Annotated in this window: 108 protein-coding genes and 1 tRNA gene (1 of these 109 cut by a window edge); 58 read left to right on the top strand and 51 right to left on the bottom strand. The window is 57.6% G+C overall.

Annotated elements, in window-relative coordinates:
- Positions 1 to 299: the 3' portion of an Hpt domain-containing protein gene (locus GOW16_RS04440; RefSeq protein ID WP_170410892.1), read on the top strand. The gene continues 25 nt to the left of window position 1, outside the view; the window shows 299 of its 324 coding nt (coding positions 26-324); its start codon lies off the left edge, out of view; it ends in the stop codon at positions 297 to 299.
- Positions 300 to 575: 276 nt separating this feature from the next.
- Here the strand turns inward: GOW16_RS04440 and ilvA are convergent, their stop codons facing one another.
- Together ilvA and GOW16_RS04430 are read right to left on the bottom strand one after the other, a co-directional pair.
- Positions 576 to 1,802 (bottom strand): threonine ammonia-lyase IlvA, encoded by a 1,227-nt coding sequence (gene ilvA / locus GOW16_RS04435; RefSeq protein ID WP_170410888.1) that lies wholly within the window; start codon positions 1,800 to 1,802, stop codon positions 576 to 578.
- Positions 1,803 to 1,861: 59 nt separating this feature from the next.
- A complete protein-coding gene (locus GOW16_RS04430) occupies positions 1,862 to 2,629 on the bottom strand; it encodes a hypothetical protein (protein WP_170410885.1) in 768 nt (255 codons plus the stop codon).
- Between the two features lie 141 nt (positions 2,630 to 2,770).
- On the opposite strand from GOW16_RS04430, the gene GOW16_RS04425 reads away from it, so the two are divergent.
- The 3 genes from GOW16_RS04425 to msrA (GOW16_RS04415) all read left to right on the top strand — a co-directional run bounded on the left by GOW16_RS04425 (position 2,771) and on the right by msrA (GOW16_RS04415) (position 5,200).
- Positions 2,771 to 3,997 carry an argininosuccinate synthase gene (locus GOW16_RS04425; protein WP_170410881.1) on the top strand — a complete coding sequence of 409 codons (1,227 nt, stop codon included), beginning with the start codon at positions 2,771 to 2,773 and terminating at the stop codon, positions 3,995 to 3,997.
- A 151-nt stretch (positions 3,998 to 4,148) separates the two neighbouring features.
- Complete coding sequence (locus GOW16_RS04420) at positions 4,149 to 4,430, top strand: SCP2 sterol-binding domain-containing protein (protein ID WP_170410878.1); 282 nt, start codon at positions 4,149 to 4,151, stop codon at positions 4,428 to 4,430.
- 98 nt (positions 4,431 to 4,528) lie between these two features.
- A complete protein-coding gene (gene msrA, locus GOW16_RS04415) occupies positions 4,529 to 5,200 on the top strand; it encodes a peptide-methionine (S)-S-oxide reductase MsrA (RefSeq protein ID WP_170410876.1) in 672 nt (223 codons plus the stop codon).
- Here the strand turns inward: msrA (GOW16_RS04415) and GOW16_RS04410 are convergent.
- Entirely contained in the window at positions 5,197 to 6,069 is an 873-nt protein-coding gene (locus GOW16_RS04410; protein WP_170410873.1) for a ribokinase, read from the bottom strand. The two genes, msrA (GOW16_RS04415) and GOW16_RS04410, sit on opposite strands and share 4 nt — an antisense overlap.
- Positions 6,070 to 6,072: 3 nt before the next feature.
- Positions 6,073 to 8,328, bottom strand: coding sequence for an NADP-dependent malic enzyme (locus GOW16_RS04405; protein WP_170410871.1), 2,256 nt, complete (start codon positions 8,326 to 8,328; stop codon positions 6,073 to 6,075).
- A gap of 161 nt (positions 8,329 to 8,489) precedes the next feature.
- Here GOW16_RS04405 and mutS point away from each other — a divergent pair, with 161 nt between their 5' ends.
- Entirely contained in the window at positions 8,490 to 11,105 is a 2,616-nt protein-coding gene (mutS, locus tag GOW16_RS04400; RefSeq protein WP_170411956.1) for a DNA mismatch repair protein MutS, read from the top strand.
- Between the two features lie 31 nt (positions 11,106 to 11,136).
- On the opposite strand, the gene GOW16_RS04395 is transcribed toward mutS, so the two are convergent.
- Both GOW16_RS04395 and hrcA read right to left on the bottom strand, forming a co-directional pair.
- Positions 11,137 to 11,700 carry a nucleotide exchange factor GrpE gene (locus GOW16_RS04395; protein ID WP_170410868.1) on the bottom strand — a complete coding sequence of 188 codons (564 nt, stop codon included), beginning with the start codon at positions 11,698 to 11,700 and terminating at the stop codon, positions 11,137 to 11,139.
- A 10-nt stretch (positions 11,701 to 11,710) separates the two neighbouring features.
- Positions 11,711 to 12,775 (bottom strand): heat-inducible transcriptional repressor HrcA, encoded by a 1,065-nt coding sequence (gene hrcA, locus GOW16_RS04390; RefSeq protein WP_170410865.1) that lies wholly within the window; start codon positions 12,773 to 12,775, stop codon positions 11,711 to 11,713.
- A gap of 112 nt (positions 12,776 to 12,887) precedes the next feature.
- Between hrcA and rph the strand changes: the two genes are divergently transcribed.
- Genes rph through GOW16_RS04370 form a run of 4 tightly spaced genes read left to right on the top strand, consistent with a single transcriptional unit; the run spans position 12,888 to position 15,713 of the window.
- Positions 12,888 to 13,601 carry a ribonuclease PH gene (rph, locus tag GOW16_RS04385; RefSeq protein WP_170410861.1) on the top strand — a complete coding sequence of 238 codons (714 nt, stop codon included), beginning with the start codon at positions 12,888 to 12,890 and terminating at the stop codon, positions 13,599 to 13,601.
- Positions 13,598 to 14,212: an RdgB/HAM1 family non-canonical purine NTP pyrophosphatase gene (gene rdgB / locus GOW16_RS04380; RefSeq protein ID WP_170410857.1), complete on the top strand. Its 615-nt coding sequence runs from the start codon at positions 13,598 to 13,600 to the stop codon at positions 14,210 to 14,212. Before rph ends, rdgB begins: the two co-directional genes overlap by 4 nt.
- Positions 14,202 to 15,356: a radical SAM family heme chaperone HemW gene (gene hemW / locus GOW16_RS04375; protein WP_170410854.1), complete on the top strand. Its 1,155-nt coding sequence runs from the start codon at positions 14,202 to 14,204 to the stop codon at positions 15,354 to 15,356. The genes rdgB and hemW overlap by 11 nt, the downstream gene beginning before the upstream one ends.
- Before the next feature lie 3 nt (positions 15,357 to 15,359).
- Positions 15,360 to 15,713 carry a YbaN family protein gene (locus GOW16_RS04370; protein WP_170410852.1) on the top strand — a complete coding sequence of 118 codons (354 nt, stop codon included), beginning with the start codon at positions 15,360 to 15,362 and terminating at the stop codon, positions 15,711 to 15,713.
- On the opposite strand, the gene GOW16_RS04365 is transcribed toward GOW16_RS04370, so the two are convergent.
- The 7 genes from GOW16_RS04365 to GOW16_RS04335 all read right to left on the bottom strand — a co-directional run bounded on the left by GOW16_RS04365 (position 15,703) and on the right by GOW16_RS04335 (position 23,068).
- Positions 15,703 to 16,599: a ParB/RepB/Spo0J family partition protein gene (locus tag GOW16_RS04365; protein WP_170410849.1), complete on the bottom strand. Its 897-nt coding sequence runs from the start codon at positions 16,597 to 16,599 to the stop codon at positions 15,703 to 15,705. The genes GOW16_RS04370 and GOW16_RS04365 overlap by 11 nt on opposite strands.
- Positions 16,600 to 16,619: 20 nt before the next feature.
- Positions 16,620 to 17,423, bottom strand: coding sequence for a ParA family protein (locus GOW16_RS04360; RefSeq protein WP_170410846.1), 804 nt, complete (start codon positions 17,421 to 17,423; stop codon positions 16,620 to 16,622).
- Entirely contained in the window at positions 17,416 to 18,030 is a 615-nt protein-coding gene (rsmG, locus tag GOW16_RS04355; RefSeq protein WP_170410842.1) for a 16S rRNA (guanine(527)-N(7))-methyltransferase RsmG, read from the bottom strand. Before rsmG ends, GOW16_RS04360 begins: the two co-directional genes overlap by 8 nt.
- On the bottom strand, positions 18,027 to 19,895 hold the full coding sequence (gene mnmG / locus GOW16_RS04350; RefSeq protein WP_170410837.1) for a tRNA uridine-5-carboxymethylaminomethyl(34) synthesis enzyme MnmG: 1,869 nt from the start codon (positions 19,893 to 19,895) through the stop codon (positions 18,027 to 18,029). The genes rsmG and mnmG overlap by 4 nt, the downstream gene beginning before the upstream one ends.
- Positions 19,896 to 19,907: 12 nt before the next feature.
- Entirely contained in the window at positions 19,908 to 21,194 is a 1,287-nt protein-coding gene (gene mnmE / locus GOW16_RS04345) for a tRNA uridine-5-carboxymethylaminomethyl(34) synthesis GTPase MnmE (protein WP_170410834.1), read from the bottom strand.
- Positions 21,195 to 21,224: 30 nt separating this feature from the next.
- Positions 21,225 to 22,496, bottom strand: coding sequence for a transcription termination factor Rho (gene rho, locus GOW16_RS04340; protein ID WP_170410831.1), 1,272 nt, complete (start codon positions 22,494 to 22,496; stop codon positions 21,225 to 21,227).
- Between the two features lie 122 nt (positions 22,497 to 22,618).
- Positions 22,619 to 23,068: a CopD family protein gene (locus GOW16_RS04335; RefSeq protein ID WP_170410828.1), complete on the bottom strand. Its 450-nt coding sequence runs from the start codon at positions 23,066 to 23,068 to the stop codon at positions 22,619 to 22,621.
- A gap of 404 nt (positions 23,069 to 23,472) precedes the next feature.
- Here GOW16_RS04335 and GOW16_RS04330 point away from each other — a divergent pair, with 404 nt between their 5' ends.
- Genes GOW16_RS04330 through dnaQ form a run of 4 tightly spaced genes read left to right on the top strand, consistent with a single transcriptional unit; the run spans position 23,473 to position 26,207 of the window.
- The gene (locus tag GOW16_RS04330) at positions 23,473 to 24,072 is read left to right on the top strand and encodes a Maf family protein (protein WP_170410825.1); all 600 of its coding nucleotides are present in this window, start codon (positions 23,473 to 23,475) and stop codon (positions 24,070 to 24,072) included.
- On the top strand, positions 24,069 to 24,902 hold the full coding sequence (locus tag GOW16_RS04325) for a shikimate dehydrogenase (RefSeq protein ID WP_170410822.1): 834 nt from the start codon (positions 24,069 to 24,071) through the stop codon (positions 24,900 to 24,902). Before GOW16_RS04330 ends, GOW16_RS04325 begins: the two co-directional genes overlap by 4 nt.
- Positions 24,899 to 25,492 (top strand): dephospho-CoA kinase, encoded by a 594-nt coding sequence (gene coaE / locus GOW16_RS04320; protein WP_170410820.1) that lies wholly within the window; start codon positions 24,899 to 24,901, stop codon positions 25,490 to 25,492. Before GOW16_RS04325 ends, coaE begins: the two co-directional genes overlap by 4 nt.
- Positions 25,485 to 26,207: a DNA polymerase III subunit epsilon gene (gene dnaQ, locus GOW16_RS04315; RefSeq protein WP_170410817.1), complete on the top strand. Its 723-nt coding sequence runs from the start codon at positions 25,485 to 25,487 to the stop codon at positions 26,205 to 26,207. Before coaE ends, dnaQ begins: the two co-directional genes overlap by 8 nt.
- Before the next feature lie 27 nt (positions 26,208 to 26,234).
- On the opposite strand, the gene secB is transcribed toward dnaQ, so the two are convergent.
- Together secB and GOW16_RS04305 are read right to left on the bottom strand one after the other, a co-directional pair.
- Positions 26,235 to 26,732: a protein-export chaperone SecB gene (gene secB, locus GOW16_RS04310; protein WP_170410814.1), complete on the bottom strand. Its 498-nt coding sequence runs from the start codon at positions 26,730 to 26,732 to the stop codon at positions 26,235 to 26,237.
- Between the two features lie 54 nt (positions 26,733 to 26,786).
- Positions 26,787 to 27,287, bottom strand: coding sequence for an FxsA family protein (locus tag GOW16_RS04305; protein ID WP_170410811.1), 501 nt, complete (start codon positions 27,285 to 27,287; stop codon positions 26,787 to 26,789).
- Between the two features lie 107 nt (positions 27,288 to 27,394).
- Between GOW16_RS04305 and GOW16_RS04300 the strand changes: the two genes are divergently transcribed.
- The 3 genes from GOW16_RS04300 to GOW16_RS04290 are packed head-to-tail and all read left to right on the top strand — an operon-like array spanning position 27,395 to position 29,672.
- Complete coding sequence (locus GOW16_RS04300; RefSeq protein ID WP_170410807.1) at positions 27,395 to 28,054, top strand: Tim44/TimA family putative adaptor protein; 660 nt, start codon at positions 27,395 to 27,397, stop codon at positions 28,052 to 28,054.
- A complete protein-coding gene (gene mltA, locus GOW16_RS04295; RefSeq protein WP_170410804.1) occupies positions 28,051 to 29,085 on the top strand; it encodes a murein transglycosylase A in 1,035 nt (344 codons plus the stop codon). Before GOW16_RS04300 ends, mltA begins: the two co-directional genes overlap by 4 nt.
- On the top strand, positions 29,085 to 29,672 hold the full coding sequence (locus GOW16_RS04290) for a Smr/MutS family protein (protein ID WP_170410801.1): 588 nt from the start codon (positions 29,085 to 29,087) through the stop codon (positions 29,670 to 29,672). Before mltA ends, GOW16_RS04290 begins: the two co-directional genes overlap by 1 nt.
- Here the strand turns inward: GOW16_RS04290 and GOW16_RS04285 are convergent.
- The 3 genes from GOW16_RS04285 to hslU all read right to left on the bottom strand — a co-directional run bounded on the left by GOW16_RS04285 (position 29,669) and on the right by hslU (position 33,390).
- Positions 29,669 to 30,889 (bottom strand): MFS transporter, encoded by a 1,221-nt coding sequence (locus GOW16_RS04285; protein WP_170410798.1) that lies wholly within the window; start codon positions 30,887 to 30,889, stop codon positions 29,669 to 29,671. The two genes, GOW16_RS04290 and GOW16_RS04285, sit on opposite strands and share 4 nt — an antisense overlap.
- Positions 30,886 to 31,983: an alpha/beta hydrolase gene (locus GOW16_RS04280; RefSeq protein ID WP_170410796.1), complete on the bottom strand. Its 1,098-nt coding sequence runs from the start codon at positions 31,981 to 31,983 to the stop codon at positions 30,886 to 30,888. The genes GOW16_RS04285 and GOW16_RS04280 overlap by 4 nt, the downstream gene beginning before the upstream one ends.
- Positions 31,984 to 32,082: 99 nt before the next feature.
- Positions 32,083 to 33,390 carry an ATP-dependent protease ATPase subunit HslU gene (gene hslU / locus GOW16_RS04275; protein ID WP_170410793.1) on the bottom strand — a complete coding sequence of 436 codons (1,308 nt, stop codon included), beginning with the start codon at positions 33,388 to 33,390 and terminating at the stop codon, positions 32,083 to 32,085.
- Between the two features lie 197 nt (positions 33,391 to 33,587).
- Between hslU and GOW16_RS04270 the strand changes: the two genes are divergently transcribed.
- Together GOW16_RS04270 and GOW16_RS04265 are read left to right on the top strand one after the other, a co-directional pair.
- On the top strand, positions 33,588 to 33,989 hold the full coding sequence (locus tag GOW16_RS04270) for a DM13 domain-containing protein (RefSeq protein WP_170410791.1): 402 nt from the start codon (positions 33,588 to 33,590) through the stop codon (positions 33,987 to 33,989).
- A gap of 119 nt (positions 33,990 to 34,108) precedes the next feature.
- Positions 34,109 to 35,350 carry an MFS transporter gene (locus tag GOW16_RS04265; protein ID WP_170410788.1) on the top strand — a complete coding sequence of 414 codons (1,242 nt, stop codon included), beginning with the start codon at positions 34,109 to 34,111 and terminating at the stop codon, positions 35,348 to 35,350.
- Here the strand turns inward: GOW16_RS04265 and hslV are convergent.
- Entirely contained in the window at positions 35,347 to 35,898 is a 552-nt protein-coding gene (gene hslV, locus GOW16_RS04260) for an ATP-dependent protease subunit HslV (protein ID WP_170410785.1), read from the bottom strand. The genes GOW16_RS04265 and hslV overlap by 4 nt on opposite strands.
- Before the next feature lie 197 nt (positions 35,899 to 36,095).
- On the opposite strand from hslV, the gene GOW16_RS04255 reads away from it, so the two are divergent.
- On the top strand, positions 36,096 to 36,290 hold the full coding sequence (locus GOW16_RS04255) for a DUF1127 domain-containing protein (RefSeq protein WP_170410782.1): 195 nt from the start codon (positions 36,096 to 36,098) through the stop codon (positions 36,288 to 36,290).
- 61 nt (positions 36,291 to 36,351) lie between these two features.
- Here GOW16_RS04255 and GOW16_RS04250 read toward each other — a convergent pair whose 3' ends face one another.
- The 10 genes from GOW16_RS04250 to regB all read right to left on the bottom strand — a co-directional run bounded on the left by GOW16_RS04250 (position 36,352) and on the right by regB (position 49,013).
- Entirely contained in the window at positions 36,352 to 36,714 is a 363-nt protein-coding gene (locus GOW16_RS04250) for a Lin0512 family protein (RefSeq protein ID WP_170410778.1), read from the bottom strand.
- Positions 36,711 to 37,061 carry a Lin0512 family protein gene (locus GOW16_RS04245; protein ID WP_170410776.1) on the bottom strand — a complete coding sequence of 117 codons (351 nt, stop codon included), beginning with the start codon at positions 37,059 to 37,061 and terminating at the stop codon, positions 36,711 to 36,713. The genes GOW16_RS04250 and GOW16_RS04245 overlap by 4 nt, the downstream gene beginning before the upstream one ends.
- Before the next feature lie 91 nt (positions 37,062 to 37,152).
- Entirely contained in the window at positions 37,153 to 37,473 is a 321-nt protein-coding gene (gene trxA, locus GOW16_RS04240; protein WP_170410773.1) for a thioredoxin, read from the bottom strand.
- 60 nt (positions 37,474 to 37,533) lie between these two features.
- Complete coding sequence (addA, locus tag GOW16_RS04235; RefSeq protein WP_170410770.1) at positions 37,534 to 40,893, bottom strand: double-strand break repair helicase AddA; 3,360 nt, start codon at positions 40,891 to 40,893, stop codon at positions 37,534 to 37,536.
- Positions 40,890 to 43,817 carry a double-strand break repair protein AddB gene (gene addB / locus GOW16_RS04230; RefSeq protein WP_170410768.1) on the bottom strand — a complete coding sequence of 976 codons (2,928 nt, stop codon included), beginning with the start codon at positions 43,815 to 43,817 and terminating at the stop codon, positions 40,890 to 40,892. Before addB ends, addA begins: the two co-directional genes overlap by 4 nt.
- Positions 43,810 to 44,496: a nucleotidyltransferase family protein gene (locus GOW16_RS04225; protein ID WP_170410765.1), complete on the bottom strand. Its 687-nt coding sequence runs from the start codon at positions 44,494 to 44,496 to the stop codon at positions 43,810 to 43,812. The genes addB and GOW16_RS04225 overlap by 8 nt, the downstream gene beginning before the upstream one ends.
- Positions 44,493 to 45,497 carry an aminoglycoside phosphotransferase family protein gene (locus GOW16_RS04220; protein WP_170410762.1) on the bottom strand — a complete coding sequence of 335 codons (1,005 nt, stop codon included), beginning with the start codon at positions 45,495 to 45,497 and terminating at the stop codon, positions 44,493 to 44,495. Before GOW16_RS04220 ends, GOW16_RS04225 begins: the two co-directional genes overlap by 4 nt.
- Complete coding sequence (gene tsaE / locus GOW16_RS04215) at positions 45,494 to 45,967, bottom strand: tRNA (adenosine(37)-N6)-threonylcarbamoyltransferase complex ATPase subunit type 1 TsaE (RefSeq protein WP_170410759.1); 474 nt, start codon at positions 45,965 to 45,967, stop codon at positions 45,494 to 45,496. The genes GOW16_RS04220 and tsaE overlap by 4 nt, the downstream gene beginning before the upstream one ends.
- A gap of 41 nt (positions 45,968 to 46,008) precedes the next feature.
- Positions 46,009 to 47,517 carry a PAS-domain containing protein gene (locus GOW16_RS04210; protein WP_170410756.1) on the bottom strand — a complete coding sequence of 503 codons (1,509 nt, stop codon included), beginning with the start codon at positions 47,515 to 47,517 and terminating at the stop codon, positions 46,009 to 46,011.
- Between the two features lie 98 nt (positions 47,518 to 47,615).
- Complete coding sequence (gene regB / locus GOW16_RS04205) at positions 47,616 to 49,013, bottom strand: sensor histidine kinase RegB (protein WP_170410753.1); 1,398 nt, start codon at positions 49,011 to 49,013, stop codon at positions 47,616 to 47,618.
- Positions 49,014 to 49,105: 92 nt separating this feature from the next.
- Here regB and GOW16_RS04200 point away from each other — a divergent pair, with 92 nt between their 5' ends.
- From GOW16_RS04200 to GOW16_RS04190, 3 genes are all read left to right on the top strand, one after another.
- Positions 49,106 to 49,726: an SCO family protein gene (locus tag GOW16_RS04200; protein WP_170410750.1), complete on the top strand. Its 621-nt coding sequence runs from the start codon at positions 49,106 to 49,108 to the stop codon at positions 49,724 to 49,726.
- An 86-nt stretch (positions 49,727 to 49,812) separates the two neighbouring features.
- Entirely contained in the window at positions 49,813 to 50,367 is a 555-nt protein-coding gene (locus GOW16_RS04195) for an ActR/PrrA/RegA family redox response regulator transcription factor (RefSeq protein WP_142637470.1), read from the top strand.
- A gap of 505 nt (positions 50,368 to 50,872) precedes the next feature.
- Positions 50,873 to 51,244 (top strand): VOC family protein, encoded by a 372-nt coding sequence (locus GOW16_RS04190; RefSeq protein ID WP_170410747.1) that lies wholly within the window; start codon positions 50,873 to 50,875, stop codon positions 51,242 to 51,244.
- Here the strand turns inward: GOW16_RS04190 and GOW16_RS04185 are convergent.
- Positions 51,241 to 51,834 carry an HD domain-containing protein gene (locus GOW16_RS04185; protein ID WP_170410743.1) on the bottom strand — a complete coding sequence of 198 codons (594 nt, stop codon included), beginning with the start codon at positions 51,832 to 51,834 and terminating at the stop codon, positions 51,241 to 51,243. The genes GOW16_RS04190 and GOW16_RS04185 overlap by 4 nt on opposite strands.
- Before the next feature lie 203 nt (positions 51,835 to 52,037).
- Between GOW16_RS04185 and GOW16_RS04180 the strand changes: the two genes are divergently transcribed.
- The 3 genes from GOW16_RS04180 (at position 52,038) to GOW16_RS04170 (ending at position 54,604) form a co-directional block, all read left to right on the top strand.
- The gene (locus GOW16_RS04180; RefSeq protein WP_170410740.1) at positions 52,038 to 52,352 is read left to right on the top strand and encodes a hypothetical protein; all 315 of its coding nucleotides are present in this window, start codon (positions 52,038 to 52,040) and stop codon (positions 52,350 to 52,352) included.
- 100 nt (positions 52,353 to 52,452) lie between these two features.
- Positions 52,453 to 53,841, top strand: coding sequence for an adenosylhomocysteinase (gene ahcY, locus GOW16_RS04175; RefSeq protein WP_170410737.1), 1,389 nt, complete (start codon positions 52,453 to 52,455; stop codon positions 53,839 to 53,841).
- Positions 53,842 to 53,854: 13 nt separating this feature from the next.
- Entirely contained in the window at positions 53,855 to 54,604 is a 750-nt protein-coding gene (locus GOW16_RS04170; RefSeq protein ID WP_170410734.1) for an extensin-like domain-containing protein, read from the top strand.
- 17 nt (positions 54,605 to 54,621) lie between these two features.
- Here GOW16_RS04170 and GOW16_RS04165 read toward each other — a convergent pair whose 3' ends face one another.
- The gene (locus GOW16_RS04165; RefSeq protein WP_170410731.1) at positions 54,622 to 55,269 is read right to left on the bottom strand and encodes a DUF899 family protein; all 648 of its coding nucleotides are present in this window, start codon (positions 55,267 to 55,269) and stop codon (positions 54,622 to 54,624) included.
- A gap of 198 nt (positions 55,270 to 55,467) precedes the next feature.
- Between GOW16_RS04165 and GOW16_RS04160 the strand changes: the two genes are divergently transcribed.
- The gene (locus GOW16_RS04160; RefSeq protein ID WP_170410727.1) at positions 55,468 to 55,809 is read left to right on the top strand and encodes a DUF2853 family protein; all 342 of its coding nucleotides are present in this window, start codon (positions 55,468 to 55,470) and stop codon (positions 55,807 to 55,809) included.
- Between the two features lie 210 nt (positions 55,810 to 56,019).
- Here GOW16_RS04160 and GOW16_RS04155 read toward each other — a convergent pair whose 3' ends face one another.
- From GOW16_RS04155 to tsaD, 4 genes are read right to left on the bottom strand one after another with little or no spacing between them, the layout of a single operon-like run.
- Positions 56,020 to 56,442: an EVE domain-containing protein gene (locus GOW16_RS04155; protein WP_170410724.1), complete on the bottom strand. Its 423-nt coding sequence runs from the start codon at positions 56,440 to 56,442 to the stop codon at positions 56,020 to 56,022.
- Positions 56,442 to 56,711: a YciI family protein gene (locus GOW16_RS04150; RefSeq protein ID WP_170410721.1), complete on the bottom strand. Its 270-nt coding sequence runs from the start codon at positions 56,709 to 56,711 to the stop codon at positions 56,442 to 56,444. Before GOW16_RS04150 ends, GOW16_RS04155 begins: the two co-directional genes overlap by 1 nt.
- Position 56,712: 1 nt before the next feature.
- Entirely contained in the window at positions 56,713 to 57,675 is a 963-nt protein-coding gene (locus GOW16_RS04145; protein ID WP_170410718.1) for an NAD(P)H-dependent glycerol-3-phosphate dehydrogenase, read from the bottom strand.
- Positions 57,672 to 58,769: a tRNA (adenosine(37)-N6)-threonylcarbamoyltransferase complex transferase subunit TsaD gene (tsaD, locus tag GOW16_RS04140; RefSeq protein ID WP_170410713.1), complete on the bottom strand. Its 1,098-nt coding sequence runs from the start codon at positions 58,767 to 58,769 to the stop codon at positions 57,672 to 57,674. Before tsaD ends, GOW16_RS04145 begins: the two co-directional genes overlap by 4 nt.
- A gap of 96 nt (positions 58,770 to 58,865) precedes the next feature.
- Between tsaD and GOW16_RS04135 the strand changes: the two genes are divergently transcribed.
- Genes GOW16_RS04135 through GOW16_RS04125 form a run of 3 tightly spaced genes read left to right on the top strand, consistent with a single transcriptional unit; the run spans position 58,866 to position 62,367 of the window.
- Positions 58,866 to 59,579 (top strand): uroporphyrinogen-III synthase, encoded by a 714-nt coding sequence (locus tag GOW16_RS04135; protein WP_170410711.1) that lies wholly within the window; start codon positions 58,866 to 58,868, stop codon positions 59,577 to 59,579.
- 54 nt (positions 59,580 to 59,633) lie between these two features.
- Positions 59,634 to 60,842: a COG4223 family protein gene (locus tag GOW16_RS04130; RefSeq protein ID WP_170410708.1), complete on the top strand. Its 1,209-nt coding sequence runs from the start codon at positions 59,634 to 59,636 to the stop codon at positions 60,840 to 60,842.
- 10 nt (positions 60,843 to 60,852) lie between these two features.
- A complete protein-coding gene (locus tag GOW16_RS04125) occupies positions 60,853 to 62,367 on the top strand; it encodes a heme biosynthesis protein HemY (protein WP_170410704.1) in 1,515 nt (504 codons plus the stop codon).
- A gap of 4 nt (positions 62,368 to 62,371) precedes the next feature.
- On the opposite strand, the gene GOW16_RS04120 is transcribed toward GOW16_RS04125, so the two are convergent.
- From GOW16_RS04120 to GOW16_RS04100, 5 genes are all read right to left on the bottom strand, one after another.
- On the bottom strand, positions 62,372 to 63,151 hold the full coding sequence (locus tag GOW16_RS04120) for a citryl-CoA lyase (RefSeq protein ID WP_170410701.1): 780 nt from the start codon (positions 63,149 to 63,151) through the stop codon (positions 62,372 to 62,374).
- Positions 63,148 to 64,335, bottom strand: a complete 1,188-nt coding sequence (locus GOW16_RS04115; protein ID WP_170410698.1) for a CaiB/BaiF CoA transferase family protein — start codon at positions 64,333 to 64,335, stop codon at positions 63,148 to 63,150. The genes GOW16_RS04120 and GOW16_RS04115 overlap by 4 nt, the downstream gene beginning before the upstream one ends.
- Positions 64,325 to 65,836, bottom strand: coding sequence for a tripartite tricarboxylate transporter permease (locus tag GOW16_RS04110; protein WP_170410696.1), 1,512 nt, complete (start codon positions 65,834 to 65,836; stop codon positions 64,325 to 64,327). The genes GOW16_RS04115 and GOW16_RS04110 overlap by 11 nt, the downstream gene beginning before the upstream one ends.
- Before the next feature lies 1 nt (position 65,837).
- On the bottom strand, positions 65,838 to 66,320 hold the full coding sequence (locus GOW16_RS04105) for a tripartite tricarboxylate transporter TctB family protein (protein ID WP_170410693.1): 483 nt from the start codon (positions 66,318 to 66,320) through the stop codon (positions 65,838 to 65,840).
- A gap of 66 nt (positions 66,321 to 66,386) precedes the next feature.
- Positions 66,387 to 67,364 (bottom strand): Bug family tripartite tricarboxylate transporter substrate binding protein, encoded by a 978-nt coding sequence (locus GOW16_RS04100; RefSeq protein WP_170410689.1) that lies wholly within the window; start codon positions 67,362 to 67,364, stop codon positions 66,387 to 66,389.
- A 107-nt stretch (positions 67,365 to 67,471) separates the two neighbouring features.
- Here GOW16_RS04100 and GOW16_RS04095 point away from each other — a divergent pair, with 107 nt between their 5' ends.
- The 11 genes from GOW16_RS04095 to GOW16_RS04045 all read left to right on the top strand — a co-directional run bounded on the left by GOW16_RS04095 (position 67,472) and on the right by GOW16_RS04045 (position 79,110).
- Entirely contained in the window at positions 67,472 to 68,140 is a 669-nt protein-coding gene (locus tag GOW16_RS04095) for a response regulator transcription factor (RefSeq protein WP_170410686.1), read from the top strand.
- On the top strand, positions 68,130 to 69,497 hold the full coding sequence (locus tag GOW16_RS04090) for a sensor histidine kinase (RefSeq protein WP_170410683.1): 1,368 nt from the start codon (positions 68,130 to 68,132) through the stop codon (positions 69,495 to 69,497). The genes GOW16_RS04095 and GOW16_RS04090 overlap by 11 nt, the downstream gene beginning before the upstream one ends.
- Positions 69,476 to 70,480, top strand: coding sequence for an ABC transporter substrate-binding protein (locus GOW16_RS04085; RefSeq protein WP_170410679.1), 1,005 nt, complete (start codon positions 69,476 to 69,478; stop codon positions 70,478 to 70,480). The genes GOW16_RS04090 and GOW16_RS04085 overlap by 22 nt, the downstream gene beginning before the upstream one ends.
- Before the next feature lie 143 nt (positions 70,481 to 70,623).
- Positions 70,624 to 71,724, top strand: a complete 1,101-nt coding sequence (locus GOW16_RS04080) for an MHYT domain-containing protein (protein WP_170410676.1) — start codon at positions 70,624 to 70,626, stop codon at positions 71,722 to 71,724.
- A gap of 141 nt (positions 71,725 to 71,865) precedes the next feature.
- Positions 71,866 to 72,699: an FAD binding domain-containing protein gene (locus tag GOW16_RS04075; protein ID WP_170410673.1), complete on the top strand. Its 834-nt coding sequence runs from the start codon at positions 71,866 to 71,868 to the stop codon at positions 72,697 to 72,699.
- Between the two features lie 12 nt (positions 72,700 to 72,711).
- Positions 72,712 to 73,206: a (2Fe-2S)-binding protein gene (locus GOW16_RS04070; RefSeq protein ID WP_170410670.1), complete on the top strand. Its 495-nt coding sequence runs from the start codon at positions 72,712 to 72,714 to the stop codon at positions 73,204 to 73,206.
- Positions 73,203 to 75,620, top strand: coding sequence for an aerobic carbon-monoxide dehydrogenase large subunit (locus tag GOW16_RS04065; RefSeq protein WP_170410668.1), 2,418 nt, complete (start codon positions 73,203 to 73,205; stop codon positions 75,618 to 75,620). The genes GOW16_RS04070 and GOW16_RS04065 overlap by 4 nt, the downstream gene beginning before the upstream one ends.
- Positions 75,621 to 75,673: 53 nt before the next feature.
- A complete protein-coding gene (locus GOW16_RS04060) occupies positions 75,674 to 76,540 on the top strand; it encodes an AAA family ATPase (RefSeq protein WP_170410665.1) in 867 nt (288 codons plus the stop codon).
- Positions 76,540 to 77,727, top strand: coding sequence for a vWA domain-containing protein (locus GOW16_RS04055; protein WP_170410662.1), 1,188 nt, complete (start codon positions 76,540 to 76,542; stop codon positions 77,725 to 77,727). The genes GOW16_RS04060 and GOW16_RS04055 overlap by 1 nt, the downstream gene beginning before the upstream one ends.
- A gap of 11 nt (positions 77,728 to 77,738) precedes the next feature.
- Positions 77,739 to 78,551: an XdhC family protein gene (locus GOW16_RS04050; RefSeq protein WP_170410659.1), complete on the top strand. Its 813-nt coding sequence runs from the start codon at positions 77,739 to 77,741 to the stop codon at positions 78,549 to 78,551.
- 106 nt (positions 78,552 to 78,657) lie between these two features.
- Positions 78,658 to 79,110 (top strand): CoxG family protein, encoded by a 453-nt coding sequence (locus tag GOW16_RS04045; protein WP_170410656.1) that lies wholly within the window; start codon positions 78,658 to 78,660, stop codon positions 79,108 to 79,110.
- Positions 79,111 to 79,212: 102 nt separating this feature from the next.
- Here GOW16_RS04045 and GOW16_RS04040 read toward each other — a convergent pair.
- Positions 79,213 to 79,299 (bottom strand) — tRNA-Leu (locus GOW16_RS04040).
- Between the two features lie 198 nt (positions 79,300 to 79,497).
- On the opposite strand from GOW16_RS04040, the gene GOW16_RS04035 reads away from it, so the two are divergent.
- Positions 79,498 to 80,481, top strand: coding sequence for a complex I NDUFA9 subunit family protein (locus tag GOW16_RS04035; protein WP_170410653.1), 984 nt, complete (start codon positions 79,498 to 79,500; stop codon positions 80,479 to 80,481).
- Here the strand turns inward: GOW16_RS04035 and GOW16_RS04030 are convergent, their stop codons facing one another.
- Positions 80,482 to 81,285, bottom strand: coding sequence for an undecaprenyl-diphosphate phosphatase (locus GOW16_RS04030; RefSeq protein WP_170410650.1), 804 nt, complete (start codon positions 81,283 to 81,285; stop codon positions 80,482 to 80,484).
- Positions 81,286 to 81,515: 230 nt separating this feature from the next.
- Here GOW16_RS04030 and GOW16_RS04025 point away from each other — a divergent pair, with 230 nt between their 5' ends.
- The 8 genes from GOW16_RS04025 to GOW16_RS03990 all read left to right on the top strand — a co-directional run bounded on the left by GOW16_RS04025 (position 81,516) and on the right by GOW16_RS03990 (position 93,777).
- Complete coding sequence (locus GOW16_RS04025) at positions 81,516 to 82,949, top strand: NAD(P)-dependent oxidoreductase (protein ID WP_170410647.1); 1,434 nt, start codon at positions 81,516 to 81,518, stop codon at positions 82,947 to 82,949.
- A 27-nt stretch (positions 82,950 to 82,976) separates the two neighbouring features.
- The gene (locus GOW16_RS04020; protein ID WP_170410645.1) at positions 82,977 to 83,411 is read left to right on the top strand and encodes a GFA family protein; all 435 of its coding nucleotides are present in this window, start codon (positions 82,977 to 82,979) and stop codon (positions 83,409 to 83,411) included.
- Positions 83,408 to 87,940 (top strand): glutamate synthase large subunit, encoded by a 4,533-nt coding sequence (gene gltB / locus GOW16_RS04015; protein ID WP_170410643.1) that lies wholly within the window; start codon positions 83,408 to 83,410, stop codon positions 87,938 to 87,940. The genes GOW16_RS04020 and gltB overlap by 4 nt, the downstream gene beginning before the upstream one ends.
- Before the next feature lie 187 nt (positions 87,941 to 88,127).
- A complete protein-coding gene (locus GOW16_RS04010) occupies positions 88,128 to 89,087 on the top strand; it encodes a Hint domain-containing protein (protein ID WP_170410642.1) in 960 nt (319 codons plus the stop codon).
- Positions 89,088 to 89,126: 39 nt separating this feature from the next.
- On the top strand, positions 89,127 to 89,861 hold the full coding sequence (mtgA, locus tag GOW16_RS04005) for a monofunctional biosynthetic peptidoglycan transglycosylase (protein ID WP_170410641.1): 735 nt from the start codon (positions 89,127 to 89,129) through the stop codon (positions 89,859 to 89,861).
- A gap of 58 nt (positions 89,862 to 89,919) precedes the next feature.
- Positions 89,920 to 90,585, top strand: a complete 666-nt coding sequence (fzlA, locus tag GOW16_RS04000) for an FtsZ-binding protein FzlA (RefSeq protein WP_170410640.1) — start codon at positions 89,920 to 89,922, stop codon at positions 90,583 to 90,585.
- A 78-nt stretch (positions 90,586 to 90,663) separates the two neighbouring features.
- Positions 90,664 to 91,701, top strand: coding sequence for a tRNA epoxyqueuosine(34) reductase QueG (gene queG, locus GOW16_RS03995; protein ID WP_170410638.1), 1,038 nt, complete (start codon positions 90,664 to 90,666; stop codon positions 91,699 to 91,701).
- Positions 91,702 to 91,773: 72 nt separating this feature from the next.
- On the top strand, positions 91,774 to 93,777 hold the full coding sequence (locus GOW16_RS03990) for a hydantoinase/oxoprolinase N-terminal domain-containing protein (protein WP_170410636.1): 2,004 nt from the start codon (positions 91,774 to 91,776) through the stop codon (positions 93,775 to 93,777).
- Between the two features lie 28 nt (positions 93,778 to 93,805).
- Here the strand turns inward: GOW16_RS03990 and msrA (GOW16_RS03985) are convergent, their stop codons facing one another.
- The 3 genes from msrA (GOW16_RS03985) to GOW16_RS03975 all read right to left on the bottom strand — a co-directional run bounded on the left by msrA (GOW16_RS03985) (position 93,806) and on the right by GOW16_RS03975 (position 95,772).
- Complete coding sequence (gene msrA, locus GOW16_RS03985; protein ID WP_170410633.1) at positions 93,806 to 94,315, bottom strand: peptide-methionine (S)-S-oxide reductase MsrA; 510 nt, start codon at positions 94,313 to 94,315, stop codon at positions 93,806 to 93,808.
- On the bottom strand, positions 94,312 to 94,761 hold the full coding sequence (gene msrB, locus GOW16_RS03980; protein ID WP_170410630.1) for a peptide-methionine (R)-S-oxide reductase MsrB: 450 nt from the start codon (positions 94,759 to 94,761) through the stop codon (positions 94,312 to 94,314). Before msrB ends, msrA (GOW16_RS03985) begins: the two co-directional genes overlap by 4 nt.
- A gap of 123 nt (positions 94,762 to 94,884) precedes the next feature.
- Positions 94,885 to 95,772, bottom strand: a complete 888-nt coding sequence (locus GOW16_RS03975) for a DMT family transporter (protein ID WP_170410627.1) — start codon at positions 95,770 to 95,772, stop codon at positions 94,885 to 94,887.
- A gap of 181 nt (positions 95,773 to 95,953) precedes the next feature.
- Here GOW16_RS03975 and GOW16_RS03970 point away from each other — a divergent pair, with 181 nt between their 5' ends.
- Complete coding sequence (locus GOW16_RS03970; protein ID WP_170411953.1) at positions 95,954 to 97,150, top strand: BCCT family transporter; 1,197 nt, start codon at positions 95,954 to 95,956, stop codon at positions 97,148 to 97,150.
- 120 nt (positions 97,151 to 97,270) lie between these two features.
- Complete coding sequence (locus GOW16_RS03965) at positions 97,271 to 97,504, top strand: hypothetical protein (RefSeq protein ID WP_170410622.1); 234 nt, start codon at positions 97,271 to 97,273, stop codon at positions 97,502 to 97,504.
- 60 nt (positions 97,505 to 97,564) lie between these two features.
- Here the strand turns inward: GOW16_RS03965 and GOW16_RS03960 are convergent, their stop codons facing one another.
- The 4 genes from GOW16_RS03960 to GOW16_RS03945 form a co-directional block, all read right to left on the bottom strand.
- Entirely contained in the window at positions 97,565 to 97,852 is a 288-nt protein-coding gene (locus GOW16_RS03960; RefSeq protein ID WP_039533371.1) for an HU family DNA-binding protein, read from the bottom strand.
- Positions 97,853 to 97,982: 130 nt separating this feature from the next.
- A complete protein-coding gene (locus tag GOW16_RS03955) occupies positions 97,983 to 99,446 on the bottom strand; it encodes an AMP nucleosidase (protein ID WP_170410619.1) in 1,464 nt (487 codons plus the stop codon).
- The gene (gene ade / locus GOW16_RS03950) at positions 99,443 to 101,245 is read right to left on the bottom strand and encodes an adenine deaminase (RefSeq protein WP_170410616.1); all 1,803 of its coding nucleotides are present in this window, start codon (positions 101,243 to 101,245) and stop codon (positions 99,443 to 99,445) included. Before ade ends, GOW16_RS03955 begins: the two co-directional genes overlap by 4 nt.
- Before the next feature lie 150 nt (positions 101,246 to 101,395).
- On the bottom strand, positions 101,396 to 102,265 hold the full coding sequence (locus GOW16_RS03945; RefSeq protein WP_170410613.1) for a LysR substrate-binding domain-containing protein: 870 nt from the start codon (positions 102,263 to 102,265) through the stop codon (positions 101,396 to 101,398).
- 118 nt (positions 102,266 to 102,383) lie between these two features.
- Here GOW16_RS03945 and GOW16_RS03940 point away from each other — a divergent pair, with 118 nt between their 5' ends.
- Both GOW16_RS03940 and GOW16_RS03935 read left to right on the top strand, forming a co-directional pair.
- Positions 102,384 to 103,139, top strand: coding sequence for a class II aldolase and adducin N-terminal domain-containing protein (locus GOW16_RS03940; protein WP_170410610.1), 756 nt, complete (start codon positions 102,384 to 102,386; stop codon positions 103,137 to 103,139).
- 22 nt (positions 103,140 to 103,161) lie between these two features.
- Complete coding sequence (locus tag GOW16_RS03935; protein WP_170410608.1) at positions 103,162 to 104,151, top strand: sterol desaturase family protein; 990 nt, start codon at positions 103,162 to 103,164, stop codon at positions 104,149 to 104,151.
- Here GOW16_RS03935 and GOW16_RS03930 read toward each other — a convergent pair.
- On the bottom strand, positions 104,148 to 105,089 hold the full coding sequence (locus tag GOW16_RS03930; RefSeq protein WP_170410606.1) for a GlxA family transcriptional regulator: 942 nt from the start codon (positions 105,087 to 105,089) through the stop codon (positions 104,148 to 104,150). The two genes, GOW16_RS03935 and GOW16_RS03930, sit on opposite strands and share 4 nt — an antisense overlap.
- Before the next feature lie 78 nt (positions 105,090 to 105,167).
- Between GOW16_RS03930 and GOW16_RS03925 the strand changes: the two genes are divergently transcribed.
- The 3 genes from GOW16_RS03925 to GOW16_RS03915 are packed head-to-tail and all read left to right on the top strand — an operon-like array spanning position 105,168 to position 109,136.
- On the top strand, positions 105,168 to 106,328 hold the full coding sequence (locus GOW16_RS03925; RefSeq protein ID WP_170410604.1) for an acyl-CoA dehydrogenase family protein: 1,161 nt from the start codon (positions 105,168 to 105,170) through the stop codon (positions 106,326 to 106,328).
- 16 nt (positions 106,329 to 106,344) lie between these two features.
- Positions 106,345 to 108,360 carry an acetate--CoA ligase family protein gene (locus tag GOW16_RS03920; protein ID WP_170410602.1) on the top strand — a complete coding sequence of 672 codons (2,016 nt, stop codon included), beginning with the start codon at positions 106,345 to 106,347 and terminating at the stop codon, positions 108,358 to 108,360.
- The gene (locus GOW16_RS03915; protein ID WP_170410600.1) at positions 108,357 to 109,136 is read left to right on the top strand and encodes a carnitinyl-CoA dehydratase; all 780 of its coding nucleotides are present in this window, start codon (positions 108,357 to 108,359) and stop codon (positions 109,134 to 109,136) included. The genes GOW16_RS03920 and GOW16_RS03915 overlap by 4 nt, the downstream gene beginning before the upstream one ends.
- Positions 109,137 to 109,142: 6 nt before the next feature.
- On the opposite strand, the gene GOW16_RS03910 is transcribed toward GOW16_RS03915, so the two are convergent.
- The gene (locus tag GOW16_RS03910) at positions 109,143 to 109,775 is read right to left on the bottom strand and encodes a class I SAM-dependent DNA methyltransferase (RefSeq protein WP_170411950.1); all 633 of its coding nucleotides are present in this window, start codon (positions 109,773 to 109,775) and stop codon (positions 109,143 to 109,145) included.
- Between the two features lie 90 nt (positions 109,776 to 109,865).
- On the opposite strand from GOW16_RS03910, the gene GOW16_RS03905 reads away from it, so the two are divergent.
- A complete protein-coding gene (locus GOW16_RS03905) occupies positions 109,866 to 110,711 on the top strand; it encodes an SDR family oxidoreductase (protein ID WP_170410597.1) in 846 nt (281 codons plus the stop codon).
- A gap of 267 nt (positions 110,712 to 110,978) precedes the next feature.
- The gene (gene katG / locus GOW16_RS03900; protein ID WP_170410594.1) at positions 110,979 to 113,180 is read left to right on the top strand and encodes a catalase/peroxidase HPI; all 2,202 of its coding nucleotides are present in this window, start codon (positions 110,979 to 110,981) and stop codon (positions 113,178 to 113,180) included.
- Positions 113,181 to 113,500: the final 320 nt, after the last annotated feature.

Here is a 113,500-nt window from a genome sequence, read left to right as displayed (position 1 = left end):
AGTTAAGGGACGAGGTTGGCGCCAGCGAGTTTGATGAGGTGGTGCACATCTTTCTTGATGAGGTGAACGAGGCGCTCACCCGACTTCGCAACGACACTGCCCGTTCAGAGTTTGAACAAAACCTGCATTTTGTAAAAGGTAGCGCGCTCAGCCTCGGGTTCGAGACCTTGGCCAAGCTGTGTCAGGACGGGGAACGACAGTCCGCAAAAGGAGACAGCCAGGCAGTCGACTTGGCAAACATCCTCGGCGTATTCGAGCGTTCGACCACCGATTTCAAGTCCGGGCTCGACGGTCTTTAACCGCAGCCAGCGCCAAGAGATTGACCCGGCGACTTTCTGATTGTCTCACCGTCAGCCGTGGTCTCATTGTCGAACGGAGTTCACTCCTGTTCGCCAAGATGTATTTCCCGCCAATCCCCGAAATGGACACGAAAGTTGAACAGTCAGGACAGCAATTGAAACTATCGTGAAAATGCCTGCGCCCTCCGGCCCCAAAAGAAAACCGACGCCGAACCAGACAAGGTTGAGCTTGGGAGAATTCGAACGCGCAATAGTTGGCGTTCGCATTCTGTGCCTTTAGATGACGAACTGCGCCAGCGTTTCGTCTTCGGTAATGTCGGTATAGGTGAAGCCCGCGTCATCCAGATGTGCGAACAGGCGCACAAAGTTCTCGGGCTTTCGCGTCTCGATCCCAATCAGGACCGACCCGAAATTGCGTGCTGATTTTTTCAGATATTCAAACCGGGCGATATCGTCCTCGGGTCCAAGAATGTTCAGAAATTCCTTAAGCGCACCGGGGCGTTGTGGCAGGCGAAGGATAAAGTACTTCTTGACGCCCGAATAGCGTTGCGCTCGCTCTTTGACTTCGGGCAAGCGTTCGAAATCGAAATTGCCACCGGAGGTGACGCATACTACGGTCTTGCCGCGAATGAAGCTTTGCACATCGCCCACGGCCTCGACCGCCAAGGCACCCGCCGGCTCCAGAACAATGCCTTCGACGTTCAACATCTCGATCATGGTCGCGCAAATGCGGTCTTCGGACAGAACCAGCAAGTCGGACAAATGGCGGGACTTCAAAAGCTCAAACGGCTTTTCCCCGATCCGACCCACGGCCGCGCCATCCACGAATGTATCCACATGATCCAGCGCCACAGGATGACCCGCCGCTAAAGCGGCACGCAAACAGGCCCCACCAGCCGGTTCCACGAACAAACAATGAGTACGATCCCCGAACCACGTGGCCACGCCGGACGACATGCCGCCGCCGCCAACCGGCAGAACCACATGATCGGGAACACCGCCCAATTGCGCCTCAATCTCAACCGCAAGTGACGCCTGCCCTTCGATCACATCCTCATCGTCGAAAGGCGACAGGAAGTACCCGCCCTGTTGGGCGCACCAGGCCTGTGCAGCGGATAGCGTGTCATCAAAATAGTCGCCGGTCAGGTGAATCTCGATATTGTCGCCGCCAAAGATGCGGGTCTTCTGGATTTTCTGCTGTGGCGTCGTAACCGGCATGAAAATCACGCCCTTCACGCCCAGATGTTTGCACATATAGGCCACGCCCTGCGCGTGGTTGCCCGCACTGGCGCAGACAAACAACTCTTGCCCCTGCTGCTTGCGCATGGCGTTGAACGCACCGCGGATTTTGTACGATCGCACCGGGCTGAGGTCCTCGCGCTTGAGCCAGATATCGGCCCCATAGCGATCAGACAAATGAGCATTCCGCTGCAGCGGTGTTGCCGGGAATACAGAACGCATCGCCTGTTCGGCAGCGCGGGCGCTGGTCATGAAATCGGTCATGGCCGTTTCACTGCCGCATCAAAGCGAGAAGGGCAAGGAATACATATGTGTGCGAAGACCTAGTTGAGTTCGCGTTTTTCGATGTAGATGCCGTAAATCGTGGTCAGGATGCTGACGTTGATCAGCGGAACGATCAGCATGGTTGCGAAAATCACGATCAGGAACCCAATGATCGGGACAAAAAGCAGAAGTGATGCAAGAAACTGCAACAGCAGTTGAAACAGAAGGGACAGGATAACCAACAGGGTGATCGCTCCGCTAGCGCCCGACGTCGCCCGCCAAGCCTCAGACAGTGTCAGTGAATGCCCTATTGCGGCAGCGGGCAGGATTGGGGAAGCACGATAGAATGCGACTGACAGGGCAATGATGGCAACGAACCAGACGAAGATTCCCACAACTGCAGACGCCTGGGCCATCATCCCAATTACAAACATGGCAGGAATCATAGCGATAACACCCAATACTATCAGCATCAGGAGCCGGCCAAGATACGCCAGAACGCGATCAGACCTGAATATGGGAACGAAACCCACTGGATACTCTTCGAGCAGGACAAACCTGTGCCAGGAAACCACAATCCAAAGCATGATCGCCAAACCGACAAACAGAGCGCAAAGGACAAAGCCAAGAACCGAGGTCGGATCAGCCGCATCGGGCAATCCATTTGTTTCGGTTGAAATGTCCTCGAATGAGATACCAAAGACAAAAACCAGTGCGATAACAATCGCGCCGCCGATTAGCGCAGGCACCAAAGATATCTGAAGGGCTTCTTTCAGGTTCCTCAATACCATCTTCACCGAATGCACGAAAATCTCGAGTCCCAACATCTAAATCCTGCCCTCTCAACCGATCTTTGTTCTCTATCCGACCGTTTCACCTTAATTCCCCGCCTGCGTCAATCGTCACAACTTGCCCCCACGTCCAAAACCCGCTAGGGGCCAATCGTCTTACGAATAAGGGGAAGTCAGATGTCCGCGCCCAAGAAAGTTGTTCTGGCCTATTCCGGTGGCCTTGATACCTCGATCATTCTGAAATGGCTGCAGACCGAGTATGGCTGTGAGGTTGTGACCTTCACCGCCGATCTGGGTCAGGGTGAGGAGCTGGAGCCCGCCCGCCAAAAGGCCGAGCTGCTGGGGATCAAGCCCGAGAACATTTACATCGAGGATATCCGCGAGGAATTCGTCCGCGATTTCGTCTTCCCGATGTTCCGCGCCAATGCACAGTACGAAGGGCTGTATCTGCTGGGCACCTCGATTGCGCGCCCGTTGATTTCCAAACGTCTGGTTGAGATTGCCGAAGCAACAGGTGCCGATGCCGTGGCGCATGGTGCGACCGGCAAAGGCAACGATCAGGTGCGGTTCGAGCTGGCGGCATACGCGCTGAACCCCGACATCAAGGTGATCGCTCCATGGCGTGAATGGGACCTGACCAGCCGCACCAAGCTGCTGGAATTTGCCGAGGCAAACCAGATTCCGATTGCCAAGGATAAACGTGGTGAGGCGCCCTTCTCGGTCGATGCGAACCTGCTGCATACCTCGTCCGAGGGTAAGGTTCTGGAAGACCCCGCCGATATGGCACCCGACTATGTCTATCAGCGCACCGTCCACCCCGAGGATGCGCCGAACGAACCCGAATTCATTGAAATCGGCTTTGAAAAAGGTGACGCGGTCAGCATCAATGGCGAGGCGATGAGCCCCGCCACCATCCTGACCAAGCTGAACGAATATGGCGGCAAGCACGGCATTGGCCGTCTGGATCTGGTCGAAGGCCGTTTTGTCGGTATGAAATCGCGCGGCATCTACGAGACGCCCGGCGGCACCATCCTGTTGGAAGCGCACCGTGGGATCGAATCCATCACCATGGACCGCGGCGCGATGCACCTGAAGGACCAGCTGATGCCACAATATGCCGAGTTGATCTATAACGGTTTCTGGTACTCGCCTGAGCGTGAGATGCTGCAGGCCGCGATCGATAAATCGCAAGAGCACGTCACCGGCACTGTCCGCGTGAAGCTGTACAAAGGTCTGGCATCGACCGTTGGTCGTTGGTCGGATCACTCGCTTTACTCCGAAGAGCATGTGACCTTTGAAGACGATGCCGGTGCGTATGATCAAAAAGACGCGGCTGGCTTCATCCAGTTGAACGCCTTGCGCCTGAAGCTGCTGGCCGCGCGCGACAAACGTCTGTCCAAGTAAGTCACGCCGACGCTGATGATGACAGACCCGGTTCCTACAACAGGTGCCGGGTTTTGCTTTGTCTTCACCGCCCCGTTAGTTCCAGCAGCGTCACCCTTGCCTGCCTCGCATGTTTGTCTTTACGCAAAGGTCAACAGGGAAAGGGTATACCATGCTTCAGGACATCGCCGACGGGATCCAGAAAGGTCTGAACGGCAAGACATTTGATGGATCTCTCAAGTTCGACTGCGGCGATGACGGGGTGATTGTGCTGGTCGACAATCAAGCGACGACACAGGATCAAGATACGGATTGCACCATCCGAATTTCCCAGGAAAATCTGACAAAGCTGCTGACCGGTAAGCTGAACCCGATGACCGGCGTAGCGCTGGGTAAGCTCAAGATCTCGGGCAATATGGGTGTTGCTATGAAGTTGGGGCAACTTCTGGGCTAAGCGCCGATAAACTCGTCTCACCAGCGCGTGACAAACCATGTCAGCGGATTGCAACGGCGAAAAAGTCCGGGCAGCCTGATCTCAGAAGGAGATCTGTCATGACCCGGACCGCATACCTCGATTTCGTAAAACCGTCGCTTCTGTTTGTCCTGATCACACTGGCCGCTATGCTGCGCGCCCTGCCGGCACCCGCCGCGGGGACAGAAACCCTGACTGTTGCCGGAGGGTGTTTCTGGTGTGTCGAATCCGACTTCGAATCCGTACCCGGCGTGATTGGAGCCGTGTCCGGCTTTACCGGCGGCAAGACAGCCAATCCAACCTATGATCAGGTAACCAAAGGTGGCACCGGCCATTACGAAGCTGTTCAGATCACTTTCGATCCGGCGCAGGTTTCCCGTGAAACGCTGCTGAGCATGTTCTTCCGCTCGGTTGATCCAACGGATGCCGGTGGTCAGTTCTGTGACCGCGGTGACAGCTATCGCACTGCCGTTTTTGTCTCTAACCCGGGCGAAAAGGCATTAGCACAGCAAGCAAAGGCCAATGCACAAAATGCTCTGGGGCAAAAGGTCGTTACACCTGTTCTACAAGCGGGCGCGTTTTATCCAGCCGAAGCCTATCACCAGGACTATTACAAAGGTGACAAGCTGGTATTCACCCGCTTTGGCCCGAAACGGCAAAAGAACGCGTACAAAGCCTACCGCAAAGCTTGTGGTCGGGACGCTCGTGTCAAGCAGCTGTGGGGCAGCAATGCACCCTTCGCCGGGTCTTAATCAAACCGGGCTTCAAGGACCTCCTTGAGGTCAGGAATAACATCCGCCGTACCGTGCCGCGTGACCATCAGGGCCGCGGCACGGTTTGCTTGTGCAATCGCTTGCGGCATCGGCAACCCGCGGTCCATTCCGGCCAGAACATAACCGGTGAAGGTGTCACCCGCACCCGTCGTATCCACCGCCTGAACTTTATGAGCGGACACCTCGTGAACGTCACCACCCTTGGGAATATAGCGCGCACCTTTCGATCCTAACGTGACCAGAACATGCTTTACCGGCAGATCCTCAACCGACAAACCTGTGCTTTCGCGCAGCTGTTCCGCCTCGATCTCGTTCAGGATCAGAAAGTCCAGATAGGGCAGAACAGCCTCCACCGCTTCGGCCTGAAACGGCGCGGCGGCATAGCAGACGGTCAGACCCATTTCACGCCCCATGCGGGCGGCCTCGACCTGAGCGTTGGTTTCGTTCTGCATAACAAGAAGGTCACCGGGAACAGCCTGCGACAAGGCCTGGTCTAGTTGACCCTGCTCGATGGCGTGGTTCGCGCCGGGAAACAGAATGATCTGGTTCTCAGCCTGTGCATCCACCGCGATAATGGCGTGGCCAGTTGGCACGTCGACCTCAGCAATGAACCGCGTGTCGACGCCGTATTCTGTCATACGATCCCGTGCCCAGCGCCCGTCAGGCCCGACACCGCCGATATGCGCCACGCGCGATCCGGCGCGCGCCGCCGCAACGGACATATTAGCGCCCTTGCCACCCAAAAACCGCTCCAAATTCGAAGCGGCCAGGGTTTCACCCGCAGTGGGCAGATGCGGCAGGGCGTACACCATGTCCGCATTGATTGAGCCAAGGTTCCAGATCGTCACAACTTATCCAATATCGCACGAGGCCAGTATGGCCATGTTCAGAATGTCATTTGCCGTCGAGCCGGTCGAACAGATCTGAATCGGCTTATCGACACCGGTCAGGATCGGACCAATAACATTCGCGCCGCCCATCTCCTGCATCAGCTTGGTTGAGATCGAGGCTGAGTGCCGCGCTGGAACAATCAGGATATTCGCCGGGCCAGTCAGGCGCGAGAACGGATAAGCCTCTTGCTGTTCCACGTTCAACGCCACGTCTACGGTCATCTCGCCATCATATTCGAAATCGACGCCGCGCTGATCCAGAATCTCGGGTGCCACATGCATTTTTTCGGCCCGCTCAGATACCGGATAGCCGAAGGTGGAAAAGCTGACAAAGGCAACGCGTGGGTCGAGCCCCATATGCCGCGCAACCGATGCTGAGCGTTCGGCGATATTAGCCAGATCATGTTCATCCGGCCATTCATGCACCAGTGTGTCACCGATCAGGACGATCTTACCTTTGTGCAACAGTGCCGTCACTCCAACAGCCCCGTGTTCCGCATCGGCGTCAAACACATGGTTGATGCGTTCCAGCACATGCGCCGATTTCCGCGTTGCTCCGGTCACCATGCCATCCGCGTGGCCGTGGGCCAGCATCAGGCAGGAAAACACATGACGATCCCGCGCGGCCAGACGATGGATGTCCTTACGGTCAAAGCCACTCCGCTGCAGGCGCTTGTACAGAAAATCCTTATAGGTATCGAGATGCATGGTGGTGGAGGCATTGATTACCTCCAATTCGCGCACCGCATCACCCAGACCGGCAGCTTCCAGTTTTTCTTTCACATCGTCAGGACGACCAACCACCAGCGCTTTGCCAAAGCCCGAACGTTGATACATCACCGCGGCTCGCAAGACGCGAGGATCATCGCCCTCGGCAAAAATCATGCGGCTTTGCGCCTGACGTGCACGGGCATTCAGGCCGCGCAGGATGCTGGCGGTCGGGTCCATGCGGGATTTCAGGCTCAGCTCGTAGGCGTCCATGTCGATGATCGGACGGCGGGCCGCGCCGGTGTCCATCCCTGCTTTGGCGACGGCGGGCGGAATGCGGTGGATCAGTCGCGGGTCAAATGGCGTCGGGATGATATAGTCCCGGCCAAAGGTCAGCGACTTTCCATAGGCCATAGCGACCTCATCCGGCACATCCTCGCGTGCCAGATTGGCCAACGCGTGGGCGCAGGCAATCTTCATTTCGTCATTGATGGCGCGCGCATGAATATCCAACGCACCGCGGAACAGGTAGGGGAAACCGAGTACGTTATTGACCTGATTGGGATAATCGCTGCGCCCGGTGGCGACGATGGCATCGACCCGCACCTCATGCGCCTCTTCCGGCGTGATTTCCGGATCGGGGTTCGCCATCGCGAAAATCACCGGGTTGTCGGCCATGCTGGCAACCATATCCTGCGTCACGGCACCTTTGACCGAAACTCCAAGGAAGACGTCCGCGCCGTTCATGGCCTCTTCCAGAGTGCGCAGGTCCGTAGTGATCGCATGCGCCGATTTCCACTGGTTCATACCTTCTGTTCGGCCCTGGTAGATCACACCCTTGGTGTCGCAGACGATGCAGTTCTCGTGCCTGGCACCCATCGATTTGAGCAACTCGATACAGGCAATACCCGCAGCACCCGCGCCGTTCAGGACGATTTTCACATCTTCGATCTTCTTGCCCGAGATATGCAGCGCGTTCAGCAGACCCGCTGCACAGATCACCGCTGTGCCATGCTGGTCATCGTGGAAGACCGGGATATCCATCTCTTCCTTCAGGCGCTGTTCGATGATGAAACATTCCGGCGCCTTGATATCTTCGAGGTTGATGCCACCAAAGGTCGGCCCCATCAGGCGTACGGCGCGGCAGAATTCGTCCGGATCCTCGGTATCCAGTTCGATATCGATCGAGTTCACATCGGCGAACCGTTTAAACAGGACTGACTTACCCTCCATTACCGGTTTCGAACCCAGCGCGCCAAGGTTGCCAAGACCCAGAACAGCGGTCCCGTTCGAAATCACGGCCACCAGATTGCCTTTGTTCGTATAGTCATAGGCCGTTTCAGGCGCTTCGGCGATTGCTTCACATGGAACAGCGACACCGGGGCTGTAGGCCAGCGACAGATCGCGCTGCGTCGTCATGGGTACAGTGGCCTGAACCTCCCACTTGCCGGGGGTCGGGTCGAGGTGAAAGGCCAACGCCTCTTCTTTGGTGATCTTCGCTTTGGGCATGTGATGGGTCGTTTCTTTACATCTGCGGGACTTTTGCCTCATAGCGCAGGCAGGCGCGCGCCTCAACGAGAATACTTTTCACCTTTCGTCGAGATGGGTGGATTTGTAAGGTCGCGACCGGAATACGCCAAAAGGGGTCAGCCTTGTCCACAGTCACGCCGATGATGGCGCAATATCTCGAAATCAAAGAGGCTCATGCCAACGCCCTGCTGTTTTACCGCATGGGCGATTTTTACGAGATGTTTTTCGAAGACGCCGTCAACGCCGCCGAGGCGTTGGACATCGCCCTGACCAAACGCGGAAAGCACAACGGAACCGACATTCCGATGTGCGGTGTGCCGGTTCATGCAGCCGAAGGGTATTTGTTGACGCTGATCCGCAAAGGGTTTCGCGTCGCCGTCTGCGAACAGATGGAAAGCCCAGCTGAAGCGAAGAAAAGAGGCTCTAAATCGGTGGTAAAGCGCGATGTCGTGCGTCTGGTGACGCCCGGCACACTGACCGAGGACGCGCTGCTAGAGGCCCGCCGCCACAATTATCTGGCCGCTTATGCCGAAGTTCGCGATGAGGCCGCGCTGGCCTGGACCGATATCTCGACCGGGGCGTTTCACGTGATGCCGTTGCCGTCCGTGCGCCTTAGCCCTGAACTTGCTCGACTGGCACCATCCGAGTTGATCGTGGCCGATGGGGTTCAAGACAAACTGAACGAATCTGTCATGGATCTGGGCATCTCGCTGACCCCGATCGGGCGGGCCAGCTTTGACAGCACTGCGGCGGAAAAGCGCATCTGCGGTTTGTTCCACGTGGGCGCGCTGGACGCGTTCGGCAATTTTGGGCGCGCAGAAGTTTCGGCCATGGGCGCGCTGATCGACTATCTGGAGATCACCCAGAAGGGCAAGCTGCCGCTGCTGCAAACGCCGCTGAAGGAATCCGAGGATCGAGTTGTTCAGATCGACGTCGCCACACGGCGCAATCTGGAACTGACTCGCTCCCTGTCCGGAGGCCGCGCCGGCTCATTGCTGTCTGTGGTTGACCGAACCGTGACACCGGGTGGCGCTCGACTGTTGGAGCAACGCCTTTCCAGCCCTTCCCGCAATCTGGACGTCATCCATGGGCGGTTGGATGCGGTGAGTTTTGCGGCCGAAGACAGTTTGATTGCATCGGACCTGCGCGAGGCTTTGCGCAAAACACCCGATCTTGACCGGGCCCTGTCCCGCCTGTCACTGGATCGCGGCGGCCCCCGGGATCTCGCGGCCATTCGCAACGGCCTGACACAGGCAACTGCAATTACCGAGCTTTGTGCAGATAAGGACTTACCCGTCCTTCTGGCGACAGCGCTGCAAAATCTGGTTGGTTTCGACAACCTGTTGAACCTGCTCGACGACGCCCTGGTGGCAGAACCCCCACTGCTGGCCCGCGACGGTGGTTTCATCGCCCCGGGTTATGACGCAGAGCTGGACGAAGCCCGCACCCTCCGCGACGAGGGCCGCTCGGTCATCGCCGGGTTTCAGCAGAAATATGCGGAACATACCGGCATCACGTCTCTAAAGATCAAGCACAACAACGTGCTGGGTTACTTCATTGAAACTACGGCCACCCATGCCGAGAAAATGCTGAATCCGCCCTTCAGCGAAACCTATATCCACCGGCAGACTACGGCGAACCAAGTGCGGTTCACCACGGTGGAACTGTCCGAGATCGAAACCCGCATTCTGAACGCCGGAAATCTGGCGCTGGAGATCGAAAAGCGGCTCTATCAAACGCTTTCTGACGAAATTTTGAACAAGGCGGCACACCTGAACCAAGCCGCCCGAGGGTTGGCTGAACTGGATCTGACCACCGCTCTGGCCGATCTGGCGCGAGGTGAGAACTGGTGTCGCCCGCAGGTCGACACCTCGCGCGCCTTCGACGTTCAGGGCGGCAGGCATCCGGTTGTCGAACACGCCCTGCGGCAACAAAGTGGTGACGCCTTCATCGCCAATGACTGCGACCTCAGCGCCGAGACCGGCGCGGCGATCTGGCTGCTGACCGGTCCAAACATGGCCGGTAAGTCAACCTTCCTGCGCCAGAATGCGTTGATTGCCCTGCTGGCTCAGATGGGCAGCTATGTCCCGGCCGAGCGGGCCCATATCGGCGTGGTCAGCCAGCTGTTCAGTCGCGTTGGAGCGTCTGACGATCTGGCCCGTGGTCGCTCGACCTTTATGGTCGAAATGGTCGAGACCGCCGCCATCCTCAATCAAGCCGACGATCGTGCCCTTGTCATTCTGGATGAAATTGGGCGCGGCACCGCCACCTATGATGGCCTCTCGATCGCCTGGGCCACGCTGGAACATCTGCACGCATCCAATAAATGTCGCGCACTATTTGCCACGCACTACCACGAATTGACGGCTCTGGCTGGCAAACTTGAAGGCGTCGAAAACGCCACCGTTGCCGTCAAGGAATGGGAAGGCGAAGTGATCTTCCTGCATGAAGTCCACAAGGGCGCAGCCGATCGGTCGTATGGTGTTCAGGTCGCCCAATTGGCGGGTCTGCCGACTTCTGTTGTCGAACGCGCTCGTGTGGTATTGGAGCAACTGGAAAAAACTGAACGCGAAGGTGGCAAACAGAAGGCGCTGATCGACGATCTGCCTTTGTTCTCAGCTGCACCGCCTCCGCCGCCACCGGCGCCCAAAGCATCTCCAATCTCAGATATGCTGGATGAAATCCTACCGGATGAGCTGACGCCTCGTGAGGCCCTCGACCTGATCTACAAACTGAAAGAGGCGGCCAGAACCTGACCGCCTCGTTATTCGTTTGAATTGAAATCGTTCAGCTCGCAGGCGTCGAGGAAACCCCAACCTGTGCCGGGCGCAGCAGGCGATCGTGCAGCATGAAGCCTTCGGCTGAAACCTGAATGATGTCACCGGCGCGGGTGCCCGGCACCGGAGCTTCGAACATTGCTTCGTGCACATTCGGGTCAAACCGATCCCCAACCTCAGGTGTGATCACTTCGATTCCGTGCTTTTGGAATACGTCCTTCAGCGCGCGCATGGTCAGCTCGACGCCTTCCAGAAGCGGCCCTGCCACCTCTTTCTGTTCGTCGGTCGCGGCCTCAAGCGCGCGTTTCATGTTGTCGTAAACCGGCAGCATGTCGCGGGCCAGTTTCGATCCGCCATACTGTTCGGCATCGCGACGCGCCTTGTCGCCCCGCTTGCGCGCGTTTTCGGCGTCCGCCAGCGCGCGCATGAACTTGTCCTTGAAATCGTCCCGCTCAGCACGCAGCGCATCAAGTTCCAGCGCCTCTTCGCTGATCTCGGCAAATTCCTCGGCCAGCTCTTCCGCTTCGGCGGTTGCGATATCGTCCAGAAAATCTTCGTTCTTGGGCTCTGCCATCTCTTACCCTCTAGCTCCGGTCGGAAATCAGCTTGCCGACCAGTTGCGCCGTATAATCCACGATCGGCACGATCCGTCCATAATTCAGACGTGTGGGCCCGATGACCCCAACCGCACCGATTATCTTTCGATCAGCGTTCATATATGGAGACACCACCAAAGAGGAACCCGAAAGTGAGAAAAGTTTGTTCTCAGACCCGATAAAAATGCGCACACCCTCGCCTTCCTCGGTCAATTCAAGGAATTCAGCGATGTCCTGTTTACGTTCAAGGTCGTCAAACAGCGTTCGAATTCGGTCCAGCTCTTCGGCTTCACCGGGTTCTCCAAGCAGATTCGCCCGTCCGCGCACGATCAAACGGGCTGAGTCGGTGCCGTCTCCGTCCCAAGCCGCTATGCCGCTTTCGACCATGTCGCGCGCCAAAACATCAATTTCTTGCCTGCGCGCGGTGATCTGGGTTTGCATCTGACGCCGCACTTCGCTGAGCGTTCGTCCTTCGATCAACGCGTTCAGGAAGTTGGCCGCCTCGCGCATCGAACTGGGTGTCTGTCCCGGCGGAGGCGTGAAAAGACGATTTTCAACATGACCATCCGCAAAGACAAGAACGACCAAAGCACGGTCATGGGCCAAAGAGACGAACTCGATATGCTTGATCTCGGACTCCTGCTTGGGAGTCAAAACCAGCGAAGCACCATGTGTCACGTGCGACAAAGCCGAGCCGACACGATCCAGCATTCCGCCCACATCGCCTGCGTTAGAGCCTAGTGTCTCGTCCAGTTTCTGCCGGTCGTCCGCACCCAGATCGCCAACTTCAAGCAATCCATCCACGAACATCCGCAACCCTTGCTGCGTTGGAATCCGCCCTGCACTGACATGAGGGCTGTCGAGCAGGCCCAGGAACTCCAGATCCTGCATGACGTTTCGCACGGTCGCCGCGCTGACCTTTTCCGACAACGTGCGCGTCAGCGTGCGACTTCCGACCGGTTCACCACTGTCCAAATAACTCTCGACGATCAGCCGGAACACTTCACGTGACCGGTCATTCATTTCGTCCAGAACTCTACTTGCTTTGCTCATCGGCAATCCTCTGCTGGATCGGCATTAAATCGCAGGTATATGAAAGGTCAATCGGGGTTGCATCCTAAGGCACGGGGACGTTATCCCCAACCCAGCAAACAAAGGATTTTCCATGCGACCCTCAGGACGTGATCTAAACGAAATGCGCGCCGTTTCAATCGAGACGGGCTTTACCAAACATGCCGAAGGTTCCTGCCTGATCAAAATGGGCGACACCCATGTTCTGTGCACCGCCACGATCGAGGATCGCGTGCCGCCGTTCATCAAAGGCTCGGGCCTGGGCTGGGTCACCGCCGAATACGGCATGCTGCCCCGCGCAACCAATACTCGCATGCGGCGTGAAGCGGCCTCGGGCAAGCAAGGTGGTCGCACCGTGGAAATCCAGCGGCTGATCGGCCGTGCCCTGCGCGCCGGTGTGGATCGGGTTGCATTGGGCGAACGTCAGATCACGGTGGATTGCGATGTGATTCAGGCCGATGGCGGCACCCGCTGCGCCTCAATCACTGGAGGCTGGGTCGCGCTGCGTCTGGCCGTGAACAAGCTGATGAAAACCGGGGACGTCATTTCCGACCCGCTGATCGATCCCGTCGCTGCCGTATCCTGCGGCATCTACGCGGGCCAGCCGGTTCTGGATCTGGACTATCCCGAAGACAGCGAAGCCGGCGTTGACGGCAACTTCATCATGACCGGATCCGGCAAACTGATCGAAGTGCAGATGAGCGCCGAAGGCTCGGTCTTTAGCCGCGCCCAGATGGATCAACTGATGGATCTGGCCGAAAAAGGCGTTGGTGAATTGGCCGCAGCCCAAAAGGCCGCCACCGCATGACCCGCAAGTTCGACGGTGACAGGCTGCTGGTGGCCACGCACAACAAAGGCAAGCTTGAGGAGATGAAACATCTCCTCGAACCTTTTGGTGTGGCGGTTGTTGGCGCGGGCGAAATGAACCTGCCCGAACCGGAGGAAACCGAAGATACATTCGTCGGCAATGCCCGGATCAAAGCACATGCCGCCGCCAAGGCCACCGGCCTGCCTGCCCTGTCGGACGATTCCGGGATTACCATCGATGCGCTGGAGGGAGCGCCGGGTGTTTACACTGCCGACTGGGCAGAAACCGGCAATGGCCGTGATTTCCTGATGGCGATGACGCGCGCGCATAACGAATTGGAGGCCAAAGACGCCCCACACCCGCGCACCGCTCAATTCCGCAGCACGCTGGTTCTGGCATGGCCCGATGGGCATGATGAAGTGTTCGAAGGTGTTGCGCCGGGCCACCTTGTCTGGCCGATCCGCGGCACTGAAGGGTTCGGCTATGATCCAATGTTTGTCCCTGATGGATACGACATTACCTTTGCCGAGATGGATCGCTGGGAAAAGAACAAGATCAGCCATCGCGGTCGCGCGGTGGAGATGTTCGTGAAAGGCTGCTTTGGCGGATGATTGGCGCAGCGGGGGCTTCGGCCTCTATGTTCACTGGCCGTTTTGTGAGGCCAAATGCCCCTATTGCGACTTCAATAGCCATGTTTCGCGTAATATTGATCAAAAACAATGGCTTAACTCTTATCTAAGCGAATTGCGCCGCTCAGCATCTGAAACGCCCGATCGCGTTTTGAACACGATATTCTTCGGCGGCGGCACGCCCTCATTGATGGCACCCGAAACGGTCGCTGCCGTTATCGGCGAGGCACGCAGCCTCTGGCGCCCCGCCAATGACATGGAAATCACGCTTGAGGCCAATCCCGGCTCGGTCGAGGCAGGCCGGTTTGCCGCGTATCGTGATGCTGGCGTGAACCGAATTTCGATGGGCGTTCAGGCCCTGAATGACGAAGACCTGCGCCGATTGGGTCGCATCCACACGGTCACCGAGGCCCGAGCTGCATTTGATATCGCCCGCAATTGTTTCGACCGTGTCAGCTTTGACATGATCTATGCGCGTCAACATCAAACCCCGGATGCCTGGCAAGCGGAACTGACCGAGGCGCTGTCGATGGCAATCGATCACCTTTCACTTTACCAATTAACGATCGAAGAAGGCACCGCCTTTGGCGATCGCTATGCAGTCGGCAAGTTGCGCGGATTGCCCGAGGATGACCATGCTGCCGACATGTATTTGGCAACGCAAGAGATTTGCGAGGCCCACGGCCTGCCCGCTTATGAGGTTTCGAACCATGCTCGCCCCGGAGCGGAATCCCGGCACAACTTGATCTACTGGCGGTACGGAGATTACGTCGGCATAGGCCCTGGTGCGCATGGGCGCATTACGCTGGACGGCCAGAAAATCGCGACAGAAACCTATCTGTCACCCAACGCCTGGCTCGATGCGGTTGAAAAAGGAAGCGGCGAGAAAGAAAGAACGCTGCTTTCAGCCCAAGATCAGGCTAGCGAACACCTTATGATGGGTATAAGGGTCACAGAGGGACTAGATATTGATCGATTCCACGCACTTTCCGATCTCAGGCTGTCGGCAAACAAACTGAAGGATCTGGAAGAGCTTGGTATGATACACCGATCAAACGGCCGGTTGATTGCCACCAAAGACGGTCGCGCGGTTCTAAACGCGGTCATCCGAGAGTTATTGGGATAAAGTATGCAGTACCTCTGGGCCGCAATGGGATTGATCTGCGTTGGGTTGGCGGTTGTCGGAATTGTATTGCCGCTGCTTCCGACGGTCCCGTTCCTATTGCTGGCCGCGTTCTTTTTTGCCCGGTCGTCCTCACGACTGCATAATTGGCTGATCGGTCACAGAACCTTTGGGCCGATGATTCTGGATTGGCAGCGCTCAGGCGCCATTCGACCGGCCGCAAAAAAGGCGGCCACTCTGTCGGTCGCCGCCGTCTTTGGATTTTCCGTATTTCTTGCGTTTCCCAGCCACGTCCTGATCATTCAGGCTCTGGTGCTCAGCGGCGTGATGATTTTTATCTGGACCCGCCCTAACGGCTGAGCTTGGCGCACAGATCGTCCAGTTGATCCAGGTTCTCATAAGTCAGAACAACCTGCCCCGTTTCCGATCCGGCTTTGTGGTTAATCACGACCTTCATGGCCAAAATGGCGGAAAGATCTTTTTCCAGCGCACGCGTATCCGCGTCCTTACCGGCATCCAGGTTTCGGGACCGCGGAGCCGTTTGCGGGGCATCACTTTGATGCTGTTTTTTGACCAGCAACTCTGTCGCGCGTACCGACAGCCCGTCCTTGACGACGATCTTCGCCAGTTCAGACGGGTTCTCAGCGGTAATCAATGCCCGAGCATGCCCGGCGGATAGCTTACCTTCGACGACAAGCTTCTGAACATCCAGCGGCAGCGACAACAAACGCAAAAGGTTTGCAATGTGGCTGCGGCTTTTACCCAGTGCTTCGGCCAGCTTTTCCTGTGTATGGCCAAAGCGGTCCATCAACTGTTTGTAACCCGCAGCCTCTTCAACCGCATTCAAGTCCGCACGCTGAATGTTCTCGATAATGGCGACTTCCAGAACTTCGGTATCGTCAAAATCTCGTACAATAACAGGAATATCGTGCAGCTGCGCCATCTGGGCAGCCCGCCAGCGACGTTCGCCCGCAACGATTTCATAACTGCCACCGCCAACTTCACGCACGATCAGCGGCTGAATGATGCCCTTTTCCTTGACCGAGGCTGCAAGCTCATCCAATTGTTCGGGCTGAAAAGTCCTGCGTGGCTGGTTTGGATTGGCGCGCAGCTTTTCAATCGGCACCTTCATGTCCGGTCGGCGCGGCTCAGATGGCATGAGCCCTTCGGTATCCTGCGTCACATCCGCCATCAGAGCGGACAATCCCCGGCCCAAACCTCTGGGTTTTGTTTTTTTGGCGGCCACGGCGCCCTCCTCACTACCGCTTAGGCGGCGATTTTCTTGTTCTTGTGCATGACTTCACGGGCCAGATGCCGATAGGCCATCGCCCCCAGAGATCCCGAGTCATATTGCAGCACGGGCAATGCGTAAGACGGAGCCTCGCTGACCCGCACATTTCTGGGTATTTTGGTCTTAAATACCATCTCACCCAGATTGTCACGTGCGTCTTTTTCCACCTGACGGGACAAGTTGTTGCGGTTGTCATACATGGTCAACACAACACCTTCGATTCTGAGGTCCGGGTTCGCGGTCTGACGAACCTCTCGAATGGTAAGCATCAGTTGCGACAACCCTTCCAGCGCAAAAAACTCACTTTGCAGCGGAACCAGGACAGAATGCGCGGCAACCATGGCGTTAACAGTCAGAAGATTCAGGGACGGCGGACAGTCGATCAGCACAAAATCCAAATCAAATTGGTCGATCGCGGTTTGGCGTAGAGCATCGTGCAAAAGATAGCTGCGTTTTTCATTGGAAATAAGCTCAATATCCGCCGAACTCAGATCCACCGTCGCCGGAACGACAAACAACCCTTCAATTTCAGTCTCCTGAACGACGGCCTCCAAAGGTGCATCATCCAAAATCAAGTCATAGGTTGTCCAATCCCGATCCTCGACTCCCAACCCCGTAGACGCGTTGCCCTGTGGGTCAAGGTCCACGACCAATACTTTGCACCCAGCCTCAGCCAGACCAGCAGCTAGATTGATTGCTGTTGTGGTCTTTCCGACCCCGCCCTTCTGATTGGCTACCGCAATAATCCGGGGCCCTGAGGGACGAGACAAATCAACCACGTGATACTCCTTTGATTTTAAGGATAACGGCCTGAGGCTCAGTTAAACTTGTAATCGGGTCAACGTCGAAATTCCATTCTTCCCGCGCCTCTTCCAGCTCTTTTTTCCATCTTTCGCCTTTCGGCAACAGAGCAAGACCCGTTTTGCTTAAATGCCTGTCGCAAAAGGACATTAATGTGCGCAGATCGGCCAACGCCCGGGCAGAAAGAATATCCGCGTTCAATGGTTCAACCACTTCGATTCGCTTCGAAACCACAGTGCAATTAGCACCGCATTCACGGGCTACGTTACGCAAGAAGGCGGATTTTCGTTGATCACTTTCGACAAAAGTAAAATTGGCATCCGGAGCGTCTTCGATGGCCACTGTGGCGCACACCATGCCAGGGAAACCGCCTCCGCTTCCTAAATCCACCCAATTTTCGAAGGGCCCCGCGCATCTATAAACTTGGACAGAATCCTTTATGTGTCGAATCCAAATTTCATCCAGGCTTTTTCGTGAAACTAGGTTGATCTTCGGATTCCACCGTTTCACAAGCTCCACATATGTTGTGAGGCGCTCAAATGTTTCACGTGAAACATCCAAATCATCAAATATCGCCTCATTCATGCCTTGCGGACCTTCTGATCCCGACGAAGTTTAGCCAACAACAACGTCAGCGCCGCAGGAGTAACCCCTTCGACACGCCCCGCCTGCGCAATGTTCTCGGGCATTGCATTTGATAGTTTCTGCTTCATTTCAGAAGACAGGCCTTCCATCGCAAAATAATCGAAGCCCCTTGGAATCTCATAGGATTCATCGCGTTTCATCGCTTCAACGTCTTTTTGCTGACGGGCAATGTAGTTCGCGTACAAAGCGTCCCGCTCTACTTGCAGGCGGATATCTGGCTCAACACGCTCAATCTCAGGTATAAGGGGCACAAGATCGTCAAAATGGACATCTGGAAATGCGAGAATTGCCATCCCATCCCTGCGATTTCCATCTTGATTAACATTGATACCCGCTGCCCGAACCTCTTTTGGAGTATAGGTCTTTTCGGTCAGTTGTGATTTGGCTTCCGACAGTTTTTCCATTTTATGCCTAAAGACACCACGACGCTGGTCGCCAACACAGCCGATTTCCAGACCAATAGGGGTTAGGCGCTGGTCCGCGTTGTCAGCACGTAATGACAATCTGAACTCTGCCCGCGAGGTGAACATGCGATACGGCTCCGCAACGCCACGTGTTGTCAGGTCATCAATCATCACGCCGATATAGCTGTCAGCCCGGGTGAAGTGCAGCGGCTCCCGACCGAGCACCATTAACGCAGCATTTAGCCCAGCGACCATGCCCTGAGCGGCGGCCTCTTCATATCCTGTGGTTCCATTGATTTGACCAGCTAGATATAGACCATCGATATCCGGCAACGCGAGAGACGACGTCAAAATACGCGGATCGACATAGTCATACTCGATCGCGTATCCGGGTTGCAAAATTTCTGCGGCCTCCAAGCCCTTGATCGAACGTACATATTCCAGCTGCACATCCTGAGGCAAAGAGGTCGATATCCCGTTCGGATAGATCGTGTGATCATCAATACCTTCGGGCTCAAGGAATATCTGATGGGATTCCTTATCTGCAAAGCGGACGATCTTGTCTTCGATAGAGGGGCAATATCGGGGGCCTATCCCGTCAATATGGCCACCATACATCGCCGACCGAGACAGGTTTTTTTCAATAATCTCATGTGTACGCGCATTTGTATGGGTTATGCCGCAGGATATCTGAGGGGCAATAACCTTTGTCGAGAGGAAAGAAAACAAAGTCGGATCATCATCACCATCTTGCTGTTCAAGATCGCTCCAATCGATTGTCTTTCCATCCAACCGTGGTGGTGTCCCCGTTTTCAAACGCCCTAAGGGGAATTCGAAACTTTCAAGGCGCTCTGCCAGTTTTACAGATGGACGATCCCCCATGCGGCCACCGGGGCGAGAAACATCCCCGATATGGATGACGCCGCGCAAGAATGTGCCTGACGTCAGGATAACCGCCTTCGCCTTGATTTCCGAGCCATCGGCCAGTTCAACACCTGTGATCTGGTTTGCTTCCATCAGAAAGTCAGTGACTTCTCCGGTAACGACAAAAAGGTTTGGTTGCTTCTCTGTCTCTTTCTGCATAGCCGCGCGGTACAATGCGCGATCTGCCTGTGTTCTGGGACCTTGGACGGCCGGGCCTTTTCGTCGGTTAAGCAATCGAAACTGGATGCCAGCCTGATCAGCGACGCGCCCCATGACCCCATCCAGGGCATCAATTTCGCGAACCAGATGACCTTTACCCAATCCACCAATCGCCGGATTACAGGACATGACGCCGATATCGGACGCAGACAATGTGACCAACGCTGTCTTTACACCCATACGCGCAGCCGCGTGTGCCGCTTCTGTGCCAGCATGACCCGCGCCGACGACAATCACATCAAAATCTGAATGTTTCACGTGAAACACTCCTTACTTACCCAGGCAGAAACTCGAGAAAATCTCATCCAAGAGGTCCTCAACACCGATTCTGCCAACCAAGATTTCCAAAGCACGGATCGCCGTGCGCAATTCTTCTGCTGCGATATCATACAAGTCTGGACCTGATTCCAGAACCGCGATGGCAGAATTCAGCGCTTCACGCGCACTGATCAATGCAACTCGGTGCCTTTCGCGGGTCGCAATACCACTGCTTGTGGTTCGATTGCTAAGTACATCCGAAATCTGGGAGATGAGTTGATCAATACCCTGCCCGGTTTTGCCGGAAATTCCGCCTTCAGACGGGTCCCGAAGGTCAGATTTTGGCAAGACCTGAATATCGCCATTCAACATCTGAACACCCAAATCCTTTGGGCTATCGGTCAGGAAAACACGTAGATCAGCTGAATCCGCGCGCTTTCTTGCCAGTTCGATTCCCAGGCTTTCAACATGGTCCTCGGTTTCGCGTAACCCTGCAGTATCCAGCAATGTCACCGGCAGCCCAGCAAGGTCCATTCGCACCTCGATCACATCGCGGGTGGTTCCGGCATATTCCGAAGTAATCGCGGCCTCACGCCCTGCCAATGCGTTCAGCAAGGTCGATTTTCCTGCATTCGGAAGACCAACGATCGCGACTTCGAACCCTGTCCGAATTCGTTCGGCAATTTTCACACCGTCCGCTTCCCGCTGCAGATCAGCCATGACCGCGGTAATCAAAGACTTGACCTCTGGTGTGACATCCATTGGTACGTCTTCGTCAGCGAAGTCAATGACAGCTTCCAACAAGGATGCGGCGCGGATCAGATCACGTCGCCATCGTTCGGCCAGAGCACCCAAGTCGCCGGACAAAATGGTTTGCGCCTGTTTTCGCTGCGCCTCGGTTTCTGCATCGATCAGGTCGGCAAGCCCTTCAACCTGCGTCAGGTCCATCTTGCCGTTTTCCAGTGCGCGTCGGGTGAACTCACCGGGTTCTGCCAGACGCAGCCCGTCCATATCGGACAGACACCGCATCACCGCATCTACCGAAGCCGTGCTGCCGTGGATCTGCAATTCAGCAACGTCTTCGCCGGTAAAGCTGGCAGGCGCCTGAAAGGTCAAAACCAAACCGTCATCCAACCGCGCACCATCGGCCGCGTACAACGAACGGACCCGCATACCGCGCGTTGGTAACGGGCTTCCGGTCAAACCAGCAGCGGCGGAATGAGCATGAGGGCCAGAGAGGCGGATGACCGCCACCCCGGCTTTGCCTTGCGCGCTGGCCAAGGCGAATATCGTATCCATTCGAAGGCCTCGCGTCGTTTAAGACCTATGTCAGGTGTTCATCGAATCGAAGAACTCTCCGTTTGTCTTCGTCTGTTTCAACTTAGACAACAGGAACTCGATTGCATCGGTCGTGCCCATCGGATTGAGGATACGGCGCAGAACGAAGGTTTTGGCCAGATCGCCCTTGTCGACCAGCAGGTCCTCTTTCCGGGTGCCGGACTTAAGGATGTCGATCGCCGGGAACACACGCTTGTCTGCAATCTTGCGATCCAGAACGATTTCCGAGTTACCAGTGCCCTTGAATTCTTCGAAGATCACTTCGTCCATCCGGCTGCCGGTGTCGATCAAGGCGGTGGCGATGATGGTCAACGAACCACCTTCTTCGATATTCCGCGCGGCACCAAAGAAGCGCTTGGGTCGTTGCAGGGCGTTTGCGTCCACACCACCAGTCAAAACTTTACCCGAGGATGGCACCACAGTGTTGAACGCCCTACCAAGTCTTGTGATCGAGTCGAGAAGAATAACAACATCTCGTTTATGCTCGACCAGACGCTTGGCTTTTTCGATGACCATCTCAGACACAGCCACGTGGCGCGTTGCCGGTTCGTCAAAGGTCGAGGACACAACCTCACCCTTCACCGAGCGCTGCATGTCGGTCACCTCTTCCGGGCGTTCGTCGATCAACAGAACGATCAGGTAGCACTCGGGGTGGTTCTGTTCGATCGAGTGCGCGATGTTCTGCAGGATCACGGTTTTACCGGTCCGCGGAGGCGCCACAATCAGAGAACGCTGGCCTTTACCGATGGGTGAGACCAGATCGATCACACGGGCCGACTTGTCCTTGATAGTGGGATCCTCGATCTCCATCTTCAAGCGCTCATCGGGGTATAAAGGCGTCAGGTTGTCGAACAGGATCTTGTGTTTGGCTTTCTCCGGCTCTTCAAAGTTGATCTTGGTGACCTTGATCAGCGCAAAGTAACGCTCATTGTCATCAGGTGCTTTGATATCCCCCTCAACCGTATCACCGGTACGCAGCGAATGCTGGCGGATCATGTCGGGCGAAACATAGATATCGTCAGGACCCGGCAGATAGTTCGCCTCAGGCGAGCGCAAAAAGCCGAACCCGTCCTGAAGAACTTCAAGCACACCGTCGCCGCCAACGGTCCAGCCTTCATCCGCGCGTTCGCGCAGGATCTGGAACATCATCTCGCCTTTACGCATGGTCGAGGCGTTTTCGATCTCCAGTTCTTCGGCCATCGCCAGAAGGTCTTTGGGGCTTTTGGCCTTCAGGTCGGCCAGATTCAGAGATTCAGTGGACATGATATATACCTTCGCCGCTGACTGCGCGGCACGAAGTGGAATTTCAGTACGGAAGATACATCGCCCGGACGGGCGCGTTGATCCTTACATAAGCGCGTGCGCCCTCGGAGTCAAACAGGCCCTCAGAACTTCAGAACGACCGCCAGAATGATGACAACCATCAAAACGGTCGGGACTTCGTTCATCATGCGAAACTGCCGCCCAGTGAGCTTATTTCGGCCTTCCAGGAAATCCTTGCGCCGTGCCATCAGCCAGTGATGGAACCAGGTCATGCCAATCACGGCTGCACCCTTGACCCAAGGCCAGGACCAGTCCCACCCGACAATACCCGGCGTGAAGACCATGATCAGCCCGCAAAGCCACGCCACGTACATCGCCGGACGCATGATCACCCGCAAAAGCTTCTCTTCCATTTCAAAGAAAATGGTTTCAGCGCCTTCGACCGATTGCGCCTTTTCTACGTGATAGACGAACAGTCTGGGCAAATAGAACAACCCGGCCATCCACGAGATTACGGCCATGATGTGTACAGACTTCACCCACGGGTAAATCGTGAAAAGAAGATCAGTCATTCTGGCTCCGGACGTTGCTCGGAACCCTCCCTATAAAAAAAATAAGAAAAGAAAAAGGAAGATGATTTTGTAGGGTGCGTAAATTTCGTGGATTACTTTTTTACTCGCATGTTTTCCCCAGGTGGACAGAAATACTGTGAGAACAGATGATTCTGTTGATTTCATTAATAAGTAATTATTTTCAAATTGTTATATAGGTATCGCTTACGAAATATTGGGGATAACTCAATGGGTAAGATGGGACATCCCGGTTTTCCCGTGCAGGAAAGTTATCCTTGTCCCGAAAGGACGGTCTTCGAGCGACTCGGGTAAGAATCTCGCGAAATTCCCGGGGTTGCGTGTCAACCGGAAAACCATACAAACCATCCCAGAACACTCAACGATTTGCTCAGGGGGTTTTCCACATGTCTGTCCCCATCATCCTTGCCTCGGGGTCATCCATCCGCGCGCAACTTTTGCGTAATGCGGGCGTGCCGTTCACCGTGCAGACCGCGCGGGTGGACGAGGACACTGTCAAACGCGCCCTGTTGGCCGAAGACGCGCCACCGCGTGATATCGCGGACACGTTGGCCGAGATGAAGGCCCGCAAGGTCAGCGACAAGAACCCAGGCGCGATGGTTTTGGGCTGTGATCAGGTACTGGATTTCGACGGTCAGCTGTTATCCAAGCCGGAATCCCCCGCTGATGCACTTGCACAGCTCAAGGCCATGCGGGGCAAACGACATATGCTATTGTCTGCAGCCGTGATCTATCAGAATGGCGAGCCGATCTGGCGCCATGTTGGTCAAGTGCGTCTGCGCATGCGGGCGAGTTCGGATGCCTATTTGCGCGACTACATAGACCGCAACTGGGACAGCATTTGTCATGCGGTCGGGGCTTATAAGCTTGAGGAAGAAGGTGTGCGCCTGTTCGCCACCATTGACGGCGACTATTTTAACGTTTTGGGTATGCCCCTGTTGGAGTTGCTGAATTTTCTGGCTGTTAAACGGGTGATTGACCAATGACGGATAACCGAATTCCTTTGGCTGGAGTGATTGGGCATCCGATTGGGCATTCAAAATCCCCTAAACTGCATGGGTATTGGCTCAAGACCTATGGGCTGGCCGGGCACTATGTCCCCATGGATGTTGCGCCCGATGACCTGGAAACCGTTCTGCGGACACTGCCCAAAGCCGGATTTGTCGGCACAAATGTAACTGTGCCCCACAAGGAAGCAGCCTTGAGAACTGCGGATCATGTGTCGGACCGGGCGGCAAAGATTGGCGCGGCGAATACACTGGTCTTTCAACCTGATGGCTCGATCCATGCAGACAACACCGACGGCTTTGGCTTTATGGAAAACCTGAGGGCCGGTGCACCTGACTGGAATCCGCAGGATGGACCGGCCGTAGTCTTCGGAGCGGGCGGAGCTGCGCGCGCTGTATTGCAGGCTCTGGTGGATGCCGGAGTGCCCGAGATCATGCTGACCAACCGAACACGTGCTCGCGCCGATCAGCTGAAAGAAGAATTCGGTTCCCGCATTTCTGTTGTTGATTGGATTAAAGCCGGCAATGTAATCGAAGATGCCGAGCTGGTGGTCAACACCACCTCACTGGGTATGCAGGGGCAGCCTGAATTGCGGGTGCCGCTGGACGGCCTCCAAGCGGGTTCTGTTGTTACTGACCTCGTTTATGCACCCCTGAAAACCAAGCTGTTGCAAACCGCCGAAGAAGCCGGGTGCACAACTGTAGATGGTTTAGGCATGTTGCTGCATCAGGCGGTTCCGGGTTTTGAGCGTTGGTTTGGCAAACGGCCCGAAGTAACAGATGATCTGCGGGCTACGGTGCTGGGATGAGCTTTGCTCTTGGCCTGACGGGTTCAATCGGAATGGGGAAAAGCACCACGGCGCAATTGTTTGTGGATGAAGGCTGTGCGCTGTGGGATGCGGATGCGGCTGTGCATCGCCTGTATTCAGCCGGCGGTGCTGCGGTAAAACCGATGCACGATATGTTTCCTGAGGCAATTATTGATGGCGCAGTCAGCCGGGACGCATTGAAACAGGTCATTTCCGCGGATCCGACAGCGTTGAAAGTGATCGAAAGCATCGTGCATCCGCTGGTGGCCGCCGACCGGGCGGAATTTCGGGAAAATGCCACGGCGGATATTCTGGTTTTTGACATCCCTTTATTGTTCGAAACCGGTGGTGATGCGGCGATGGATGCGGTTGTCTGCGTTTCGATCCCGGCGGACGAGCAGAAACGACGTGTTATGGAACGTGGGTCGATGACCGAGGCTCAGTTCGAACAGATCCGCGCCAAGCAGATGCCGAATGACGAAAAATGCGTGCGGTCGGACTTTGTGATCGTAACAGATACGCTGGACCACGCCCGCGCCCAGGTGCAGGATGTGGTCAGGCAGATACGGGCGGGGATGGCAGATGCGTGAGATTGTACTCGATACCGAAACCACAGGGTTTGATCCCGAAAGCGGTGACCGGATTGTCGAAATCGGTGCGGTCGAGTTGTGGAATCACGTGGCCACCGGCGAGACCTACCATGTTTATATCAATCCAGAACGCTCGATGCCCGAAGAGGCGTTTGGCGTGCATGGCATCGGCCCGGACCTGTTGGAAAATCCGCGTCCACCGGAAAAAGGTGAGGTTACGCTGAAGGACAAGCCGGTCTTTGCAAAAGTTGGTCAGGGGTTTCTGGACTTCGTCCGGGATTCCAAGCTGGTGATCCACAACGCGTCTTTCGACATGAAATTCCTGAATGCCGAGCTGAAATGGATGGGTCTGCCGACCCTTCCGATGGATCAGGCGCTGGATACGCTGGCGATTGCGCGCAAACGGTTTCCTGGCTCGCCAGCCTCGCTGGATGCGTTGTGCCGCCGCTTTAACATCGACAACACGAACCGCGTTTTGCACGGCGCGTTGCTCGACTCGGAAATTCTGGCCGAGGTGTATCTTGAGCTGATTGGCGGACGGCAACCGGATTTCGGCTTGTCGACAAGCGCGGCGTCGGCCGCCGGTGGCGGCGATGACTGGCGTCCGACAGCGCGTCCGACGGCCTTGCCGTCAAAGATCACGGCGGAAGAACGCGCGGCGCATGATGATTTTGTAGAGAAATTGGGCGAAAACGCTCTGTGGACCCGCGCCTAGGCCCCTGCCCGGCGCGGGTTTACCTGATTAAGCTTCGGTTTTCTGAGCGTCGGCCTGACGGCGCATCAGTTCGTTACGATACAGCGCAACAAAGTCGATGTTGTCCAGGTTGACCGGCGGGAAGCCACCGTCACGGGTGATGTCGCTGACGATGCGGCGCAGGAAGGGGAAAAGCATGCGCGGGCACTCGATCATCAGGAACGGGTGCAGCTGATCTTCGGCCACGCCTTCGATGTGGAACAGGCCGCAGTAATCCAGCTCGCACAGGAACAGGACGTCTTCCATGCCTTTGGCCTTGGAAGTCAGGTTCAGTTTGACCGCAACTTCGTACTGATGCTCGGTCGGGCGTTTTTTGGCGTCCAGGTTCACCTGAACGGCGATCTCGGGCTGAACATCGCCCGACACGCCTTTTTGCGCCATCACGTTTTCAAAAGACATATCCCGAATGAATTGTCCCAGAACGCGCATCTGAATCTGAGGGGCGGCCTGTGCCGCGGTGTTTTCTGCAGGGCTTTCGTCAGCCATGGATCTACTCCGAAAATGAAATTCGCCACTGCTTAGCAAGTTGGGCGCAACACCTCAATGCTGAGGCGGACCTTCAACCCATTTGGATGGCTTTGAAGGGTTTTGACGGGGGCGCACTTCGGTAAATTCACCATCGATCACGTCATCCTGATCAAATTGGGTAGGGCCGGTTCTGAATTTTGCCCCGGTGCCCATCTTGAAATGGGTGATTGTGGCCTTGGATTTCAGATAACGAAACACCGCCACCCGAATGCCAGGAACAAGCAAAGCAAAACCAACAGCATCGGTGAAAAATCCCGGGGTCAGCAGCAAAACGCCAGATAGCAAGATCATCGCGCCATGGGCCAGCGGCTCTGTCGGATCATCGAGTTCAGAAAAGGATCGCTGCAAATTGACCAGTGCCATGCGACCTTGTGTCCTGACCATAATGGTGCCGATTACAGCTGTCAGAACGACTATCGCCATTGTAGGCCACAGGCCGATCAGGCCGCCGACCTGTATGAACAGGGCTATCTCGATGATGGGCACCAACAAAAATGCCAAGAACAGGTACATTTGCTTTATCCTTTCCCTTAGGCCGGGCTGTGGACTTGCCACGATCTGTCACCTACATAGTGGCATGAGGCTGCGTATACAAAGTCGCGGTCTGAAAAGAGGATGAAATGAACGAACCGATGATCCAGTTGCTGGTCCTGGCCGGAATTGCCGTTTTCCTGATCCTGCGCCTGAAAAGTGTGCTGGGTACACGTGAGGGGTTTGAGAAACCTCCTGTTCAGCAGCAACCCGAGGCGGACAAATCCCGTCGCGGGTTCGAAGTGATCGAAGGTGGTCCGGATCACGATATCACAGACCATGTTGCCGAAGACAGCGAGCAAGCTCAGACGCTGGCCGCGATGAAGCGGGTTGAACCCAGTTTCTCGGTCAGTGAGTTCGTACAGGGCGCACGCGGCGCCTATGAGATGATCGTCATGGGGTTCGAAAAGGGCAATCTGGACGAAATCCAGCCGTTCCTGTCCGAAGAGGTGTTTGACACATTTGTATCGGTCGTGGCGGCCCGCGAAGATCAGGGTCTGACCATAGAAGCCGAATTTATCGGCGTGCGTGAAACCACGTTGGCCGATGTAACCTTCGACAAAGACACAAACCAGGCAGAAATCACCATGCGGTTTGTGGGTGAGCTGACCTCGGTCGTGCGTGACCGTGGCGGTGATATCATCGAAGGCAACCCGAACACTGTGAAACGCCAAAAGGACAGCTGGACCTTTGCCCGAGTGATGGGCGCTGACGATCCAAACTGGCTGCTTGTCGCCACGGACGCATGATTGGCGCGCTCCGGTCGCTATTTCTGGTGGCAGTCATGACCACTGCCGCCAGCGCTGAACCGACGCGATCAATCCTGTCTTTCGACGATCTTGATGGTTGGGCTGCTGACGATCACGGGGCGGCCCTTTCGGTTTTTCTGAACACCTGCGGTGATCTGGACGATCCGGATTGGCAGGCGTTGTGCAACGTTGCCCAAACATACGAGGCGGATGCGGCGCGTTCATTCTTTGAGCTGTTCTTTCGCCCGGTTCTGGTCGAGGACGGCGAAGACGCCCTTTTCACCGGTTATTTTGAACCGGAACTGGATGGGTCTAAAATCCGGACCGACCGGTTCAAGTATCCAATCTACAAAATGCCACCCGAAGCGCGGGCCGAAGGACCATGGCTCAGCCGTCGCGAAATCCTGACTGGAGACGCAATGCAGGGCCGTGGGCTCGAGATCGCTTGGGTGGATGATCCGGTCGAGCTGTTCTTTTTGCAAATTCAGGGTTCGGGACGTGTGCGCCTGCCAGATGGCAGTGCCCTGCGCGTGGGCTATGGCGGGGCAAACGGCCACCCTTATCGTTCCATCGGGGCCGAGCTGATCCGACAGGGCGCGCTGGGCGCACATGAGGTCAGTGCCCAGATGATCCGCGCATGGGTTCGCAAGAACCCCGAAGCCGGGGCTGAACTGCTGTTTCACAACCCGTCTTACGTGTTCTTTCGCGAAGTCTCGCGGGTCGCGCCTGAGTTTGGGCCACTGGGGGCCATGAACCGGTCGGTGACGACGATGCGTAGTATCGCGGCTGACCCAGCTTACACACCGCTGGGTGCCCCTGTTTGGGTGGAAAAAGACGGTAAGACCCCGTTACGCAGGTTGATGATCGCGCAGGATACGGGTGCTGCCATCAAAGGAGCGCAGCGAGCGGATATCTTCTTTGGCACGGGGGACGAAGCCGGAAAGGCCGCCGGCCGCCTCAGGGATCCGGGGCGGATGGTTCTGTTGCTGCCGATCCAGCGGGCCTATGCTCTGTTACCGGATGAATTCTGATGTCCAGACGCAAACTGACGGCAGATGAGGTCGAGCTGTGGCGCAAGGTTGCCAAACAGGCTGAGCGTCTGCATCCCGAGATCCCGCAATCGGTCCATCCGGTCACGCTGCCCAAGCCCAAACCGACAAAAACGCCAAAGCCCCGGTTCGAGACTTTTGAGGTCGGGCAAAACGCGCCGGGTAAACCTGCGCGAAACGCGCTGAAACCCTCGATCGGCGAAAGCCTGCGGAACAGCCCGGTGCAGATGGACACCAAGGCCTTTGGCCGTATGAAACGCGGCAAGATCAAGCCTGAAGGGAAACTGGATTTGCATGGAATGCGCGTGGACACCGCGTATCCGGCGCTGATCCGGTTTGTCCTGACGGCGCAAGCTTCGGGAAAACGTCTTGTTCTGGTCGTCACCGGAAAAGGAAAGGACAGGGATGAACCTGGCCCTATTCCAACCCCACGTGGGGTATTGCGCAATCAAGTGCCGCAATGGCTGGCCTTGCCACCGCTTGCGCAGGCCGTTTTGCAAGTGACCCCTGCCCATATCAGCCACGGTGGCGATGGGGCCTATTACGTTTATCTGCGTCGCACCCGTTAGAGAGAGCTTACCGCGCGCGTAACTCCGATTTTCGCGGACAAGCAGACAAGTACGAAGACACCGCCGATCCACAGGAATTGCACGCTCAACGGGATACCGGCGTCGATCAGTACCCCGGTCAGACCAGGGCCGATTGCCGATCCCAAAACCATAACTGCAGTGGCCATCGCCTTGATAGAACCTATGTGTCGTGTTCCGTAGAATTCGGCCCAAAAGGCGCTGGGCAACGTGTTGTTTGCCCCAACCGTCAGGCCCAGAAAGATCATCGCGATCAGGGCGCCTCCGATAGAGCTCGTCAGTCCTGCGATCACAAATCCAATTGCGATTGGGAGCTGATAATAGGGCATCAAGCGCGCGGTGCCCCATTTGTCCAGCGCCCAACCAGCTGCGAACATCGAAACCAGCGAAGTTCCAGTAAAGATCGGGAACAGAGCAACCAGATCAAAATGTTGCCAACCCTTGACTTCGGCCAGATGGACCTGATGGAAGAAAAACGCGGTGATAAAGGCCGTCGGACCCAGCAAAGCAGGGGTCATGAACCAAAAAAGTGGATGAAACAGTGTTTCTCTGCGCGTCCAATGACGCCCCAACATTCCCGTAGCCGAGTATTCGGTAGCCAGACTTTGCGGAGTGCGCTCCTGACGCAAGAGCCGGGTCAGGACCGGTATCCCCATCAGGACGATCACCGCGGACACCACCCATAACCACCGCCAATCCAGAAACGCCAACGCGGCCACGAAAACCAATGGCAGCAGCGCCTCACCAATCGCGTAGCCGACTGATGCAATCGACAAGGCCTTGCCACGTGTAACAATAAACCATCGCGCCATGGCGACCTGCGCCAGATGGATGCTCATCCCCTGCCCGAACAGTCGCAACAAAAAAACGACCAGCGGCAACAGAACAAGCCAGCTGTTCACGGCCATCGCAACGGCTGCCACGGCAAGACCGGTCAGAACAGCCGGACCCAGGACACGGACGCGGAAGACATCTGTCAGCCCCCCGGCCCAGATCATAACGATGGCCGAAACGGTGGTGCCGAGGGAATACAGACCGCCCCACGCGCCGTGTCCAATTCCAAACTCTGCGCGTATGTTTCCAGCGAAGACCGAGATGAAGAAGGTTTGCCCAAAGCTGGACAGAAAAGTCAAAAGAACACCCGCACCCAGCCAGGTTGCATTGTCACGAAGGTATTGGCGCAGGTTGAACCGCGTCACGGAGCGACCTGCGCCTGCCCTGTTTCTGTCAAAACAATCTCGGTCGCACCGTCGGGGTTACGCTGACTTGGCGGAACCAGAACATCGATACCGGGTCTTTTGTCGGGTCCGAATGTATTGCTGACCCGCCGGACCGAGCTGAGGATCGCCAGCAACGCCGGGGACGTGGCGGCCACAAAATGCGAAGACTCGGCATCACCGCTAAACGCAGTGGTATCAATGACGTTAATCGGGAATTCCTCCAACGATTTGATCGAGCTGATGTTGCCCAACCGCTCTCCTTCCGCCGTTCCACGCAGGCGGGCCGAGATATTCAGAATTTTGTCCTTTTGCGAAACCATAACCACGAAGGGATCGGGCGGGTTCTTGATTCGCCTCATCTGCGAGCGAAACAGGTCGAGGTCCAGATCGGGTGAGATCAGTACGACCCCTTCGATGTTTTCCTTGGCCCAACCCGGTTCCTGCAGTTCGGTCTGGCGCATCATCTCCATCGTCAACGCTCCGCCCATGGAATGCGCGACCAGAATGACGCGTTTCACGCCCATGGATTTCAGCTCACGGATGGTTTGTTCCAGTCCGTCACGCGCAAACAGCATGCTGTCCAGATCGTAGGCATAGCCGTAGCCCGTTGCGCGGCTGGGCCAGGAATAGACCAGCGTAGATCCCGGAAGACCAATGTCATGGGTCAGCTGCGCCGCACGAAAGATCGTTTCGGTCTGGGTCGAGTTGTAACCATGCACAAAGATTGTCACGTCATCCTGGCCGCGCAGATGCTCACGCAACCCCTGCGGCCCCTCCAGCTCGGTCACGTTGGCCATGACGAACTCTTTCTGCGGATTTGGATTCGCGTAAGAGAACTTGAGCGTGCCGGGCGTGTGCGTTGGCGGGATCGAAACCGTGGTGTCCAAAAACTTGAGCGACTCACCGCGCCGGAATCCGTAGTATCCGTTCGCTTCACGCGCCCGGGAGGTGCTGACGAAGATGGTTTCAGGGGTACCGACACTTACGGCCGCAGGAACCACCTCGGTCACGGTCCGGTCGGCGCAGGCGCTCAACGAAAAGGAAAAGAACAGAATGAAAAAACAGCGAAGCACGGGAAAACCCTCGGGGGTGAATCGTGCTTACGCTATCGCATTCTGGCCTGGCGTCCAGCGGCACAACGCAGCCAAAGCGGCAAAAACCGGCTGGCCGTGTTACAAAACGTAACGGCTGAGGTCGGTGGACTTGGTCAATTCGCCCAGATTGTCATCCACGAATTGCGCATCAACCGTGATCGAGGTTCCGGCCTGATCGGGTGCGGTAAAGGACAGCTCTTCGAACACACGTTCCATCACCGTGTACAAACGACGCGCACCGATGTTTTCGACGCTTTGGTTCACATCCGCCGCGATACGCGCCAGTGCCGCGATTCCATCATCCGTAAAGCTGACCGTAACTTCTTCGGTTTCCATCAGGGCAGTGTATTGGCGGGTCAACGCGTTGTCGGTTTCGGTCAGGATGCGCACGAAATCCTCTTCGGTCAGCGCGCGCAACTCCACGCGGATCGGCAGGCGGCCCTGCAATTCCGGCAACAGGTCCGATGGCTTGGCGATGTGGAATGCGCCTGATGCGATAAACAGGATATGGTCTGTTTTGACCGGGCCGTGCTTGGTGGATACTGTCGTGCCTTCGATCAGGGGCAGCAGGTCGCGCTGTACCCCTTCCCGGCTGACATCGCCACCGCGCGCGTCTGAGCGGGCGCAGACCTTGTCTATTTCGTCCAGAAACACGATGCCGTTCTGTTCGACAGATTCCAGCGCAACCCGATTGACTGTCTCGTCATCCAGCAGCTTGTCGGCCTCTTCCCCGATCAGCGCCTCATAGCTTTCGGCGACGGTCATTTTGCGTTTTACGGTTCGCCCGCCAAAGGCTTTGCCGAAGATATCGCCCAGATTCATCATCCCCATCTGGCTGCCGGGTTGGCCGGGAATGTCGAACATAGGCATTGGGTTCGAGGAGTCGGACAACTCCAGCTCGATCACCGTATCGTCCAACTCACCCGCTTTTAGTTTTTTGCGGAACATCTCGCGCGTGCCTTCGCGGGCGTCGGTACCGGCGATGGCTTCGATCACACGATCTTCGGCGGCCTGATGAGCCTTGGCTTTGACGTCCTCACGCATGTACTCGCGGGTTTGCAGGATTGCAGCATCCGCCAGATCACGAACGATCTGTTCAACATCGCGACCGACATAACCCACTTCGGTGAATTTGGTGGCTTCGACCTTGATGAAGGGCGCGCGGGCCAGTTTGGCCAGACGGCGACTGATCTCGGTCTTGCCGACGCCAGTGGGGCCGATCATCAGGATGTTCTTAGGATAGACCTCGTCCCGGATGTCGTCAGCCAATTGCTTGCGCCGCCAGCGGTTGCGCAGTGCAACGGCCACGGCCCGCTTGGCATCCTTCTGCCCGATGATGAAACGGTCAAGTTCCGAGACGATCTCGCGCGGGGTAAGGTCGGTCATGAGTGTTCAATCCAGTTGTTTCGCTCCGGAACCTAATCATAAGCCGCGAAAACACAAGCTGATCACGAAAAACTCACGCCAACACACGGACTGCACACGGAAATTCGTGGTGATGTGAATCGCCAGTGGCGCGTTCGATGCGCATAGTCTGCGGCGACGGGCAAATTCGCCTGCACTTTGAAATGGAGACTCACATCATGATGACTCGTCGTTCGCTCTTTTTGAATGCCGCTGCTACCGGCGCGGCCCTGACCCTGGCCAGTGCCAATGTCGCCGTTGCCGGTGGTGCCAAGAAAAAGGGCACATTCGAGGGCCGCTCGAAACATATCACCACCGGTTCGGTCAAAGTGGTCAAGGATGGCGAGCGTTACATCGTTGAGCTGGGTGATGACTTTTCGTTGGATAATGGTCCCGACCCGCGTGTGGCCTTCGGCAAGGATGGCACCTATGACCCCAACTCAAAACTGGGCGCGCTGCTGAATCTGAAAGGCAAGCAGAAATACGCTGTGCCGCCGACAATGGATATCTCGGGCTACAATGAGGTTTACATCTGGTGCGAGGTCGCAGGCGTTCCGCTTGGCGTCGCGGCGCTTTCGTAACCCAACGACGAAAACGCGCCCGGAGGCCGGTAAATTACCGGCCTCTGACAAGGCGTTAGGTGCTATAGCGCCCGTCTGTTACACTCCTCCCAAGGAACCAGTTCCGGGGTGTGTGTTGCATGACGAAGATTGCCAAGATTACATTATTATTCGTGGTTTTCGTGGATTTGATCGGACAAGGGCTGGTCTTTCCCATCATCAACTCTTTGATCATGGAAACGAAATCCGGGTTCCTGCCGGAAAGTACGCCGATGGGTCGGCGTCATTTCTACTATGGCCTCGTGATCGGATGTTTCTTTCTGTCCTGGTTTCTTGGCGTTGTTTACGTGTCCAAAGTCTCGGATTCCATCGGGCGCAAGAACGCCCTGTTGGTCTGCCTGAGCGGGGCTTTGGCCGGTTACGCCATCACCATTGCCGCGCTTTACCTCAACTCCTTGCTTCTGCTGATTATTGGCCGCTCGATCACCGGCTTTACCGCTGGCAATCAGCCCATCGCACAGGCGGCGATGATCGACGGCAGCACCGATGCCGCTGACCGAGACCGCAATATGGGCTACATCATCACCGGCGTCAGTTTTGGCCTTGTCGGCGGCCCGATTATCGGCGCCGTTTTGTCCGACGCAGCAATTCTCGGCAGCTATGCAACGCTCAAGATGCCGTTCTATGGCGCGTTTGTTCTGGTGTTGATCGCCATCTTCCTGGTGAGCGTCTACTTCAAGGACACCCGCACCGAACGCGCGGCTTTCGTATTCCGTCCACGTGATATCACCGACAGCCTGATCGCGGTACGCGAACATCCGATGGTTCTGAAAATCCTGCCCGTCTATGCGTTGTTCATGATCGCGAACGTCACATTCTACGTATTCGTCGACAACTTTCTGACCAGCGCCTGGGGCTATGGTGTCATCGGTGGCAGCATGGCGATGGTGGTCATCGGCTTTGCTCTGGCGTTTTCCAGCACCTTCCTTGTGAAACCGGCGCAAGAGAGGTTCAGCAAGCATTCCATTATCAAAACGTCACTGGTGGTCATGGTGATCTGCGGTTTCGGCTTCGCCTTCAGCCCGAGCGGGGTGCTGAGCTATGTCCCGGTCTTCTTCTTCTATTTCTTCTTCGGGGTGTCGTATCCAACCCTGCTGGGTCTGTTTTCGTCCAGCGTCAGCGAGGCAGATCAGGGCTGGGTCATGGGCGTCACCACAGCCGTTTTCTGCCTTGCCGGCGGCGTCATGTCCCTGATCGGCGGTGGATTGATGAGCATCGATATCCGACTGCCCTATTACATCGTCATCGCGACCGCCCTGCTTGGGCTGGTCGGCATGTACCGGCGCTGGAAAGGGAAGGAAATCTCGGCGCTGTTGGCCTAAATCGTCTCAACCGTCAGCTTGCCGTTGGTGTAAACGCAGATATCTGCTGCAATGGCCATCGCTTCGCGGGCGACCTCTTCGGCGGGTTTGTCGCTGTCCATCATCGCGCGGGCCGCGGCCAGTGCGAAGTTGCCGCCTGATCCGATTGCCGCCACATTGTGTTCAGGTTCCAACACGTCCCCTGCCCCGGTGATCACCAGCAAGTCCTTACCGTCGGTGACGATCAACATCGCCTCAAGCTTTTGCAGGTACTTGTCGGTGCGCCAGTCCTTTGCCAGTTCAACGGATGCACGGGCCAGTTGGCCGGGTGTCGCTTCCAGTTTCACCTCAAGCCGCTCCAGCAAAGTGAAAGCATCCGCCGTTGATCCGGCAAACCCGGCGACAACTTCGAATCCGCCCGGCGACAGGCGGCGTACTTTGCGCGCGGTGCCTTTGATCACGGTCTGGCCCAGGCTGACCTGCCCATCCCCGGCAATGACGACCTGGCCGCCCTTTTTGACACCAATGATCGTGGTCCCGTGCCATCCGGGAAAATCGCTGTCCGCCATGAAAGCCTCCGTGTTCTCAGTCGCTATATATGGGCCGGGCGCGTGATCGGCGCAACCCGTTGCACAACTGCCGAAAAGATATGCACAAAACGCAATCCGGGGTTACCGGACCAGCAATTGTGAGTCCCCGCCCGTGGGACTACATGAGGCTCACAACCGACAACGGGTCGGCTGTTTCAGATATAAGGACTGGGAACATGGCAACAACTGCAAACATCCATGCCCCACTCGGAGCAGCTACCATCCTGCACGTAGTGGACGCATTCATCAATGTCTTCGACTCCGCTGTTGAGCGTTACGAAAGCCGCAAGACACGCAAGATCCTGTCGGGTCTGACCGACGCACAGTTGGAAGATATCGGTCTGGCGCGTGCGGATATCGCAAAGATCTGATTCCGCAATCAGAACCAGAACATGAAGCAGCCGCCCGGGTATCCGAGCGGCTTTTTCTTTGTCAGCTTTGCACGTATTTGCCTGCCAAATCCGGCACAAACGCCTCGATCGCGGCGGCTGCAACGACATGGCGCGTGCCCGCGGCGTCATCCACGACATCCAACCCACCTTTGACGGCCCGCACTTCGGCGCGGCCCCGTGGCAGGTCGGCAGCGACCCTGTCACAGTCGACTTGATCAGGGTCTTGCACCGCAATCGTTACCTGCACCCGCATTTCCTTGTGGTCGATGCCAAGTTTGGAAAACAAAGTGATCGATGAATGATGCAGCGCGTCCTGCACTGCGCGGCAGGCGGCTTTGGTGTAGTCCTGACCATAAAGATCGTTGCCGGTGCCCATTTCCAAAATGATGCGTTTTTCGGTCATTGGGCGGGCTCCATATCGAATGAAACGATAACGGCGGCGTTGGCGATCACGGTGCGGCCATCGGTGTGGGGTTTATCAATATCCAATCCGCCCTCGGTCACAGTGATGTTGGGCTGGCCATAGGGAAAGATCGCCTTCAGCGTCTCGGTATCGACCTTGTCGGGCTGTTGCACACCCACTTCGACGTCAATGATCATCGCCTCTTTCGGAAAGTCGAACAGCTCGGCCATGTTGACCGAGTTGTGCCACAGCGCATCTTTGATCGCCCGCAGCGCAGCCTCGGTATAATCCTCGCGCCGCAGGGATGTGCCCATCCCGAATTCCACCAGAACCCGTGTCTTTGCCATGTGTTTTCCCTGAGTCTTGGCCCTATCCGGCCGATCACAAAAAAGGGCGCCCATTACCGGACGCCCTGCATTCAAAACCGATCACATCAAATCAGATTGATTCGTCGATCCAGCTTTGCAGCGCGGCCTTGGGTGCCGCACCTGCGCGGTTCGAAACAACCTGACCGTCCTTGAAGATGAACAGCGCCGGAATGCCACGTACACCCATGGCGGCGGCCGAGTTCGGGTTGCTGTCCACGTCCACCTTGGCAATTTTCACCTTGCCGCCGTATTCGTTGGCCAGCTCTTCCAGAGCGGGGCCGATCTGTTTACAGGGGCCGCACCATTCGGCCCAGAAATCCACCACAACGGGGACATCGGAGTTTTTGACTTCGGCGTCAAAGGTATCGTCGGTAACGGCAACGGTCGACATATTCTGTCTCCTGAATGGGGTAAACTCGGGAACTGAACGTAGGGGTCCGTCAATCCAAGGTCAAGATATCTGGGTGCGAGACAATGCTTGCGTCACAAGATCGTGTGGCAGCCACATCAAATCGGCTGTCCTTGTCCATAGGATTGCTGTGCGGATTTCGTGGTTCGGATAGACTTGGGAAAGCGCCTGCGCGTAGGCCCCCATCTGCCGCAACAGGCCTTCGGGACAACTTTCCGCGGTCTCGGGAACGGTCGCATTTGATTTGAAATCAATGGTCTGAACCTCGGTTTCGGTGATGATCAACCGGTCGACTATGCCATGCAAGCGGCGCCCATTCAGGTCCGCTGTCACGGGAACTTCGGCCAAGGCGTCCGGACCGAAGACGAACCGCAGATGTGCCGCAGTCATAACGTCGCAGGCCTCATCCAGCAGCTCTTGCCGTTCTGCGTCCTGCATATCGGGCAGTACCCGGGCGCAAAGCTGTGGCCAGTTTTCCCGTGTGGTTGAGGGCAGATGCTCAAGCAACAGATGCAGGCGCGTGCCGCGTAGCTTTGCCGCCTCTTCGTTCTGACCTGCATCGCTTGGCAACGCTTTGACTCCACCCAGATCCGAAGGGCTGAGAGTTTCTAGTTTTGGTTCTTGCGACGTAGCGGGTGAAAGGAACGGGGTTGGCAGATCCGCCACCGCAACCGTCGTTTCTGCGGTGTCCACCAGTGGTGGTGCGTTCCAATCCCCGTGTGACAATCGCAGAGTATCAGAACCCGGCAAAGCCACGGCCCCTACCCGTTCCATCGCAGCCTGCACCATCTGATACCAGCTGGTTCCGTCCTTGCCGACATCACCGGCGGCGGCCACAATCAGCCACTTCTCGGCCCGTGTTAGTGCGACATAAAGCAAGCGAAGCCGCTCATTTTCTTCCCGCGTGCGGGCTTCGTCTCGCGCACGCGCAATCAACGCCGGAGATGCGTCGGCTGGAACTTTCCACAGCGGTGTCCCTTCCGCCACCATGATCTCGGCGTCGCGCGGCGCTTGCCGTTTACCCGTATCCGGCAGGATCACGATCGGAGCCTCCAGCCCCTTGGAGCCATGCACTGTCATCACCCTGATCATGTTTCCGACGCCGCTCATCTGCCGTTTGATTTCCAGATCATCGGTCTGCATCCAGACCAGAAAACCGGTCAGGCTAGGGATATCGGAGCGTTCATAAGCCAGCGCCTGTGACAGCAGTGCGTTGATCCCATCCTCGGCCTCGGCCCCCAACCGGCCCAGCAATTTGCGCCGCCCATCATGGCGGGTCAGGATGCGTTCGATCAGGTCATAGGGGCGCAGAAAGTCGATCTGGCTGCGCAGATCGTTCAGGACTGCCAGTGTATCGGGAAATTCTTCAGCGCGCTGGCGCAGAGCGGCCCAAAGGAACTGTTCCTTGCGCCGATGCGCCAGGTCGAATAATTGCTGCTCGGTCCAGCCAAACAAAGGGGATTTCAGAACGGTGGCCAACGACAGGCTGTCCTCAGGCGTGGCCAGAAAGCTTAACAGAGCCGCCAGGTCTTTGACCGCCAATTCCGCCCCAACCTTTAGTCGGTCTGCCCCGGCGATCGGCAGGTCAGCGGCCTTGCAGGCCCGGATGATCTCGGCAAACAGGTCCGAACGGCGCTGAACGAGGATCAGGAAATCCCTTGGCTGCACCTTGCGCCGCACAAACGTGCCCGACGTTTCACCGTCTTCTGGGATTGTTTCACCCCGTTCTATCATCGCCTTGATCGACTGGGCCACCTTCTCGGCCAGAATGACATTATGATGCCGCGCACCGGGTCGATCCACCGGATCGGTCCAGTCGGAATCGTCATCGTCTTCGACCTTTTCAACCACAGGCCACAGGTCGACGCGACCGGGAAGATCGGCCTTGAAGGCGCGGTGCTGACTTTCTTTGTGAAACCCGGCCTCGGCGCGATTTTCAAACAGGATATCGACCAATGACAGGATCGCACTTGAGGAGCGGAATGAGTATTCCAGCGTGGAATCCCATAGTTTAGAGCCTGATTCTGACAGTTTCCGCCCAAATTCGGCCTGCATCAGGTCGAATGCCTGTGGATCGGCGCCCTGAAAGGAATAGATCGACTGTTTCTTGTCGCCAACCACGAAAATCGTGCGTTCAACCCCGGACCGGGCCCCTTCCCCGCTGGTGAATTCCTGCGCCAGTTTTTCGACCACGTCCCATTGGTCAGGGCTGGTATCCTGCGCTTCGTCCACCAGAATGTGATCGATGCCGCCATCCAACCGATACAATACCCACGCAGCCACAGCTGGGTCGTTTAGCACTTGCCGTGCGCGCAGGATCAGATCGTCAAAATCCAACCAGCCACGCAGCTGCTTGCGCCGTTCATATTCCGGCAAAAAAGCAGTGGCGAAACGGTGCAGGACCAACGTCTTGCGCGCCGCGACCAAAGCAAGCCGCTTCTCGCGCGCGGCTTCGACCCGCAGCATCAATGCTTCGAGCTGGGACATCTGCCCCGCTAGCGCGCCTTCTCGCAGAGCTTTGGTGGGGAAACTGTTGATTTTGGCGGCGAACGGCTCCTTAGCCCCCTTTCCAGTCAGAAACACGTTCTCTAACAGGGGTAAACTGGTGATCTTCGCCTCAGTAAGGGCCGCCAGTTTTGCTGCCGCCTTGGCATCTTTCGGTCCACTCCCGTTCAAAGCGGGTAGGATGGTGCGGATCAGCTCTACTTCACCGCCCAGAAACACACGTGCTATCAATGCGTTTTCATCGAACCCATCAGGTAGCTCAAACCGCTGCAGCACATCGGCCCATTCCAGCGGTTGTGCAAACAGGTTGCGTTTCTGGGTGATGGCTGCGGTGAGTTTGTCGAACCCGGTATCTGTGACAAACCGGGCGACGTCTTCGATCAATTCAGCCTGTGGACCTGCGGCAAAATCCTCGACAATCTCTTCGCGCAACAGGGCTGCTGCGCGGTCTTCCATCTCGGAAAACTGCGGGCTGACACCGGCTTCAAGTGGGAAACGTCGCAGCAGTGAGGCACAGAACGAGTGGATTGTCTGGATCTTCAGGCCGCCTGGCGTTTCGATAGCGCGCGCAAACAACGTTCTGGCCTGTGCCAGCCGTTCGGGGTCGATAACGCCCGGAACACCCAGATCGGTCAGTTGGGAAAGAAGGCCGACATCATCCTTCATTGCCCATTGTCCAAGGCGATCAAACAACCGGTTTTGCATCTCGCTGGCGGCGGCCTTGGTGTATGTCAAACAAAGGATATGCTGTGGCTGTACGCCGCCCAACAACAGACGCGCCACCCGATCAGTTAGAACCCGCGTTTTTCCTGAGCCTGCATTGGCCGCCAACCAGGTCGAGGCGTCGGGCCGCGCGGCCTGTACCTGCCGCTCGGTTGCGTCGTTGCGGGCGCTCATGTCAGGTCCTCGGGCGTTGTGTCATCAGTGCGGTCCCACTCACCGAACCGTGCCAGTTGGTCGTAGTCACCGATATCCGAATCCTTGTGTAACATCCGACGCGATGAATACCCCTGATCAGGCTCTAAATAAGCTGAGATTAGCTCTTTTAGCTCTGCCAGCACCTTGTCTGGCGGCTCTTTTGCCAGCGGTGCTTGTACCTCCTTGTAAGTTCCACCCATGCCAATGAAGATCGCCTCTGCTACGGGTGATGGGTCGAAACCATCAATGCCGCCCTCTTCGGCCATGGCGGCTTCAATCAATAGCTGTTTGTCGAATTTCGATTGCTGGCTTTCGGTCGGGGGCGTTCCTGTCTTGTAGTCAACAATACGCAACGCGCCGCGTTTGTTGCGATCTATCCTGTCCGCGCGGCCCGCAATGGTGAAATCCAGTGGCGACAGCACAAGTTTGACCATCGCTTCAAAGGCGACCGGGCCCCCGTCCCCGCGGCGTGCAATTTCGGCGGCCAGAAAATCGTCTGCGATACGTTCCAGCCGCGCCAGCCAAAGTTTCCGCGCCGTGGGCCATGCAACATGTTGATCTAGCAAAGTTTCCGCGCGTTTCAAAAAGTTCTCGCGCGTCAGCAAGGCGGTGTCCAGAACACTGTCTTTGACAAAGTGCTCCAGGATTTCGTGGATCACGATGCCGCGCAGCAACGCATCCGGTGCCTGCACCAGTGGGTCCAGTGGTTTCAGTTTCAGTACGTGCTTGGCGTAAATCGCGTAAGGGTCGCGGATCAGCCGTTTGATTTCCGTTACGCTCAGCTGATTCGGGCGCGACGCCACTGGTGGTCGTGGAGAAGGGCGCGTTGCCGGTGCAATGTGTGGCGCGGCCTCAAGCTGTTCCGACCATCGCAGCCATTGCCGCCCCTTTTTACGCATTTCCGACAGGGCTTCAGGTCCGCCCTGCTCTGGCAAGCCCTGAAGCAAGTTCGTCAGTCGGTTCAGCCAACGTGACGGCACGGTTTCTGCATCGTCGGACCGGGTTGCACGGGTCAGCCAGACTTCGGGCGCACCGATGGCTTGCTGAAAATCATGTGCCGACAGACCGATCCGGCGTTCAGGCAGCAAAAGCCCGGCCTGATCGCGCATCTGACGGTTCAGCCAAGGGTCTGGCACGGCTGCTTCGGGCCAGCTGCCTTCGTTCAGGCCTCCCAGAATAAGCAGATCTGCCCCCTGCACCCGCGCCTCAAGCGTGCCCCAGATCATGATGTGGGGATGCGGCGCGTCGCGGTCGCGGACCTCTTCTCCTGCCAGCAATGCACCCAACAGATCGGCAAAGTCATAGGCAGTCATCGGGCCGCCGTGTTGTGCCTCATCTTCCAGTGCGGTCAGAACGCCCAGCGCTTTTTGGCCTGCATTCTTATCCCATAGTGTCCCGGTTTCCCCTGACGCACCGGCAGAAATGGCCTCGGCCAGCGCGCGCAACCTTTTGACCCAGTCGGTCAATGAAAGCTGACCCAAGACTTGCTGATCGCAGAAATGAGCGGTCAGCCATTGCACCCAGTCCTCAGGCACCTCTTTGCGGATGGCGAAGGCGGTGAGGGAGACACTGTCCGGGAACGGTGGACCGTGTCGGCGCAGATCGAGTTCCAGATCACGTGTGTGCAGCAAATGCGCGCCGCGCCCTTCGCCATCATGACATAGCGGGTGTTTCAGTAAGGTCAGCAAAGCCTCGCCATCCAGACGCCGGGCGAAAAGTCCCGCCACGTGACGCAGAAACCGGCCGGGTGGCGACAATTGCAGAGGAAGACCAGCACTGTCGTCGGGAAGGATGTTCCAACGATCCAATGCGGCGCTGACTTGCCGTGTCAGCATCCGATCTGGCGTGATCAATGCGGCGGTCTGACCGGTTTCAGCCGCCTGGCGCAGGCGCAGCGCGATGGCCAGCGCCTCGGATCGGGGCGATTGCGCCTCGACCAATGTCAGGTCCTTTGTGGCGCCATCGAGACCCGTTAGCCGCGGGCCTTCTGACATCCAGGCATCTGTGATCGGGGCAGGGCGTAAAGCGAGTGAAACCAAACGGTTGCGGGCGGGCGAGGGTGGTTGATCCCCTGTCCAGGGTTTGATCTGGCTCGGTTCCAACCCAAGCTGCATCATCAGCTTGCGAAACCGGTACTGTGGGTGGTCTTCTGATAACAGTGCGTCATCCAAGCCATGCCAGACGTGATCGGGCTGATCGTAATCAAACCCCGGCAGGATCAGTGCCCCTTGCGGCAAGCGTGCGACCGCTTCCATCAGCATCAGAGTGGTTCCGCGTGATCCGGTCGACCCGGCGAGGATGACTGGGTGCTGAGGTGGTGCGGTTCGCCAGCGTTCGATCAGGTTTTCGACCACAAGGCGCTGCCGGGCCTGAACATCCAGAGCGTCATGACCCGAGTTGATAAAGTGATCCGCAATCCCAATGAACGCCTGCGCGCGGGCCCAGTGGCCGGACATGTCGCTGACGTCCAGCTGCCGAATTGCATTTGGTGAAACACCTTCGCCCTGCATCTCGTCAATCAGTGCGGCCAAACTGTCGGACAGGTCAAATAGCGAGGACCGCGCAGCAAGATCCGGCTGTTGTTCCAGTAGCTTAGAGATCAGCTGCGTCAACTCCAGCCTGCGCCGCAGCGGTGGTATCGCCGGAGGTATCTGCGCAAGATCAACGCTTTCACCCAGATCAGTGACCAGTGACAGGCGCGGCAACAGGCAAGCCGGGCCTTGGTCAAACAGGTCACGGACCCGCCGTGCCATGCGCCTTGTGTTGACGACCAACTGAACCTTGGCCAGCGCTTCAGGAGGATGACCAGCGAAGCGCGCGCGCAGCCCTTGAACCAGCATTTTCGGGAAATCCGCACCGGGTGGGACGGCAAAAACGCGCGGTGCGTGGCTGGGTTCAAACATCGGCAATGAGCCCTTCGGCCAAAGTGATCCCCTTGGGGTGGCCGACATCACACCAGCGTCCCGGATAGGTGAGGGCAAACAGACGATCTTGCTGCTGCAACCGGTCCCAGAGCACGTTCAATGAGAACGCCTTCTCGCGTATATCCATCAATCCGTCGGTTTTCATGATCTGCGCGCCACCGTAGATCAGCTCTCCACCACGCACGATCCGCCCTGTTTCATCAGCTGTGAAATCGCCCTTCCCTGTGTGCCCGACAGTTTGACCCACCGGAATACACATCAACAGCGCGTCCATGTGGTCAGGATTCCACGCCGTGCGGAGCATTGCCAAAGGGTTCGGTCCTGACCAGATCGCGTCGGGGTTCAGGGTATAGACCGGGTGCGGGCCCAGCAAAGGCAATGCGGCACGTATCCCGCCGCCAGTTTCCAGTATATCCGGGGCCTCATGCGAAAGCAGAACACCCTTTGGGGACAGGTGAGCCTCAAGCTGGTCTGGCAGATAATGCAGGTTGGCCACTATGCGCTTGGGGCGCACGTCATCCACCAGATCCAATGCGTGATCAATCAGAGGCCTGCCGGCCACTTCGATCAATGGTTTGGGCTGTTTTTGGGTCAAAAGGCCCATACGGGTGCCAAACCCGGCTGCAAACAGCATGACGGCTTCGGGGTCTTGGGTCATTTCTGTCTGAGCCTGTCCAGGTTTTCAGGGGTCGGTGGGGGCAGGGCCTCGCGCAGCAGGTCGGCGACGGCAACCAGTGCGGGGTGTTCCAGATCCCGCATCACATGCGCCCAGGTTGCCGGAATCAGATCGACGTAACCGGGTTTGCCGCGCTCGGTTGCCAGCCGGGCAAAGACGCCCAGAATGCGCAGGTTTCGCTGTGTGCCCAAAACAGCGTAGGCAGTGCGGAAATCATGATCATTCACTCCGGTTGCGGCGATATAGCGGTTCACCATCCGCATTTCGGTTCCGAGTGAAACATCGCGACGCACATCTTGCAGCAACGATACCAGATCATAGGCCGGGTGGCCTAACATCGCGGTTTGAAAGTCCAACAAACCAGCGCGTTTAACCCCGTCGCGATCCGGCAGCCAGATCAGGTTTTCGGCGTGATAGTCACGCAGCACAACAACTTTGGTCCCCGAAGTTTCCCGGTGCAGAATGTCCGAGAACCGGTTTTCGAACCGGTTACGCGCATCGGAGTCGTGCGTGCCCAGAACGGCCTGCGCATATTTGGTAAAGGACAGCGCGGCCAGTTCCGTCATCAGGGTCGGATCATAGGACGGCAAAGACAGGCTTGGTGCGTTGTGAAGGTCGATCAGCACATCCGTTGCAACCTCATAAAGCTCGCGTTCCATTCCGGGGGTTTGTGAAAGAACACGTGCAAAAAGGTCGTCTCCGAGGTCTTCGAGCAACAGGAAACCGTAATGCGAGTCCTCGGCATAAATCTCGGGGGCGCTCAGGCCAAGGGACCGAAGGTATTCGGCCACTCGGGCAAAGTCTTCGACATTTTCTGCCTTACCCGGGGGCGAATCCATTAACACCGCGGTCTTGCCAGTTTCCGGATCGGTCAACCGTTCGTACCGGCGGTTCGAGGCATCCCCAGCCAGCGGTGCACGCTTTGCGTTGGCCCATGCGGTCTGCGCAATCAGCGCTTCGGCCAATACCGCCCTATTTGTCATGCTGGAATCCTTAGTTTTGCGGGCCATTTCGGATCTGACCAGGACAGGGTCAGGTGGCGTATGTCAGTCATGTTAGGGTCTGTTTCAAATGACAGGGTCGCAGCCGAATCCGGATTCAATGGCCCCAATTTGTCCGGCCATTCAATCAAACAGATTGCGGTGTCAAACGCCTCGGTCAGCCCCAGTTCTTCGACCTCTTCAACAGCGCTTAGACGGTACAGGTCGCAGTGCCAGATTTCCCCGACCGGTGTGTCGTAGGCCTGAACCAGCGTGAATGTGGGCGAGGGCACATCCTCGGGCTCGGCCATCAGCGACTGGATCAAGCTGCGGGCAAAATGGGTTTTGCCACTGCCGATCTCACCCTTAAGCAAAAGGATATCCCCGGATCGCAGTTCTGTACCGACGCGAGCAGCGAATTCCGCAGTTTCCTCGGGCGAATTCAAAGTGATCAGGCAGGGCGATTTGGTCATGGCGCCACAATGGCCCCGTGCCCGGTCGGCTGCAACCCGGTTCAGGCGCTGATCTGCTGCGCCTCTTGCTGCATTGATACGTCACGATCGACGGAGAAACGAACGATGGTGGCACCATTCTGCATCGGGCTGACCGTGCATAGCACCTGGGCGCCGTTTCGCAGATAGATAACACCCGACCATTCGGCGCGATTGTCCCGCGCCTCAACAAATTCGCGAATTTCGCCAAGGATCGGAGTCGCTGTGCAGTGTTCCTGCCAGTTTCTGGTCACTTCAAGAACGGTGTCTGCGTCAAACCCGGCGTCGCCGGTATCCCCCCAGAGCTGTTGGTAGGCGAAATTGGTAAATGCCAGCGTACCGTCGTCGCTGAAGACGGCGATGGCGTCGGCCAGTTTGTCCAGAATGGATTGCATCAGATCCATCTCCGAGCGGAACCTGCGGGTCAGGGTGATCTCGGCGGTGATGTCTTCGATCAGAAATGCCACAGCGCCGTCGGGGTGAGGACGGCCGCTGACCGAATATACCGACCCCGAAGGCAGAGACCATGTCTCTTGATAGTTTCCGTCCTCTGCCGCCTCAAGCAGGTCGTTCATCTGACTGCGCCAGCTGCGATAGTTTTTGGGTTCGGGCATCATATGCTGGTCCCGAAGGCGATCGAAAAAGCTGGACAGGCTGGGGCGACAGCTCAGGAAATCCGGGGGGAGGGTGGTCAGGTCGATCAGGGCCGGGTTGAACAGCGCCAACTGGCGGTTGCGGTCAAAAATCGCCAACCCGATGGAAAGTTGCGCAAAGGTTTTAGTCATGGTCTGAACGAACTTGCGCTGCGCCATTTCCGCCTCGACGATTGCGTTGATGTCGACGGCATAGGACAGGTGGCCTTCGGGGTGGTCCACAATGGTAAGATCGAACCACAGCTTGTTGTCACTGAATTCCGAGGAAATTGAGACGCGGGCCTTTGTGCTTAACCTTTGGTCGTCATCGGGGACCGGAAACAGCGGCGCAGTCAGGTCTGTGTCCTGATCCCGCACTTTGCGCACCAGCGAAATATAAGCGGCATTGCACCAGCGCACATTGCCCTGATGGTCCAGCAGCCAAACAGGGTAGGGCGCCTTTTCCATGGCAAGGCGGTTTGGATCATTTGATGCGCTTTGGGTCATTGACGGGCAGTCAGTCCGGTCGCGCAGTTGAACGCGCACAATGCCGTCTATCCATTCACACAGAACGTCGCGTTCAACCGTACAGTCGATGGCTGGGATGACCAGATTGCCTTCACGCCGGACCCGGTCAGGCGTTTCAGGGAAGGTTGGAAAGTCCCTGTGCAGCAACCGGCACAGATCAGCCCAGTCGCGAACTTGCTCGAACCCTTCCAGTGCGATGTCCGAATGGCTGATAAGTCGATCCCCATCGAACAGGAACGCCGCATCGAACATTGATGCAGGTGAGGACAGGCCAAAGTTGTCCCCTCGGGCCCGCCGGCGCGGCAGCAGCCACTGAACTGCAAGACTTGCGGAAACCAGGCCGATTATGGCCAGAATAATCCAGTCGACCATGCGCCCTCCGGTGCGCGAAACCACGAAACGGCACTATGCGCCTTAATGGTTAACGGGGTCTTAACCTATGAGGCCTCAACCAATGCACCCAAGTCAATTCAGGTCTGGAACCGTTGGTTCACGCCCGAAGGCACGGGCGTATCGCCGGTTTGCGCATCCACAAGGTTACGTGGCCAGGTTACTTTGACAATCGCGCCTCGGCGATCAGGGTTATCCGACAGCGTTTGGTACGGGTCCGAACCGTTGGCAAAATCCAGCTCTGCTCCGCTGCGCTCAAGCAGTGTTTTGGCAATGAAAAGACCAAGGCCCATACCCTCATATTCCGGGCGTGTCCTTTTGTCGGTCTCACTGCGGCGGCGGCGCATGAAAGGATCGCCGATCCGGCCGATCATCTGAGACGGATATCCGCGACCGTCATCCATGATACTGACGGTGATCTGTTTGGTGGACCATTCCGCCTCGACCCAGACATTGTCACGCGAAAAATCCACAGCGTTCTGGATAAGATTGCGCAGGCCGTGAATGATCTCGGGCTTGCGCAGGATCGAGGGCTGCTGGACATCGCCATCTTCGGCCGGACCCTCCTCGAAATGAACCGTCTTGCCGCGGTTGATATGCGGCTCGGCCGCTTCGTGCACCACGGTCGAAAGCGGGGCTTGCCGCAAATGCAGATCGTCTTTGCCGGCTCGGCCCATATCCCGCAGGATATCCCGACAGCGGTTTGCCTGTTCCCGGATCAGGGCGGCGTCTTCGATCAGGTCGGGCCGGTCGTCCAGTTCCTCAATCAACTCGGAACTGGCCAGTTTGATCGTCGCCAGAGGCGTGCCCAGCTCATGCGCGGCGGCAGCAACCACGCCGCCCAGATCGGTCAGCTTCTGTTCGCGCGCCAGCGCCATATGGGTGGCGGCCAGCGCTTCGGACATGGACTGCACCTCAGAGCTGACGCGATGCGAATAGGCGCCCAGAAATACAATCGCGATGACGATTGCAGCCCAGTTCCCGAACAACAAAATGTCGGGGATGTCCAGCTCAGCCCCCAGTCCGGTGCGCAGGGGTAGATGGAATTCGGCCAAAAGGGTGGTCAGGACAATGGCCACACCCCCGATAATCAGCGTAGATCGCGTGCTCATGACGCTGGCGGAAATCGTGACAGGCCCCACCAGCAACAGCGCAAAGGGGTTGTTCAACCCGCCGGTCAAATACAGCAGAATGGTCAGCTGGAGCAGGTCAAACAGCACCATCAGAAAGTTTTCGAACTCGGACAGGCGTTTATTGCGGGGAAACAGCAGGATCGCAGTCAGGTTCCCCATGATCGAGATTCCGATCGCCAGATAGCACAGGGTCGCGTCCAGCTGGATGTCATATGTCTGCTGCGCGACGGTGATCGCTGTGATCTGTCCGAAGATGGCAACCCAACGTAACAGGATCAGAGTTCGCAACCGGATCCAGCTGCTGCGTTCCTGGCCGCGCCATAATGTGATGTTGGAATTTGCCATCGGTCGATTATGTCCTGTTGCATCGGCTGAACTTCTTGATAGGTGTCCCGGCCGAAACGATCAACAACCCCTCTTATGTCAGGATTGATGTCATGGTCCGTCTTTATGCCATCCTCGCAACCGTTGTTCTGGCCGTTGGCCTTGGGGCCATGTGGCTGCTGACGCGCGGTGCCGGATCGGACGACAAGTTCGCGCAATGCCGGACCAGTCAGATCGCAGGCGGTGCGGCGGCTATTGGTGGCCCGTTCGAACTGATCAACGGCAAGGGCGAAACGGTCACCGACAAGGATGTGATCACCGAGCCGACGCTTGTGTATTTCGGCTATACCTTCTGCCCCGATGTCTGCCCGTTTGACATGTCCCGCAACGCCGAAGCGGTGGATATCTTGGCTGAACGCGGCCAGTCGGTGACTCCTTTGTTCATCTCAATCGACCCGGACCGTGACACAACCGAGGTGGTGGCGGACTATGCCTTTAACCTGGGTGGCAAAACCATCGCGCTGACCGGCACGCCCGAACAGGTCAAGGCGGCAAGCCAGGCCTACAAGACCTATTACAAGGCCCATGACAAAAGCGATGAGTACTATCTGGTCGACCATTCGACCTTTACCTACTTGGTCACGCCCGAAGAAGGGTTCATCGAGTTTTTCAATCGGGATGACACAGGTGAACAGATGGCTGACAAGGTCGGCTGTTTTCTGGACAAGATCTAGAACGTGACGGGTTGTTTGACCTTTGGGATGGCGCTGCTATTACTCATGGTTAAGCCAAAGGCGTGAAATAGCGGAAAGAACAGAATATGGCGGACAGCTCTGACCTCGACATCGGCCCCGATAAATCCCTGCTTTTGGTGGACGATGACGAACCGTTTCTGAGACGTCTGGCCAAAGCGATGGAGAAACGCGGGTTCGAAGTTGAAACCGCAGGGTCCGTCGCCGCTGGCCGCGCAATTTCAACTGCCCGCCCGCCCGCCTATGCCGTCGTTGATCTGCGGCTTGAGGACGGCAATGGTCTCGATGTCGTTGAAGTGTTGCGCGAGAAACGCCCTGACAGCCGGGTTGTAGTTCTAACCGGTTACGGCGCGATTGCCACAGCCGTGGCCGCCGTCAAGATCGGCGCGACTGACTATCTGTCCAAACCCGCCGACGCCACCGACATCACCAATGCGCTGCTGGCCAAGGGCGACGAGCTGCCCCCGCCCCCGGAAAACCCCATGAGCGCGGACCGTGTTCGTTGGGAGCATATCCAGCGGGTTTATGAGCTGTGTGATCGGAACGTATCCGAGACTGCGCGGCGGCTGAACATGCATCGGCGGACGCTGCAGCGGATTTTGGCGAAGCGTAGTCCGCGTTGAAGCTGTGGCTTCCGGTCCTAACGGTAGCAGTTTTAGCTGTTTCTTCCTCTGAAGCGTCATCAGCATGCATTGATCTCGGCAATCCCACTTTTGCCTCTCACCCAAGAAAAGTTGATCTATGTACAGATGGGCAATGTGAAACTGCGCTACTGACAAGTAGCTGCGGTAACATGTACTATGAAGCGCAGCGTTTTCGGACCGAAAGACACGATTGGCTATTTCGAGTAAGGTTCAATGAGGCCCGTGAAGACAATGCGTTCTTCGTAAGTCGAGATGAAACGGAATTGATGCTGGATGAACTTCTAAATCTGTCATGTAGGCCTGCCTCGGACGGTTATGAATGCGTCTTTATCGACCGAGTAGTAACTGGTTACTCTGAATAACTTGGGTTTCAGCGGACTCAATGCACGTCGGACCTCCCGCGTCACCGCATCGTGACTTGATAATACGGAGTGCCCGAACAAGTTTCAGCTTGGAATAATCATCGTCAAAACAGGACAAAAGAATGATCGGCTATGTGACCATCGGCGTTTCGGACTTGGAGCGCGCTAAAAGATTTTACACGACACTGTTTGCGGACAAGGGCGCAAAAGTTGTGATCGACGCTGGTCGCATCGCTTTCATCGGAAATGACCCGTCAGCTCCCATGCTTGCCGTTTGCACACCCTACGATGGCGAAGCCTGCGCGACTGGCAACGGTGGAATGGTTGCTTTTGCAGCAGACTGCAAGGATGAAGCCAAGGCGCTTTACGAGAAGGCAATCAGCTTGGGAGCCACAGATGAAGGAGAACCCGGGCAGCGCGTCCCTGATCGGTTCTACGGTGCCTATGCTCGCGATCTGGACGGCAACAAGCTGTGTTTTTACGTATTCGGCTAAAGCCGAGTCAGCAATACTCCATGCCGCTCCAAATACGCCCGCCGCACTTCAACTGGCGGGCGTAACGTGATCGCCAACCCCTCCAACACTGCCTTATCTGGGCGACCAAAGAACTTTGTCGCTTCGGCCTCGGAAAACCCTGCAATCTGCGTTGCCTCCATCCAAGCGCTGATTTTGTCGGCCTTCTTGATCTGCCGTTTCACCGTTTTCGGCACCGCAGCAGGCAAACCGAACCGGATGTGAATCGCCGCCGCGAGACGATCATCCAGCGCACCGTAATCCGGACCTACGGCGGATTTGACGGGTGAGATCATATCTCCGATCACATATTCCGGCGCATCGTGTAACAGCGCGGCTAATCGCCATTTTACAGGCGCTTTGGGGGCAATCCGACCGAAAAGCTCTTCAACCAGAAGGGAGTGCTCGGCCACGGAATAGGCATAATCGCCAGCGGTTTGCCCGTTCCAGCGCGCCACAAAGGCCAGACCGTGCGCGATATCTTCGATCTCGATATCCACCGGTGTCGGGTCCAGCAGATCGAGCCTGCGACCGGAAAGCATTCGTTGCCATGCCCTGGGTTGTGTTGCCATTATGCCATGCCTTGTGAAGTAGGACACGTTGAGTTCGCGTTTTTATGCTATGATGTACCTGTCTGGATCACAGGCTGCCAACAAATTCTTGAGCTTTCGTGCTTTGAACCTACACGATTTGATCCCGACATATGGACTGAGGGGGGCGTACTCCTTTCAGTTATGCCCTCTCGTACTGAAACACGTATCGAAAGGAGCATGTTATGTTCAAACGTTTATTCGCGATAACCCTGACCTTCGGCATGGCCGCAACCGCACCGCCTGCCCTCGCCAAAAGCTGTGCACAGCGCGAACATGTGATCGCTAAGCTACAGGACAGTTATTCAGAAGAACTTGTCTTTGGCGGATTGCAGAAAACGCGGGGCGCGCGGGCTGTTATGGAGGTTTGGACCTCGAAGGAAACCGGAAGCTATACGGTTCTGGTGACCCAGGCGAACGGCATTAGTTGTATTGTCGCCGTTGGCACCGATTTTTTTGAAGCGATTCCAAAGATAGAGCTCAAGGGTGAACCAAGTTGATTTGAACCGGTTCATCCGGTTTCCGGCCATCCACGTTGCCACTTGCCCCAAGGAGTGCTAGGGGCTGCCCGGACTGTGATTTACCGGAATGGAGCACCTGATGGCCGGGGACTATATCGTCAAAGACATCTCATTGGCCGGGTTTGGCCGCAAGGAACTGAACATCGCCGAAACCGAAATGCCGGGCCTGATGGCGCTGCGCTCGGAATACGGTGAGAGCAAGCCGCTGAAAGGCGCGCGCATCGTCGGATCGCTGCATATGACGATCCAGACCGCCGTTCTGATTGAAACACTGGTCGCGCTGGGCGCGGATGTGCGCTGGGCATCATGCAACATCTTTTCAACTCAGGATCACGCGGCGGCTGCGATTGCCGAGGCCGGTATTCCGGTTTTCGCCATCAAAGGTCAGACGCTGGAAGAGCACTGGGATTATCTGGACAAATCCTTCCTGTTCGAAGACGGCCCTAACATGATTCTGGACGATGGCGGCGACGCAACGCTGTACATTCTGCTGGGTGCCCGCGCCGAAGCGGGTGAAGACATCATCCCCGTTCCGTCTTCGGAAGAGGAAGAAGTCATCAAAGCCCAAATCGCCAAGCGTTTGGCGGCAAGCCCTGGCTGGTTCACTAAGATGCGCGACCAGATTCAGGGCGTGTCCGAGGAAACCACCACCGGTGTGAACCGCTTGTATCAGCTGGTCAAAGACGGCCAACTGCCATTCCCTGCCATCAACGTGAACGACTCGGTCACCAAGTCGAAATTCGACAACAAATACGGCTGCAAGGAATCTCTGGTCGACGGTATCCGCCGCGCCACCGACACCATGATGGCTGGTAAGGTTGCCGTGGTCTGCGGTTACGGAGATGTGGGCAAAGGGTCAGCCGCCTCGCTGCGCGGCGCGGGTGCCCGCGTGAAGGTGACCGAAGTTGACCCGATCTGTGCCCTGCAGGCGGCGATGGACGGGTTCGAAGTTACCCTGCTGGAAGACGAAGTCGCGTCGGCCGACATCTTCATCACCACAACCGGCAACAAGGACGTGATCCGCATCGAGCACATGCGCGAGATGAAGGACATGGCCATCGTTGGCAATATCGGTCACTTCGACAACGAAATTCAGGTGGCCAACCTAAAGAACCACAAGTGGACCAATATCAAGGAACAGGTAGATATGATCGAGCTGCCCTCGGGCAACCGCATCATCCTGCTGTCCGAAGGCCGTCTGCTGAACCTCGGCAATGCCACCGGGCACCCGTCTTTCGTGATGTCAGCGTCCTTCACCAACCAGGTACTGGCGCAGATCGAGCTGTTCACGAAGGGTGATGAGTACAACAACGACGTCTACATTCTGCCCAAGCACCTGGATGAGAAGGTCGCGCGCCTGCATCTGGATCGCATCGGTGTGAAACTGACCCAAATGGACAGTGAGCAGGCAGCTTACATCGGCGTGAAGCCCGAAGGCCCCTATAAGCCGGAACATTATCGCTATTGAGTGCTAAATACGCATGAGTAAACGCTCCGGACGCCGCCGATTCCTGTTATCGGCGGCGTCTTTTGTTTTCAGTATCGCCGTTGTCGCCATCCTGTTGGGAGGGGGAGGATGGTGGTTATTGGCGCATCCGGAAACGCCCGTGCCACCGCATTGGAACCCCCTGCGAGAGTTGAAAGTAAACGCGCCGGTCACGCCAGTCACCCGGTTTCAACTCAATCGCGCGCTGGCGAACGAAGGACAGTGCCGCGCTGTTTTGGCCGAAGCTGGTGTGAATTTCGAAGCGATGGAAGATCTGGTCGTGGATGAGAATTGCGGAATAGCAGGGCGCGGCCGGTTGTCTGCGCTGGTGGCATCGAAAGTGGAAGCGGTTGAAACCAGTTGCACAACAACCTTGCGGCTGACCATGTGGGAACATCACGTGGTCCAGCCCGCGGCGCAAAGCCTGCTGGGCACGCAGGTCAGCCGGTTGCGGCATGTGGGAAGTTACAATTGCCGTCAGATGCGAACTGCGCAAGGGAAGTCCAGCGGGTGGAGCAGCCATGCAACGGCGGATTCCATCGATATTGTTGGAGTGCAACTGGCTGATGGGCGCAGCCTGACTCTGCTATCGGACTGGGGAACCGAAGGACCCGAGGCCTTGTTTCTGCGCGAGATCTGGCAGGGTGCCTGCGATTGGTTTCGGGTCGTATTGGGACCGGATTTCAATCGCTTGCACGCTGACCATTTTCATCTGCAGGGTCCGGGCTGGGGGTATTGCCGATAATTCAACCCGGTGGCTCTTCAACGCAGTGACGGAAAGAAATCCCCACGACCTTGCGGCGTGAAATCCAGAATGTTCCACAGGGGCCATGCCGCATCCACGTGCCGCGGATGCCAGTCGCTGGGCTCGAAGAACAGCTCGGAACTCCAGAAATGGCTTATGCCGTTCTCATCGCGCTGAAAGACGTTCAAGATCGGTAGTTGGCTTCCATCCTCGGCCTCGGCCAGATAGTCGCGTTGATAGTCCGTGCCCAGCGCAGAATAGAGTGGCAGATCGTGCCACTTCATATCCGCTTTCAGAGCCGCCAGCGTTTCACACGTGTTTTGGGCCACGACGGCAAAGGCGATTTTCTGGGAAATATGGGCGATCTGTCCATTTAAACCGTCGAGAAAAGCGGAACACATCGGGCAAGGTGCCTGCGCATCCGGTCCGTACATAAGCGAGTATATAGCCAGGGTGTCATGTGATCCAAAGAGGGACGACAGGGGTGCCGGCGCACACCGTTCTGACCGGAATGCATAGTCCTGCGGAATTGCCCCGCCTTTGGGCAGATCGCGGCGCAGCTGCGCAACATTTTCAACCTGAGCCCGCAGTTCGGCCTCGGCCGACAGTAGGGCGTTACGCGCGGTTCTGTATTGCGAACTTTCGTTGGGTAGCGACACGGACATCGTGGCCTCCTTTATTCGGAATGAACAATATATTTAACAATATTGTTAAATAAAAAGCAGTCAAAATCAAGCCTCAGGTCAGACGGGTGAGGTTTAGGGGGAATGCCGCTAATTTTTCCCTTTGTGCAAATTCCCGCTCCAGTTACCGTGTTTGCGGCACTGGTATGGCCAAAAACGAGTTTCAACCGGGAGATAACCATGGGAAAACGCGACGAGCTGATCGCAAAATACGCCGAGGACCTGAAGTCCAAATGCGGTATGGACGCAGATATGGATCTGCTGACCAAAGTCACAATCGGCTGTGGTCCTGCCATCTATGACGCCGACGCATCGACTGTCGCGGCAACTCAGGAAGGTGAGCTTGAGACAGTCAAGAACAACTTCCTCATCAAAAAGCTGGGCCTGTCGGACGGACCGGAACTGATGGAAGCGATCAACAAGGCACTGGAAACCTATGGCATGTCCGAGCGCAACAAGTACCGCGCCGTCGTGTATTACATGCTGACCAAGCATTTCGGCAAAGAGGCCGTCTACGGCTGAATCCGTAATACCTTATTGCGACGCCCGTCAGATCCCTGGCGGGCGTCTCCAATTTTAGGTACTTGCCGTTTGAACTACGCCGCAAGGATCGGTTAGTGTCAGACAACGACCAGGACGGTCAGAGCCAAAATTTCCATACGCGTGTGGTGAGTAGGGAGCACGCGGGGTAGGGAAGGTTCTGCATTCGTCAGGGCCTTCCCTTAATCCAGCTCAAGTCGCCTGCGTACCACCCAGATCGCAGATCACCTGCCATTCCGCCTCGCTGACCGGCTGAACGGACAGGCGTGAGTTCTTGACTAGCACCATGTCACCAAGACGTTCGTCAGCCTTGATCTGATCCAGGGTAACCGGCGTCGTGAATGGGCGCACCGCTTTGATATCCACGCATTCCCAGCGCTCATCATCCGTGGTGCTGTCGGGGTGGGCTTCGGCGCAGACCTCGACAATACCGACAATCGCCTTGTCCTTTTGCGAGTGGTAGAAGAATCCGCGATCGCCGACCGCCATCTGTCGCATGAAATTGCGCGCCTGATAGTTGCGCACGCCGTCCCATTCTTCGCCTGCATCCCCTTTGGCAACCTGCTGGTCCCAGCTCCAGGTCGAAGGTTCGGATTTGAACAGCCAGTACGCCATCAGCCTATGACCTTTTTCCAGGCAATCAGGTCAACCGACTGGAACAGCCCGGCTTTGGCATAGGGGTCATTGTCGGCCCAGTTTTGCGCGGCGGCCATGTCTTCGACCTCGAGAATGATCAGCGAACCGATCATTGCATCTCCATCCAGCAACGGACCGGCCTGCGAAACGACGCCGGTTTCCTCGATATAGGCGAGGTGGGCCGCGCGGTTGTCCATCCGGGTTTGCAGCGCGCCGTCCTTGTCACGGGCGATGAGAGCGATCAGCATGTTATTCCTCCTTCAAGGGTCGGTTGAGCAGGGTTTGAATGGCTTGCGCCACACTGTAGGCGCCACTGCTCAGGTCTGCCACCGTTGTGCTGATGGGCATGTCCAACCCTTCTGTAGTGGCGATCTCTGTCATGGCGCGCGCAGTGGCGACGCCTTCAACGGTGGTGTGGGAATCGAACTGGATATTCCGACCTAATGACAGGCCAAAGCGATAGTTTCGCGATAGTTCCGAAGAACAAGTCAGGACAAGATCGCCCAAGCCGGACAACCCCATTAGTGTATCGGGCCGCGCCCCGCGCATCAGCGCAAAGCGCTGCATTTCGGCAAACCCACGAGTCATCAGGGCGGCGCGGGCGCTATCACCCAAACCCGCCCCGATCGCAGCACCGCATCCTATGGCCATTACATTCTTCAACGCGCCGCCCAATTCGGCTCCGATCACATCGCTCGTGCGGTAAAGGCGCAGGTTCGCAGTTGTCAGTTCTTCCTGTAACTTCCGGCCAAGTGCCTCATCGGCGCAGGCCAAGGTCAGCGCGGTTGGCAACCCGCGCGCGATGTCGTCAGCAAAGCTGGGCCCGGTCAGCAAGGCGGGTCGCGCACTCGGGATTGTTTGCTGAATGACTGAAATGGGGCCAAGCCCGGATGAAAGCTCAATGCCTTTGCAACATGCAACTAAGGTCTTTCCGGCCAGGGCCGAGGCATGTTCCTGCAGGGCATCGCGCAATTTCTGCATGGGTACGGCCATCAGCAAGACATCGGCCTCGACCGCCTGATTGATGTTCGAAGTTACCGCGACTTCATCTGGTAAACTCACGCCAGGCAAGCGCTGGGCATTCTCGCGACTGTCCTGCATTTGTCGGGCCTGATCTGGATCTCGAGACCACAACGTAACCGGTCCATTCCCTGACAGTGAAATGGCCAGGCTTGTCCCAAAGGCCCCGGATCCAAGAACGGAAACACTCATGCCTTGGCCCCTTTCTTGCCGCCGCCAAGCATCGCAGGACTCGTCTTGTCCAAAGGCCAGCGGGGGCGCGCCGTCAGGTCAAGCCCGTCACGCGCGCCTGTGCGAAACCGTTCCATCCCGGCATAGGCAATCATCGCGGCATTGTCCGTGCAAAGATTGAGTGGCGGTGCAGTGAAACGTGTGCCTTTTTCGCTAGAAACAGTCTCTAACGCTGACCGAATAGCGGAATTTGCCGCCACACCGCCAGCGACGGCGATAACCGGATCTGAGGGATTTCCCTCAAGATACAGATCAATTGCGCGGCGGGTTTTCTCGGCCAGAGTGTCGACGATCGCCTGCTGGAACCCGGCGCACAGATCGGCGCGATCCTGACGGGTAAGACCCCCGTTTTCGGCGACAATTTGATCACGCATCCGCATAAGCGCCGTTTTCAACCCCGAAAAGGACATGTCGCAACCCGGTCGATCAAGCAGAGGTCGCGGGAACCGGAAACGTTTGGGATCGCCAGCGCGTGCCTCGGCCTCGACAGAAGGACCGCCGGGTTGGGGTAGGCCCAGCAGGCGTGCGGTTTTGTCGAACGCCTCGCCGGGGGCGTCGTCGATTGTGCCGCCAAGACGGGTGAAATTCTCGGGTCCGTGCGCGATCAGGTACTGGCAGTGGCCGCCTGAAACCAGCAGCATCAGATAGGGAAAGGCGATGCTATTCGTTAACCGGGGCGTCAGTGCATGGCCGGCCAGATGGTTCACGCCGATCAAGGGAAGCCCGGTCGCAGCACTCAGACCCTTGGCGCACATGACGCCGGACATGACGCCCCCGATCAGGCCGGGGCCCGCAGTGACAGCAATCGCATCCATATCGGCCAGCGTCAGACCAGCGGCTTCCAACGCCTGCACCACGCATATGTCCAGCTTTTCGGCATGAGCCCGCGCGGCGATTTCGGGAACGACCCCGCCAAATGCGCTGTGCAATTCGGTCTGGCCGTGAACGATGGACGACAACACCTCGGCACCCGCACCATCGGATTGGCGCACAACGGCGGCGGCTGTGTCGTCACAGCTGCTTTCCAATCCAAGAACGGTAAGTGTTTGCACCATTGGTCTGATCCGTTGCATCATGACTGCCAAGCGGGGTATCACCCTGCGCGGACGCAAACAATCCCAAGGCCGAAGGCCCCGCCATTGTATTTGTTGATGACCCGCCCTCGCGCCGCCTCTGAAAGGTTTGTCGCACAGTTGCCGGCCCGCGTCAGGTCACGGGTGGATGTCATCTATTCCCCGATCCTGGAAATTCGACCCCTGAGGGTCGAGATCGATACCAAAGGTATTCGCGGGTTGATCTTTACCTCGGCCAATTCGGTCAATGCCGCCGCGTCGCTGGGCGTCAATCCTGATCTGCCCGCCTATTGTGTCGGCCCAGCGACCACCGGAACCGCCAAAGGGGCCGGGTGGGATGCAATGATGGTCGGAAACACAGCCGAAGAGTTGGTCGCCCATTTGCTGAAACACCGGCCTGAAAGCCCGTTGCTGCATCTGCGGGGTGAACATACCCGCGGCAACGTCGCCGGGCGTCTGACCGAATCGGGGCTGACAGTTCACGAACAGATTGTTTATCAACAGCGCCTGTTACCGCTGACATCCGAAGCGGCTGCTGCCGCATCCGGTGACAGACCCGTGTTTGCACCGCTGTTTTCGCCCCGAACGGCGCGACAATTTGCCGAAATCTGGACCGGGTCCGCGCCTTTGTGGCTTGTTGCCATCAGCGAAGCCACGGCAGAGCCCCTTTATTCATTGGACTACAAGCGCCTGAAGATCGCCAAAGAGCCGACACCCAAGAAAATGCGGAAAGCCGTGAAAAAGCTTGTTAAACACGCGATGCGGGTTGAGCGCGGAGAGACCACTGATTAACTTAGAGCAGCCTGTTATTCATGTTTATTTGGATTCGATAAGGGGAACGTCGCGGTGGCTCGTAAGAAAAAGACCGATCAAAGGCCGGAAGAAGACCCCAAGTCGGATGAAACGGTTGAGTTCACCTCGCAACGTGATGAGACGGCTATTGACCCGAACGAACCGTTAGAAGAGGCCCCTTCCGAAGCCGAAGCCGAAGCCGAAGCCGAAGCCGAAGCCGAAGCCGAAGCCGAAGCCGAAGCGGCTCAGAAAGAGCCACTCGCGCGCGCAGAAGAAACGCTCAGTAGAGAACCACAGAAAGAAGAAAGCCGCAGTGGGTTCGTACCGGCGCTTCTTGGTGGTGTGATTGCGGCTGGAATCGGGTTTGCGGCAGGAAGCGCGGGCTTGTTCGGATCTGGGGATACCGATGCGGTTACGACACTTGAGGCGAAGCTCAACGATCAGTCCGCACAGCTTGAGAGCTTGACCAAATCCCTGTCCGACACATCTGGCGTCGATAGCAAGATTGCAGCGCTGACAGACCAGATGACGCCGATCTCTTCCGACCTGAATACGCTCAAATCCAGTGTGGATGAACTGGCGGGCAAGATCGACCCACTGGCCGACCGCCTAAGTAAAATTGAAAGCGAGGCGCTGACCCAAGGCGCATCCCCCGAGGCTTCGGCTGCATTTGAGGCCGAGCTGAAAAAACTACAGGAGTCACTGGCGGCCCAGCGGGCCGAAGTGGAAAAGATGGTGTCTGACGCGCAAGCGCTTGAAGCGAAGGCCTCGGCCGAGGCTTTGGCGGCGACCAATGCAGCGATCATTTCGCGCCTGCACGGTCAACTGGATGCCGGTCAGCCCTACTCGGACCTTGTTGCGGAACTGAAGGCCGGCGGTGTTGATGTCCCAGTGGTGCTTTCTGGTCCTGCGGATAAGGGTGTCGCAACCGTTTCGGCCCTGCAGGCGTCGTTCTCACCTGCTGCGCGGACCGCGTTGGCGGACGCGCGAGAGGCGGATAAGGCAACCGGCCTGGTGGCGTTCCTGCAGCGGCAGACCGGGGCTCGTTCGGTCACCGCGCAAGAGGGTGATGACCCAGATGCGGTCCTGTCGCGCGCCGAGGCCGCCCTGTCCGGCGGAGACGTCGCGACGGCCCTGACCGAACTTAAATCCCTGCCCGAAGCGGCGCAGGCAGCGATGGCTGATTGGGAGCAGGCAGCTCAGGCGCGGGTCTCCGCGGTGGATGCCGCCAATGCGCTTCAGCCTAGCGTGAACTCAAACTGAAGGACCTGCCATGCTGTGGTCACTGTTTAAGATTCTAGTTTTTGTTGCGATTATCGGCCTTCTGGCTGTGGGTGCCGGGTTCCTCATGGAAACCAGCGGCGGTGTACAGATCACGGCCGGTGGAACAGAATACACGCTGGGGCCACTGCAATCGGTGATTGCGCTAGGTGTTCTGGTTTTTGCGATCTGGCTGTTCTTCAAGCTACTGACCCTGCTGATCGCGACGCTTCATTTTCTGAATGGTGATGAAACTGCCCTGTCGCGCTATTTCGACCGCAGCCGCGAAAAGCGCGGGTATCAGGCGCTGGCCGATGGCCTTATGGCGCTGGCTTCGGGTGAGGGGCGCGTGGCTTTGAACAAGGCATCAAAGGCGGAGCGGCTGCTGAACAAGCCAGAGCTGACCAATCTGTTGGTGGCACAGGCTGCCGAGATGAACGGTGATACCAAAAAGGCGGCGGACACCTACAAAAAGCTGGTGACGAACAACGCGACCCGCTTTGTTGGCGTGCGGGGCATCATGAAACAGAAGCTGGCCGAAGGCGATGACGAAACCGCTCGCAAACTGGCCGAGAAGGCTCTGGTCATGAAGCCGCGCCATCAGGAAACGCAGGACATTCTGTTGGGTCTGCAGACCAAGGCGCAGGATTGGGCCGGCGCGCGGTCAACACTAACGGCCAAGCTGAAATCCGGCCATTTGCCGCGCGACGTGTATAAACGCCGCGATGCCGTTCTGGCCCTGTCCGAGGCCAAAGGGATTCTGGACGAGGACGCATCGGTCGAACAGCAGGAACGCGCGATTGAGGCCAACCGCCTGTCGCCTGATCTGGTGCCGGCGGCCGCAATGGCGGCGCGCGCCTATATCGAAAAAGGCAAGCCGCGCAACGCGACAAAGATCCTGAAGAAAGCGTGGGAAGTGCAGCCGCATCCCGACCTGGCTCATGTTTTTGCCGAGATTGCGCCGGATGAAACACCCGAACAACGGATCAAGCGCTTTACAGCGCTGACCCGCATTCACCCCGAGAATATGGAAACTCGGCTTATTCTGGCGGAGTTGAATATCGTAGCCGAAGACTTCCCCGAGGCGCGTCGCGCGCTGGGCGATGTGGTCGAAAAGCAGGCGGATGCGCGTGGGTACACGCTGATGGCTGCCATTGAACGGGGCGAGGGTGCCTTGGACGCGGTGGTTCAGGGTTGGCTGGCCAAGGCACTAAACGCGCCGCGTGGTCCGCAATGGGTCTGCGACAATTGCCATGACATTCAGCCCGAGTGGGCACCGGTCTGTCAGAACTGCGGCAGCTTTGACACGCTCAGCTGGCAAACACCGCAAACGCCGGAAATCGCAAGCGCGACAGGTGTTCACATGCTGCCTCTGATCGTTGGTGCGTTGGAAGACAGCAGCGAGCCGGAAGCTGAGGTCGAGGTTGAAGTGGAGGACGTCGAGGAACCGGTTGATCGCGAGATCATCGAACTGGATGTGGAACCCGTCCGCCCTGACGTCGAGCCCGTGGTCGAGAAACAGGCCTGACGCGTTATTCCTCGGACGAAACCCCGTCGTAGGTCCAACGGTAGGTCGGTGGCGTGGGTCCCTTGTTTCGTCCGCCTTGCTGCTTCTGCTCCCACGCATGTGCCAGTATTCCGACTGACCGCGAGAGACAGAACAGACCCCGTGCAAGGGGCGGTTCAAACCCAAGCTCTGCGTAGATGACAGCTGTAGCCCCGTCGATGTTCATCGGGACGGGTTTGCCTTTGTGACGCGCAAGCTCTGCTTCAATATCCGACGCGATTTCTCTGAAATGCCCGTGACACGCGCCGCGATCTACAGCCTTGGAAACCAAGTCCATCAACCGGGGTGCGCGTGGATCGACCGGGGTGTGGAACCTGTGACCAAAACCCGGCAATATCTTCCCGTGCCTGTCGATCCAATCACCCATTGCTGCACCGGCCCCGCCAGCGTGAGAGCGGGCAAAGTGATACAGCTCGACCGCTTGCTCACCGGCCCCACCGTGAACATCGCCCAGCATGTTCACCGCGCTGGCCATTGCGTTGTTCAAAGGCAAACCGCAGGTCACTGCCATCCGGGCCGTCGCAATGGAAGGTGCTTGTGGCCCATGGTCCACGGCTGCAACCAGTGCCGCTTCGAACAGGTCCGCCTGCGCGGGTGAGGGGCGATCGCCACGGACCAGAAACCAGATCATCTCGGCAAAGCTCAGGTTGCCAATCAACCCCTCGATCGGTTCCCCACGCAAGGCGATGCGACCGGGTTCCATGTCGATGATGGATGTGCGCCACCAGTCGGAAACGTCGCTCATATCACGCCATCCTGTGCCAATTCGGCGACCTCGTCCTTGGACAAGCCAAGTTCCAACCAGATTGCATCGTTGTCCGCGCCCAGCTTTGGCGGGGCTGCCTTCGGCATGTTTCTCTGTCCGTCCATCATCACTGGGCTACCGGCTAATTGCATATCCTCGCCATGTACCTGCAACGTGCCAATCAACCCGCGCCCAGCGAGTTGCGCGTCGGCCAATGCCTCGGGAACCGTCTGGACCTGCCCGGTTGGCACGCCCAAGCCGTTCAATTCTGCAACCCAATCGTTTGCCGGACGCGATGTCAGGGATTTCTCCAACTCGCCCCGCAGCGCATGACGGTTTCGTTTGCGATCCTCGCGCGTTGCGTAATCCGGGTTATCCAGCAGGTCCTCTCGGCCAAGATGCCGGGCTAGGGTTTGCCATTGCTCATCGCGATTGGCTGCGATGTTGATCTGGCTGTCGGATGTGGCAAACGTGCCGGAGGGTGCCGATGTCGTGTTTTCATTGCCATGCGCGCCGGGCGTCACGCCGCCGACAAGGTAGTTGGACACGACCCAGCCCATGGTCGAGATCACGGCCTCGGACATGGCGATATCCAGAAATGCGCCACGTGGATTTGCGTTTAACGCGGCGCTCACCGCGAAGGCGGCTGTTAGACCCCCCACGGTGTCCGCCAAGGGATAGCCAACACGATAGGGCGCTGTGTCCGGGGCACCGGTGATCGACATGACCCCGCTGATCCCCTGCACGATCTGGTCGTACGCTGGGTCATCCCGACGCGGCCTGTCCTGCCCAAATCCGCTGATTGCACAGTAGATCAGGGCAGGGTTCTCGGCGCGCAGAACCTCATATCCCAGACCCAGCCGGTCCATGACGCCGGGCCGGAAGTTTTCAATCAACACATCGGCCGTCTTCACAAGCTGTTTCAGCAGAGCATTGCCACGGTTGGATTTCATATCCAGCGTGATCGATTTCTTCTGAGCGTTCTGTGCCAGAAAGCTGATCCCCATACCGGCTTTGTTCCGATCGGGATCAGCCCCCAACACGCGGGCCAGATCACCGCTGCCGGGGCGTTCGACCTTGATCACCTCGGCCCCCATCAGGGCCAGTTGGTAACAACAATACGGGCCTGCCAGCACGTTTGTCAGATCAAGGATCCGAACGCCCTTTAGCGGTTCAGTCGCCATCCGCCACACCTGCGGCCCGGGCCCGTGCACGACGTGCGCGGTAACTGGGCAACAGAACCAGCAGAGCGGCTATCACGAGCAGTCCAAGGGTCATCGGACGTTCCCAGATAAAGGCGATGCCGTCATAGAGCTGCATCGAACGGGCGAAGTTATCCTCCATCATGCCACCAAGGATGAACCCGATCAGCAGGGGGGCCAGCGGGTAATCAGCGAACTTCAACGCCGTTGCACAGACACCAAAGCCGACAAGGATCAGCAATTCCGTCGCGTTGTTTTGCCCGATATAAGCCCCCATCAGAGTGAAGAACAAAATGAACGGGATCAGGTAGTTGCGCGGAACAGCCAGCACTTTGGCAATGTAGGGGATCAACGGCAAATTAAGGATCAACAACACAAGGTTGCCGATGAACATCGACATGATCACCGCCCAGAAGATCTGAGGCTCGTCAATCATAAGCCGGGGGCCGGGCGTCACGTTCAACGCGATGAGGGCGCCCAACAGGATCGCCGTCGTTCCGGATCCGGGAATGCCCAGCGTCAGTAGCGGCACAAACGAACCGGTACAGGCTGCGTTGTTTGCCGACTCGGGCGCGGCGAGGCCTTTGATCGAGCCCTTACCGAATTCTTCCTGCTCTTCTTTCGGCGCAATGTTCCGTTCGACCGCGTAGCCGAGGAAGCTGGCGATGGTCGCACCTGCACCGGGCAGGACGCCGATAAAGAAGCCCTGCACGGATTGGCGACCGATAACAGGGGCGATTGCCTTAGCCTCGTCCTTGGTCACGCGCAGGTCTTTGATTTCTCCGTCATCGCCCTTCAGGTCTTTTGGCTTCAGAACCAGAAACAAGGCCTCGGGCAGGGCGAACATAGCCATGGCCAGCGTGATGAAGCCAAACCCGGATTGCAGGTCCATGATCCCCATTGTGAAGCGTGGCAGGTTGAACAGCGCACCTTCGCCGACTGTCGCCATGATCAACCCCAAGGTCGTCATGATAATGGCTTTGGCCACTTGCCCCGAACCAGCAAAGGCGGCGATGGCGGAAAGTCCGACCACCATCAGCGCGAAGTACTCGGCAGAGTGGAACAACAGCGCCACGGATGACAAAGCCGGCGCAAAGATCATCAGCAACACCGCGCCCAGCGTACCGCCCGCGAAACTGGCAATCGCCGCGATGGTCAGGGCCTTGCCCGCTTTGCCTTGCCGGGCCATTGGGTAGCCGTCAAAGCTTGAGGCCACGGTGCCCGCGACCCCCGGCGCGTTGAGCAGAATGGACGAGGTCGATCCGCCAAAGATCGCACCATAGTAAACCCCTGCCAAAAGGATCAGCGCAGCCGATGGATCGCCCATCGAAATCGCGACCGGGATCATGATCGCGATGATCGACATCGGGCCCAGACCCGGCAGCATGCCGATGAACGTGCCGATCAGGCAGCCCGCGATGACCATCAGAAGGTTTTGAATTGAGAATGCCGTTTGCAGGCCGATCAGAAGTCCTTCGAGCATGTCAGCCTCCGAACAGGCCCGGCAGGGGGCGCATGTAAATACCAAGAACTTCCTGAACCAGATACCAGACGGCTCCGGTTGCGATGAACGCCACCGGCAGCATGATGTGCCATTTGCGTTCACCCAGAATGAACGAGCCGAGGATCAGGAAAGAAGAGGTCGCGATCAAAAAACCAACCGGGCGCAGGCACAGGGCATAGACAACCATCAGCACCAAAAGCGAGATTGCCTGACCCAGGTGGTACTCACCCAATCTGCGGTAATCTATGTCGGCCTCTTTGACTTCGCTTTTCTCAAGGCCAAGCAGGATAATCACACAGGCAACCGCGCCCAGAACCGACAGCACCTTGGGAAACGTGCTGGGCCAGATGGGGTTTCTCTGCATGAAAGGAGGAAGACTTCCATCCATCGTGAACCAGGCAGCGTACCCGTATGTCAGGCAAACACCCAGCAAAATAAGCGCGATCCAGCGATCCAGCGCCATGATGTCCCCTCCCTTTTTTCGTTCTTAGGGACGGCAGAGCGACCAAACGCTCTGCCGTAGTTAGCTTTAGAGGAAGCCCAGCTTCTTCATCAGGTCGCTGATCTGCTTTTCCTGATCTTCCAGGAATGCCGAGAAATCATCACCCGAATTGTGGATGTTGACCCAACCATTGCGCGCACGAACTTCTTCCCATTCGGGGGTGTCGTACATCTTGGCGATGGCGTCCTGATAGGCCGCCAGCTTGTCCTCGGGCAGACCGGGGGCAGCAAAGAAACCACGCCAGTTCACGAAGGTGGTGTCGATACCCTGTTCCTTCATGGTTTGGGCGTCTGGTGCGGCATCCACGCGTTCTTCCGCAGTCACACCGATGATTTTGACTTCACCCGCGTTGGCCAGATCGACGGCTTCCGAGAAACCGGTCGACAGCGCGGCGATCTCACCCGACAGCAGGGCTGCCATAGCTTTACCACCAGCGTCGTAGGGGATGTACTTCACGCCAAGTGCGTCTTTACCGGCGGCTTCCATGACCATTGCGGCAACCAGATGGTCCATGCCGCCCGGAACCGAGCCGCCGCCGATTGCGGTTGCACCCGGATCAGCGTCATAGGCGGCCAGCAGATCGGCCATCGAGTTGATGGGGCTGTCTTTGCCCACAACAATCGCCGCATAGTCGCCGATTGTGCCCGACACCAATGTCAGGTCGCGGAAGTTATGCGGGAACACGCCGGTTAGCGAGCGGATCACGATAGGGGTCGAGTTGACCATCAGCGTGCCGTGGTTGCTGTCGGCGTTTTCGATCAGGTAACCGATGGCCTTGCCGCCGCCACCGCCTGACATGTTCTCGTAAGACGCCGTGCCCACCAGACCAGCGTTGGTCAAGGCTTCGCCGGTTCCGCGCGCGGTTCCATCCCAGCCACCGCCGGCACCGCCGGGGATCAGAAAGTGGATGCTGTCCACGACTTCATCGGCTGCGGCTGGTCCAACCAGACCAATTGCTGCAACAGCTGCGATCAGGGCCCGGCGGCCCAGGTTGAATGTTGTCATTATGTCCTCCCATTTGACAACTGGCCGCTTGGCGGCACAGATTATTCCACACCTAAACACGCCAACCTGACATCAACCTGTCATGCGAAAAGAATCTGTTTCCGCCCATGAAGTTTCTGCTTGTCGAAGACAATCTCGACCTCGCGAATGCGATCAGGTCCCGTATGCAGCTGGATGGCCATGTTGTTGATCATGCAGCGAATTTAGAGGACGCGCGCGCTTTCGTTTCGACCGAGGAATACGACCTTATCCTTTTGGACATCATGCTGCCCGATGGGGATGGGCGCGAGTTCCTCAGACAGCATCGCGCCAGCCGATTGGACACTCCGGTGATTGTTCTGACCGCGCGCAGTCAGGTGTCGGATCGAATCGGATCGCTTGATCTTGGGGCGGATGACTATGTAACCAAACCCTTCGATCACGCCGAGCTAGAAGCCCGCTGCCGCGCCGTTCTGCGGCGTAAATCCGGAAGCGCGAAATCGACGATTGAAATCGGCGGAATTGTCTTCGATCCGGTTGCGGGTCATTTGACCGTCGATGGTGCAACACTGTCGCTTCGCAATCGCGAACTGAGAATGATCGAGCTGTTCATCAACGCGCCGGGTCAGGTGTTTTCCAAGCAGAAGCTGGCTGACAGGTTGTTTTCCTATGACGACAACGTCTCGGACAACGCGATAGAGGTTTATGTTGCCCGTCTGCGCAAGCATCTTGAAAAGTCGGACATGAAAATCACCACATTACGCGGGCTGGGATACAGGCTGGATCATGACGACTAGCCCAACCGTTTCGGGATCTTTGAGGAACCGCCTCGTGCTGACGCTGATCGGCGGCGCTGCTGTATTGGCGGTCCTCTTGTTCTTAACGGTGCGCAGCTACGCCGCAAAAGTGGCTCAGCAGGGTCAGGACGACATTTTGGGGGCCTCGGTTTCGTCCATTCTTGACGCCGCCGCACTTAGGAACGGCGAGCTTGAGGTAGACATTCCCTATGCAGCGTTTTCCATGCTCAGCACGCCATCGGACGACCGGGTGTTCTATGCGATCTATCAGGATGGGGAATTCTTGTCTGGTTACGAAGATCTGAGCCTCGCAGATGGCCCGATTGACGGCAGATGGGCCTTTCAAACCGGTTTGGTGCGCGGCGAGCGCATCCGGCAGGTCAGTGCCAGCCGGACCCTGGTCGGGTTGGGTCGCCAGACCGAGATTGAGGTCGCGTTGGGGCAAACACAGGATGCATTGTCCGACACGCTGGATCAGATTTCGCGCAATGCGGCCTATCTTGGAATCGGGTTCTTTCTGCTGACTGCCGCGCTATCGTTTTGGGTCACGACCACAACGATTGGCCAGTTGAACAAACTGACAAACTCGGTCACTCGCAGAGGTCCGCAGGATTTAAGCCCGTTCAAGAAACCCGTGCCAAAAGAGATGGCGCCGCTGGTAATGTCGCTGAACTCGCTGATGGGCCGTCTGGATCAATCGCTTAGCCAGTCCGAGGATTTCATCGCCGAGGCCGCGCATCGGGTGCGCACCCCTCTGGCGACTGTCAGGTCTTATGCCGAGGCGACTCTTCATCGCGTTGAACGGGAAGACAACCGCGAGGCGCTAAAGGCCATGGTGCGGGCCATCGACGAAAGCTCGCGGGCAGCGGGGCAGTTATTGGACCACGCGATGATTACGTTCAGAGCGGACCATCTGGAGCGGGAAGAGATTGATCTGGTCGTCCTGATCCGCGATCTGGTCCAACGCCTGATCCCGATTGCCGAAATGAAAGAGCTGACGCTTTCTCTGACGGGTGAGCCGTCGGTTCCTTATTCGGGCGATCCGATCCTGATCCAGAATGCCGTGCGGAACATGATCGACAACGCGATGAAATACGCACCGTCAGACAGCACTGTCGAGGTTATGATCATCGCACATCCCGAACCCCAAATTCAGGTGCGCGATGCAGGTCCCGGCTTTCCGCCAGATGAAATCGACACTCTGACACGCCGGTTCGAGCGCGGCCAGAACGCGGCAGGGACAATAGGATCTGGTCTGGGGTTAACGATTGCGCAGGATGTGGCGACAGCACATGGCGGGAGCCTGATCCTGAAGAACCGGTCAAAGGGGGGGGCATGCGTAATCTTATCGCTCTAGTTTTGTTGTGTGTTCCCTTCGCCGGATGGGCCGACGACTGGGAAGATCGATTGGTTTTCAACGAAAGCGCCGAAGGTCCACGCCTACGTGTGATTTCCAGCACTGATACTGTTTTGTTCGCCCCGGTGATCGAGGGGTTTGTCGAAGAAAACCCCTTTGTTAGTATCGAGTATCTTGTCTCGGGCACCGCCGACATCAACCGGCGAGTCCGCGCAATGCCCGAAGCATTCGACGTGATCATCTCCAGCGCTATGGACCTGCAACTGAAATTGGCAAATGACGGCTATGCGTTGCCAATCGACGATGTCCCGGTGCCGCACTGGGCGCAATGGCACCACAGCCTTTTTGCATTCACTTCAGAGCCCGCGACAATCGTGATCAACCGAACTGCGTTCGAAGGGCAGCCTATACCCCAAACCCGGCAAGGTCTGATCGAGGCATTGCGCAAACGACCCGAAGAGTTTCGGGGTAAAGTCGGCACCTATGACGTGCGTCAATCCGGTCTGGGCTATCTGTTCGCAACCCAGGACGCGCGTGCGTCCGAGACCTATTGGCGGTTGATGGAGGTTATGGGTGGCCTGGATGTGCGGCTTTATTGCTGTTCGGGCGACATGATCAATGACCTCGCCGATGGCTCGATTTTGGTGGCCTACAATGTTCTGGGCAGCTACGCCGCTGTGCGCACTGAGGGTAAGGATGCCCTTGAGGTCGTACTACCATCTGATTTTCAAACGATCATGATGCGCACGGCAATGGTGTCGAAATCGACCCCGGAACCAAAGGCGGCCGAGACGCTGTTGCGTTACATCGTAGCCGAGCGGTCGGTTGCGGACGAAGAAACAAACCCGCTTCCTCTTTTGCGGCTAAGCGATGGGGACAATGGGCGCGAGACAATCGGCCTTGATCCCGCATTGCTGACCTTCCTCGATGGATTGAAACGAACAAGGTTCCTTTCGGCATGGGAAGACGCCGTTATTCAGTAGTTTGACAGTGATCCGCGAGTTGCAGAACAGCAATTTTATTGACGGGCACCGTCACGGCTGGAATTCCTGTCCAACATGTAATTGTCGCAATCAAATCCGTTTGCTAACGTCACCCACGCGTCGGGGAGGGCGTGTAAACCCAAATGTTGGATTACTCTCATAACGCGTTGCTTGTGGCGGCGTCTCTGGCCGTTGCGATGATGGCCGGGTTCACCGGGCTTTACCTGACACATGGAGCGTCCAAGCTGGACGACCAGAAACGCAAGCTGGTCGTGGCATTGGCTGCGATCATTTTGGGTGGCGGTATCTGGTCGATGCATTTCGTGGCCATGTTGGGCCTGCAGTTGCCGATCCTGTTCTACTACGACGCGCTTATCACTCTGATCTCTGCGCTGGTTGCGATCCTGATGGTTGGTCTGGCGCTGCTGATCCTGCATTTCCGGCCCCGGACAATGGGAACGATTGTCGGCGCGGGCGTGATCGTGGGTCTGGGTATCGTCGTCATGCATTATGTCGGCATGGCCGGGATGGAGCTGTGTCGTCCCGTCTACAACGCCCTGGACGTTGCGATTGCAACGCTGGCATCGGTCATTCTGTCCGTGCTGGCGATCTGGGTGGCCTATGACAACCGCACTCAACGCAACATTCTGCTGGGCACGGCGTGTTTCGGTCTTGCAGTTTTCACAATGCATTTTGTGGCAACGGGACTGACAGACTTTGTTGCCAGCGACAGCCCCGGTGGTGCCGGACCCGTCCTGAGCAATCAGGTGTTGGCCATGGGTGTCACCGTTTCCGTGTTCCTGATCTGCGGCGCATTCCTGTTAACCGGCATCACTTTTATCGAACCTGATACAACGGACGCATCGCCCGGCACCCCCGAACCTGCCCCTGAGCCAGAGCCCGCGATGCTGCGGGCCGGTGTTCCATTTGAGCGGGAAGGCCAGACGTTTTTTGCAGAACCTTCCAGTATCGCAGCCATCCGGGCCGAAGGGCATTACACCGTTCTTTATATGAATGCCGAGAAACTGTTCTGTCCGTGGTCGATTACCGAGGCGGAGTCACGCCTGGCACCTGATGGGTTCCTGAGGGCGCATCGCAGTTACTTGGTGAACCCCAAACATGTTTCGCGTTTCGAGCGGCACAAGGACAACGGCACCTGCTATTTCGATGGTGTCGACGCCCTGCCCAAGGTGCCGGTCAGTCGATCACGGTTGTCGGATATTCGGGACGCGTTGGGTCTTTGATCGCAACTCGTGCAGCTCATTCGCATTTCGTGAAACAAGCCGCGCGCCCCGTTTCCGCCTGCTGGAAGCCATAGCTGCCAATCCGTTTTTCTTACCCATAGGTCCCCCAAGGCGCAACGTCCGGACCCAGGGAGGAAAAACATGATACCAGCCGGTTTTGAGTATCACCGGCCAGGCGATATCGCCTCGGCCATAGGTATACTGCAAGAGCATGGAGACGAGGCGCGCGTGATCGCGGGCGGGCACAGCCTGATCCCGATGATGAAGCTGCGCATGGCTGAGATGGGCCATCTGGTCGATCTTCAGGCCATTGATGAATTGAAAGGCATCGAGATCAGTGCTGAGACCGTCTCGCTTGGCGCGATGGTCACACAGCATGAGCTGATCACCCACGACGGTCTGGCCGCCGCCATTCCGTTGATCCGCGAAGCTGCGCTGCAGATCGCGGATCCGCAAGTGCGCTATGTTGGCACCGTTGGCGGCAATGTCGCGAACGGCGATCCGGGCAATGACATGCCGGGCCTGATGCAATGCCTGAACGCTACGTTTGAACTATCGGGCCCTGACGGCACCCGCAGTGTGGCGGCACGGGACTTCTATGAGGCCGCGTACTTTACTGCACGCGAGGATGAGGAAATTCTGACCCGGATTTCGATCCCGGTGCCGGGTGCGGGTGTTGGTCAGGCCTATGAGAAGCAAAAGCGCAAGATCGGCGACTACGCGACAGCAGCGGCTGCGGTGATGGTTGGTAATGGTCAGGCCTCGGTGGCGATGACCAATCTTGCCGACACACCCGTGTGGTCTGAAAGCGCAAGCAATGCGCTGGCCGACGGAGACGTCAGCGGCTGCGTCGCCGCGATGCTCGACGCGATCGACCCGGTGGCCGACAATCGCGGCCCCGTCGAATTCAAGAAACACGTGGCCGCCGTGATGCTGCGCCGCGCCATCGAACGCGCGCAGAGCCGTGCGGGCTGAGGGGAGGAAATCATGTCGAAAATGCACGTTAAACTCACCGTGAACGGCAAAGAGGTCGAAGGACTGGCCGAGCCGCGCACGCTGTTGATCCACTTCCTGAGGGAAGATCTGAAAATAACTGGCCCTCATATCGGATGCGAGACCAGCCATTGCGGGGCCTGCACCGTGGATATCGACGGTAAGTCCGTCAAGTCCTGCACCACCTTTGTGGCGCAGGTGAACGGCGCCGACGTCACCACCGTCGAAGGGCTAACCAATGACGATGGCAGCCTTGGCGTCCTGCAAGAGATGTTCCGTGAACATCACGGGCTGCAATGCGGCTTCTGCACGCCGGGGATGATCACTCGCGCGCACCGCTTGCTGCAGGAGAATCCGAACCCGACCGAGGAAGAAATCCGCTTTGGCATGGCCGGAAACCTCTGCCGTTGCACCGGATATCAGAACATCGTCAAGGCGATCTCGGCCTCGGCTGACATGCTGAACGCTCAGAAGGAGGCCGCGGAATGAACGATCAAACCATGACCCCCGAAGAACGCGCCGCCAATCTCAAAGGGTTGGGCAGCTCGCGCAAACGCGTTGAGGATGTGCGTTTTACCCAAGGCAAAGGTAACTATGTCGATGACATCAAACTGGACGGGATGCTGTTCGGTGCCTTTGTTCGTTCGCCTTACGCGCACGCTCGCGTTGTCAGTGTGAACAAAGACGCTGCGATGGCCGTGCCTGGTGTGGTTGCCGTCCTGACTGCCGAGGATCTGGCGCCGCTGGGCCTGCACTGGATGCCGACGCTGGCCGGTGACAAGCAAATGGTGCTGGCCGATGGCAAGGTTCTGTTTCAGGGCCAGGAAGTCGCCTATGTCGTCGCCGAAAATCGGTACATCGCTGCGGATGCGGCCGAGCTGGTCGAAGTTGACTATGAAGAGTTGCCCGTTCTGACCGACCCGTTCGAGGCGCTGAAATCAGATGTTGTCTTGCGCGAAGACCTTGCGGGTCAGACAGAGGGCGCACACGGACCGCGCAAGCATCACAATCACATCTTCACCTGGGAACAGGGCGACAAAGATGCGACCGAGGCGGTTCTGGGTGAGGCGGATGTCGTGGCCGAAGAGATGGTCTATTACCATCGGACTCACCCATGCCCGCTGGAGACATGCGGCTGTGTTGCCTCGATGGATAAGGTGACCGGTAAGTTGACGCTCTATGGCACCTTCCAGGCCCCTCACGCGATCAGGACAGTTGTGTCGCTGATCTCGGGTCTGGCCGAGCACAACATTCGGGTGATCAGCCCCGATATCGGCGGTGGCTTCGGCAATAAGGTTGGTGCCTATGCGGGCTATGTCTGCTCGGTTGTTGCCTCGATCGTCACCGGCCAACCGGTGAAATGGGTCGAGAACCGGATGGAAAACCTGATGTCCACCGCCTTTGCGCGTGACTACTGGATGCAGGGCAAGATCGCTGCGACCAAGGATGGCAAAATCACTGGCCTCTGGTGTCATACCACGGCGGATCATGGTGGATTTGACGCCTGTGCCGACCCGACCAAGTTCCCGGCTGGTTTCATGAACATCTGCACGGGGTCGTATGACATCCCGACCGCCTATCTGGCCGTGGATGGGGTCTATACCAACAAGGCACCGGGCGGTGTCGCTTATCGTTGCTCATTCCGGGTGACCGAGGCTGCCTATTTCATCGAACGGATGATCGAGGTTCTGGCCATCAAGCTGAACATGGACGCGGCCGAACTGCGCCGGATCAATTTTATCCGGAAAGATCAGTTCCCGTATCAGTCGGCGCTAGGCTGGGAGTATGACTCGGGTGATTATCACACCGCTTGGGACAAAGCGCTGAAGGCCGTGGATTATGAAGGTCTGCGGGCGGAACAGGCGCAACGGATCGAGGATTTCAAGGCTGGCAAGACTCGCAAACTTCTGGGCATCGGCCTGACGCATTTCACCGAAATCGTCGGGGCCGGACCGGTTAAGAACTGCGATATCCTTGGACTTGGTATGTTCGACTCTTGCGAAATCCGAATCCACCCGACCGGCTCTGCCATCGCGCGGCTGGGGACGATCAGTCAGGGTCAGGGCCATGCCACAACCTTTGCCCAGATCATCGCCAGTGAGATTGGTCTGCCCGCCGATGACATCACGCTGGAAGAAGGCGACACGGATACCGCACCTTATGGGCTTGGCACCTATGGGTCTCGGTCGACACCTGTGGCCGGAGCGGCAACTGCGATGGCTGCACGCAAAATCCGCGCCAAGGCGCAGATGATCGCAGCCTACTTGCTGGAAGTGCATGACGACGACGTCGAATGGGACGTGGACCGGTTCTCAGTCAAAGGTGCGCCAGAGCGATTCAAGACGATGAAGGAAATCGCCTTTGCTGCCTACAATCAGGCAATCCCAGGGCTGGAACCCGGTCTTGAGGCCGTCAGCTACTATGACCCGCCGAACATGACTTATCCGTTCGGAGCTTATATCTGCGTTATGGAGATCGACGTGGATACCGGCGAATGGGACGTCCGGCAGTTCTACGCGCTGGACGACTGTGGAACCCGGATCAACCCGATGATCATCGAAGGGCAGGTCCATGGTGGCGTGACCGAGGCGCTGGCCATCGCGATGGGTCAGGAAATCGCCTATGATGAGATGGGCAACGTGAAGACTGGCACTCTGATGGACTTCTTCCTGCCCACGGCATGGGAGACACCCAACTACACCACCGATCACACGGTGACGCCGTCCCCACATCACCCGATCGGTGCCAAGGGCGTTGGTGAAAGCCCGAATGTCGGCGGCGTGCCTGCGTTCTCGAACGCAGTGCATGATGCCTTCCGCCCATTTGGCCTTGTTCAGAGCCATATGCCGCATGACCACTGGCGTATCTGGAAGATCGCCAACGGTCTGGGAATGCACGGTTAACAGGAAAAACCGCCGCGCTGCATCTCGGCGCGGCGGCAATCCGGGAGAATGGCATGAGCTTGCAGGACATACAGCAAGGCCTCGCCGAGGTGGGCTATGTTGCCGATGACCGTTTGGCGATGGCACTGCATCTGGCGCAGACGCTTGGGCGTCCTCTGCTGTTGGAAGGCCCGGCTGGGGTCGGCAAAACCGAGGTCGCAAAGGCGTTGGCAGCACAGCGCGCAGCGCGGTTGATCCGGTTGCAATGCTACGAAGGGCTGGACGCCAGCCACGCCATCTATGAATGGAATTACCAGCGTCAGTTGCTGGCCATCCGTGCGAGCGAAGCGCAGGGCGGCACCAGCGAGGCCCAGCTGTTCACCGATGACTATCTGCTGAAGCGACCATTGTTGGAAGCAATCAGCGAAGAAGAACCGCCTGTTCTGCTGATCGATGAAATCGACCGGGCTGACGAGGAGTTTGAAGCCTATCTGCTTGAGATCCTGTCTGACTTTCAGATCACCATTCCTGAACTCGGCACCATCAAGGCGCGTTCGCGACCCATTGTGATCCTGACCGCGAATGGGACTCGGGACCTGTCGGACGCGCTGCGGCGCCGGTGCCTGTACAGCTTCCTCGACTACCCGTCGCGTGAAACGGAAATGGCGATCCTGAAAGCCCGCATGCCCGCAGTCGAAGGGCTTTTGGCGCGCCAGATTATCGGCGTCGTGCAGGCATTGCGCAAAGAGGATCTGGAAAAGACTCCCGGCATCGCCGAGATGCTGGACTGGGCGGCCGCCCTTTCGGGGTTGGGTGTCAACGATATTGCGCAATCTCGTGAAGATGTTCAGGCGACCCTTGTCTGCCTTCTGAAAACCGCAGCCGACTATGACGCTGCCCCGCCCGAAGTGATGGATCGCCTGATCGGAAAGGTGGCGTGATGCAGATCACCCGTTTCCCCTCGCGCGCGTCCGGTTTGTCGGATCGCATGTCCGGCTTCATCGCACATCTGCGCATGAACGGGATGCCCGTCGGGCCGGCTGAAACGGGCGACGCATTGGCTGCGCTGGCGGCGGTTGAGGCGACAGATGTCAGACAGGCCCAGCAGGCACTTTGCGTGTTGCTGGCTGGCGACGCCGACGATTGGCGTCGGTTTGATGACCTGTTCGAAGCCTATTGGTTCAATACAGGGAAGCAACGCACGGGAACCGCCCAAACGGCTCATGTGCGGGTTCAATCCGCCAAGCCGATGATCTGGCAGCAGGAAAGCCAGGATAATCAGGAAACCGAGACCGACACGGATCAGGCCGCCACACCTGATACCGGCGATGGGGAGGCCGTGGGGAGAGACGGGAAGCTGATTGCAACCCGTACGGCTAACCTGTCGCGCCGGGATTTGCGCGAGTTGATGGATGAAGACGCGCTGCGGCAGGCCGAACAGGCCGCAACTGCCATTGCACGCGCCATCCGGGATCGCCGTTCGCGCAGGCGCAAACAGGCGTTGCGAGGACCTGCTTTGGATATGCGCCGCATGCAGCGGGCCAGCCTTGCACGGGGTGGTGAGCCCATGGATCTCTATCGCCGCGCCCGTCCGCCGCGTCCGATGCGGATCGTGGCCTTGTGTGACGTAAGTGGGTCCATGACGGTCTATTCGCGTGTCTTTTTGGCCTTCCTCAAAGGTCTGATCGGCAGTGGAACAGAGGCGGACGCTTATCTGTTTCACACTCGCCTGATGCGCGTCACGGATGCGTTGCGCGACCACGACACTTTGCGCGCGGCGGGGCGTTTGTCATTGATGGCCGAAGGGTTTGGCGGTGGCACGGATATCTCGGGTAGCCTTGAGCATTTCCTAAACGGATACGGCGCGCGGGCTTTGAACGGTCGGACCATCGTTCTGATCCTGTCCGACGGCTATTGCAGTTCCGATCCGCAGGCTCTGGGCGATGTTTTGTCCCGGATACGGCGAAAGGCTCGGCGGATCGTTTGGCTGAACCCGCTGAAAGGCTGGCGCGACTACCAACCCATCGCCGCCGCGATGCAGGCGGCCGAACCTCATTTGGATGCGCACCTGCCCGCAAATACGCTTGAAGCGTTGGCGGCGCTGGAGCCGCAATTCCGTAAGCTGTGAAAGGAGTCCGAATGGCTAGTTTCGATATATTCGACACGATTGAGCAGCTGCGCAAAACCGATGAAGCCTTTTGCGTGGCCACGGTGTTGCGCACTGCTGACGCGACCTCGGCCAAAGCAGGGGGCAAAGCGGCGATCACGAAAGACGGACGGATTCTGGGGCATCTGGGCGGTGCCTGCGTTCAGCGCGCGGTTCGGGCTTCTGCCCAGCAGGCGCTGGTCAGTGGCGCGCCGCAGATGATCCGGGTCAAACCTTCGGAAAAGGTGGTGAACATGACCGACCCTGACGGCGTTCAGACGTTCAAAAGCGGATGCCCGTCCGGTGGAACAGTCGATCTGCTTGTGGAACCCTACCAGCACGCCCCACGTCTGGTGATTTTTGGAGAGTCGCCGATCGCAACGGCTCTGGCAGCGCATGCCGCCTTGGCCGGGTTCCGTGTCTGTGTCAGCGAAACGGCTAAGACAGATGGTGATTTCCAACGATTCACACCCAAAACCATTGGGGATTTGGGAGTCGAGCCACAGGATTTCGTCGTTGTTGCGTCGCAAGGAAAGGAGGATTCGGCGGCCCTGACTGCTGCCCTGCAAACGGATGCCAAGCATGTGTCGATGGTGGCCAGCCACCGGAAAGCCGAAACACTGACGGCCAAGTTGATTGCGCAGGGTTTAGACCCGATTAGGGCCGCGCGGCTTAAGTCGCCAGCAGGTCTGAACATCCACGCGATCGACCCGCATGAGATCGCCGTGTCGATCCTGGCCGAAGTTGTGCTTTGGCGAAACAGTGACAAATCCAAAACGGAGGCCCATGATGAAAAACGTGCTTAAGCGCCTGAGGTCCCTGTGGCCCGCGCGTCCCGAACAAACTCCGAAAGAGGCGACAGAGACCGCGCTTCTGGTTTATCCAAGATGCTGTTGAACAAAGGAAAGTTGAATGGAACTGAGTGACGAAGTCCGCATCGCTGCGCCGCGGGATGTGGTTTACAAGGCTCTGAATGACCCCGAAATCCTGCAGGAGTGCATTCCGGGTTGTGAAGAGTTGATCCAGAATTCGCCCGAAGATCTGGAAGCTAAGGTGGTTTTGAAGATCGGCCCTGTCAAAGCCCGGTTTGCAGGCGCTGTGACGCTGGACAACAGCAATGCACCGGACGGGTTTTCCCTGACCGGAGAAGGCAAGGGCGGTGCCGCCGGGTTTGCCAAGGGTGGTGCAGACGTAACGCTGACCGAAGACGGCGATGAAACTGTTTTGGCTTACACGGCCAAAGTCGACGTCGGTGGAAAAATCGCCCAGCTGGGCAGCCGTCTGATTGCCGGCACAGCCAAAAAGCTGTCGGGCAAATTTTTCACCCGTTTTGGCGAAGTTGTGTCTGAGCAATCCGTCACTTGAGACTTGCGGCAGGGCCGGTAAATCGACCGGCCCGCATCAGAGCACATCCCGCGGAAACGCAGTTCCGTGAGGAGTCATCGATGTTCTGAATGTAAGGGGATTTGGTGCCCAGGAGAGGACTCGAACCTCCACGTCCATACGGACACTAGCACCTGAAGCTAGCGCGTCTACCAATTCCGCCACCTGGGCAGGTGTCGTGGAGCGGCGTTTAAGCCTACTGGCGGAGGGCGTCAACCAGATTCGCGAGGATTTTTGAAAGTTTTTTGCCCACACCCAAATTCGGTTTGAATTGGTCTGTCTTTTCGCTGACGCGCGGCGTTATTGCGCCTTGTTTGAAAAGGCTCAGGGCGCTAGATCGATAGAGGACCCACAAGCAGGAGCCCTCTCATGTCGAAAATGGTCACGATTTATGGCGGATCGGGATTTGTCGGTCGGTATATTACGCGGCGCATGGCGAATGAAGGATGGCGGGTCCGGGTGGCGGTCCGGCGTCCGAATGAGGCGATGTTTGTCAAAACGTATGGCGTTGTCGGGCAAGTCGAACCCATTTTGTGCAATATTCGTGATGATGCCTCGGTCGCGGCTGCGATGCACGGGGCAGACGCGGTGGTGAACTGCGTCGGTGTTCTGAATGAACTGGGCAAGAATGCTTTCGACGCTGTACAGGCCGACGGGGCCGAGCGGATCGCACGGCTTGCTGCCGAACATGGCATCAAGCGCATGGTGCATATCTCAGCCATCGGAGCGGACGCGGAGTCCGACAGCGCGTACTCGCGGACCAAGGCGCATGGAGAGGCCGGTGTGCTGACCCATATGCCGGACGCAACGATCCTGCGGCCGTCCGTCATTTTCGGAACCGAAGATCAGTTCTTCAACCGTTTTGCCGGAATGACCCGGATGGGCCCATTTCTGCCGCTGGTTGGAGCCGAAGCCAAATTCCAACCGGTTTATGTGGATGATGTGGCCAAGGCAGCGGTTCAGGGCGTGCTTGGACACGCTGAGCCTGGTGTTTATGAGCTGGGCGGGCCCGAGGTCAAAACCTTTCGCGCGTTGATGCAGCAGATGCTGGACGTGATTCATCGCCGTCGTGTGATCATCGGAATGCCCTTCTTTGCGGCCCGTGTCATGGCGGGCGTTCTGGACATCGTGAAATTCGCCAGCTTCCAGTTGTTCCCGAACCATATCCTGACCCGCGATCAGCTAAAAAACCTGCGCCGCGACAATGTTGTGTCCGTTGGGGCCAAGGGGTTTGCGGATCTTGGGATCGAGCCCGCGACGCTGGAATCGGTGCTGCCGGACTACCTGTGGAAGTTCCGTCCGTCAGGTCAGTACGACGACATTCAGAACTCGGCCAGCAACCTGCGAACCTGATCAGCTGTAGGCGATCACCAGCAGGATCGCGCCCAGGATCACGCGGTAGATGACATAAGGCGTGAAACTGACGCTGCGCAGCAGTCGCATCATCAAGGACAGGGCCAATAGAGCCGAGATAAAGGCAAAGAATGCTGCAATTGCTCCGTCGCGGGCCAATTGGGCATCTGCTTGGCGGATCACGTCAACCGACAGTAGTGCGCCCGAGGCCAGAATAGTTGGGATCGACATCAGCATTGCAATGCGCGCGCCGTCTTCGCGCGTGTAGCCCAGTTGACGTGCGCCCGTGATGGTGATGCCTGATCGGGACGTACCCGGTATCAGGGCGAGAACCTGCCACAACCCCATGATCACCGCATCGCGCAGACCCCATTCGCTTGCTTCCTTGGTTTGCGGACCTTTCTGATCCGCCCAATACAGCACCAGTCCGAACCCCAACATCGTCCAGCCGATGACAGCCATTGACCGGAACACATCGATCAAGCCGGTTCGGAACAGAATGGCCCCAACAATCACGGTGGGAATCGTAGCGATTATCAGACCCGTGGCCAGTTGCGCCTGTGGTGTGTCGGCCCGGCCTGTCAATGCCCGGGGAAGGCCGGCCACGGCCTGTTTCACATCCGACCAGAAATACAGAATCACGGCACCCAAAGTGCCCACATGCACGGCCACATCGATAGCCAACCCTTGATCGTCCAGCCCGGTCAGGCTGGGCAACAGGATCAAATGACCAGAGGAAGAGATCGGCAAAAATTCGGTGATACCCTGAATAATCGCCGCAAGAATCAACTGAAAAAGACTCATCTACCCCGCCGCGTTGTGGTCACGCCTTTGTTTGGTTCAATGGGTATAAGCGTGCCGAGAAAAAGGAAAGCGCGCATATAGGTCCGAATCGGAACTAAAAATCGCATCTATTTTCAAGCCAGCAACTGATTTCGAGTATTTTTTTCAAACTAGGTCAGTACAGTTGACTTTTAATCCTACATTGCATCTCTTAAAGAGACCCGACCAAGCCAATTCATGGAGTTTGACCCGTGGCCAAGCAACCGATGCTGAAATTTGTGCAGATCGACCGTGTCATGCCCGAAAAGCGTGCTGCAGAAGACCGCAGAGAAGATTTTGATGAAATCTATGCCGAATTCGCAGCAGAGAAGGCCAGGGAACAAGCCAGCCGGTGCAGCCAATGTGGTGTTCCATATTGTCAGTCGCATTGCCCGTTGCACAACAACATCCCTGATTGGCTGCACCTGACGGCGACAGGTCGGCTGGAAGAAGCCTATCAGACCAGCCAGGCCACCAACACGTTCCCCGAGATTTGCGGACGTATTTGCCCGCAGGACCGCCTGTGCGAGGGCAACTGCGTGATCGAGCAATCGGGCCATGGCACTGTCACTATTGGCACGATTGAGAAATACATCACCGATACCGCGTGGGACAAAGGCTGGGTGAAACCGGTCGCTCCGGGATCTGAACGCAGCGAAAGTGTTGGAATCATCGGTGGCGGCCCCGGAGGCCTTGCCGCTGCGGACATGTTGCGCCGCGCGGGCATTCAGGTCACCGTCTATGATCGCTATGATCGTGCAGGTGGTTTGCTGATGTACGGCATTCCGGGCTTCAAACTGGAAAAGGACATTGTACAGCGCCGCAATGATCTGCTGGCCGATGGTGGGGTCGAGTTCGTGCTGAACTGCGATGTTGATGCCGCCAAATTCGATGAAATCCGCGCCAAGCATGATGCGGTGATCATCGCGACCGGTGTTTATAAGTCGCGCGATCTGTCGATGCCGGGCAGCGGGTTGAACGGTATTGAAAAAGCCATCGACTTTCTGACCGCCTCGAACCGCAAAAGCTTTGGTGACGTGGTCGAGGATTTCGACAATGGCCGCCTGAATGCCGAAGGCAAAAAGGTCGTCGTGATCGGCGGTGGTGATACAGCGATGGACTGTGTGCGAACCTCGATCCGTCAGGGAGCGACGTCCGTCAAATGCCTCTATCGCCGGGACCGCGCAAACATGCCGGGCTCGCAGCGCGAAACCCAAAACGCCGAAGAAGAGGGCGTGGTGTTCGAATGGCTCAGCGCGCCCAAAGGCTTTACCGGCGACGAATCCGTTGCGGGTGTGATGGTGCAGAAGATGCGCCTGGGACAGCCCGATGCGACAGGTCGTCAAGCACCTGAGGTGATCGAAGGTGCGGATTATGTCGAAGATGCCGATCTGGTGATCAAGGCGCTGGGCTTTGAGCCTGAAGACCTGCCCACCCTGTTCGGTCAGCCCGACCTGCCCGTCACGCGTTGGGGCACCGTCAAGGCGGCGTTCCAGACTGGCGAGACCGAGATGGACGGCGTCTATGCCATTGGCGATATCGTCCGCGGCGCGTCGCTGGTGGTCTGGGCGATCCGCGACGGTCGCGATTGTGCTGACGCGATCATCGACCGTTTCAACGCCAAGGCCGCCATTGCTGCCGAGTAACCTAATGCCCAGCGACAGGAGGGTCTGATGCCCGAATTGCAAGGTCAATGCATGTGTGGCGCGGTCACAGTGACCGCAACCCCGGCGCGGGATTCGCTGGGTGCGTGCCATTGTGACCAATGCCGTCGCTGGACCAGTTCGATGCTGGTGACCTTCGAGGCCGAGCCCGGCTATGCCGCATTGGGGCCGGTAAAGACTTACACGTCTTCGGATTGGGCCGAGCGGGCATTTTGCTCAGACTGCGGTTCGACGCTGTGGTACCGGATTACTTTGCCGGGCGAGATGCATGGACAAACGCAAATGGCTGCCGGTCTTTTCGAAGACACCGGCAACCCGCTGAAACTTGAACTATATATCGACAAAAAACCCGATGGGTACGCGTTCGCAGGCGAACGCCGGCAGATGACCAAAGCTGAGGTCGAAGCCATGTATGCCCTGCCGGAAGAAGGAGACAGCCAATGACCAAATATGATGCCGATTGGGTGCGGGCCGAAGAAGCCAAACGTCAGTTCATGGCCGAAAACGGTCTCTATTCCGAGGAAGAAGAGCATTCGTCCTGCGGTGTGGGCCTTGTTGTGTCTGTTGATGGCAAGAAAAGCCGCAAGGTGGTGGATGCCGGGATCGACGCGCTCAAGGCGATCTGGCACCGGGGTGCGGTGGACGCGGATGGCAAGACCGGCGACGGTGCGGGTATCCATGTGCAGATCCCGGTTCCGTTCTTCTACGACCAGATCCGCCGCACCGGTCACGAACCCAAAATGGACGAGTTGATCGCTGTCGGTCAGGTCTTTCTGCCGCGCACCGATTTCGGCGCACAGGAACAGTGCCGGACCATCGTGGAAACCGAAGTCTTGCGAATGGGCTATTACATTTACGGCTGGCGTCACGTGCCGGTCGATGTGACCTGTCTTGGTGACAAAGCAAACGCGACCCGTCCCGAGATCGAGCAAATCCTGATCTCGAACTCCAAGGGCGTGGATGAGGAAACTTTTGAACGCGAACTGTATGTAATTCGCCGCCGCATCGAAAAAGCCGCCGCTGCTGCAGGAATCTCGGGCCTGTATCTGGCGTCGCTGTCCTGCCGTTCGATCATCTACAAGGGCATGATGCTGGCCGAGCAGGTTGCCGTGTTCTACCCTGATCTGATGGATGAACGCTTTGAATCGGCGTTCGCGATCTATCACCAGCGCTATTCGACCAACACCTTCCCACAGTGGTGGCTGGCCCAGCCCTTCCGCATGTTGGCCCATAATGGCGAGATCAACACGCTGAAGGGCAATATCAACTGGATGAAAAGCCATGAGATCCGCATGGCCAGCGGCACCTTTGGCGACTATGCCGAGGATATCAAGCCGATCATCGCGGGTGGTTCGTCGGATTCGGCTGCATTAGACTCAGTATTCGAGGTGCTGGTACGTGCGGGCCGTTCAGCGCCGATGGCAAAAACCATGCTTGTGCCGGAAAGCTGGTCCAAGCAGGCCGTTGAGCTGCCGCAAGCCTGGCGCGATATGTATTCCTATTGCAACTCGGTGATGGAGCCGTGGGACGGCCCCGCCGCGCTGGCGATGACGGACGGCCGCTGGGTTTGCGCCGGTCTGGACCGGAACGGTTTGCGCCCGATGCGGTATGTTGTGACGGGTGATGGGCTGGTTATCGCAGGGTCCGAGGCCGGGATGGTGCCGATTGACGAGGCCACTGTGACCGAGAAAGGCGCGCTTGGGCCTGGTCAGATGCTGGCCGTCGACATGAAAAAGGGCAAGCTGTTCCGCGACACGCAGATCAAAAACAAACTGGCCCGCGCGCTGCCGTTTGGTGAATGGGTCGGCAAGATCCACGATCTGGACAGCACGTTGGCTGGCGTGACAGAAACTCCGATTTTCTCGGGTGAAGAACTGCGCAAACGTCAGATCGCGGCTGGTTATTCGGTAGAAGAGATGGAACAGATCCTCGCACCGATGGCCGAAGACGGCAAAGAGGCGCTGGCCTCGATGGGCGACGACACGCCCTCGGCGGTGCTGTCCAAGCAATACCGCCCGCTGAGCCATTTCTTCAGGCAGAATTTCAGTCAGGTGACCAACCCGCCCATCGACTCACTGCGCGAGTATCGCGTGATGTCGCTGAAGACGCGGTTTGCGAACCTCAAGAACGTGTTGGACGAAGATAGCAGCCAGACCGAGATTGTGGTTCTGGAAAGCCCCTTCGTTGGTAACGCGCAATGGGACAAGCTGGTCGAAAGCTTTGACGCCCCGCTGGCCGAGATCGACTGTAGCTTTGAGCCCGGACAAGGCGCCCTGAGCGCAGCGTTGACCCGTGTTAGAGCCGAAGCGGAAGAAGCCGTGCGGTCTGGCGCCGGGCATTTGGTGCTGTCCGACATGAACTCGGGCGAGGGTCGTGTGGCGATGCCGATGATCTTGGCGACCAGCGCGGTGCATTCGCATCTGACACGTCAGGGCCTGCGCACATTCTGTTCGCTTAACGTCCGTTCGGCCGAATGTGTGGATCCGCATTACTTTGCGGTTCTGATCGGTTGCGGTGCGACCGTCGTGAACGCTTATCTGGCTGAAGATTCGCTGGCCGATCGTATTGACCGCGGCCTACTGGATGGGACTCTGACCGAAAACGTCGCCCGTTTCCGTGAAGCCATTGACCAAGGCCTGTTGAAGATCATGGCCAAGATGGGAATCTCGGTGATCTCGTCCTACCGCGGTGGCCTGAACTTTGAGGCCGTGGGCCTGAGCCGTGCGATGGTTGCTGAATACTTCCCCGGCATGACCAGCCGGATTTCCGGTATCGGCGTCACCGGTATTCAGACCAAGGCCGAGGAAATCCACGCCAAGGCATGGAGCAAAGGTCTGGACGTGCTGCCCATCGGTGGTTTCTACAAATCCCGTAAATCGGGTGAAATCCACGCTTGGGAAGCGACCTCGATGCATATGATGCAGATGGCCTGTAACCGCGCCTCTTACGAGCTGTGGAAGCAGTACTCGGCCAAGATGCAGTCGAACCCGCCGATCCATTTGCGCGACCTGATGGATTTCAAACCGCTGGGCAAACCGATCCCGATTGAAGAGGTCGAGTCGATCACTTCGATTCGCAAACGGTTCGTTACTCCGGGTATGTCGTTGGGCGCATTGTCGCCCGAGGCGCACAAGACGTTGAACGTGGCGATGAACCGGATCGGTGCAAAGTCCGACTCCGGTGAAGGTGGTGAAGATCCGGCGCATTTCGTTCCGGAAGCCAATGGCGACAACCCATCGGCCAAGATCAAGCAGGTGGCCTCGGGCCGGTTCGGTGTGACTGCCGAATACCTGAATCAATGTGAAGAGCTTGAGATCAAGGTCGCCCAAGGCGCGAAACCCGGTGAGGGTGGCCAGCTGCCTGGAATGAAGGTCACCGATTTGATCGCGCGCCTGCGGCACTCGACCAAAGGCGTAACCCTGATCTCGCCGCCGCCGCATCACGACATCTACTCGATCGAGGATCTGGCGCAGCTGATCTATGACCTCAAGCAGATCAACCCGCGCTGCAAGGTGACCGTGAAACTGGTGGCGTCTTCGGGCGTTGGCACAATTGCTGCCGGTGTCGCCAAAGCCAAGGCGGACGTGATCCTGATCTCGGGCCACAATGGCGGCACAGGTGCATCGCCCGCGACCAGCATCAAGTACGCTGGTCTGCCGTGGGAAATGGGCCTGACCGAAGCGCATCAGGTTCTGGCAATGAACAACCTGCGCGACCGCGTGACTCTGCGGACCGATGGAGGTCTGCGCACCGGTCGCGACATTGTAATGGCCGCGATGATGGGGGCCGAGGAATACGGGATCGGTACTGCTGCACTGATCGCCATGGGTTGCATAATGGTGCGTCAGTGCCAGTCCAACACCTGCCCCGTCGGCGTATGTACGCAGGACGAATCCCTGCGAGCCAAGTTCACCGGAAATGCGGACAAGGTGGTGAACCTGATCACCTTCTATGCGCAGGAAGTGCGCGAACTGCTGGCCAGCCTGGGCGCACGTTCGATAGACGACATCATCGGACGGGCAGATCTGCTGGCGCGGGTCAGTCGCGGTTCAGCGCATCTAGATGATCTGGACCTGAACCCGCTGCTGATCACGGTCGATGGGGCCCACAACATCGTCTATGACCGCGAGCGCGACCGCAACGCGGTGCCCGATACGCTGGACGCCGAAATCGTACGGGACGCGGCAAGGTTCCTGAAGGACGGTGAGAAAATGCAGCTATCCTACGCTGTTCAAAACACGCATCGGACTGTGGGCACGCGGGTTTCCAGCCATATCGTGCAGAATTTCGGGATGCGGAACACGTTCCAACCCGACCATTTGCATGTGAAGCTACAAGGGTCTGCCGGTCAGTCGCTGGGGGCCTTTGCCGCTCCGGGTCTGAAACTCGAGGTGTCTGGTGATGCCAACGACTATGTCGGCAAAGGTCTGTCCGGCGGCACAATCGTCGTGCGTCCGCCGCAGGTCAGCCCGTTGAAGGCGGATGACAACACCATCATCGGCAACACCGTTCTGTACGGGGCGACCGACGGCCATCTGTTCGCAGCTGGTCGTGCTGGTGAGAGATTTGCCGTGCGGAACTCGGGCGCCAAAGTGGTGATCGAGGGCTGTGGCTCGAACGGGTGTGAATATATGACCGGCGGTGTCGCGGTGATCCTTGGGGACATCGGTGCCAACTTTGGTGCGGGTATGACAGGTGGCATGGCCTATCTGTACGACCCCGAAGGCAAGGCGCAGGCGCTGATGAACATGGAAACGCTGGTGACCTGCCCGGTGACCGTGGACCATTGGGAAGAGCAGCTGAAATCGCTGATCGAGGCGCATCAGACCGAAACCTACAGCCGCAAGGCTGCGGACATTTTGCAGCATTGGGAGGTTGAAAAGACCAACTTCCTGCAGGTCTGCCCGAAAGAGATGCTGAACAAGCTCAGCCATCCGCTGACCGTCGAAGCGACTGCTGTCCCGGCAGAATAAGCGATCCCGAGGACCCCTGATCAAAGAAACCCGCGTGTTACCAGAAACACGCGGGCTTCATCAATTTTTGACAAATATCGCGTGTTTATTGCGTTTTCACGCAGATCGCGCCTAGCTAATGCCATAAATTTCTCGGGATTTGCAGCCACACTGCGTCCCAGAGAGATGAGCAGGCGGGAGCAGGCGTATGCCCACGACCTATAAAGATCAGTTCTTTGAGTTGGATCCGGCGAACCCCGGTAACAACGGCACGGTTGTTGGAACGCCACTGACAGTCCAGTCTCTGGATATCGTGGATCAGAATGACAACGGGCTGATCAACCGGTTGAACGGCGACTCGGTCGATGGGTCTGACATCACGTCGACGTTCTTCAATGATATGGTGACGATCGAACTGAGTAACGGGACTCAGGTGACCTATACAGGGGTCACATTCTACCTCGCCGATGGGCGCCGGGTCTTTACGCCCAATGGCAATCAGGTCCTAGAGAATGGAACGTTTGTCAGCTCGTCCTTCACGGATGTCAGCGACGATTTCGGTGATCCCAACGGGTTTGGTTCGGTCGATATTGCGGGGGGTGATCTTGGGCCACCCTGCTTTACGCCCGGAACCCTGATCGACACACCGGATGGTCCGCGCCTTGTCGAAGAACTAAAGCCTGGTGATCTGGTTTCCACTGCCGATCACGGCCCGCAAGAGCTGCAATGGATCGGCCGCACCACGGTTGAAGCCCAAGGAAAATTGGCCCCGATCCGGTTCGACGCAGGCGTACTGGGGTTGAATGCGCCTCTGACCGTTTCTCCGCAGCACAGGATGCTGGTCGAAGATTGGCGGGCGCCATATTTGTTCGGCCACCCCGAGGTTCTGGTCGCAGCGCATTGTCTGGTGAACGGCAAGACCGTGACTCGTGTCGAGGGTGGGCAGGTCGACTATATCCACCTGTTGTTTGCACAACATGAAATCGTCATCGCAAACGGGGCCAAAAGCGAAAGTTATTATCTTGGTCACGCAATCTCGCAGTCGGACAGGGACGTGCGCGCCGAGGTTTTGAGGCTGTTCCCCGAGCTTTCTCGGCGAAACCCGGCCTTGCCGAAAACAGCGCGTCCGGTGGTTCATCCGCGCGAAGGGCGCGCCATCGTGACATAAACCGTTCCAAACTCGTTCGCCGCGTCGTATAGCAACAGAATGGCAAGACAAGCAGCGCGCAAGCCGAGCAGAAAAAAAGGCAGAGCGTCAAAAACAAAATCACAATTGATCCCGCGGATTCGCCGTTGGGTGACACGGGTCGCTTTGGGCGCCGTGGCGCTTATATTGGGGTTGGTCCTTCTCTATTCGGTGGTCAACCCGCCGGTGACCCATACGATCTGGTCGGAATGGCGCAGGCTGGGCAAGGTCGAGCGCGACTGGGTGCCTATGGAACAGATTGCGCCGATCATGGCCCGATCCGCCGTCGCAGCGGAGGATGCGAATTTCTGCCTGCATTGGGGCTTTGACGTTGAGGCCATCCGCGATGCGCTGGAAGACGGTGGCAGCCGGGGGGCCTCGACCATCACGCAACAAGTCGTGAAGAACGTGTTCTTGTGGCAGGGCCGCAGCTGGGTGCGCAAAGCGCTTGAAACGTCGATTACACCAGTCGTCGAAATCTTCTGGAGCAAGCAGCGAATCCTCGAAGTATATCTGAACGTTGCCGAAACCGGTCAGGGGGTTTTTGGGGTCGAAGCCGCGGCACAGCGGTATTACGGGACCAGCGCGGCTAAGATGTCGCCTGTTCAGGCGGCCCGGCTGGCGGCGATCCTGCCCTCGCCCCGCAACCGATCCGTCACAGACCCGTCGGTTCGGACCCGCAGACGTGCGGCATCCATCCTGGACGGAGCGGCCACCATCCGCGCAGATGGTCGCGCGGATTGTTTCGAGGATTGAAACCCTATGCCCCTCAAGGCTAAAGCTGGGGGGTATTCACTGGTTCGATTGGAAGCCCATGGCGCGTCTGTTTCATGTTCCCCTGTCCCCGTATTGCCGCAAGGTGCGCCTGTCGCTGGCGGAAAAGAAGATCGAAGTTGAACTGGTCGAGGAACGATACTGGGAACAGGATCCGGATTTCCTGCGCCGCAATCCGGCCGGAAAAGTTCCGGTGTTGCGCCTGGATGGGCAGGTTATGGCAGAAAGCGCGGCCATTTGTGAATATATCGAAGAAACCCGCCCTGAACCTCCGTTGATGCCAAAGAAACCTGAAGCGCGATACGAGGTGCGGCGTCTTGTGGGCTGGTTTGATGACAAGTTTCATCACGAGGTCACCTCGAAGCTGTTGTATGAGCGGGTGAACAAGAAGGTGACCGGTCAGGGCTATCCCGACAGCAAAAACGTCAAGGCGGGTGCAAAGGCGATCAAATATCATCTGGACTACATGGCTTGGCTGCTGGATCACCGGCGCTGGCTTGCAGGAGATCAGATGACATTGGCTGATTTTGCCGCTGCCGCGCATCTGTCTGCGCTGGACTATATCTCAGACGTAGATTGGAACCGTTCTCAGGCGGTCAAGGACTGGTATGCCAAGATCAAGTCGCGGCCTGCGTTCCGGTCAATTCTCGCGGATCAGGTTCCTGGATTCCGACCGCCACCGCATTACGCTGATCTGGATTTCTGATAGGGTGAGAGTGTAGGGGGCTGTCTGCCCCCTCTTGGCCCCTTGGGCCAATTCACCCCCGAAGGTATTTTGGGCCAGATGAAGAACGGATCAGGTTTAAAAGAAAAGCTTGTGGCGCAGGCACTGAGCGAGGGGTTTGTTTCCTGTCGCATCTGTCGGCCTTGGGATGTGCCCGAGGTGCCGCCGCGTCTTCAGGCGTTTCTGGAGGCCGGGTATCACGGTCAGATGGCGTGGATGGCCGAACGGTCCCATTGGCGTGGCGATCCGGCTGCATTGTGGCCCAGGGCGCGGTCGGTGATCATGTTGGCCGAGAGTTATACGCCCGATCACGATCCGGCCGATATCCTGAACCACTCGGACAAGGCGGCGATTTCTGTTTATGCGCAAAACAAGGATTACCACGATCTGGTCAAGAAGCGGCTGAAGCGGTTGGCGCGCTGGCTGATTTCGGAAGCTGGTGGAGAGGTAAAGGTCTTTGTTGATACTGCGCCTGTGCCGGAGAAGGCTTTGGGACATGCGGCAGGGCTGGGCTGGCAGGGAAAGCACACTAACCTTGTCAGTCGCGATTGGGGAAATTGGGCCTTTATAGGCTCTGTTTTTACGACGTTGGACCTGCCTGTGGACATGGCCGAAACGGATCACTGCGGTAATTGCCGGGCCTGTTTGGATTCCTGTCCGACAGATGCATTTCCCGCGCCCTATCAGTTAGACGCGCGGCGCTGTATTTCATATCTGACCATTGAACATAAAGGCCCTGTTGATGAAGAGTTGCGCCAAAAGCTGGGAAATCGGATATATGGGTGCGATGATTGCCTGGCCGCGTGTCCGTGGAACAAATTCGCCGTCGCGGTGAGCGATGTGCGCTATGCCGCGCGTGATGATTTGAAAGCACCGTCATTGGCCGAGCTGGCCGGGTTGGATGATGCGGCGTTTCGGGCCAAATTTTCTGGCTCGCCCATCAAGCGGATCGGTCGGGATCGGTTTGTGCGCAATGTCTTGTACGCGATTGGCAACTCGCAACAGCCTGATCTGATGCCAGTGGCGCAGTCGCTTACCGATGATCCAGACGCAACGGTGGCGGACGCGGCGCGCTGGGCGGTCAAACGTTTGTCGTAAGTGACGCAAACAGGCTGGACGTGTCGGTCCAAACCGCTACACCAATCGGCAGCGAACAGGAAGGAGATCCCGATGGCGTTGGCTTTGGGGGTGGATACGGGTGGAACTTACACCGATGCGGTACTGGTCCGGGATGAGAAAGAGGTGATCGCCTCAGGCAAGTCCCTGACGACACGGACCGATCTGGCCATTGGTGTGGGCCGGGCGATCTCGGCAGTGTTGGATCAGGCGCAGGTTTCGCCGGACCAAATCTCGATGGCGTGCTTGTCGACTACATTGGCGACGAATGCTTTGGTCGAAGGGCAGGGCGGGCGCGTCGCGTTGGTGTATATCGGGTTCAAGGATACGGACCTTGAAAAACACGGACTGCGGGATGCGCTGAAGGGAGATCCTGCGCTGGTGATCCGCGGCGGGCACAGCCACGCGGGGGGGGAGGCTGCGCCTCTGGATGTCGAAGCACTGGAGGTCTTTCTGGATTCGCATCGGGACGTTTCCGGTTTTGCAGTGGCTGCACAGTTCGCCACACGGAACCCGGCGCATGAGCTGGAGGCAGCGCGCATCATTGGCGAGAAAACCGGTGCTCCGGTGACATGTTCGCATCAGTTGTCGGCCAAGTTGAATGGTCCTAAGCGCGCAGTGACTGCCGTTCTGAATGCGCGCCTGATCGGGATGATCGACCGTTTGATCGGGCGGGCGCAGGATCGGTTGATTGATTTGGGCATCACGGCGCCGATGATGGTCGTGCGCGGCGATGGCGCGTTGATGAGCGCGGAACAGGCACGAGAGCGGCCGATCGAAACGATCCTCAGCGGACCTGCGGCTTCAATCGTCGGTGCAAGCTGGCTGACGGGGGCCGAGAATGCGCTGGTTTCTGACATTGGCGGCACGACAACCGATGTCGCGCTGATCCGGGACGGAAAGCCCGCGATTGACCTGGCAGGCGCGCGGGTTGGCGGGTTCCGCACCATGGTCGAGGCCGTTGCAATGCGCACCCATGGTTTGGGTGGCGACAGTCAGGTGCATGTGGTCACTGAAGGTCTGGGCGGCGGCGTGTTTCTGGGTCCGCGCCGGGTGCTGCCGGTCTCGCTTATAGCTGCTGAAGCACCGGAAATTGTCCATGCCGTTTTGGATACGCAACTTCGTGCAACGACCGTGGGTGAACATGACACACGGTTCGCCCGCCGTGTTCAGGGTATCAATGCCGATGGGCTGGGCGCGCGCGAGGACGCCCTGTTGGAGCGGCTGGGCGAGCACGTCTTGCCCCTAAGTGACTTGCTGCGCACCCGCATGGAGAACGGAGCCCTGTCCCGACTGGTGGATCGCGGTATCGTTCAGGTTTCGGGTGTGACGCCGTCGGATGCAAGCCATGTTCTGGGCCGGTTGGATGCTTGGGATGCAGAGGCGGCCCGCAAGGCATTGGAACTCGTGGCCCGCAAGCGCGTGGGGACAGGTGACCGGTTGGCCGCGACTCCGAAACGATTGGCGCAGATGATCGTGGATCAGTTGACTGAGCAGACGTCTCTAACCTTATTAGAGACTGCTTTTGCGGAAGAAGCCGAGAGTTTCGATATCTCGTCGGCCGATTTGGCTCGGCACGTTTTGACGCAAAAAGGTCTGGCGCGGCATCGCGGACTGTTGGCGCTGGATGCCGCGCTGAACGTGGATGTGGTGGGCCTTGGTGCATCGGCACCAAGTTACTACCCGGCCGTTGGAGATCGGCTGCATTGCCGCATGATCCTGCCCGAGCATGCCGGTGTGGCCAATGCGATCGGCGCGGTTGTTGGTCGGCTTACTCTGCGCAGGTCGGGCACGGTGACGTCCCCGTCCGAGGGGCGCTATCGGGTGCATCTGGAGGAAGGGCCGCAGGATTTCACAGAATCCGAAAAGGCCCTGGCGCTATTGGAATCTGTATTGCGGAAACAGGCCGAGGGTGCAGTGCGGCAGGCTGGGGCGGCAGATATCCGGGTGGTCGTCGACCGAGACATCCGCACCGCGCGCATCGAAGCGCAGGACGTGTTTGTCGAAGCGATGATCACAGTCGAAGCCAGCGGACGCCCAAGGGTCGCGGCGGGCTAGCCCCCTCCAGCGGAAGGGGCCAAGCCGGTTATTCAGCCACGCTGCGCTTGGGCAGAACCCAATCGGGGCGCGGGAAGTGGCAAGTATAGCCGTTGGGAATTCGCTCGAGGTAATCCTGATGCTCGGGCTCGGCCTCCCAGAAATCGCCGACGGGTTCAACCTCGGTCACGACCTTGCCGGGCCAGATACCGCTGGCGTTCACATCGGCGATTGTGTCCAAGGCCATCTGTTTCTGGGCGTCGTCCACGTAGTAAATAGCCGAACGATAGCTCATCCCGCGGTCATTGCCCTGACGGTTCACGGTTGTCGGGTCGTGGATCTGAAAGAAGAACTCAAGCAGGTCGCGATAGGTGATCTTAGCCGGGTCGAAAAAAATCTCGATCCCTTCGGCATGGGTGCCGTGGTTGCGATAGGTGGCATTGGGTACGTCTCCGCCGGTATATCCGACGCGGGTGCTGGAAACGCCGGGCAATTTGCGGATCAGGTCCTGCATGCCCCAAAAGCAGCCCCCGGCAAGAACAGCGCGTTCATTGGTCATTGGATTTCCTCCACATGGATCAGGTATTCGCCGTACCCTTCGGCCTCCATCTCATCGCGATGAATGAACCGCAAGGAGGCGGAGTTAATGCAATAGCGCAGCCCGCCGTGTTCGCGCGGACCGTCCGGGAACACATGCCCCAGATGGCTGTCCCCATGTTTCGAGCGAACCTCGGTCCGGATCATTCCCAAGGACGCATCCCGAAACTCTTCGACATGTTCATGTACGATGGGCTTGGTAAAGCTGGGCCAGCCACATCCGGATTCGTATTTGTGGGTCGAGGCGAACAGTGGTTCACCCGAGACGATATCGACGTATATGCCCGGTTCCTTGTTGTTCAGCAGCTTTCCAGTGCCCGGTCGTTCAGTGCCGCTGCGTTGCGTGACGTGGAATTCTTCGGGTGAAAGAGCGGCAATGGCCTCGGGGTCTTTGGTGTAGCGGGTCATGGCTTCTCCGGTGTTGATGTGATCTGGCTTTCTATTTGGGCACAGTGGAGCGGAAATCAAAATCATATTTCAGCCAACTCGCGCGCTCGTGCGCGGCGCAAAGAATACCTGCTTTCTGTTAAATCAGACAGAGGCTTTGCTGCGTTGATCGGTTTGCCGGGACAGTTGTACCGCCAGAATGCCCAGCGTCGTGATGCCGACACCCACGGCATCCATTGGTCCGAGTTTCTCTCCCAACAACGCTGCGGCGACCGCGACACCAAACACCGGGTTCAGAAAGTGAAAGGTAGCTGCCCGGATCGCACCGATCCGATTCAATAGCAGGAACCAGATCAACGTCGCCAGCAGGCCGGGGAACAGCGTCGTGTAGGCGAAGGCCAGCACCCAAGGCAGGTTGGGGTGGATGTATATGGTCTCGAATACAGGGGCAGCGAGAAACAGAGCCGCCGCACCCACGAGCATCTGAAGCCCTACGACCATCATGAAATTGCCACCCGATGTTGCCCCGCGCACAGCTAATGTCGCAAAGCTGAGCGCCAGCGCCCCCAGCCCGCACAACATGACGCCAAACAAGTCGGCGCCCGCCCCTATTCTGCTGCTCATGATCAGGGCGACGCCTGCGAAACCGGCCAGCAGTCCGATCACGCCTAAGGGGCGCAGCTTTTCGTGAAAGAACACCCAACTCGCGAGGGCGACGATCAAGGGCATGGTCGAGGCAATGATGGCTGCGACGGATGCCTGAACAGTCTGCATTGCATAGAAATTCAGACCCAAATACAGGGCATTTTGGCATATTCCGAATAAGATAGTCGCGTGCCACTGCGCGCGCGTAAGCCTCCAGCTTTGTCCCATGGCGCGAGCGATGGCGACGCCTAACAGCCCCGAAATCAGAAACCGCAATGCCAGTGAAAACAGAGGCGACGCATCGGCCACGATGATCCGGGCCGAGGTAAAGGCTGATGACCAGATAAAGGCAAATGCCAGCCCCATGGCAATGGCGCGCAGATCCATGGTGACCCTTTCGCAATCGCCGCGACTGTTTCCGAATTTCCTGACACGCGCAAGCGCCGCGCGTCAAAAAAACCACAGATTGCGCCTAGAGGGCTCTGCGATAACCTGTTTATTGATTGGTCAGTCAATTAAAGTTATACGACCCGCACTCTAACGAACCAAGGGAGGAATATTGGTGCTTTTGGAGTACATTCTGTCATTCGGCGTCCTGCTGGCTTTGGGCCTGGTCGCATTCTTCGTCGTGAAATGGTGGAACCTGCGTTGCGTGGGCGTAACGCCCGTGCATCTGTTCACCTTCATCGCGATCCTGTTCACCTCTGGTCTGGATGTGGGGCTGATCATGTTCCCGCTGACCGAATTTGGCGGATATGCCGAAGAACCGGCCTATGCCTTTGCCAACCCGCTGGCCATCGAGTTCGGGTTCTGGGGCTTCTTGATCTGGGCCTTCTACTTCCTGACAGCATTCTATTTCTGCGTCATCGAACCCCGCGTGAAGTTCTTTGAGATCCCTCTGGTCAAGCTGATCAACAACGTGGTCATCATCGGCACCTGCGCCTTCACCGCCAGCCTGTTCCTGATCTACCTACCTGGCTACCTGCCCGAGGTCGGAGACGGTGAATCCGTGGTCACAACTTTCTACATCATCGTATTCGTGGTCATTCTGGCGGCTGCGTATTCTTCAACCGACCTGAAATACGTCCGTATCCTGTCGGTCGGTTCGACCTTCCTGTTCCTGACACTGATCATCGGCATGTGGGTCGCGGCGGGCATGGGCTTTGGCGGGTTTGTCGACACCGGCAGCAACATCGGTGCCTATTTCGCCAATCTGCACAAGTTCGTCCTGCCGCTGACCGACTATCACGCCTTCTATCTGTTCTGGTGGTTCGCATGGTCGATCATGATCGGTCAGTTCACGTCGCGCTTTGTCGGCGGTCTGAAGACCTGGCAACTGCTGGCGGCTTTGTTGATCTTCCCGTCGATCCCGCTGGCGATCTGGTTCACCGTTCTCTACTACTACCACCTGAACGGCATCAGCACCGCAGGCATCACCAACATCGCGATGGTGATTGTGGGCGTGACCTTTGTGATCAACTCGCTGGACTCGCTGATTAGGCTCTATACAGACAACCTGAACCTGACAGTCGAGCGGTTCGGCAAGGCGATCTACGTTGCAGGCAATGTCGCTTTGTTGTTTGTCCTGACCCTGCTGTTCCAGAGTCAGTGGCTGCAGATCCAGTGGATTGGTGCGGTGGTCGTCGGCCTCTATCTGGCCTGCGTGGTCTACATCCTGATCACCAAGCGCAAGGAGGTGATGAGCATCGATTCAATGCCCGAAGATCGTGATCTGGACTTCCACAAGGTTGAGACGGTTCACTGACCCATCCCGCCATCCTAACTTGATAACAGGCGCCCTAAGTGGCGCCCGTTTTCCATTTCGATCCAGAGTTGGCATTGGCCGCCGCCGGGCTATCATTCTGTGAAACAGAAGAGATCGTTCATGCTGGAAGAAAAACGCAAAGACTTGGATTCGGAAAAGCAGAAGAAACTGCTGTTTCGGCTGGTGGATGAACTCAGCCAGTCCTCGCCCGACCTGTACTATAGATCAACCAGTGAAATAGCGGCGTATCTTGAGGGATATATCCGCAAAGGGGCGCAGCTATCTGCTGATGATCGGGCCTTGATGACGCGGCTCAGCCGTCGCGACATCGAAGTATTGCTGAGTCTGCATTGAAGCAAAAGAAAAAGGGCCCCCAACCGGCGGCCCTTGATCATATCGCAGTGAAAGCTGAGATCAGCCGTTCACGCTGTCCTTCAGAGCTTTCGCGATGGTCATCTTGACCACTTTGTCCGCTTCTTTCTTGAACTGCTCGCCAGTGGCGGGGTTGCGCACCATGCGCTCGGGGCGTTCGCGGCAGTAGATTTTGCCAACGCCGGGCAGGGTCACTGCGCCGCCAGCGGAAACTTCGCGGGTGATCAGGCCGGTCATGGCCTCCAACGCTGCGTTTGCAGCTTTCTTGTCGGTTCCCATTTCCTCAGCGAGAGCAGCCACCAGCTGAGTCTTTGTCATAGGCTTTGCCATTTCTTGGTCTCCTTAACGTGCCCGATACATAGGGCCTCACCGCGTAACTGTAACGGGATATTGTGGGCGAACACAACGAATAGTAGCGTCGAAAACCCTAAAAATATGGGGAAAACGTTGCTTTTTTGCGTCAGAGAAAGGCAGTTTCGTCGAAAGAACGCAATTTCCGGCTGTGCAACCGCTCTAACGGCATGCCGCGCAGATGTTCCATGGCGCGAATTCCGATGGCCAGATGTCGGCTGACTTGAGTGGTATAGAAGGTAGAAGCCATGCCCGGAAGCTTTAATTCGCCGTGCAACGGTTTGTCCGACACACACAACAAGGTGCCATATGGAACGCGGAACCGATAGCCGTTTGCGGCGATGGTGGCGCTTTCCATATCCAGCGCAATCGCACGGGATTGGCTCAGCCGCTGTACCGGGCCGGACTGATCGCGCAGTTCCCAGTTCCGGTTATCGACCGAGGCGACAGTGCCCGTGCGCATGATGCGCTTAAGTTCATACCCTTCCAGTTCGGTAACCTCGGCCACAGCGCTTTCCAGTGCGACCTGAACCTCGGCCAGTGGGGGGATTGGAACCCAAACCGGCAGATCGTCGTCCAGCACCTTGTCTTCACGCAAGTAAGCGTGGGCGAGAACGAAATCCCCCAGCGCCTGCGTGTTGCGCAAGCCGGCGCAGTGGCCGACCATCAGCCAGGCGTGGGGCCGCAGAACGGCGATATGATCCGTAGCTGTTTTTGCGTTCGAAGGTCCGACACCAATGTTGACCAGGGTAATACCCGATCCATCCTCGCGCTTGAGGTGATAGGTCGGCATTTGTGGCAGCTTTAGCGGTTGGGCCAGTTCCTCGTCGGCCTTTGTGATCTCGACATTCCCGGTCGAGACAAAGCTGGTATAACCGCTGCCCGGATCTGCCAGTTGTTCGCGGGCATAGTTTTCGAACTCGGAGACATAGAACTGGTAGTTCGTGAACAGGACGTGGTTCTGGAAATGGCTGGGATCTGTTGCGGTATAGTGCGCAAGCCGAGCCAGAGAATAGTCAACGCGCTGGGCGGTGAACAACGCCAAAGGGCCTGCCAGATCTTCATGATCGTAGACCCCATTCACGATATCATCGTTGGTCGTGGTCAGATCAGGGACGTCAAAAACATCGCGCAGCGTGAACCCGGCGGCACCCTGTTGGGGAACGTGCAGATCGGGATTATTGGCCACAGCAAAATGCACCGGGATCGGCGTGTCCGACGCGCCGATCGTGACCGGTTGGTCATGGTTCCTGATCAGCAATGCGATTTGCTGGGTCAAATAGGACCGAAAGAGATCCGGGCGCGTAACGGTCGTCGCGTGAATACCTGGCTCGGACACGTGGCCAAAACTCAGACGGCTATCGACATGCGCATAAGACGACGTTTTGATGCGGATTTCCGGGTAGTAGGCTCTGAACCGTGCGGTCGGCGTACCTTGCTCGATGGCTTCAGAGAAACTGTCGCACAGAAAACGGGTCGCCTGTTCGTACAACTCTTCCAGCCGGGCAACAGCCGCTTTGGGATCGGTCAATTGTTCGGGTTCGGGTGCGTCGGGTGTTTTTATTATTGTCATGCAAGTGGTTCCAGAAGTTCAATCTTTTCAAAGGTGCGCACGTCAACCAGACCCAAGTCGGAAATCCGCAGTTCGGGAATCACGACCAGCGCCAGCAAAGAGTGCTGCATATAAGCGTTGTTGAGCGTGCAGCCGCAGGCTTCCATTGCGGCGACCATGTCTTCGGCTTTGGCGGCCACAGTTGCGGCGGGGCTGTCGGACATCAGGCCTGCGATGGGCAGTTCGACCAGCGCCAGTTCTTCTCCATCGCGGAAGATGGTGATGCCACCACCCACTTCGGCCAGCCTGTTTGCGGCCAGTGCCATCTGTTCGCGGTCCGTGCCGACAACAATCATGTGATGGCTGTCATGTGCGACGGTCGAGGCCATCGCCATTTTGCCCTGATATCCGAACCCGGAAACAAATGCGTTTGTCACGCCGCCTGTTGCCCGGTGCCGTTCAACCAGCGCGATTTGACAGACGTCGCCTTCGCCCTCGACCAAACCTTCGATGATGGGCAGATCAGCCTTCAACGCTTTGGTTGGGGCCTGGTTTTCAACCACGCCAATCACGTTGGCCTTCACTCGATTGGCCCCTGAGGGTGCTTTGATTTCGAAATCGGTTGATGTGAGCACATGACCCAGATGTACTGTGTTTCGTGCGGTATCAGGCCAATTTAGGTGCGGGCATTCAACAGCAATTGCGCCATTCTCCGCGGCGATCTGACCGCGTGCGATGACCATTTCAATGGGCAACTCTCTCAGGTCTGAGCTCAGAATGATATCCGCGCGCCGACCTGGTGTGATCGAACCGATCTCACGCTCCAGTCCAAAATGGGTCGCCGTGTTGATCGTTGCCATTTGCAGCGCAATCAACGGGTCGCACCCACAGGCAATGGCATGCCGAACCACGCGGTTCATATGGCCGTCATTGACCAGCGTGCCCGAGTGGCAATCGTCGGTGCACAGGATGAAGTTTCGTGGGTCCAGACCTTTTTCCGTAACCGCCGTGATCTGGCTTTCCACATCATACCAGGCCGAGCCCAGCCGCATCATAGACCGCATACCCTGACGAACACGCGCGATTGCGTCAGCTTCGCAAGTACCTTCGTGATCGTCCGCCGGTCCGCCGGCGACGTAGGCTGCAAAATCAGGCCCTAAATCAGGCGAAGCGTAATGACCGCCCACGGTTTTGCCTGCGTGTTGCGTTGCAGCGATTTCCGCCAGCATCTTTGGGTCGCCGTTGATCACACCGGGAAAGTTCATCATCTCACCCAAGCCGATGATGCCTGGCCAGTTCATTGCCTCAACCACGTCTTCGGCGGTGATTTCATACCCTGTCGTCTCCAACCCCGGCGCAGACGGTGCGCAGGAGGGCATTTGGGTGAAAATGTTCACTGGCTGCATCATTGCTTCGTCATGCATCATGCGTACGCCATCCAGTCCCAGCACATTTGCGATCTCATGCGGGTCCGTAAACATGCTGGTTGTGCCATGGGGTATGACGGCACGGGCAAACTCGGCCGGTGTCAACATGCCCGATTCGATGTGCATATGCGCATCACATAGGCCGGGGATCATAAAGCGCCCGGCTGCGTCGATGATCTGCGTTTCGGACCCCGTGCAATGGGAGGCATCCGGTCCGACATACGCCACGCGCCCATCAGCTATAGCAACGTCATGTTTTGGAAGGGTCTCGCGGCTGTGCACATTCACCCAGATTCCGCCGCGAATGACTAGATCCGCAACTTCACGACCTGCGGCTACGGCAATCAGACGGGGGGCGACATCGGGCCAACTTGGGAAGGGTGTGTATTCCATGGCCCAACTTTCCCGAATGCGCAGGAAGGTTCAACCCCTTGTGAACAGGTATCATCAAACCGTCACGCAGCGCGCCAGCGCTGCCCGGCCCAACCAGAAGAGACGCCCGGCAGGGCATCGATGATAGGCGGGAGCAGCCCCCGGTTACGCCTATGGTTCACTCTCCATCTCGCGGCGAACCCAGTTGGCAAAGGCAATTGCGCCAGGGCTTTCTTCTGCGCTTGGCGACAGCAGCAGGTAATAGGCCTCGGGCATGGGTGAGCGATGGTCGAAAGGAGCAACCAAACGACCCTGTGCAATCAGCCCGCGGGCTATTGTGTCATGTGCCAGACACAGTCCACCACCGGCCATAGCCACGGATAGACTGACCAAGTAGGTCGTCGAATACGTGATAGCGGGATTTTCCCAATTTAGACCCTGATCTTCGAGCCAGCCCTGCCAATTCGACAACAGGTTCGAGCAGTCAAAAAGCGGCTGCTGTTGCAGGTCGTCCAGCGCCACTTCATATCCCGGCGCGCAGACGGGGTAGTAGCGGTCGGTTCTCAGCAACTCGGTCCGAACCGTGTCTGACGGCCGCAAAGAATACCGGATTTCCACTGCGGCCCCTTCGGCCATTTCACGAGGCTCCCAGAGCTCAGTGAAAATGTTCAGCTGGACTTCCGGGTGCGCAGCCCGGAACTTTGGTAATCTGGGAGCCAGCCAGTTCACAGCAAAAGTAATGTTGCTTTGAACCTGAACCGCATTCTGTTGTGCGCCGGTGACTGCCTGGGTTCCACGTACCAGAGTCCGGAAGGCCTCGCGCACCACGGGCAGGTAGGTGATGCCGGCCTCTGTCAGCTCTAGCGCGCGTGGTCGACGCAAGAACAATGGCTGGCCTAAGTGTCCTTCCAGCGACTTGATCTGCTGGCTCACCGCGCTTTGCGTCATGTTCAGGTCACGCGCGGCACCGGTAAAGGACAAGTGGCGTGCCGCCGCCTCAAACGTGCGGAGCCAGCCCAGCGGAGGAAGTGGTTTCTGCATGTGTATAATCTTGCCATTAGTTCAGCTAATGGAATAGTTGCGTTTTTTTCGTTGGTCAATTTTTGATGCCGCAGGCACGATTTCCCAAAGTTCTCAGCTATCCGCAAAGGAGCCCGGAATGACTGTCACCAACCTGCGCGCCAATATCGACCACTGGGCCGAACGTGTTGATCTGGCTGCAACCTTTCGCTGGGTCGAGCGATTGAACATGCACGAAGGCGTTGCCAATCATTTCAGTCTTGCGGTGAATCCTGAAGGTACGCAATTTTTGATGAACCCGAACCAGATGCACTTTGCTCGGGTCAAAGCGTCAAATCTGCTGTTTCTGGACGCGAATAATGCCGATGTGATGAACCAACCCGGCGCTCCGGATCCAACGGCGTGGGGCTTGCACGGATCGATCCACCGGCACTGCCCACATGCACGTTGTGTCATGCATGTGCATTCGATCTTTGCAACGGTACTTGCGTCCCTGGCGGACAGCACGATGCCTCCGATTGATCAGAATACGGCCACGTTCTTCAACCGGTACGTCATTGATCAGGAATTCGGTGGTCTGGCCTTTGAAAGCGAAGGTGAACGCTGTGCGTCGATGCTGTCGGACCCCAAGAAGAAGGTCATGATTATGGGCAATCACGGTGTCCTTGTGATCGGCAGCGATCCGGCAGATGCCTTTAACAGACTCTATTATTTTGAGCGCGCAGCGGAAACCTACATCCGCGCGCTGCAGACAGGGCAACCTTTGCGCGTGCTGTCAGACGAGATCGCCGAGAAAACCGCGCAAGAGTTGGAAGACTATCCCGATCAGGCCGAAGCCCATCTGCGAGAGATCAAAGCCCTTCTGGACGCGGAAAGTTCAGATTACGCAACCTGACCACTTCAACTGGGTAGCTACCATGACTGATACGACTCAGAATCCAGAATCCGCCCGCTGGCACTATCACCCCGAAGGGCCGGTGGGATTGAACCCATTGTTTCAATGGCCTCCGCGACCGTCTGCAGTGCTGAAATGGTACAGCGGCGCCTGGCTACAGATCACAGCACTGACGTTGTGCTTGTCTCTGGCTGCTGTGGCCTACGCGTTCTTTTTCCCGTCCCTTGAAACGATGCAAAGCTTCGCGCCCGGTTGGATGTTCCGCATCTGGCTGTTGAACATGGTGCCTCAGATCCTTGTCGCGGGCAGTCTGCATTGGTGGTTGTACATGCGAAAAGGGCAGGGCATGTACAAAAAGTTCGACCGTCGCGACCTGACCCGTAACAATGGTACGTTCACGTTCCACAATCAGGTTCTAGATAATATCTGGTGGACCCTGGGCAGCGCGATGACCGTCGCGACGGTCTATCAGTGGGTCATCTACTGGGCGATGGCCAATGGCTATGTGCCGACCATCACGTGGTCCGGCGCGCCCGTCTGGTTTGTGGTTTGGATGGTATTCATCCCGATGTGGTCCGGCCTGCATTTTTACTGGGTGCACCGATTGGAGCATCACCCGAAGCTCTACAAGCACGTGCACGCCGTGCATCATCGCAATGTGAATATCGGACCTTGGTCCGGCATTTCAAACCACTGGTATGAAAACCTGCTGTACTTCACGACTTACTTCATCCACCTGATCGTGCCGTCGCATCCACTGCATGTTCTGTTTCACGCTTACTTTCAGCAGGTTAGCCCCGTTCTGTCCCATTCCGGCTTTGAAAAACTTAAGGCCGGAGATACGGATGCGGCCCGCGCCGGAGACTTCTTTCACCAGCTGCATCATCGGTATTTCGAGTGCAACTACGGCACTTCTGAAATCCCGTTCGACAAGTGGTTCGGCACCTATCACGACGGATCAGCCGAAGCGACGACGCGAACAAGGGCGTATAAGAAACAGATGTATACCTAGTCGGCCCGCAGCGCGCGCGGTGTGGTTCCAAACTCGACCTTGAAGGCGCGGGTCAGGGCGCTGGGATCGTCATAGCCCGCGCGCAGGGCAACTTCACCGATGCTCAGGTCGGTTTCCGCCACGAGTTTACGCGCAAGGTTTAGGCGCAGGCGGCGATAGACCTGAGCAGGCCCTGCACCCAGTTCGGCTTGCATGCGAACAGACAAGGCTTTCTGCGACCGGCCCACTCGGTTTGCGATTTCAGATACGGGCAAGGGGTTCTCAAGATGTTCCTGCATCAGGGCTAATGCTTTGTTCACGTAACCGCTGGTAGCACCAGCGCCGCCCTTGTGCGAACGCGCGGAATCGCGGGTCATAAACAGCTGCGAAACTTCGAGCGCCAAGGCCTGCCCCTGATCCCGCCCAATCAGGTGCAATACCAGATCAAAGGCCGCCATTGCCCCGGAACAGGTAATGCGATTGCGGTCGACGACATAGCGCTCGCGCCGCGCATCGACATCGGGAAACCTTTCGGTGAATCCGGTCAGCTCTTCCCAATGAATCGTGGCACGATGTCCGTCCAGCAATCCCGCCTGCGCCAAAAGCCAGCTTCCGGTGTCCAGGCCCGCCAGCACTTTAAAACGCTGATCCGCCGAGCGCAGGCTAGTCAAGGTTTGCCACCCGCCGTGCGCGCGGAACCCATAAGATGGCATGACCATTAGCATATCGCCACTGGCGGTTTGCAATGCCCCATGCGGCGCAACCTGCAAACCGGATGACGAGGTCACCGGACCGGCCTCCAACGCGAGGAACTGCCAGTCATACAATTTGCGACCGGCCAGAGTGTTCGCTGCACGCAGAGGTTCGACCGTGTTGGCCAAGCAATGGTTCGAGAATCCATCAAATAGAAGAACCCCAATATGCTGCGGTGCAGAGGGCGATTTAGTCCAATCTTGCATGGTAAACATCTATTTCTGCACGTTTCGAATAGCAAGCCGCGTCAGAATATGCCTCAACGCCAGATGTGGAGATGCCCGATGCAATATGGATTGTCCGACGAACAGGAGATGATCGTCTCAACCGTTCGCAGCTTTGTCGAAAACGAGATCTACCCGCATGAGGATCTGGTCGAGCGCACCGGCGAGGTCCCGCAGGAGATCGCGGATGAGATCAAGCGCAAGACGATCGAGTTGGGTTTTTATGCCTGCAACTTTCCGGAAAGCGTAGGATGCGCTGGGCTGAACCATCTAGAATTCGCTTTGGTCGAGCGTGAGTTGGGCCGCGGTTCAATGGCGCTGAACCATTTCTTTGGACGTCCGCAGAACATCCTGATGGCGTGCGAAGGCGAGCAGGTCGAACGTTATCTGATGCCCGCTGTGCGTGGCGAAAAGATGGACGCGCTGGCGATGACCGAACCCGGTGCCGGATCGGATGTGCGCGGCATGAAATGTGCCGCGGTACGTGACGGCGGTGACTGGGTGGTCAACGGCACCAAGCATTTCATCTCGGGTGCAGAGCACGCGGATTTCATTATTGTCTTCATCGCGACCGGAGAAGATCAGACACCCAAAGGTCCGAAAAAGCGGATTACGGCGTTTCTGGTTGATCGCGGGACACCGGGCTTCACCATCCGGGACGGGTACAAATCCGTCAGCCATCGCGGTTACAAAAACATGGTGCTGGACTTCGACGATTGCCGCTTGCCGGACGCCCAGGTTCTGGGAGAGGTCGACGGTGGGTTCGACGTTATGAACACTTGGCTCTATGCGACCCGTATTACCGTTGCTGCGATGTCCGTGGGGCGCGCGCGTCGTGCGTTTGACTATGCCTTGGATTACTCGGCCACACGTGAACAGTTCGGTCAAAAGATTGGCAAGTTTCAGGGCGTGTCGTTCCAGATCGCGGATATGATCACCGAGATCGACGCAGCCGACCTGTTGACCCTGGCCGCCGCAGATCGGCTGGACAAAGGCCTGCCCGCCAACCGTGAGATTGCCTCGGCTAAGCTTTATGCCTCAGAGATGCTGGCGCGCGTCACAGATGCCGCCATCCAGATCCACGGGGGCATGGGCCTGATGGATGATTACCCGCTGGAACGCTTCTGGCGCGACGCGCGGGTTGAACGCATCTGGGACGGCACCAGCGAAATCCAACGACACATCATCAGCCGCGATTTGCTGAGGGCGCTCGGTGCGTGACGGTGGAGGTCGCCTGATGTCTTCGCTATCACGCGCCCTGAAGCCCAGTTCGATAGCGGTGATCGGCGGAGGCGCCTGGTGCGCCTCGGTCATCGAACAGGCCCGAAAGTTTGGGTTTCAAGGCGATATCTGGCCCGTCCACCCAAAAGCGGGTCAAATCGCGGGCGAGCGCGCTTTTGCCAGCCTCGAAGCCCTGCCGGCAGCTCCGGACATCGCGTTCATTGGCATCAACCGGCATGCGACGATCGAAACGGTTGCTGTTCTGGCATCGATGGGTGCGGGGGGCGCGATTTGCTTCGCCTCGGGCTTTACCGAGGCCCGGGCGGAAGACGATCAGGGCGCGGATCTGCAAGTCAAGCTGGTTCAGGCGGCTTGCGATATGCCGATTCTTGGACCGAATTGCTATGGTTTCATTAACGGGCTGGACCGCGCTGCTGTGTGGCCCGATCAGCATGGCATGCGACCGGTGGATCGCGGCGTGGCAATCCTGACGCAAAGCTCGAACATTGCGATCAATATGACAATGCAGCGCCGCGCTTTGCCGCTGGCTTTTATGCTGACCAGCGGAAATCAGGCGCAGACCCATCAGGCCGACATTGCCTCGGCCCTGTTGGATGACGACCGGATCACAGCGATTGGCGTCCATATCGAGGGGTTCGGTGACCTGCGCAAATGGGAGGCACTGGCCCAAAAGGCGCAGGATCGAAACGTGCCGATTGTCGCGCTGAAAGTGGGCCGGTCCGCCCATGCGCAAGCGGCGACAATTTCCCACACCGCCTCACTGGCGGGCGGTGACGCGGGAGCGCAGGCATTTCTGGATCGTCTTGGTATCGCGCGGTTGGGCGACATCCCCAGCTTTTTGGAGTGTCTCAAGCTGCTGCATGTGACCGGCCGATTGGATGGCAACGGTTTGGGATCAATCAGTTGCTCGGGGGGTGAGGCAAGCCTGGCCGCAGATATGGCCGAGGGGCGTGATCTGCACTTCCCGCCGTTGTCGCAAGCGCAAAAGGCTGGCTTGCGCGATGCGCTGGGGCCGATGGTGGCCCTGGCGAATCCGCTGGATTATCACACATATATCTGGCGTGACACGCAGGCCATGACACGGGCATGGACCGCAATGATGTGTCCCGAACAGGCCCTGACCATGGCAATTCTCGACTATCCGCACACGGACGCGACGGATTGGGAATGTGCCACGCAGGCTGCCTTGAACTGCGTCGCTCAAACAGGGCGTCCCTTCGCGGTGACGGCGACCCTGCCGGAACTTTTGCCCGAAGACGTTGCACAGCGTCTTTTAGATGGCGGTGTTGTGCCCTTTGCCGGACTGCACGAAGCGCTTGCAGCCATTGAGGCGGCGGCGCGGCCGCAAACAGTGAATGTCGAACCGGTCCTGCTGCCTTCGGATACCGTTGCGGATCACGTTCTGACCGAAGCAGAAGCCAAGAAGGCTCTGGCGGACTTCGGCGTGCGCGTTCCCCAAAGCGTCGTGGTGCCGCCGGAATTGGCAGAACAAGCCAGTGCCGATTTGACTGGCCCATTTGCGGTCAAAGGCGTCGGGCTGGCGCATAAATCGGAACATGCGGCCGTGCGCCTAGAAGTTCATGCCAACGCCATCGCCGAAACAGCGGAGGATATCGGAACCGAACAGATTCTTATTGAAGAAATGGCCGTTGGTGGTGTGGCCGAGCTATTGGTCGGCGTGACCAGAGACCCGGCCCACGGGTTTGTTCTAACGCTGGGCGCCGGCGGTGTGCTGACAGAAATTCTGCGTGACACGGTTTCTCTGCTGATCCCATCCTCTCGCGACGCGGTGAAAGAAGCGCTGGGCAAGTTGAATTGCACCCCCTTGCTGGCGGGATATCGTGGCAAGCCAGCGGCGAAGATCGAGGCCATTCTGGACGCGGTCGACGCGGTGCAGGCCTATGTCATTGCCAACGCATCCCATGTCAGCGAAGTTGAAATAAACCCACTGATCTGCACGCCAGATGGCGCGGTGGCGGTGGACGCTCTGATCCGAAAGGCAAGTTTATGAACCCAGTCAAAACCAAACGCGATGGCGCGATACTGGAAGTCACTCTGGACCGTCCCAAAGCGAACGCGATTGATCTGGCGACCAGCCGCATCATGGGCAAGGTGTTTCGTGATTTTCGGGATGATCCCGATCTGCGTGTCGCCATCCTGACCGGCGGCGGAGAAAAGTTCTTTTGCCCCGGCTGGGATCTGAAGGCCGCTGCAGACGGAGATGCTGTGGACGGGGACTATGGCGTCGGCGGTTTTGGGGGCCTGCAAGAATTGCGGGACATGAACAAGCCAGTCATCGCAGCCGTTAACGGGATTGCCTGCGGTGGCGGGCTGGAACTCGCCTTGAGTGCGGACATGATCATCGCGGCGGATCATGCCAGTTTCGCTTTGCCGGAAATCCGGTCTGGCACCGTAGCTGATGCCGCCAGCGTCAAACTGCCCAAACGCATTCCCTATCACGTGGCGATGGAGTTGCTTTTGACCGGGCGCTGGTTCGATCCGCAAGAAGCGAAGAACTGGGGGTTGGTGAACGAGATCGTGCCGGGCGATCAACTGATGGATCGTGCGTGGGAACTGGCGCGCCTATTGGCCAGCGGCCCGCCATTGGTTTATGCCGCAATCAAAGAGATCGTGCGCGACGCCGAGGATTCCAAATTTCAGGACGCCATGAATCGGATCACCGGGCGGCAGTTGCCGACGGTTGATACCCTCTATGGCTCCGAGGACAATCTGGAAGGTGCCCGTGCTTTTGCTGAAAAGCGCGATCCTGTGTGGAAGGGGCGATAAGCTGGCTTAAGCGCGCTCGAACAGCGCGATCAATGCAGTGTCATCTTTATTGGGGCCAGAAGCGAGGTCGCCGTAGATACGCACCTCTGGCAGGGCCAGATCGCGTATCTGGTCTTGCGCCAGCCGGTGCAGGGCTTCGGCAAAACCAAGCTTCTCGTAGTGTTTGGCATTGATCGACAGCGCAAACTGCGCACCAGGTCGGGCCACGCGCAGCAGTGCCGTCAAAGCCTCAGGTCCAAGATGTCCATGGGTGAATGTGCCGGATGAGACAATACCGGAATAGCTTTCGCGCGGAACCGGGATGCCTTCGTTCAGATCCGCCTCAATCGCGTCACGGTAGATGTCCTTGCGCATGGCCTGTTCCAGCATTTCAGCGCTGATATCGGTGGCATCAATAGGGCCGACGCCCAGCCGGGCCAGAACCGCGCCGCACAAGCCAGTTCCTGCGCCCACATCAAGAACGGGTCCTTGCCCTCCGGCCCCGACAAAGGCGCGGGCGGTGTGGATGTGCAGCTGATAATCCTCACGCGCTGCAAAGCCTTCGTCATAGTCCCCGGCCCACTCGGCATAGAGGCGCTTGTGGTCTTCCGGAGAATCCAGCGCATAGGCGGCATGCAGATCTGGTGTTTTGTCGCTCATACCCAAAAGAAAGGCGCAATGTAGGATTCGAATCAAGTATCCTTGGGAGAGTTCTTGCATCCGCCGACATTGCGGATCATCTAGAAGCTTATGACAGGTACATTATTCTCCTTCGGTCACGGGTATTCGGCGCAGGCCTTGTCCCGTCATCTGCAACCCCAAGGGTGGCGTATCTTCGGCACGACGCGTGACCCCGCGCAATCGCCGATTGTTAGGGCATCTGGCGCAGAGCCGGTGATCTGGCCCGGGCAGGTGCCGCTGTTGGATGGGGTGACGCATCTTTTGATTTCGACCGCGCCAAACGCGGCAGGAGATCCGGTTTTGGCCGCGCTGGGGGAAGAAATTGCCCGGCGGGCGTCGCAATTCAAATGGGTTGGCTACCTGTCGACCACAGCCGTTTACGGCGATCATCAAGGCGACTGGGTCGACGAGACCACCCCTGCGACGCCGACGGCGCAGCGCGGCACTTGGCGCGTGCAGGCGGAAGTGCAGTGGCAGAGCATCCCCGGCTTGCCGACGCATATTTTTCGTTTGGCGGGCATCTATGGTCCCGGTCGCGGACCATTTTCCAAGCTCAAGCGTGTGGGTATGCGGCGCATCATCAAACCGGGCCAGGTCTTTTCGCGCATTCATGTCGCCGATATCGCACAGGTTCTGGCCGCGTCCATGTCCGCACCCAACCCGGGGGCGATTTACAACGTGTGTGATGACGAGCCCGTCCCACCGCAGGACGTCATTGCCTATGCCGCCGAATTGCAGGGGTTGCCGCTGCCGCCGGAAGTGCCCTTCGACGAAGCTGATATGACCCCTATGGCGCGCAGTTTCTACAATGAGAACAAGCGTGTCAGGAATGACCGGATCAAGGATGAACTGGGCGTAAACCTGATGTATCCGAACTATCGGGTTGGGCTGCAATCGCTGATGTCAGAAGGTTGACGTCTGCCATGAACGGGGCGATTTGCCAAAGATGCCTGGCAATAGGTTTTGGTTATTGAAACCATCCATAAACAAAACTTTTTTGCATTGTTCGAATTTGTTAGGTCTGGCGGCGACAAGACAAGAGTCGCCGATACCTCTGGTGGAATGTGTGTGTTTTCAACAGTGCATCTAAAAGAGGTAAAAGTGTCATCTATATATGTTCTTGATCGCCCGCGTTTTTTACTGCGCGAACGAGCCAGATTTTAGCCAGGATCGGAGATCGACATGGACGGAAGTGATAACCCCAAAACGGGCGGATGCCCTGTAATGCATGGTGCAGGAACCCGGTCGAACCGGGATTGGTGGCCGAACCAGCTGAACCTGTCGATTCTGCATCAGAATTCGCCGGCGTCGAACCCGCTGGGCCCGGATTTCGATTACGCTGAAGAGTTCAAGAAACTGGACATGAAGGCGCTGAAGGAAGACCTGTACGCGCTGATGACGGATTCGCAGGACTGGTGGCCCGCCGATTACGGCCATTACGGCGGTCTGTTCATTCGTATGGCGTGGCACAGCGCCGGCACCTACCGGACAGCGGATGGCCGTGGCGGGGCCTCGACCGGGAACCAGCGGTTCGCGCCGCTGAACAGCTGGCCGGACAATGGCAACCTGGACAAGGCGCGCCGTCTTTTGTGGCCGATCAAGCAGAAATACGGCAACCAGATTTCCTGGGCTGACCTGATGATCCTGGCAGGCAACTGCGCGATTGAATCGATGGGCGGCAAGACCTTTGGCTTTGCTGGTGGTCGTGAAGATATTTGGGCACCCGAGGAAGACATCTATTGGGGATCCGAGACCGACTGGCTGGCCCCGACCGACAACCCGCACAGCCGATATTCGGGCGAGCGTGATCTCGAGAACCCACTGGCCGCCGTTCAGATGGGCCTGATCTATGTGAACCCGGAAGGTCCGGATGGCGAGCCCAACGTAATGGCCTCGGGTCGTGATATCCGCGATACCTTTGGCCGGATGGCAATGAATGACGAGGAAACCGTCGCGTTGGTTGCCGGTGGCCACACCTTTGGTAAAGCCCATGGTGCGGGTGATCCCGATCTGGTCGGTCCAGAACCCGAAGCGGCCCCGATTGAAGAGATGGGCTTTGGCTGGATTAACAAGTTCGGCTCGGGCAAGGGTGACGACACCACGACCTCGGGCATCGAGGGCGCATGGACTGCCAACCCGATCCAGTGGGACAACGGCTATTTCGACCTGTTGTTCGGATACGAGTGGAACCTGACCAAAAGCCCCTCGGGCGCATGGATCTGGGAACCGATCGGCGTCAAGGAAGAAGACATGGCCCCGGCGGCCGGTGATCCGACCAAGAAGGTCAAGACCATGATGACCACCGCCGACATGGCGATGCGCATGGATCCGATCTATGGCCCGATCTCGAAACGCTTCCACGAGAACCCGGAAGAATTCGCAGATGCCTTCGCGCGCGCATGGTTCAAGCTGACCCACCGCGATATGGGGCCGCGCTCGAATTACATCGGACCGGAAGCCCCAACGGAAGAGCTGATCTGGCAGGACAACGTTCCTGCAGTAGATCACGATCTGGTGGATGATGCGGATGTTGCAGACCTCAAGGCCAAGATCGCTGCAACTGGTCTGTCGGTCTCGGAACTGGTCTCGACCGCGTGGGCGTCGGCCTCGACCTTCCGTGGATCGGACAAGCGGGGTGGTGCCAATGGTGCCCGTATTCGTCTTGCTCCGCAAAAGGATTGGGACGTGAACGAACCCATGAAGCTGTCCAAAGTGCTGGATGCGCTTGAAGGCGTTCAGAAAGCGTTCAACGACGCGCAGTCGGGCAACAAGAAAGTGTCTCTGGCGGACTTGATCGTACTGGCCGGTGCAGTTGGCATCGAACAGGCAGCCAAAGCCGGTGGTCAGGATGTCGAGGTTCCGTTTGCTCCGGGTCGTACTGATGCGACACAGGACCAGACCGACGTCGAAAGCGTGGGTATGCTCGAACCCGCCGCAGATGGGTTCCGCAACTATCAAAAAGCGGACTACACGGTTTCGCCCGAAGAACTGCTGGTCGACCGCGCGCAGTTGCTGACCCTGTCCGCGCCTGAAATGACGGCTCTTGTGGGCGGTCTGCGCGTGCTGGGTGCGAACTTCGGCGACAGCAAGCATGGTGTGCTGACAGATCGGGTTGGTGTGCTCAGCAATGACTTCTTCACCAACCTGCTGGACATGAGCACCGAATGGAAGTCCGCGGGCAAAGGCGTCTATGAAGGCCGTAACCGTGCAAGCGGTGAGGTCAAGTGGACCGGCACCCGTGTCGATCTGGTCTTTGGTTCCAACTCGCAACTGCGGGCATTGGCCGAGGTCTATGGTCAGGCTGACGCCGAGGGCAAATTCGTCTGCGACTTCGTTTCGGCCTGGAATAAAGTGATGAACGCGGATCGCTTCGATCTGAAGTGATCCGCCGACCATCGCAATGAATTGCGCCGTCCGAGGAGACTCGGGCGGCGTTTTCTTTGGCCGATCTCTCGCGGGCATACCAAGCATTGGGTACGATTCCGCCGAAAGGCTGTTTTCTGTTTCACTCTAGGCAGCGCGTATGCCGCTATGATGAGAGAAATTTTAAGGTAACCTTTTGTTTTCATTAACATCGCTAAGAATTCGCAGGGAAATGTGAAGTTTTTTCAAAATGGGGGTTGCAGGTCCCGGACCCAATCCGTAAATACCCCTTCACCGGCGCTGCTGAGGCGGTGCTGACGGGCCGGAGAGACGGTTGGACA

The sequence above is a fragment of the Ruegeria atlantica genome, assembly GCF_013033965.1.
Lineage (GTDB): Bacteria > Pseudomonadota > Alphaproteobacteria > Rhodobacterales > Rhodobacteraceae > Ruegeria > Ruegeria atlantica_D.
Note: the sequence above shows the minus strand (reverse complement) of the source record. Positions and strands in the feature narration are given on the sequence as shown.

Bases quoted from the DNA above. Each gene is read 5' to 3' on its own strand.
- ilvA (WP_170410888.1), bottom strand. From the start codon at position 1,802: ATGACCGATTTCATGACCAGCGCCCGCGCTGCCGAACAGGCGATGCGT.
- GOW16_RS04430 (WP_170410885.1), bottom strand. From the start codon at position 2,629: ATGTTGGGACTCGAGATTTTCGTGCATTCGGTGAAGATGGTATTGAGG.
- GOW16_RS04425 (WP_170410881.1), top strand. From the start codon at position 2,771: ATGTCCGCGCCCAAGAAAGTTGTTCTGGCCTATTCCGGTGGCCTTGAT.
- GOW16_RS04420 (WP_170410878.1), top strand. From the start codon at position 4,149: ATGCTTCAGGACATCGCCGACGGGATCCAGAAAGGTCTGAACGGCAAG.
- msrA (WP_170410876.1), top strand. From the start codon at position 4,529: ATGACCCGGACCGCATACCTCGATTTCGTAAAACCGTCGCTTCTGTTT.
- GOW16_RS04405 (WP_170410871.1), bottom strand. From the start codon at position 8,328: ATGCCCAAAGCGAAGATCACCAAAGAAGAGGCGTTGGCCTTTCACCTC.
- mutS (WP_170411956.1), top strand. From the start codon at position 8,490: ATGATGGCGCAATATCTCGAAATCAAAGAGGCTCATGCCAACGCCCTG.
- GOW16_RS04395 (WP_170410868.1), bottom strand. From the start codon at position 11,700: ATGGCAGAGCCCAAGAACGAAGATTTTCTGGACGATATCGCAACCGCC.
- hrcA (WP_170410865.1), bottom strand. From the start codon at position 12,775: ATGAGCAAAGCAAGTAGAGTTCTGGACGAAATGAATGACCGGTCACGT.
- rph (WP_170410861.1), top strand. From the start codon at position 12,888: ATGCGACCCTCAGGACGTGATCTAAACGAAATGCGCGCCGTTTCAATC.
- rdgB (WP_170410857.1), top strand. From the start codon at position 13,598: ATGACCCGCAAGTTCGACGGTGACAGGCTGCTGGTGGCCACGCACAAC.
- GOW16_RS04370 (WP_170410852.1), top strand. From the start codon at position 15,360: ATGCAGTACCTCTGGGCCGCAATGGGATTGATCTGCGTTGGGTTGGCG.
- rsmG (WP_170410842.1), bottom strand. From the start codon at position 18,030: ATGAATGAGGCGATATTTGATGATTTGGATGTTTCACGTGAAACATTT.
- mnmE (WP_170410834.1), bottom strand. From the start codon at position 21,194: ATGGATACGATATTCGCCTTGGCCAGCGCGCAAGGCAAAGCCGGGGTG.
- rho (WP_170410831.1), bottom strand. From the start codon at position 22,496: ATGTCCACTGAATCTCTGAATCTGGCCGACCTGAAGGCCAAAAGCCCC.
- GOW16_RS04335 (WP_170410828.1), bottom strand. From the start codon at position 23,068: ATGACTGATCTTCTTTTCACGATTTACCCGTGGGTGAAGTCTGTACAC.
- GOW16_RS04330 (WP_170410825.1), top strand. From the start codon at position 23,473: ATGTCTGTCCCCATCATCCTTGCCTCGGGGTCATCCATCCGCGCGCAA.
- GOW16_RS04325 (WP_170410822.1), top strand. From the start codon at position 24,069: ATGACGGATAACCGAATTCCTTTGGCTGGAGTGATTGGGCATCCGATT.
- coaE (WP_170410820.1), top strand. From the start codon at position 24,899: ATGAGCTTTGCTCTTGGCCTGACGGGTTCAATCGGAATGGGGAAAAGC.
- dnaQ (WP_170410817.1), top strand. From the start codon at position 25,485: ATGCGTGAGATTGTACTCGATACCGAAACCACAGGGTTTGATCCCGAA.
- secB (WP_170410814.1), bottom strand. From the start codon at position 26,732: ATGGCTGACGAAAGCCCTGCAGAAAACACCGCGGCACAGGCCGCCCCT.
- GOW16_RS04305 (WP_170410811.1), bottom strand. From the start codon at position 27,287: ATGTACCTGTTCTTGGCATTTTTGTTGGTGCCCATCATCGAGATAGCC.
- GOW16_RS04300 (WP_170410807.1), top strand. From the start codon at position 27,395: ATGAACGAACCGATGATCCAGTTGCTGGTCCTGGCCGGAATTGCCGTT.
- mltA (WP_170410804.1), top strand. From the start codon at position 28,051: ATGATTGGCGCGCTCCGGTCGCTATTTCTGGTGGCAGTCATGACCACT.
- GOW16_RS04290 (WP_170410801.1), top strand. From the start codon at position 29,085: ATGTCCAGACGCAAACTGACGGCAGATGAGGTCGAGCTGTGGCGCAAG.
- hslU (WP_170410793.1), bottom strand. From the start codon at position 33,390: ATGACCGACCTTACCCCGCGCGAGATCGTCTCGGAACTTGACCGTTTC.
- GOW16_RS04270 (WP_170410791.1), top strand. From the start codon at position 33,588: ATGATGACTCGTCGTTCGCTCTTTTTGAATGCCGCTGCTACCGGCGCG.
- GOW16_RS04265 (WP_170410788.1), top strand. From the start codon at position 34,109: ATGACGAAGATTGCCAAGATTACATTATTATTCGTGGTTTTCGTGGAT.
- hslV (WP_170410785.1), bottom strand. From the start codon at position 35,898: ATGGCGGACAGCGATTTTCCCGGATGGCACGGGACCACGATCATTGGT.
- GOW16_RS04255 (WP_170410782.1), top strand. From the start codon at position 36,096: ATGGCAACAACTGCAAACATCCATGCCCCACTCGGAGCAGCTACCATC.
- GOW16_RS04250 (WP_170410778.1), bottom strand. From the start codon at position 36,714: ATGACCGAAAAACGCATCATTTTGGAAATGGGCACCGGCAACGATCTT.
- GOW16_RS04245 (WP_170410776.1), bottom strand. From the start codon at position 37,061: ATGGCAAAGACACGGGTTCTGGTGGAATTCGGGATGGGCACATCCCTG.
- trxA (WP_170410773.1), bottom strand. From the start codon at position 37,473: ATGTCGACCGTTGCCGTTACCGACGATACCTTTGACGCCGAAGTCAAA.
- addA (WP_170410770.1), bottom strand. From the start codon at position 40,893: ATGAGCGCCCGCAACGACGCAACCGAGCGGCAGGTACAGGCCGCGCGG.
- addB (WP_170410768.1), bottom strand. From the start codon at position 43,817: ATGTTTGAACCCAGCCACGCACCGCGCGTTTTTGCCGTCCCACCCGGT.
- GOW16_RS04225 (WP_170410765.1), bottom strand. From the start codon at position 44,496: ATGACCCAAGACCCCGAAGCCGTCATGCTGTTTGCAGCCGGGTTTGGC.
- GOW16_RS04220 (WP_170410762.1), bottom strand. From the start codon at position 45,497: ATGACAAATAGGGCGGTATTGGCCGAAGCGCTGATTGCGCAGACCGCA.
- tsaE (WP_170410759.1), bottom strand. From the start codon at position 45,967: ATGACCAAATCGCCCTGCCTGATCACTTTGAATTCGCCCGAGGAAACT.
- GOW16_RS04210 (WP_170410756.1), bottom strand. From the start codon at position 47,517: ATGGTCGACTGGATTATTCTGGCCATAATCGGCCTGGTTTCCGCAAGT.
- regB (WP_170410753.1), bottom strand. From the start codon at position 49,013: ATGGCAAATTCCAACATCACATTATGGCGCGGCCAGGAACGCAGCAGC.
- GOW16_RS04200 (WP_170410750.1), top strand. From the start codon at position 49,106: ATGGTCCGTCTTTATGCCATCCTCGCAACCGTTGTTCTGGCCGTTGGC.
- GOW16_RS04195 (WP_142637470.1), top strand. From the start codon at position 49,813: ATGGCGGACAGCTCTGACCTCGACATCGGCCCCGATAAATCCCTGCTT.
- GOW16_RS04190 (WP_170410747.1), top strand. From the start codon at position 50,873: ATGATCGGCTATGTGACCATCGGCGTTTCGGACTTGGAGCGCGCTAAA.
- GOW16_RS04185 (WP_170410743.1), bottom strand. From the start codon at position 51,834: ATGGCAACACAACCCAGGGCATGGCAACGAATGCTTTCCGGTCGCAGG.
- GOW16_RS04180 (WP_170410740.1), top strand. From the start codon at position 52,038: ATGTTCAAACGTTTATTCGCGATAACCCTGACCTTCGGCATGGCCGCA.
- ahcY (WP_170410737.1), top strand. From the start codon at position 52,453: ATGGCCGGGGACTATATCGTCAAAGACATCTCATTGGCCGGGTTTGGC.
- GOW16_RS04170 (WP_170410734.1), top strand. From the start codon at position 53,855: ATGAGTAAACGCTCCGGACGCCGCCGATTCCTGTTATCGGCGGCGTCT.
- GOW16_RS04165 (WP_170410731.1), bottom strand. From the start codon at position 55,269: ATGTCCGTGTCGCTACCCAACGAAAGTTCGCAATACAGAACCGCGCGT.
- GOW16_RS04160 (WP_170410727.1), top strand. From the start codon at position 55,468: ATGGGAAAACGCGACGAGCTGATCGCAAAATACGCCGAGGACCTGAAG.
- GOW16_RS04155 (WP_170410724.1), bottom strand. From the start codon at position 56,442: ATGGCGTACTGGCTGTTCAAATCCGAACCTTCGACCTGGAGCTGGGAC.
- GOW16_RS04150 (WP_170410721.1), bottom strand. From the start codon at position 56,711: ATGCTGATCGCTCTCATCGCCCGTGACAAGGACGGCGCGCTGCAAACC.
- GOW16_RS04145 (WP_170410718.1), bottom strand. From the start codon at position 57,675: ATGAGTGTTTCCGTTCTTGGATCCGGGGCCTTTGGGACAAGCCTGGCC.
- tsaD (WP_170410713.1), bottom strand. From the start codon at position 58,769: ATGGTGCAAACACTTACCGTTCTTGGATTGGAAAGCAGCTGTGACGAC.
- GOW16_RS04135 (WP_170410711.1), top strand. From the start codon at position 58,866: ATGACCCGCCCTCGCGCCGCCTCTGAAAGGTTTGTCGCACAGTTGCCG.
- GOW16_RS04125 (WP_170410704.1), top strand. From the start codon at position 60,853: ATGCTGTGGTCACTGTTTAAGATTCTAGTTTTTGTTGCGATTATCGGC.
- GOW16_RS04120 (WP_170410701.1), bottom strand. From the start codon at position 63,151: ATGAGCGACGTTTCCGACTGGTGGCGCACATCCATCATCGACATGGAA.
- GOW16_RS04115 (WP_170410698.1), bottom strand. From the start codon at position 64,335: ATGGCGACTGAACCGCTAAAGGGCGTTCGGATCCTTGATCTGACAAAC.
- GOW16_RS04110 (WP_170410696.1), bottom strand. From the start codon at position 65,836: ATGCTCGAAGGACTTCTGATCGGCCTGCAAACGGCATTCTCAATTCAA.
- GOW16_RS04105 (WP_170410693.1), bottom strand. From the start codon at position 66,320: ATGGCGCTGGATCGCTGGATCGCGCTTATTTTGCTGGGTGTTTGCCTG.
- GOW16_RS04100 (WP_170410689.1), bottom strand. From the start codon at position 67,364: ATGACAACATTCAACCTGGGCCGCCGGGCCCTGATCGCAGCTGTTGCA.
- GOW16_RS04095 (WP_170410686.1), top strand. From the start codon at position 67,472: ATGAAGTTTCTGCTTGTCGAAGACAATCTCGACCTCGCGAATGCGATC.
- GOW16_RS04090 (WP_170410683.1), top strand. From the start codon at position 68,130: ATGACGACTAGCCCAACCGTTTCGGGATCTTTGAGGAACCGCCTCGTG.
- GOW16_RS04085 (WP_170410679.1), top strand. From the start codon at position 69,476: ATGCGTAATCTTATCGCTCTAGTTTTGTTGTGTGTTCCCTTCGCCGGA.
- GOW16_RS04080 (WP_170410676.1), top strand. From the start codon at position 70,624: ATGTTGGATTACTCTCATAACGCGTTGCTTGTGGCGGCGTCTCTGGCC.
- GOW16_RS04075 (WP_170410673.1), top strand. From the start codon at position 71,866: ATGATACCAGCCGGTTTTGAGTATCACCGGCCAGGCGATATCGCCTCG.
- GOW16_RS04070 (WP_170410670.1), top strand. From the start codon at position 72,712: ATGTCGAAAATGCACGTTAAACTCACCGTGAACGGCAAAGAGGTCGAA.
- GOW16_RS04065 (WP_170410668.1), top strand. From the start codon at position 73,203: ATGAACGATCAAACCATGACCCCCGAAGAACGCGCCGCCAATCTCAAA.
- GOW16_RS04060 (WP_170410665.1), top strand. From the start codon at position 75,674: ATGAGCTTGCAGGACATACAGCAAGGCCTCGCCGAGGTGGGCTATGTT.
- GOW16_RS04055 (WP_170410662.1), top strand. From the start codon at position 76,540: ATGCAGATCACCCGTTTCCCCTCGCGCGCGTCCGGTTTGTCGGATCGC.
- GOW16_RS04050 (WP_170410659.1), top strand. From the start codon at position 77,739: ATGGCTAGTTTCGATATATTCGACACGATTGAGCAGCTGCGCAAAACC.
- GOW16_RS04045 (WP_170410656.1), top strand. From the start codon at position 78,658: ATGGAACTGAGTGACGAAGTCCGCATCGCTGCGCCGCGGGATGTGGTT.
- GOW16_RS04035 (WP_170410653.1), top strand. From the start codon at position 79,498: ATGTCGAAAATGGTCACGATTTATGGCGGATCGGGATTTGTCGGTCGG.
- GOW16_RS04030 (WP_170410650.1), bottom strand. From the start codon at position 81,285: ATGAGTCTTTTTCAGTTGATTCTTGCGGCGATTATTCAGGGTATCACC.
- GOW16_RS04020 (WP_170410645.1), top strand. From the start codon at position 82,977: ATGCCCGAATTGCAAGGTCAATGCATGTGTGGCGCGGTCACAGTGACC.
- gltB (WP_170410643.1), top strand. From the start codon at position 83,408: ATGACCAAATATGATGCCGATTGGGTGCGGGCCGAAGAAGCCAAACGT.
- GOW16_RS04010 (WP_170410642.1), top strand. From the start codon at position 88,128: ATGCCCACGACCTATAAAGATCAGTTCTTTGAGTTGGATCCGGCGAAC.
- mtgA (WP_170410641.1), top strand. From the start codon at position 89,127: ATGGCAAGACAAGCAGCGCGCAAGCCGAGCAGAAAAAAAGGCAGAGCG.
- fzlA (WP_170410640.1), top strand. From the start codon at position 89,920: ATGGCGCGTCTGTTTCATGTTCCCCTGTCCCCGTATTGCCGCAAGGTG.
- queG (WP_170410638.1), top strand. From the start codon at position 90,664: ATGAAGAACGGATCAGGTTTAAAAGAAAAGCTTGTGGCGCAGGCACTG.
- GOW16_RS03990 (WP_170410636.1), top strand. From the start codon at position 91,774: ATGGCGTTGGCTTTGGGGGTGGATACGGGTGGAACTTACACCGATGCG.
- msrA (WP_170410633.1), bottom strand. From the start codon at position 94,315: ATGACCAATGAACGCGCTGTTCTTGCCGGGGGCTGCTTTTGGGGCATG.
- msrB (WP_170410630.1), bottom strand. From the start codon at position 94,761: ATGACCCGCTACACCAAAGACCCCGAGGCCATTGCCGCTCTTTCACCC.
- GOW16_RS03975 (WP_170410627.1), bottom strand. From the start codon at position 95,772: ATGGATCTGCGCGCCATTGCCATGGGGCTGGCATTTGCCTTTATCTGG.
- GOW16_RS03965 (WP_170410622.1), top strand. From the start codon at position 97,271: ATGCTGGAAGAAAAACGCAAAGACTTGGATTCGGAAAAGCAGAAGAAA.
- GOW16_RS03960 (WP_039533371.1), bottom strand. From the start codon at position 97,852: ATGGCAAAGCCTATGACAAAGACTCAGCTGGTGGCTGCTCTCGCTGAG.
- GOW16_RS03955 (WP_170410619.1), bottom strand. From the start codon at position 99,446: ATGACAATAATAAAAACACCCGACGCACCCGAACCCGAACAATTGACC.
- ade (WP_170410616.1), bottom strand. From the start codon at position 101,245: ATGGAATACACACCCTTCCCAAGTTGGCCCGATGTCGCCCCCCGTCTG.
- GOW16_RS03945 (WP_170410613.1), bottom strand. From the start codon at position 102,265: ATGCAGAAACCACTTCCTCCGCTGGGCTGGCTCCGCACGTTTGAGGCG.
- GOW16_RS03940 (WP_170410610.1), top strand. From the start codon at position 102,384: ATGACTGTCACCAACCTGCGCGCCAATATCGACCACTGGGCCGAACGT.
- GOW16_RS03935 (WP_170410608.1), top strand. From the start codon at position 103,162: ATGACTGATACGACTCAGAATCCAGAATCCGCCCGCTGGCACTATCAC.
- GOW16_RS03930 (WP_170410606.1), bottom strand. From the start codon at position 105,089: ATGCAAGATTGGACTAAATCGCCCTCTGCACCGCAGCATATTGGGGTT.
- GOW16_RS03925 (WP_170410604.1), top strand. From the start codon at position 105,168: ATGCAATATGGATTGTCCGACGAACAGGAGATGATCGTCTCAACCGTT.
- GOW16_RS03920 (WP_170410602.1), top strand. From the start codon at position 106,345: ATGTCTTCGCTATCACGCGCCCTGAAGCCCAGTTCGATAGCGGTGATC.
- GOW16_RS03915 (WP_170410600.1), top strand. From the start codon at position 108,357: ATGAACCCAGTCAAAACCAAACGCGATGGCGCGATACTGGAAGTCACT.
- GOW16_RS03910 (WP_170411950.1), bottom strand. From the start codon at position 109,775: ATGAGCGACAAAACACCAGATCTGCATGCCGCCTATGCGCTGGATTCT.
- GOW16_RS03905 (WP_170410597.1), top strand. From the start codon at position 109,866: ATGACAGGTACATTATTCTCCTTCGGTCACGGGTATTCGGCGCAGGCC.
- katG (WP_170410594.1), top strand. From the start codon at position 110,979: ATGGACGGAAGTGATAACCCCAAAACGGGCGGATGCCCTGTAATGCAT.